Annotated in this window: 117 protein-coding genes, 1 pseudogene and 1 riboswitch (1 of these 119 running past the window's edge); of the genes and pseudogenes, 57 read left to right on the forward strand and 61 right to left on the reverse strand. The window is 63.9% G+C overall.

The annotated features are described in order from the left end of the window. Positions 1–295: 295 nt before the first annotated feature. The gene (locus FJ979_RS03535; protein WP_140500528.1) at positions 296–436 is read right to left on the reverse strand and encodes a DUF1127 domain-containing protein; all 141 of its coding nucleotides are present in this window, start codon (positions 434–436) and stop codon (positions 296–298) included. Between the two features lie 195 nt (positions 437–631). Then, the gene (locus FJ979_RS03540) at positions 632–1,642 is read right to left on the reverse strand and encodes an NAD(P)H-quinone oxidoreductase (RefSeq protein ID WP_140500527.1); all 1,011 of its coding nucleotides are present in this window, start codon (positions 1,640–1,642) and stop codon (positions 632–634) included. A gap of 121 nt (positions 1,643–1,763) precedes the next feature. Here FJ979_RS03540 and FJ979_RS03545 point away from each other — a divergent pair, with 121 nt between their 5' ends. The 3 genes from FJ979_RS03545 to FJ979_RS03555 all read left to right on the forward strand — a co-directional run bounded on the left by FJ979_RS03545 (position 1,764) and on the right by FJ979_RS03555 (position 3,585). Continuing rightward, positions 1,764–1,958, forward strand: coding sequence for a DUF1192 domain-containing protein (locus FJ979_RS03545; protein ID WP_140500525.1), 195 nt, complete (start codon positions 1,764–1,766; stop codon positions 1,956–1,958). Between the two features lie 84 nt (positions 1,959–2,042). Then, on the forward strand, positions 2,043–3,290 hold the full coding sequence (locus tag FJ979_RS03550; RefSeq protein ID WP_140500523.1) for an MFS transporter: 1,248 nt from the start codon (positions 2,043–2,045) through the stop codon (positions 3,288–3,290). Between the two features lie 31 nt (positions 3,291–3,321). Continuing rightward, positions 3,322–3,585, forward strand: coding sequence for a metalloregulator ArsR/SmtB family transcription factor (locus FJ979_RS03555; protein ID WP_140500522.1), 264 nt, complete (start codon positions 3,322–3,324; stop codon positions 3,583–3,585). A gap of 35 nt (positions 3,586–3,620) precedes the next feature. On the opposite strand, the gene FJ979_RS03560 is transcribed toward FJ979_RS03555, so the two are convergent. Together FJ979_RS03560 and FJ979_RS03565 are read right to left on the reverse strand one after the other, a co-directional pair. Beyond that, positions 3,621–4,277 carry a glutathione S-transferase family protein gene (locus tag FJ979_RS03560; protein ID WP_140517605.1) on the reverse strand — a complete coding sequence of 219 codons (657 nt, stop codon included), beginning with the start codon at positions 4,275–4,277 and terminating at the stop codon, positions 3,621–3,623. A 50-nt stretch (positions 4,278–4,327) separates the two neighbouring features. After that, positions 4,328–5,212 (reverse strand): alpha/beta hydrolase, encoded by an 885-nt coding sequence (locus FJ979_RS03565; protein WP_140517604.1) that lies wholly within the window; start codon positions 5,210–5,212, stop codon positions 4,328–4,330. Between the two features lie 89 nt (positions 5,213–5,301). Between FJ979_RS03565 and FJ979_RS03570 the strand changes: the two genes are divergently transcribed. The 3 genes from FJ979_RS03570 to FJ979_RS03580 all read left to right on the forward strand — a co-directional run bounded on the left by FJ979_RS03570 (position 5,302) and on the right by FJ979_RS03580 (position 6,754). Next, a complete protein-coding gene (locus tag FJ979_RS03570; protein ID WP_140580064.1) occupies positions 5,302–5,823 on the forward strand; it encodes a helix-turn-helix domain-containing protein in 522 nt (173 codons plus the stop codon). A gap of 76 nt (positions 5,824–5,899) precedes the next feature. Continuing rightward, on the forward strand, positions 5,900–6,133 hold the full coding sequence (locus tag FJ979_RS03575; protein ID WP_140500515.1) for a hypothetical protein: 234 nt from the start codon (positions 5,900–5,902) through the stop codon (positions 6,131–6,133). A 189-nt stretch (positions 6,134–6,322) separates the two neighbouring features. Further along, positions 6,323–6,754 (forward strand): heme-binding protein, encoded by a 432-nt coding sequence (locus FJ979_RS03580; RefSeq protein WP_140562417.1) that lies wholly within the window; start codon positions 6,323–6,325, stop codon positions 6,752–6,754. A gap of 2 nt (positions 6,755–6,756) precedes the next feature. Here FJ979_RS03580 and FJ979_RS03585 read toward each other — a convergent pair whose 3' ends face one another. The 8 genes from FJ979_RS03585 to FJ979_RS03620 form a co-directional block, all read right to left on the reverse strand. Further along, positions 6,757–7,158 carry a hypothetical protein gene (locus FJ979_RS03585; RefSeq protein ID WP_140500511.1) on the reverse strand — a complete coding sequence of 134 codons (402 nt, stop codon included), beginning with the start codon at positions 7,156–7,158 and terminating at the stop codon, positions 6,757–6,759. Between the two features lie 180 nt (positions 7,159–7,338). Continuing rightward, entirely contained in the window at positions 7,339–8,292 is a 954-nt protein-coding gene (locus tag FJ979_RS03590; protein WP_140580065.1) for an agmatinase, read from the reverse strand. A 31-nt stretch (positions 8,293–8,323) separates the two neighbouring features. Next, on the reverse strand, positions 8,324–8,998 hold the full coding sequence (locus tag FJ979_RS03595) for an amino acid ABC transporter permease (protein ID WP_140658565.1): 675 nt from the start codon (positions 8,996–8,998) through the stop codon (positions 8,324–8,326). Beyond that, positions 8,995–9,654 (reverse strand): amino acid ABC transporter permease, encoded by a 660-nt coding sequence (locus FJ979_RS03600; protein WP_140568180.1) that lies wholly within the window; start codon positions 9,652–9,654, stop codon positions 8,995–8,997. Before FJ979_RS03600 ends, FJ979_RS03595 begins: the two co-directional genes overlap by 4 nt. 101 nt (positions 9,655–9,755) lie before the next feature. Next, complete coding sequence (locus FJ979_RS03605) at positions 9,756–10,613, reverse strand: transporter substrate-binding domain-containing protein (protein WP_140500505.1); 858 nt, start codon at positions 10,611–10,613, stop codon at positions 9,756–9,758. Between the two features lie 2 nt (positions 10,614–10,615). Further along, positions 10,616–11,110, reverse strand: coding sequence for an Lrp/AsnC family transcriptional regulator (locus FJ979_RS03610; RefSeq protein ID WP_140500504.1), 495 nt, complete (start codon positions 11,108–11,110; stop codon positions 10,616–10,618). Positions 11,111–11,456: 346 nt separating this feature from the next. Beyond that, on the reverse strand, positions 11,457–11,639 hold the full coding sequence (rpmF, locus tag FJ979_RS03615; RefSeq protein WP_008834724.1) for a 50S ribosomal protein L32: 183 nt from the start codon (positions 11,637–11,639) through the stop codon (positions 11,457–11,459). Between the two features lie 142 nt (positions 11,640–11,781). Continuing rightward, positions 11,782–12,543 carry a transglycosylase domain-containing protein gene (locus FJ979_RS03620; protein ID WP_140580067.1) on the reverse strand — a complete coding sequence of 254 codons (762 nt, stop codon included), beginning with the start codon at positions 12,541–12,543 and terminating at the stop codon, positions 11,782–11,784. A gap of 78 nt (positions 12,544–12,621) precedes the next feature. Between FJ979_RS03620 and FJ979_RS03625 the strand changes: the two genes are divergently transcribed. The 5 genes from FJ979_RS03625 (at position 12,622) to FJ979_RS03645 (ending at position 17,563) form a co-directional block, all read left to right on the forward strand. Further along, positions 12,622–13,539 (forward strand): polyprenyl synthetase family protein, encoded by a 918-nt coding sequence (locus FJ979_RS03625; protein ID WP_140517599.1) that lies wholly within the window; start codon positions 12,622–12,624, stop codon positions 13,537–13,539. A 69-nt stretch (positions 13,540–13,608) separates the two neighbouring features. Then, positions 13,609–14,364, forward strand: a complete 756-nt coding sequence (locus FJ979_RS03630) for an SDR family oxidoreductase (RefSeq protein WP_140500499.1) — start codon at positions 13,609–13,611, stop codon at positions 14,362–14,364. Between the two features lie 207 nt (positions 14,365–14,571). Continuing rightward, positions 14,572–14,790, forward strand: coding sequence for a hypothetical protein (locus FJ979_RS03635; protein WP_140517598.1), 219 nt, complete (start codon positions 14,572–14,574; stop codon positions 14,788–14,790). Between the two features lie 13 nt (positions 14,791–14,803). Continuing rightward, positions 14,804–15,046 carry a hypothetical protein gene (locus tag FJ979_RS03640; protein ID WP_140580068.1) on the forward strand — a complete coding sequence of 81 codons (243 nt, stop codon included), beginning with the start codon at positions 14,804–14,806 and terminating at the stop codon, positions 15,044–15,046. 177 nt (positions 15,047–15,223) lie between these two features. Next, positions 15,224–17,563: a response regulator gene (locus tag FJ979_RS03645; protein WP_140500494.1), complete on the forward strand. Its 2,340-nt coding sequence runs from the start codon at positions 15,224–15,226 to the stop codon at positions 17,561–17,563. Here the strand turns inward: FJ979_RS03645 and FJ979_RS03650 are convergent, their stop codons facing one another. The 4 genes from FJ979_RS03650 to FJ979_RS03665 form a co-directional block, all read right to left on the reverse strand. After that, complete coding sequence (locus FJ979_RS03650) at positions 17,564–18,376, reverse strand: Stf0 family sulfotransferase (RefSeq protein WP_224619784.1); 813 nt, start codon at positions 18,374–18,376, stop codon at positions 17,564–17,566. Between the two features lie 64 nt (positions 18,377–18,440). Beyond that, entirely contained in the window at positions 18,441–19,289 is an 849-nt protein-coding gene (locus FJ979_RS03655) for a lytic transglycosylase domain-containing protein (protein ID WP_140525751.1), read from the reverse strand. A 5-nt stretch (positions 19,290–19,294) separates the two neighbouring features. Next, a complete protein-coding gene (gene ispG, locus FJ979_RS03660; protein ID WP_140517596.1) occupies positions 19,295–20,545 on the reverse strand; it encodes a flavodoxin-dependent (E)-4-hydroxy-3-methylbut-2-enyl-diphosphate synthase in 1,251 nt (416 codons plus the stop codon). 569 nt (positions 20,546–21,114) lie between these two features. Beyond that, entirely contained in the window at positions 21,115–21,294 is a 180-nt protein-coding gene (locus FJ979_RS03665; RefSeq protein WP_097571999.1) for a YdcH family protein, read from the reverse strand. Positions 21,295–21,534: 240 nt separating this feature from the next. Between FJ979_RS03665 and FJ979_RS03670 the strand changes: the two genes are divergently transcribed. Next, a complete protein-coding gene (locus FJ979_RS03670; RefSeq protein ID WP_140500489.1) occupies positions 21,535–21,738 on the forward strand; it encodes a YdcH family protein in 204 nt (67 codons plus the stop codon). A gap of 2 nt (positions 21,739–21,740) precedes the next feature. Here the strand turns inward: FJ979_RS03670 and FJ979_RS03675 are convergent, their stop codons facing one another. Continuing rightward, positions 21,741–22,535, reverse strand: a complete 795-nt coding sequence (locus tag FJ979_RS03675) for an IclR family transcriptional regulator (protein ID WP_140500488.1) — start codon at positions 22,533–22,535, stop codon at positions 21,741–21,743. A gap of 129 nt (positions 22,536–22,664) precedes the next feature. On the opposite strand from FJ979_RS03675, the gene FJ979_RS03680 reads away from it, so the two are divergent. The 14 genes and pseudogenes from FJ979_RS03680 (at position 22,665) to FJ979_RS03745 (ending at position 33,828) form a co-directional block, all read left to right on the forward strand. Beyond that, complete coding sequence (locus tag FJ979_RS03680; protein WP_140500486.1) at positions 22,665–23,546, forward strand: transporter substrate-binding domain-containing protein; 882 nt, start codon at positions 22,665–22,667, stop codon at positions 23,544–23,546. Positions 23,547–23,636: 90 nt separating this feature from the next. Further along, entirely contained in the window at positions 23,637–24,302 is a 666-nt protein-coding gene (locus FJ979_RS03685; RefSeq protein WP_140500485.1) for an amino acid ABC transporter permease, read from the forward strand. Position 24,303: 1 nt separating this feature from the next. Beyond that, a complete protein-coding gene (locus FJ979_RS03690) occupies positions 24,304–24,954 on the forward strand; it encodes an amino acid ABC transporter permease (RefSeq protein ID WP_140500483.1) in 651 nt (216 codons plus the stop codon). Between the two features lie 2 nt (positions 24,955–24,956). After that, complete coding sequence (locus tag FJ979_RS03695) at positions 24,957–25,751, forward strand: amino acid ABC transporter ATP-binding protein (protein ID WP_140517594.1); 795 nt, start codon at positions 24,957–24,959, stop codon at positions 25,749–25,751. Between the two features lie 38 nt (positions 25,752–25,789). Beyond that, positions 25,790–26,251 (forward strand): RidA family protein, encoded by a 462-nt coding sequence (locus tag FJ979_RS03700; protein WP_140517593.1) that lies wholly within the window; start codon positions 25,790–25,792, stop codon positions 26,249–26,251. 24 nt (positions 26,252–26,275) lie between these two features. Continuing rightward, entirely contained in the window at positions 26,276–27,481 is a 1,206-nt protein-coding gene (locus FJ979_RS03705; RefSeq protein ID WP_140517592.1) for an aminotransferase class V-fold PLP-dependent enzyme, read from the forward strand. Positions 27,482–27,883: 402 nt separating this feature from the next. Further along, positions 27,884–28,423 carry a sigma-70 family RNA polymerase sigma factor gene (locus FJ979_RS03710; protein WP_140580069.1) on the forward strand — a complete coding sequence of 180 codons (540 nt, stop codon included), beginning with the start codon at positions 27,884–27,886 and terminating at the stop codon, positions 28,421–28,423. Beyond that, positions 28,420–29,316 carry an anti-sigma factor gene (locus tag FJ979_RS03715; protein ID WP_140517591.1) on the forward strand — a complete coding sequence of 299 codons (897 nt, stop codon included), beginning with the start codon at positions 28,420–28,422 and terminating at the stop codon, positions 29,314–29,316. The genes FJ979_RS03710 and FJ979_RS03715 overlap by 4 nt, the downstream gene beginning before the upstream one ends. 94 nt (positions 29,317–29,410) lie before the next feature. Next, positions 29,411–29,908 (forward strand): 5-(carboxyamino)imidazole ribonucleotide mutase, encoded by a 498-nt coding sequence (gene purE, locus FJ979_RS03720; RefSeq protein WP_140517590.1) that lies wholly within the window; start codon positions 29,411–29,413, stop codon positions 29,906–29,908. Then, complete coding sequence (locus tag FJ979_RS03725) at positions 29,905–30,981, forward strand: 5-(carboxyamino)imidazole ribonucleotide synthase (RefSeq protein ID WP_140500470.1); 1,077 nt, start codon at positions 29,905–29,907, stop codon at positions 30,979–30,981. The genes purE and FJ979_RS03725 overlap by 4 nt, the downstream gene beginning before the upstream one ends. Before the next feature lie 274 nt (positions 30,982–31,255). Next, entirely contained in the window at positions 31,256–31,381 is a 126-nt protein-coding gene (ykgO, locus tag FJ979_RS03730) for a type B 50S ribosomal protein L36 (RefSeq protein ID WP_125004464.1), read from the forward strand. Between the two features lie 109 nt (positions 31,382–31,490). Continuing rightward, positions 31,491–32,129, forward strand: a complete 639-nt coding sequence (locus FJ979_RS03735; protein WP_140562401.1) for a hypothetical protein — start codon at positions 31,491–31,493, stop codon at positions 32,127–32,129. A 113-nt stretch (positions 32,130–32,242) separates the two neighbouring features. Then, entirely contained in the window at positions 32,243–33,310 is a 1,068-nt protein-coding gene (locus FJ979_RS03740) for an alpha/beta hydrolase (protein ID WP_140493394.1), read from the forward strand. Positions 33,311–33,362: 52 nt separating this feature from the next. After that, positions 33,363–33,828 (forward strand): annotated as a pseudogene (locus FJ979_RS03745) (hypothetical protein). Positions 33,829–33,843: 15 nt separating this feature from the next. Here the strand turns inward: FJ979_RS03745 and pyk are convergent. Both pyk and FJ979_RS03755 read right to left on the reverse strand, forming a co-directional pair. After that, the gene (pyk, locus tag FJ979_RS03750) at positions 33,844–35,277 is read right to left on the reverse strand and encodes a pyruvate kinase (RefSeq protein WP_140493391.1); all 1,434 of its coding nucleotides are present in this window, start codon (positions 35,275–35,277) and stop codon (positions 33,844–33,846) included. Beyond that, a complete protein-coding gene (locus tag FJ979_RS03755) occupies positions 35,274–35,762 on the reverse strand; it encodes a DUF1036 domain-containing protein (protein ID WP_140493388.1) in 489 nt (162 codons plus the stop codon). Before FJ979_RS03755 ends, pyk begins: the two co-directional genes overlap by 4 nt. A 246-nt stretch (positions 35,763–36,008) precedes the next feature. Here FJ979_RS03755 and FJ979_RS03760 point away from each other — a divergent pair, with 246 nt between their 5' ends. The 3 genes from FJ979_RS03760 to FJ979_RS03770 all read left to right on the forward strand — a co-directional run bounded on the left by FJ979_RS03760 (position 36,009) and on the right by FJ979_RS03770 (position 38,434). Beyond that, on the forward strand, positions 36,009–36,806 hold the full coding sequence (locus FJ979_RS03760; RefSeq protein WP_140580070.1) for an N-formylglutamate amidohydrolase: 798 nt from the start codon (positions 36,009–36,011) through the stop codon (positions 36,804–36,806). Between the two features lie 10 nt (positions 36,807–36,816). After that, on the forward strand, positions 36,817–37,125 hold the full coding sequence (locus tag FJ979_RS03765; RefSeq protein WP_140493382.1) for a DUF1244 domain-containing protein: 309 nt from the start codon (positions 36,817–36,819) through the stop codon (positions 37,123–37,125). Positions 37,126–37,252: 127 nt separating this feature from the next. Beyond that, positions 37,253–38,434: an MFS transporter gene (locus FJ979_RS03770; RefSeq protein WP_140580071.1), complete on the forward strand. Its 1,182-nt coding sequence runs from the start codon at positions 37,253–37,255 to the stop codon at positions 38,432–38,434. Here FJ979_RS03770 and FJ979_RS03775 read toward each other — a convergent pair. Further along, positions 38,392–39,306 (reverse strand): LysR family transcriptional regulator, encoded by a 915-nt coding sequence (locus FJ979_RS03775; protein WP_140580072.1) that lies wholly within the window; start codon positions 39,304–39,306, stop codon positions 38,392–38,394. The genes FJ979_RS03770 and FJ979_RS03775 overlap by 43 nt on opposite strands. Positions 39,307–39,422: 116 nt before the next feature. Here FJ979_RS03775 and FJ979_RS03780 point away from each other — a divergent pair, with 116 nt between their 5' ends. Both FJ979_RS03780 and FJ979_RS03785 read left to right on the forward strand, forming a co-directional pair. Beyond that, positions 39,423–39,632, forward strand: coding sequence for a DUF680 domain-containing protein (locus tag FJ979_RS03780; protein WP_140580073.1), 210 nt, complete (start codon positions 39,423–39,425; stop codon positions 39,630–39,632). Positions 39,633–39,700: 68 nt separating this feature from the next. Continuing rightward, positions 39,701–40,660 carry an SDR family oxidoreductase gene (locus tag FJ979_RS03785; RefSeq protein ID WP_140580074.1) on the forward strand — a complete coding sequence of 320 codons (960 nt, stop codon included), beginning with the start codon at positions 39,701–39,703 and terminating at the stop codon, positions 40,658–40,660. Between the two features lie 56 nt (positions 40,661–40,716). Here FJ979_RS03785 and FJ979_RS03790 read toward each other — a convergent pair whose 3' ends face one another. The 5 genes from FJ979_RS03790 to FJ979_RS03810 form a co-directional block, all read right to left on the reverse strand. Next, a complete protein-coding gene (locus FJ979_RS03790; protein ID WP_140493366.1) occupies positions 40,717–40,875 on the reverse strand; it encodes a DUF3309 family protein in 159 nt (52 codons plus the stop codon). Positions 40,876–40,971: 96 nt separating this feature from the next. Beyond that, positions 40,972–44,145, reverse strand: a complete 3,174-nt coding sequence (locus FJ979_RS03795; RefSeq protein ID WP_140580075.1) for an efflux RND transporter permease subunit — start codon at positions 44,143–44,145, stop codon at positions 40,972–40,974. A gap of 75 nt (positions 44,146–44,220) precedes the next feature. After that, entirely contained in the window at positions 44,221–45,396 is a 1,176-nt protein-coding gene (locus FJ979_RS03800) for an efflux RND transporter periplasmic adaptor subunit (RefSeq protein WP_140580076.1), read from the reverse strand. A 774-nt stretch (positions 45,397–46,170) separates the two neighbouring features. After that, a complete protein-coding gene (locus FJ979_RS03805) occupies positions 46,171–47,301 on the reverse strand; it encodes a patatin-like phospholipase family protein (protein ID WP_140517577.1) in 1,131 nt (376 codons plus the stop codon). Positions 47,302–47,513: 212 nt separating this feature from the next. Further along, complete coding sequence (locus tag FJ979_RS03810; RefSeq protein ID WP_140560808.1) at positions 47,514–48,602, reverse strand: citrate synthase/methylcitrate synthase; 1,089 nt, start codon at positions 48,600–48,602, stop codon at positions 47,514–47,516. Positions 48,603–48,693: 91 nt separating this feature from the next. Between FJ979_RS03810 and FJ979_RS03815 the strand changes: the two genes are divergently transcribed. Next, positions 48,694–49,836, forward strand: coding sequence for a citrate synthase (locus FJ979_RS03815; protein ID WP_140493351.1), 1,143 nt, complete (start codon positions 48,694–48,696; stop codon positions 49,834–49,836). Between the two features lie 24 nt (positions 49,837–49,860). On the opposite strand, the gene phaR is transcribed toward FJ979_RS03815, so the two are convergent. Next, positions 49,861–50,469: a polyhydroxyalkanoate synthesis repressor PhaR gene (phaR, locus tag FJ979_RS03820; RefSeq protein WP_140493348.1), complete on the reverse strand. Its 609-nt coding sequence runs from the start codon at positions 50,467–50,469 to the stop codon at positions 49,861–49,863. Between the two features lie 117 nt (positions 50,470–50,586). Beyond that, complete coding sequence (locus tag FJ979_RS03825) at positions 50,587–50,784, reverse strand: hypothetical protein (RefSeq protein ID WP_140493345.1); 198 nt, start codon at positions 50,782–50,784, stop codon at positions 50,587–50,589. On the opposite strand from FJ979_RS03825, the gene FJ979_RS03830 reads away from it, so the two are divergent. The 6 genes from FJ979_RS03830 (at position 50,765) to FJ979_RS03855 (ending at position 58,748) form a co-directional block, all read left to right on the forward strand. After that, positions 50,765–51,949 (forward strand): acetyl-CoA C-acetyltransferase, encoded by a 1,185-nt coding sequence (locus FJ979_RS03830; RefSeq protein ID WP_140493342.1) that lies wholly within the window; start codon positions 50,765–50,767, stop codon positions 51,947–51,949. The two genes, FJ979_RS03825 and FJ979_RS03830, sit on opposite strands and share 20 nt — an antisense overlap. A 119-nt stretch (positions 51,950–52,068) precedes the next feature. Next, the gene (gene phbB, locus FJ979_RS03835; RefSeq protein WP_140493339.1) at positions 52,069–52,794 is read left to right on the forward strand and encodes an acetoacetyl-CoA reductase; all 726 of its coding nucleotides are present in this window, start codon (positions 52,069–52,071) and stop codon (positions 52,792–52,794) included. Between the two features lie 737 nt (positions 52,795–53,531). Then, positions 53,532–56,846: a helicase-related protein gene (locus FJ979_RS03840; protein WP_140580077.1), complete on the forward strand. Its 3,315-nt coding sequence runs from the start codon at positions 53,532–53,534 to the stop codon at positions 56,844–56,846. A 26-nt stretch (positions 56,847–56,872) separates the two neighbouring features. Further along, positions 56,873–57,256 (forward strand): RNA-binding S4 domain-containing protein, encoded by a 384-nt coding sequence (locus FJ979_RS03845; protein ID WP_140517614.1) that lies wholly within the window; start codon positions 56,873–56,875, stop codon positions 57,254–57,256. A gap of 204 nt (positions 57,257–57,460) precedes the next feature. Continuing rightward, positions 57,461–57,799: a ferredoxin FdxA gene (gene fdxA / locus FJ979_RS03850; RefSeq protein ID WP_140493333.1), complete on the forward strand. Its 339-nt coding sequence runs from the start codon at positions 57,461–57,463 to the stop codon at positions 57,797–57,799. 367 nt (positions 57,800–58,166) lie between these two features. Then, on the forward strand, positions 58,167–58,748 hold the full coding sequence (locus tag FJ979_RS03855; RefSeq protein WP_006327799.1) for a CarD family transcriptional regulator: 582 nt from the start codon (positions 58,167–58,169) through the stop codon (positions 58,746–58,748). 101 nt (positions 58,749–58,849) lie between these two features. On the opposite strand, the gene FJ979_RS03860 is transcribed toward FJ979_RS03855, so the two are convergent. From FJ979_RS03860 to FJ979_RS03875, 4 genes are all read right to left on the reverse strand, one after another. Further along, complete coding sequence (locus tag FJ979_RS03860; protein WP_140580078.1) at positions 58,850–59,758, reverse strand: patatin-like phospholipase family protein; 909 nt, start codon at positions 59,756–59,758, stop codon at positions 58,850–58,852. Positions 59,759–59,869: 111 nt separating this feature from the next. Next, the gene (locus tag FJ979_RS03865; RefSeq protein WP_140554933.1) at positions 59,870–60,661 is read right to left on the reverse strand and encodes an amino acid ABC transporter ATP-binding protein; all 792 of its coding nucleotides are present in this window, start codon (positions 60,659–60,661) and stop codon (positions 59,870–59,872) included. Beyond that, positions 60,658–61,338 carry an ABC transporter permease subunit gene (locus FJ979_RS03870; RefSeq protein WP_140493321.1) on the reverse strand — a complete coding sequence of 227 codons (681 nt, stop codon included), beginning with the start codon at positions 61,336–61,338 and terminating at the stop codon, positions 60,658–60,660. The genes FJ979_RS03865 and FJ979_RS03870 overlap by 4 nt, the downstream gene beginning before the upstream one ends. Before the next feature lie 108 nt (positions 61,339–61,446). Then, a complete protein-coding gene (locus FJ979_RS03875; RefSeq protein ID WP_140493318.1) occupies positions 61,447–62,220 on the reverse strand; it encodes an amino acid ABC transporter substrate-binding protein in 774 nt (257 codons plus the stop codon). Positions 62,221–62,542: 322 nt separating this feature from the next. Here FJ979_RS03875 and FJ979_RS03880 point away from each other — a divergent pair, with 322 nt between their 5' ends. After that, positions 62,543–63,409, forward strand: coding sequence for an RNA polymerase factor sigma-32 (locus tag FJ979_RS03880; RefSeq protein WP_140580079.1), 867 nt, complete (start codon positions 62,543–62,545; stop codon positions 63,407–63,409). 70 nt (positions 63,410–63,479) lie between these two features. Here FJ979_RS03880 and FJ979_RS03885 read toward each other — a convergent pair whose 3' ends face one another. From FJ979_RS03885 to thiB, 4 genes are all read right to left on the reverse strand, one after another. Further along, on the reverse strand, positions 63,480–64,943 hold the full coding sequence (locus FJ979_RS03885; RefSeq protein ID WP_140493312.1) for a M48 family metalloprotease: 1,464 nt from the start codon (positions 64,941–64,943) through the stop codon (positions 63,480–63,482). Positions 64,944–65,200: 257 nt separating this feature from the next. Beyond that, a complete protein-coding gene (gene thiQ, locus FJ979_RS03890) occupies positions 65,201–65,983 on the reverse strand; it encodes a thiamine ABC transporter ATP-binding protein (RefSeq protein WP_140525063.1) in 783 nt (260 codons plus the stop codon). Continuing rightward, positions 65,983–67,596: a thiamine/thiamine pyrophosphate ABC transporter permease gene (gene thiP / locus FJ979_RS03895; protein ID WP_140580080.1), complete on the reverse strand. Its 1,614-nt coding sequence runs from the start codon at positions 67,594–67,596 to the stop codon at positions 65,983–65,985. Before thiP ends, thiQ begins: the two co-directional genes overlap by 1 nt. A 237-nt stretch (positions 67,597–67,833) precedes the next feature. After that, positions 67,834–68,832: a thiamine ABC transporter substrate binding subunit gene (thiB, locus tag FJ979_RS03905; RefSeq protein ID WP_140580082.1), complete on the reverse strand. Its 999-nt coding sequence runs from the start codon at positions 68,830–68,832 to the stop codon at positions 67,834–67,836. A 42-nt stretch (positions 68,833–68,874) separates the two neighbouring features. Continuing rightward, positions 68,875–68,990: riboswitch (TPP riboswitch) on the reverse strand. A gap of 88 nt (positions 68,991–69,078) precedes the next feature. Between thiB and FJ979_RS03910 the strand changes: the two genes are divergently transcribed. From FJ979_RS03910 to FJ979_RS03925, 4 genes are read left to right on the forward strand one after another with little or no spacing between them, the layout of a single operon-like run. Then, positions 69,079–69,723, forward strand: coding sequence for a thiamine diphosphokinase (locus FJ979_RS03910; protein WP_140580083.1), 645 nt, complete (start codon positions 69,079–69,081; stop codon positions 69,721–69,723). A gap of 1 nt (position 69,724) precedes the next feature. Continuing rightward, positions 69,725–71,542 carry an ABC-F family ATP-binding cassette domain-containing protein gene (locus FJ979_RS03915; protein ID WP_140580084.1) on the forward strand — a complete coding sequence of 606 codons (1,818 nt, stop codon included), beginning with the start codon at positions 69,725–69,727 and terminating at the stop codon, positions 71,540–71,542. A gap of 44 nt (positions 71,543–71,586) precedes the next feature. Continuing rightward, positions 71,587–71,829, forward strand: coding sequence for a type II toxin-antitoxin system CcdA family antitoxin (locus FJ979_RS03920; RefSeq protein ID WP_140580085.1), 243 nt, complete (start codon positions 71,587–71,589; stop codon positions 71,827–71,829). Next, positions 71,829–71,990, forward strand: a complete 162-nt coding sequence (locus FJ979_RS03925) for a CcdB family protein (protein ID WP_348640412.1) — start codon at positions 71,829–71,831, stop codon at positions 71,988–71,990. Before FJ979_RS03920 ends, FJ979_RS03925 begins: the two co-directional genes overlap by 1 nt. Positions 71,991–72,096: 106 nt before the next feature. On the opposite strand, the gene FJ979_RS03930 is transcribed toward FJ979_RS03925, so the two are convergent. Next, positions 72,097–73,782, reverse strand: coding sequence for a hypothetical protein (locus FJ979_RS03930; RefSeq protein WP_140580086.1), 1,686 nt, complete (start codon positions 73,780–73,782; stop codon positions 72,097–72,099). A 74-nt stretch (positions 73,783–73,856) separates the two neighbouring features. After that, positions 73,857–75,155, reverse strand: a complete 1,299-nt coding sequence (locus FJ979_RS03935) for an adenylosuccinate synthase (protein ID WP_140493285.1) — start codon at positions 75,153–75,155, stop codon at positions 73,857–73,859. Positions 75,156–75,368: 213 nt separating this feature from the next. Between FJ979_RS03935 and FJ979_RS03940 the strand changes: the two genes are divergently transcribed. Next, positions 75,369–76,271, forward strand: coding sequence for a DMT family transporter (locus tag FJ979_RS03940; RefSeq protein ID WP_140580087.1), 903 nt, complete (start codon positions 75,369–75,371; stop codon positions 76,269–76,271). 141 nt (positions 76,272–76,412) lie between these two features. Here FJ979_RS03940 and serA read toward each other — a convergent pair whose 3' ends face one another. From serA to glmM, 5 genes are all read right to left on the reverse strand, one after another. Next, entirely contained in the window at positions 76,413–78,011 is a 1,599-nt protein-coding gene (gene serA / locus FJ979_RS03945) for a phosphoglycerate dehydrogenase (protein ID WP_140517561.1), read from the reverse strand. A 156-nt stretch (positions 78,012–78,167) separates the two neighbouring features. Next, complete coding sequence (locus FJ979_RS03950; protein WP_140580088.1) at positions 78,168–79,343, reverse strand: phosphoserine transaminase; 1,176 nt, start codon at positions 79,341–79,343, stop codon at positions 78,168–78,170. A gap of 202 nt (positions 79,344–79,545) precedes the next feature. Then, positions 79,546–80,295 (reverse strand): outer membrane protein, encoded by a 750-nt coding sequence (locus FJ979_RS03955; RefSeq protein WP_140580089.1) that lies wholly within the window; start codon positions 80,293–80,295, stop codon positions 79,546–79,548. 184 nt (positions 80,296–80,479) lie between these two features. Beyond that, positions 80,480–81,313, reverse strand: a complete 834-nt coding sequence (locus tag FJ979_RS03960; RefSeq protein ID WP_140580090.1) for an outer membrane protein — start codon at positions 81,311–81,313, stop codon at positions 80,480–80,482. 247 nt (positions 81,314–81,560) lie between these two features. After that, complete coding sequence (glmM, locus tag FJ979_RS03965; protein WP_140493266.1) at positions 81,561–82,913, reverse strand: phosphoglucosamine mutase; 1,353 nt, start codon at positions 82,911–82,913, stop codon at positions 81,561–81,563. A 368-nt stretch (positions 82,914–83,281) separates the two neighbouring features. Between glmM and FJ979_RS03970 the strand changes: the two genes are divergently transcribed. Continuing rightward, positions 83,282–84,148 (forward strand): hypothetical protein, encoded by an 867-nt coding sequence (locus tag FJ979_RS03970; RefSeq protein WP_140493263.1) that lies wholly within the window; start codon positions 83,282–83,284, stop codon positions 84,146–84,148. Positions 84,149–84,633: 485 nt separating this feature from the next. On the opposite strand, the gene ftsH is transcribed toward FJ979_RS03970, so the two are convergent. The 9 genes from ftsH to ybgC all read right to left on the reverse strand — a co-directional run bounded on the left by ftsH (position 84,634) and on the right by ybgC (position 94,622). Then, positions 84,634–86,559, reverse strand: coding sequence for an ATP-dependent zinc metalloprotease FtsH (ftsH, locus tag FJ979_RS03975; RefSeq protein ID WP_140493260.1), 1,926 nt, complete (start codon positions 86,557–86,559; stop codon positions 84,634–84,636). 133 nt (positions 86,560–86,692) lie between these two features. After that, positions 86,693–88,051 carry a tRNA lysidine(34) synthetase TilS gene (gene tilS / locus FJ979_RS03980; protein WP_140580308.1) on the reverse strand — a complete coding sequence of 453 codons (1,359 nt, stop codon included), beginning with the start codon at positions 88,049–88,051 and terminating at the stop codon, positions 86,693–86,695. A 58-nt stretch (positions 88,052–88,109) separates the two neighbouring features. After that, positions 88,110–89,231, reverse strand: a complete 1,122-nt coding sequence (ybgF, locus tag FJ979_RS03985) for a tol-pal system protein YbgF (protein WP_140580091.1) — start codon at positions 89,229–89,231, stop codon at positions 88,110–88,112. Positions 89,232–89,443: 212 nt separating this feature from the next. Then, on the reverse strand, positions 89,444–89,950 hold the full coding sequence (pal, locus tag FJ979_RS03990; RefSeq protein ID WP_140493251.1) for a peptidoglycan-associated lipoprotein Pal: 507 nt from the start codon (positions 89,948–89,950) through the stop codon (positions 89,444–89,446). 247 nt (positions 89,951–90,197) lie between these two features. Next, positions 90,198–91,508 carry a Tol-Pal system beta propeller repeat protein TolB gene (gene tolB, locus FJ979_RS03995; RefSeq protein ID WP_140493245.1) on the reverse strand — a complete coding sequence of 437 codons (1,311 nt, stop codon included), beginning with the start codon at positions 91,506–91,508 and terminating at the stop codon, positions 90,198–90,200. A gap of 39 nt (positions 91,509–91,547) precedes the next feature. Next, positions 91,548–92,702: an energy transducer TonB gene (locus FJ979_RS04000; protein WP_140493242.1), complete on the reverse strand. Its 1,155-nt coding sequence runs from the start codon at positions 92,700–92,702 to the stop codon at positions 91,548–91,550. Positions 92,703–92,709: 7 nt separating this feature from the next. Beyond that, a complete protein-coding gene (gene tolR / locus FJ979_RS04005; RefSeq protein ID WP_140493239.1) occupies positions 92,710–93,162 on the reverse strand; it encodes a protein TolR in 453 nt (150 codons plus the stop codon). Positions 93,163–93,173: 11 nt separating this feature from the next. After that, positions 93,174–93,884 (reverse strand): protein TolQ, encoded by a 711-nt coding sequence (gene tolQ / locus FJ979_RS04010; RefSeq protein ID WP_140493236.1) that lies wholly within the window; start codon positions 93,882–93,884, stop codon positions 93,174–93,176. A 267-nt stretch (positions 93,885–94,151) separates the two neighbouring features. Beyond that, positions 94,152–94,622, reverse strand: coding sequence for a tol-pal system-associated acyl-CoA thioesterase (ybgC, locus tag FJ979_RS04015; RefSeq protein WP_140493226.1), 471 nt, complete (start codon positions 94,620–94,622; stop codon positions 94,152–94,154). A gap of 57 nt (positions 94,623–94,679) precedes the next feature. Here ybgC and FJ979_RS04020 point away from each other — a divergent pair, with 57 nt between their 5' ends. Then, entirely contained in the window at positions 94,680–95,948 is a 1,269-nt protein-coding gene (locus FJ979_RS04020; RefSeq protein ID WP_140580092.1) for a cellulase family glycosylhydrolase, read from the forward strand. Positions 95,949–96,055: 107 nt separating this feature from the next. Here FJ979_RS04020 and ruvB read toward each other — a convergent pair whose 3' ends face one another. From ruvB to FJ979_RS04055, 7 genes are all read right to left on the reverse strand, one after another. Continuing rightward, complete coding sequence (gene ruvB / locus FJ979_RS04025; RefSeq protein ID WP_140493220.1) at positions 96,056–97,093, reverse strand: Holliday junction branch migration DNA helicase RuvB; 1,038 nt, start codon at positions 97,091–97,093, stop codon at positions 96,056–96,058. Positions 97,094–97,136: 43 nt separating this feature from the next. Then, positions 97,137–97,757, reverse strand: a complete 621-nt coding sequence (gene ruvA / locus FJ979_RS04030) for a Holliday junction branch migration protein RuvA (RefSeq protein WP_140566844.1) — start codon at positions 97,755–97,757, stop codon at positions 97,137–97,139. Between the two features lie 27 nt (positions 97,758–97,784). Then, entirely contained in the window at positions 97,785–98,204 is a 420-nt protein-coding gene (locus FJ979_RS04035) for a type II toxin-antitoxin system VapC family toxin (protein ID WP_140493214.1), read from the reverse strand. Continuing rightward, on the reverse strand, positions 98,182–98,451 hold the full coding sequence (locus FJ979_RS04040) for an AbrB/MazE/SpoVT family DNA-binding domain-containing protein (protein WP_140493211.1): 270 nt from the start codon (positions 98,449–98,451) through the stop codon (positions 98,182–98,184). Before FJ979_RS04040 ends, FJ979_RS04035 begins: the two co-directional genes overlap by 23 nt. 55 nt (positions 98,452–98,506) lie before the next feature. Further along, on the reverse strand, positions 98,507–99,016 hold the full coding sequence (ruvC, locus tag FJ979_RS04045) for a crossover junction endodeoxyribonuclease RuvC (protein WP_140493208.1): 510 nt from the start codon (positions 99,014–99,016) through the stop codon (positions 98,507–98,509). A gap of 92 nt (positions 99,017–99,108) precedes the next feature. Continuing rightward, the gene (locus FJ979_RS04050; protein WP_140493205.1) at positions 99,109–99,642 is read right to left on the reverse strand and encodes a DUF1465 family protein; all 534 of its coding nucleotides are present in this window, start codon (positions 99,640–99,642) and stop codon (positions 99,109–99,111) included. Between the two features lie 383 nt (positions 99,643–100,025). Continuing rightward, entirely contained in the window at positions 100,026–100,406 is a 381-nt protein-coding gene (locus tag FJ979_RS04055) for a cbb3-type cytochrome c oxidase subunit I (protein WP_140550847.1), read from the reverse strand. Positions 100,407–100,733: 327 nt separating this feature from the next. Here FJ979_RS04055 and FJ979_RS04060 point away from each other — a divergent pair, with 327 nt between their 5' ends. Next, a complete protein-coding gene (locus tag FJ979_RS04060) occupies positions 100,734–101,285 on the forward strand; it encodes a DUF2269 family protein (RefSeq protein WP_140580093.1) in 552 nt (183 codons plus the stop codon). A 21-nt stretch (positions 101,286–101,306) separates the two neighbouring features. On the opposite strand, the gene FJ979_RS04065 is transcribed toward FJ979_RS04060, so the two are convergent. From FJ979_RS04065 to FJ979_RS04075, 3 genes are all read right to left on the reverse strand, one after another. Continuing rightward, positions 101,307–102,077, reverse strand: coding sequence for a sulfite exporter TauE/SafE family protein (locus FJ979_RS04065; RefSeq protein ID WP_140493196.1), 771 nt, complete (start codon positions 102,075–102,077; stop codon positions 101,307–101,309). A 116-nt stretch (positions 102,078–102,193) separates the two neighbouring features. Beyond that, entirely contained in the window at positions 102,194–102,922 is a 729-nt protein-coding gene (locus FJ979_RS04070) for a class I SAM-dependent methyltransferase (RefSeq protein ID WP_140580094.1), read from the reverse strand. 87 nt (positions 102,923–103,009) lie between these two features. Beyond that, entirely contained in the window at positions 103,010–103,450 is a 441-nt protein-coding gene (locus tag FJ979_RS04075) for an Lrp/AsnC family transcriptional regulator (RefSeq protein ID WP_140566836.1), read from the reverse strand. 131 nt (positions 103,451–103,581) lie between these two features. Between FJ979_RS04075 and FJ979_RS04080 the strand changes: the two genes are divergently transcribed. The 10 genes from FJ979_RS04080 to FJ979_RS04120 all read left to right on the forward strand — a co-directional run. After that, positions 103,582–104,487, forward strand: a complete 906-nt coding sequence (locus tag FJ979_RS04080; protein WP_140580095.1) for a DMT family transporter — start codon at positions 103,582–103,584, stop codon at positions 104,485–104,487. A 131-nt stretch (positions 104,488–104,618) separates the two neighbouring features. Next, on the forward strand, positions 104,619–105,266 hold the full coding sequence (locus FJ979_RS04085; protein WP_140566831.1) for a thiamine phosphate synthase: 648 nt from the start codon (positions 104,619–104,621) through the stop codon (positions 105,264–105,266). A 1-nt stretch (position 105,267) separates the two neighbouring features. After that, the gene (locus FJ979_RS04090) at positions 105,268–106,308 is read left to right on the forward strand and encodes a tetratricopeptide repeat protein (RefSeq protein ID WP_140517548.1); all 1,041 of its coding nucleotides are present in this window, start codon (positions 105,268–105,270) and stop codon (positions 106,306–106,308) included. 36 nt (positions 106,309–106,344) lie between these two features. Beyond that, the gene (locus FJ979_RS32435; RefSeq protein ID WP_181165380.1) at positions 106,345–106,518 is read left to right on the forward strand and encodes a hypothetical protein; all 174 of its coding nucleotides are present in this window, start codon (positions 106,345–106,347) and stop codon (positions 106,516–106,518) included. 1 nt (position 106,519) lies between these two features. After that, the gene (locus tag FJ979_RS04095; RefSeq protein WP_140493177.1) at positions 106,520–106,837 is read left to right on the forward strand and encodes a UBP-type zinc finger domain-containing protein; all 318 of its coding nucleotides are present in this window, start codon (positions 106,520–106,522) and stop codon (positions 106,835–106,837) included. Between the two features lie 112 nt (positions 106,838–106,949). After that, a complete protein-coding gene (gene efp, locus FJ979_RS04100; RefSeq protein WP_140493174.1) occupies positions 106,950–107,516 on the forward strand; it encodes an elongation factor P in 567 nt (188 codons plus the stop codon). An 87-nt stretch (positions 107,517–107,603) separates the two neighbouring features. Further along, a complete protein-coding gene (locus FJ979_RS04105) occupies positions 107,604–108,404 on the forward strand; it encodes an inositol monophosphatase family protein (protein WP_140493170.1) in 801 nt (266 codons plus the stop codon). Positions 108,405–108,528: 124 nt separating this feature from the next. Next, on the forward strand, positions 108,529–109,215 hold the full coding sequence (locus FJ979_RS04110; protein ID WP_140566828.1) for a hemolysin III family protein: 687 nt from the start codon (positions 108,529–108,531) through the stop codon (positions 109,213–109,215). A 105-nt stretch (positions 109,216–109,320) separates the two neighbouring features. Next, positions 109,321–110,346 (forward strand): MotA/TolQ/ExbB proton channel family protein, encoded by a 1,026-nt coding sequence (locus FJ979_RS04115; protein ID WP_140493167.1) that lies wholly within the window; start codon positions 109,321–109,323, stop codon positions 110,344–110,346. Position 110,347: 1 nt separating this feature from the next. Continuing rightward, positions 110,348–111,293, forward strand: partial view of a peptidoglycan -binding protein gene (locus tag FJ979_RS04120; protein ID WP_140493164.1) — the 5' portion only. It continues 86 nt past the right edge of the window; 946 of the gene's 1,032 nt are visible here — the first part of the coding sequence; its start codon is at positions 110,348–110,350; the stop codon falls past the right edge of the window.

A 111,293-nucleotide genomic window follows, 5' to 3' on the forward strand; every position in this document is an offset into this window, starting at 1 on the left:
GTGAACCGCTTCGACGCCAAAACAGAAGCGGACAGATCATGTGCTACCAAACCGGACAACTTGATTAGCTACCGACATGTTTTTGGGAAGGCGTTTTTGGGAACGCCCGTCGATCTGGCAACCACACCGGGGCAGATCAATCACGGGCGGCATGAAAATGGTGCCGCGAATATGTTTGGGGTCCAGAAAGACAAAACCCGCCGGACAGGTCCGGCGGGTTCGGAACCGGCGACGAGCAAGCGTCTGCGGCGGCTCTGCTTTGCGACCCCGCCTTGCGGCGGGGCGGTTCTTGAAGTCAGATCGCCTGGCGGGCGATCTTTTCGATGTCGGCGCGGTTGATGCCGAGATCGCTGAGCTGGCGCGCGTTGAGGCGGTTCAGTTCGCGCACGGTCTCGTTGTACATACGCCAGTTACGGAAAGCGCGGATCGGGTTCATGTCAGTCCTCCAAATGGGGTGTTCGTTTCGATGATGCTCAAATAGTCATCATCGAGCGGCACTTGAATGGCTGATTTTGCATAGCAATGATGCAAATGCTGCATTGCACCATTAAGCTTTTATTCAGCTTGCAGGCAGGGGCCGGGTCGCGGGTATGAGCCCGCCTCGGCCAGCCGGGCATCGGCAATGTTCCCGTCAGCCGACGTCGAGCACGATCTTGCCGATATGATCGCCTTCCTCCATACGCTCATGCGCCCGCCAGGCATCGGCAAGCGGGAAGATCATGTCCATGACGGGCGCGATCCGGCGCGTGCCGAGCAACGGCCACACCTGCGCTTCGAGCGCGGCTGCCAGCGCCGCCTTGAACTCGACGGTGCGCGGCCTCAGTGTCGAACCGGTATGAACAAGCCGCTTGACCATGATTTTCGAGAAATCGGCGCTCGCCACCGCGCCGCCTTGCAGGGCGATCTGGACGATCCGGCCCTCGACCGCCGCGGCCTCGTAGTTGCGCGCCACATAGTCGCCGCCGACCATGTCGAGGATGACGTCGGCACCCTTGCCGCCCGTCGCTTCCTTGACCGCTGCGACGAAATCCTCCTCGCGGTAGTTGATCGCCCGGTCGGCTCCGAGCTTCAGGCAGGCATCGCATTTCTCCTTGTTGCCGGCCGTAGTGATGACATGGGCACCGAAGGCCGATGCAAGCTGGATCGCCGTTGTGCCGATACCCGAAGAGCCGCCATGAACCAGCAGCGTTTCGCCTTTCTTCAAGCCGCCGCGCTCGAACACATTGTGCCAGACGGTGAAATAGTTTTCCGGCACGGCCGCCGCTTCCGTGTGGGTGAAACCGGCCGGCAGCGGCAGCACGCTGCCGGCATGAACCTTGACATATTCGGCATAGCCGCCGCCGGGGGTGAGCGCGCAGACGCGCTCGCCAAGGCGCCAGCGAGAGATTTCGTCGCCGAGCGCGGCCACTTCGCCCGACGCCTCCAGGCCCGGCAGGTCCGACGCACCGGGCGGCGGCGGATAGGCGCCCTTCCGCTGCTGCACGTCGGGCCTGTTGACGCCGGCGGCGCGCACCTTGATCAATATCTCGCCGGGACCGGGCACAGGCACATCGCGCGTCTCCGGTTTCAGCACCCTGGGCCCACCCGGCTCGGAGATCGCGATGGCCGTCATCCTTGCCGGAATTTTAGATCCGCTCGCCATGAAATCTCCCGTCTTTCCTCGCCGCATTCTTGCCGGCTGTTTGCATCGACGCCCCTGCCCTATGTATGCTCATTGGCAAATCAGGCAAATGGCCAATCGGTATGGCGGAGGAGGAGCACAAATGGCGATCTTCGACGACGAACCCAAGAAGAAGGCGCGTCCGCACGAGATCGGGCAGGACCTGTCGCTGCTCTCCGTCGGCGAGTTGTCGGAACGGATCGGCATCCTGCGTGACGAGATCGCCCGGTTGGAGGCTGAACTCAAGTCGAAGGACAGCACCAAATCCGCGGCCGAGGCGCTGTTCCGCCGCGGATAAGGCCGAAAAGACCCGCCTCCGAAAAGCCCGAATGCGACTGTCTTCAGACTCTGCGTCTCTCCTCGATTTCAGCCGGATCAAAAAATGCTCGCAGCCTACAGACCGATCCTTTCGCTGCTTCGGGGCACCGCCTTCCTTTTGGCAGCGTCGGGATTGCACGGCTTGCTGTTGCCGCTGCGCGGCCAGGTGGAAGGCTTCTCCACCGCATCGCTTGGCCTGATGGGCACAGCCTGGGCCGGCGGCTTCGTCACCGGCTGCTTCTTTGCACCACGTATTGTGCGCCGTGCCGGCCACGTGCGCGCCTTCGGCGCCTTCGCCGCGTCCGGCGCCATCGTTGCGCTGCTCACCGGATTGGTCATCGACGAATATGTCTGGATCCTGTTGCGCGCCTTCACCGGCTTCACCATGGCCGGCGCCTTCATGGTCATCGAAAGCTGGCTGAACGAAAAGGCCACCAACGAGAATCGCGGCACCGTCTTCGGCCTCTATATGATGGTTACCTATGCCTCGATCATGGGCGGGCAGATGATCGTCGCCGGCGGCGACGTGAAATCGGCCTCACTCTTCATGATCACCGGCATCCTGTTCTGCCTTTCGCTGATCCCGACCGCGGTTTCGACCGCCTCGCACCCCAAGCCGCTCCAGGACGTCAAGCTCGACGTCAAGGGGCTCTACGCCAACTCGCCGGTCTCGGCCATCGCTTGCGTCCTCATCGGCATCGCCAACGGCGCATGGGGCACGCTTGGCGCCGTCTATGGCGCCCGCATCGGCATCTCCACCGCTGAGATCGCCTTGATGATGAGCCTGGTGGTGGTGGCGGGTGCCGCCATGCAGCTTCCGGCCGGGCGTTTCTCCGACAAGACCGACCGGCGCTTCGTGCTGGCGGGTGCCGCTTTCGGCGCTGCGCTGTTCGCGCTCTTGATCTTCCTGTTCGAGCCGCGCTCCGGCGTCTTCGTCATCGTCTTCACCGCCGCCTACGGTGCTTTCGCCTATACGCTCTATTCGATCGCCGTGGCGCATGCCAACGACCACGCCAGTGCCGAGGACTTCGTCAAGGTTTCGGGCGGCCTGCTGCTGCTCTATGGCTTCGGCACCATGATCGGACCCTTGCTGGCGGCCGCCCTGATGGGCTGGATGCGTCCGGAGGGCCTGTTTCTGGCGACCGCCTTCGCGCATCTTTCCCTGGCAGGCTACACGCTGCTGCGCATCAGCCGCCGCGCGCCGGTGCCGATCGAGGACCGCGACGCCTTCAAGACGCAGCCCGCCGACCGTTCGGTGACGCCGGAAGCATTGCGGCTTGACCCACGAAGAAAAGCAGAAGCAAACGGTTGAGATTCGAAGAACTTTGCCCCACAAATGAGGCATGATGCTTTCCGACGCCTTCATGGCGATCGCCGATCCCAACCGGCGCCATCTCCTGGAAGAACTTCGACGCGGTCCCAAAACCGTCAATCAACTGGCAGCCGGGCTGCCGGTCTCACGTCCGGCCGTATCGCAGCATCTGAAGGTGTTGCTCGATGCCGGCCTTGTCCACGCCAAGGCCGAAGGCACGCGGCGCGTCTATACGGTGAGCAATGCCGGCTTCCTGAAACTCAACATCTGGCTCGACCAATTTTGGGAGACTTGATCGTTCCTGTTCAAACGACCGGTCACGCACCACGATCAGCCATCATTATAGGGGAAGAGCTTGAAATAGGGCTGCGCCTCCTCAATCACCTGGGCGAAGGCCGGCCGCTGCAACAGCCGGTCATGGTAGCGACTCACGGCAGGATATCTGTCGCCGAATGGCTCGACCTTGTTGGCGTAGAACAGGGCCGGCGAGGCCGCGCAATCGGCCATGGTGAAGGCGTCGCCCACAGCCCAGTTCCTCGACGCCATCTCCTGCTCGATGATCGCATAGGAATTGCGCAACTGGTCGCGCGCCTGTTCGACGCCGAACGGATCGGTCCTACGTTCCGGGCGCAGCCGGTCCCCGACGATCTTCTGCATCGGTTCCTGCACATAGAGATCGTAAAAGCGATCGGCCTGGCGAACCGCGATTGCGAGGTCGATATCGGCGGGGACGAGGTCGACCGGTCCGGGATAGTGCGCGGCCAGATACTCGATGACGAGGGTCGACTCCAGCACGGTGCGGTCGCGCGCATCGTCACGCAAAGCGGGCATCTTGCCCCAGGGCGCTATCTTCAGGAAGGCCGCTCGCGACTGCTCGTCGCCGAGATCGACGATGACGGACGCGAACGGCGTGCCGTTCTCGTAGAGCGCGATCAGCGGCTTCCAGCAAAACGAGGCCAGCGGATGATAGTGAAGCGTCAGGGACATTTTTGCTTACCTGTCTCGGGGTTCACGTCGTCTAGTACCGAAATGTTTACTTAACTATTGCCCAAACTTGTGGCGTCAGGACCGCGCTTTGAGTGCCAATCGGCCCGGATATGAGCAACGATGCCGGTGACGATCACATCCCAATCGTCCGGATGCAGTTCGTGGCCACCGCCTTCAACCCGGAGGAGTTTCGCGCCGGCGACCGCCCCGGCCAGCGCTTCGCCATGCTCGACCGGAAAGATGGGATCGGCCGTACCATGGATTACCAGCAGCGGCGCGTTCATCTCGTGCAGTCGGCCCCTCCATCGATCACTATCGCCCTTGAGCAGGAAATGATTGGTCGCGCTGAGCAGGCCGCCGGAGCGATCATAGTCCCGCTCGATGAAGGCTCTCATGCGGCCCTCGTCGAAGGGATGCGCTGTGCTGGCGATCGCCTTGGCATCTTTGATCATGAAGTCCATGACCTGGCGGCGATCCGACCAGTCAATGTGCGCGCCTTCAGCCGAATGTTTGATATAGGCATCGCTGGTCTGCGGCAGGTTCGAGGTGTCCACTCCCATCGGCGAGCTGCTGATCACGGTCAGCGACGCGACGCGGGACGGATGCTTGAGCACCACGAGCTGCGTGATCATGCCGCCCATCGACATGCCGGCGATATGCGCCTTGTCGAGGCCGTGGCTGTCGAGAACGCCGATCGCATCGTCGGCCATGTCGTCGAACGTGTAGGGCGGCTCTCCCGGCGGATATTTGGTCGAGCGGCCGGTATCTCGATTATCATAGCGGATTACGAACAGTCCCGCGGCGGCGAGTTTCCGGCAAAACGCCTCCGGCCACCACAGCATTGAGGCCATCGCTCCCATGATCAGCAGCAGAGCGGGGTCGGCGGGGTCGCCAAAGGCTTCGGATATGATAGTGGGGCGTCCAGTCTTCGTCATCGCGTCGCCTCCTCATCTGCTTGCATTTTGCAATCGGTTGCACCATAATAAAACCGATACAATAATGCAACCGGTTTTGGAGAAGTCGAATGAACATCGATCGCCGCTCGGGTTGCCCGATCAATCTTTCGCTGGAAGTGTTCGGCGACCGCTGGAGCCTGATCATCCTTCGCGACATGATTTTTGGCGGCAGGCGCCATTTTCGCGAGTTGCTCAACGGGTCGATGGAAGGCATTGCTTCCAACATACTGGCCGACCGGCTGAGGCGGCTGATGGATCTGGGCATGCTGACCAAGGCCGACGATCCTTCGCACAAGCAGAAGGCGATCTACAGCCTGACCGAAATGGCGATCACCCTGGTGCCGATCCTGGCCCATCTCGGCGCCTGGGGCCGCGTCTGGCTGCCGGTCAGCGAGGAATTGTCGATCCGGGCCGAGCTTCTGGAAAAGGGCGGGCCGCCGCTATGGGAGAAATTCATGGGTGAGTTGCGCCACGAGCATCTCGGCACGCCCCTCGATGCAGCGTCCGGCCCCTCTGTACGCGCGACCCTGCAGGCCGCCTATGAGGCCGTGCTCGCCAGCAAGGCTCTCGGCGGCAACCCGGCCGCGTGACCAACTATTTTCCCCGTTGAATGGCCGGCTCTGCTACAAGAGGCCGAAAATCACGTCACGAGATTGGAACAGACTCTTGGTTGAGAACTCTAGGGATACTGCCCGCGCGCGCGCCGATCTGCGCTTCAAGAAGCAGGAGGAAGCGGCCACGGTCCGACAGAAGGCGATGGCCGAGTATGTCGCCGAGAGCGATGCCCGCAAGGTCAAGACCGACAAGCTGCGGGCGCTGCGGCTGGCCAAGGAAGCCGAAGACCTTGCCAACGCGCCGGCAGTGCCCGCCAAGAAGCCCGCCCGCGCCAAGAAGAAGTAGCACGCCGCTCCCGGTTGCTTCGTTGCCGGCCCTGAGCCGGTGGCCGTTGATCGCATTTGGTGGATCGCGGCATAGGCGCGATCCGGATCGGCGCGTTCACCCCGCTTTCCACGAAGCAATTTCAACCGGAACCTGGATTGCCTCGTCCGGCTGGCTGCCGATGATTATCCGTTCAAACAGGAGATCGCCATGACCGCACTGCCGCTCGACAAAGCCCTCGAGATCATCGATGCCGCCTTCACCAAGGGCGCGGAGCTCAAGCTCAGGCCGCTCGGCGTCTCGGTGCTCGACGCCGGCGGCCATCTCGTCGCCTTCCAGCGCCAGGACGGCGCCTCGTTCCTGCGCCCGCAAATGTCGGCCGGCAAGGCCTATGGCGCGCTCGCCATCGGCATGGGCTCGCGCCGCGTCGAGGCCTTCGCCAAGGAGCGCCCGCATCTCATGACCGGCATCTCCGACGTCTCGGGCGGACGCGTGTTGCCGGTCGTGGGCGGCGTGCTGATCCGCGACAAGGCAGGCAGCATCATAGGCGCGGTCGGTATTTCGGGCGACAGCTCGGACAATGACGAAGCCGCCGCCATCGCCGGCATCGAGGCCGCCGGCTTCACCGCCGATCCGGGCTGAGGTTAATTCAGGTTGATATCCCTGCTCGCCGACCGCATCGACACCGAGAAGCCGGCGAGCACGTCGAACAGCGCGATGATCATCAGCGTGAAGAAGACCGAGTGCGCGGCGCCCTTGACCAGCAGGAACTCGACCAGGAAGGCCACGAAGACCAGCGTCGACAACAGATGGTCCATGATCGAGGCGTTCGTAGTGCGCGCCGATTTCACGATCTCGACGAAGAGGAAGATGAGCCCGATCAGCACCATAAGGTCGCCGAGCGTCATCGAGAACACCCCGCCGGACATCATGCCGACGGAAAAGACCTCGCTTGCCCAGGGATCGTCACCGCTGCCGAATATTCCGAGCAGCCCGAGATTGTAGAGGACAAAGGGCACGATCAGCAGCGGGACGGCACCGAACATCTGGCGTCTCCATTTGGGGGCACCCCTTTGTAGAGTGCGCCACCGGCACGCCGTCAAGAATTTTCGCAGCACGCCCCAAACACGCTAGAAGACCGAATGCAACAACGATGTCAGCCGGTTGTCCGGCCGACATCTTAGAAATCGAGCCGCGGGATGCGTGACCGCGCACCCCGCTCGCGATCAGCGCTTGAAGTAGCCGGCGCGCACGGCCGCGCCGATGACGTTGAGGATGATATGGCCGGCCGTCATCGAGGTGATCTCGTTGACATCGCGCGCCGGCGCGATCTCGACGATATCCATGCCGACCAGCTTTCCTTTGCCGACCAGCCCCTTGATGAGTTCAATCGTCTGCCGGTAGCTGACGCCGCCCGGCTGTGGCCCCTCGACCGCCGGCATCACCGCCGGATCGAGGCCGTCGGCATCGATGGTGAGATAGTAGCGGCCGCCGTCGGGAATTCGCTTCAGGAGCGCCGCGGTGCCGATGTCCTGCCATTCATTGGTGGTGATGATGTTGGCGCCATAGGCGCGGGCGGCCTCGACCTCCTCGGTGCGCGCGCTGCCCTGGCCGCGAACGCCGACTTGGAAAATGTCCTTGATATGCGTCATTTCTGAGGCCCGGCGGATGGTGCTGGAATAGCCCTCCTTGACCCCGTTGACGTTGTCACGCCAGTCGAGATGGGCATCGAGCTGAACCAGCGTGATCGGACCCTCGCCGTCAAGCGCCCGGAAGATCGGGATCGGAATGCCGTGGTCGCCGCCGATTGTGATCGGCAGTGCGCCCGCGGCGCGGATCTTGCGGATCGCCGCTTCGGCTCTGCCGTAGTGCCCGACATGATCGGCCGCCGCGCCGGGAACATCGCCGACGTCTACCACCTTGATGTCCTTGCCGTCGAAGACTGGCCCACCGATGTCGAAATCATAGCGGTCGAGCGCCTGGCTGATCCGCTGCGAGGCGCGCCGCACCGCGGTCGGCGCATTGGTCTGGTCGTTGATCAGCTCGTCGATCGTGTAGGGATCGCCATAGGGCATGCCGATGATGGCGACATCGGCCTTCAGCGTGTCGAGGTCATCGACCAGCGGAAAGTTCATGAACGTCTGGAAGACGTCGCGCGGCGCGGTGGTGAGTTTGGACATGGGGTCTCCTCTGCGTTGAAGCTTTTTTGGATCAGGCGCCACGGCGGGCTGCGAGATGGGGCTGCAGCCTATGCTCCAGGCTGCGCGAGATCGCTGCCACGAAGGCCGTCAGCCCCCAGTACAGCAATGCGATGGCGGTGAAGATCTCCACCGGCGAGAAGGTGCGGCCAATGATGTTCTGGGCCATGTAGGTGAGTTCCGGTACGGTGATCGCCGACAGGATCGCCGATTCCTTGATCAGCGTAATGGTGAGATTGGTGGCCGCGGGCAGGATGTAGCCGAGCACCTGCGGAACCAGGATCTTACGGAAGATAGTCAGGTAGCGCAGCCCCAGCGCGTAGCCGGCCTCGACCTGGCCGTACGAAATCGACTGGATCGCGCCCCTGATGATCTCGGCCGAATAGGCGCTGGCATAGGCTGACAGCGCGCCGATCGAAACGACCACGGGCGAGAGCCTGACACCGAACATCGGCAAGGCGTAGAACAAAAGGAATATCTGGATCAGGAACGGGATATTGCGGAATATTTCGACATAGGCTGAGACGATCGCCGTCGGCACCCGTCCGCCGCGCAGCCGGATAAGCGCCAGCACGGTGCCGAGCGCGAAGCCGAACGGCAATGCGACAGCGCACATCAGCACCGTGTTGCCGAAGCCCTTGGCGAGGATCTGCCAGTTGTCCGCTATGACGGAAAAATCGAAGCTCATGCGCGTACGCCTTGCGCCTTGCGTTCCAGGCGCTTGGTCAGCACGCTGCATGAGAGCAGCACGACGAAATACAGCACCGCCGCGATGCAGAAGGCCTCGACCGGCCGGTAGGTGACGTTCATGATGTTCTGCGCGGTGCGGGTCAGTTCCACCACCGCGATCACCGACAGGATCGAGGATGCCTTCACCAGCATGGTGAACTCGTTGACCATCGGTGGGATAATGGCGCGGAAGAGCTGCGGCAGGATGACCTTGAACCAGGTCACGGCAGGCTTCAGCCCGAGCGCCTTGGCCGCCTCGTACTGGCCGGCGGGAATGCGCGTCAGCCCGGCGCGCAGGATTTCGGCGACGAAGGCCGCGCTGTTGAAGCTGAGCGCCAGCACGCCGGCCAGGAGCGGCGGCAGGTCGATACCGACGAGGCCCGGCAGCACGTAGTAGACCATGAAGATCTGCACGATCAGCGGCGTGCCTCGGATGAAGCTGGTGTAGACCGCGCCGATCCAGCGGATCACGCGCCAGCGCGACCTGCCACATGCGAGCAGGCCGAAGCCGATCAATGTGCCCACCAGAAACCCCAGCGCCGAGACGCTCAGCGTGATGCCGGCGCCGGCCAGGAATTCCGGCAGGAAGGTCAGCGTCTTTGAAAAATGGAACATTTTTCAGCTCGAATGATCCCTGGACGTCCGGGCCATCCGAGACCGGCGCGTCCAATGACTGGAACCACCGGTCCGGCAGCGCCGGGCGCCTGGTTGGGGGCTTAGAGCGCGCCAGGCGGCAGATAACCCTCGTCGGGCGTCTTCATCTCGAACCCGAACCATTTGAGCTGAAGCTCCTTCAGCTTGCCGCTGTCCTTCAAGTCGCCGATTTTGGCGTTGATGAAGGCGCGCAGATCCTTGTCCTCCGGCCGCACCACCCAGGAGAGATAGGAGAATTCGCCGATCGAGCCGACGACCTTGTAGGTATCGGGAACGTTCTTCATCAGAACGGCCGCCGAAGGCGAGGCGATGACGATGGCGTCGACCTGGCCGGAGGCCAGAGCGACATGGGTCTCGGGGAAGGAGGTGAACAGCTTCATCTCGCCGACACCCTTGCCGCCTTTATCCTTGAGCTCCTTGTCATAGGCCTCGATGATGGGCTGCACGGAGGAGGCGAGTTGCGTGGCCACCACCATGCCGTTGATGTCCTCCGGCTTCTTGATGCGCTCCTCGTCGACGCGCACGACGACGACGTTCTCGAACGAACCGGTTGGCCGCGTGTAGGCGTATTTCGCCGCCCGCTCGGCGTTGATGCCGGTCGAGGTCGCCATCAGGTCGAACTTCTTGGCCAGCAGCCCTGGCAGCAAGCCTTGGAAAGGCAGGTTGAGCTGGTCGAGCTTCACGCCGAGCTGGCTGACCACATAGTCGAGAATGTCCTTGTTATAGCCGACGATCTGGCCGTCGCGGACGAATTCGAACGGCTCGAACGCGGCCTCGGTTCCGACAAGGATGGTGCCGCGCTGCTTGATTTGGTCGACCAGCCCATTGGCATGGGCGGTGGCAGTGAACGGCAGGAGGAGCGGCGCGGCGGCAAGAAGGGTCAGGACGCGGCGGCGCGAAGCGGAAAGAAACTCACCCATTGTTACCCTCTTTTTTCTTCGGTTTTGCTGTGCTGGTAAGCCCGGCCGCTATGCTTGAAGACGCGACCGATCATGTAGCTCTCGGAATCCTTGATCCCGGGAACGTTGGCCAGTTCACTGACGAGGAAATCGTGCAGGCTGGTCGTGGATGGCAAAGTGAGCTGGATGATGATGTCGAACGGCCCGGTCATGGCGTAAACGCTGTCGACGAACGAGTATTCCGACAGTTTTCGAGCAACGCTGATGATGTGCTCGCGGTCGACGTCGAGCCCGACAATGGCCGCAATGCCGACATCGCTGCGCAAAGGGCGCACGACCGCCTGGATGCAGATATCCGGGTCCTCGAGCACACGGGCCATTTTCCGCCGCACCGTCGCTTCGGTGACGCCGATGCGCTTGGCGATATCCACACTCGACATCCGCCCATCGACTTTGAGTTGGGAAAGGACGGCCTGCTCGGTATCGTCGAGATCACTTGTGCTGACGAAATCCCACATCGAATTCCCAATCTGTGTCGATTTCCGACTATAAATTCAAAAATCGCATAAGAAACCGTCTATGGCAATCCCACAGATTGCGAAAAACACCAGCGACGCTGCCTCCGGCGATTGCCGCGCATCGGGCTCACGGTTCGATCATTGGGAAAAGTCGTGTCGACCGAGTCGAAGGCGATGTGCGGTATGCAATCGGCCATGCCTCGAGGATGCACGATGAGGCGGCGTCCGGGCCGATCGGAGATCAAGGCCTGGAGACGCAGCTACGCTGTCGGTCGTCGGTCCCGCCAGACGCAAAAAGACCGGCCAGCGGCCGGTCTTTTTAGCTCAAACATCAGGAAAGCTGGTCTCAGCTTTCCTTGGGCGTCAGCACCTGGCGGCCGCGATACATGCCGGTCTTCAGGTCGATATGGTGCGGGCGGCGCATTTCGCCGGAGTTCTTGTCCTCGACATAGGTCGGGGCCTTGAGGGCGTCTGCCGAGCGGCGCATGCCGCGCTTGGACGGAGAGGTTTTTCGTTTCGGAACGGCCATGGATATGCTCCACTACATGGTCAAAAGCCCCGCCCGCCCTCGTGAAAGGGCCGTGTCAGGGGCCGGAATCTGAGAAAGTCGGGTGCCTATACACGCCCGGTGCCGTTTTGGCCAGCGCTGCCCGCGAATTTTTTTATGTCGGCTACTGGAGGCAGCCGACATAAGCGCCGGATCGGCCGGCGCGCCGCTCGATCAGGTTGGCCAGCCTCCTCAGCCCCGGCCCGGGCTTGGCCGGGTTGCGGGCGATCGGATTTGGCAAGCTGACGGCAAGCAGCGCGGCCTGACGGCGCGACAGCTGTTTTGCCGAAATACCGAAATGGTGCCGCGCGGCCGCCTCGATCCCGTATATGCCCGGCCCCCACTCGGCGATGTTGAGGTAGATTTCCATGATCCGCCGCTTCGACATCACCGCGTCGAAATAGACGGCCAGCGGCAACTCGACGACTTTGCGAACCGTGCCCAGCGGACGAGACCACAAAAACAGGTTCTTCACCGTCTGCATGGTGATGGTCGAGGCGCCGCGCGTCCCCTCGCCGGCCAGCGCGTCGTCGACGACACCCCGCAATTCGCCGAGGTCGACGCCGCGATGGAAACAGAACTGTCCGTCCTCCGACATGATCACCGAATTGGCCAGCACCGGTGCCACGTCGTCGATCGACACCCAGCGGCGGTCATAGCCGGAGAAGGTGGCAAGATCCTTCAGCATCAGCGTCGACACCGGATGCACGAAAGACGGCAGATAGAGAAAGGTCAGCACCGTAGGGATAAGCGCCAGCACGGCAGCCACGACGATACCGCGCCGGACCCAGCGTTTGAGAGCACGACGGTTCACGCCACGGGATCTCGTCGCCATGTCCAGCTTTTCGGTTTCATGATCGACGATCGGTTCCGCCAAGTCGCCCAACCCGTGTCTCTCCCTCCCCCGGCATAATGGCGCTTGTCTTCTTGCGCAACGTCTGAGTGTCGGCTACCGGTCCGGGCCATGACGAATGACGATGAAATGGCGTTCGAAACGGCGCTCGTCGCACGGGCCGCCGCCGTCGAGACGTTGCTGCGGCGATTGCTCGACGACCGCGCGCTCACGGGCGAGATCGCGCGGCCCGAGCGCCTTATGGCGGCGATGCGGCACGGCGTGCTCAACGGCGGTAAGCGCCTGCGCCCCTTTCTGGTGATGGAAAGCGCGGCCCTGTTTTCCGCCGACGGCGAAGCGGCACTGCGCGTGGCGGCCGCACTGGAATGCGTGCACTGCTATTCGCTGATCCATGACGACCTGCCGGCGATGGACGACGACGATCTGCGCCGCGGCCAGCCTACCGTGCACAGGGCCTTCGACGAGGCGACTGCCATCCTCGCCGGCGACGCCCTGCTGACGCTTGCCTTCGACATCCTCGCCGACGAGACTACGGCGCTGCCGGCGGAGCGGCGGGCCGCCCTTGTGCTGGCGCTCGCCCGCGCCGCCGGGACCGGCGGCATGGTCGGCGGCCAGACGCTGGACCTCGAGGCCGAGCGCATCGCCCCGGACGAGGCCGGGATCATCCGGCTGCAGGCGATGAAGACCGGTGCGCTGATCCGCTTTGCCTGCGAGGCGGGCGCGGTCGTCGCCGGCGTGCCTGCCGGGGATCGCGAAAGACTGGCCGAGTTCGGCTCGGCGATCGGGCTTGCCTTCCAGCTTGCCGACGATCTTCTCGATTTGACCGCGGATGCCGCACAGATGGGCAAGGCGACGGGCAAGGACGCCGCCGCTGGCAAGGCAACGCTGGTGGCGCTGCACGGGGAGGCATGGGCACGCGCCCAGTTGCATGGCCTTGTCCATCAGGCGCATGCGCTGCTCGAACCCTATGGCGAGCAGGCCGGCCTGCTGAAGGCAGCCGCGACCTTCGTGGCGACGCGCAACAATTGAGATCGGGCAGACCCCGGGGCTTGGCGTGAAGGTCTCTGTTTAACGGGCCAATCGGGAGGATCAGGTTCGATGTCGACCAAATTGTTCGATCTCAGCGGGCGCACCGCCCTCGTAACCGGCTCCTCGCAAGGCATAGGCTTCGCCTTGGCCAAGGGTTTGGCCGAAGCCGGCGCCAGGGTGATCCTCAACGGCCGTGACGAGGCAAGGCTCGCCACCGCGATCAGGCAGATTCCCGGAGCGGAAAAGCTGGCCTTCGATGCTACCGATCATGAAGCGGTTCGCTCGGCGGTCGACGGTTTCGAACTGGACGGCGGAGCGATCGACATTTTGGTGAACAATGCCGGCATGCAATTCCGCGCGCCGCTCGAGGAGTTTCCCGCCGATGCGTTCGAGCGCCTGCTGCAGACCAACGTCGCCAGCGTCTTCCATGTCGGCCAGGCCGTGGCGCGCCATATGATCAGGCGCGGCCGCGGCAAGATCATCAACATCGCCAGCGTGCAGACCGCGCTCGCCCGTCCGGGCATCGCGCCCTACACGGCGACGAAAGGCGCGGTCGGCAACCTGACCAAGGGCATGGCTACGGATTGGGCCAAACATGGCCTGCAATGCAATGCCGTTGCACCCGGCTATTTCGATACGCCGCTCAACGCTGCCCTTGTCGCCGACCCTGCGTTCAGCACCTGGCTGGAAAAGCGCACGCCAGCCGGCCGCTGGGGAAAGGTCGAGGAACTGGTCGGCGCCTGCGTCTTCCTGGCCAGCGAGGCCTCCTCTTTCGTAAACGGCCATATTCTCTATGTGGACGGCGGCATCACAGCGTCGATCTGATCCGCCGCGCCGAACAGGCAGGCGCGCCAAATGCTGCCCGATCGATAACCGGTTGACGCGGAGCTGACATCACTCGTGGCAGCATTCCGCTGTTCGAAGATACGCGGCTGCGGTGGTCTCACTCCCGGCCAGAGCGTTTGGGGACCTTGCGTTTCGGGAACAATTGCACCCGTCGCGACGTTCGGGACCAGAAGCAGGAGGCAACCCATGAACGACAACAAGCATCGCAAACAGCCGAGGCCAAGCGATCGCGACTTGCGCAACGATCCCGGCATCGGCGCATCCAAAGGCACCATCAAGGGTGGCGACATTCTTGACGACGACGAGGAACTCGATGGCGAAAATACTTTTCGGGGCGATGTCGAGAACGACACCACCCCGCAAGGCGGTGTGAACCCCGACCAGACCGGCCGGACGAACAAATAGAGGGAGATATCCCATGACCGGCAAGAAGACCCACGAACAGCAGGTGCGAATCATCGAGGAGCGGGTGAACACCAAGAATGCGGACAAGAATTTCAACGCCGAGGACGAACTGAAGCGGTCGAAGCAGGAAAGAACGGCTCGCCAGCAGGGCCAGTCGCTCAGGGGCGGCGACGTCGATCTGGTCGATGCCGATGACCGTGAAATGCTTCGCGGCTCGAACCAGGAATCCCGGCATCACAAACGGCCCGCGGATTGAAATAATATCCGAAGCTTGACCGTCCCTTGAAGTGGCGCGGCCCTTCATCTCGGCGCAGCCGGCAGGCTACATGGGAGGCTGCGGGAATCCGAAATTCTCGGTCGCCAGAACGAAATCTTAATGTAAATCAAGCGTAATCCCGACCGTTAAAATAATGCGTATGTGTTGGGGTTGCGCATGCCGGAATATTCTTCCTTCATACGGTCCATCCGGAGCCGTTATCTCTCAGGATTGCTGATCTTCGCGTTGGCTTCGCTGGCGATCATGCTCGCACTTGATCGCGTCAATTCCTTCCGCCACCAGATCGATGCCCTGAGCAGCAACCTTGTCATCTTTACCCGCGATCTGCGCAACGCGACCAGCTTCGCCGAGACGACGGGAACCGCCTGGCGAGCGGAGACGCGCGATGCGCTGACCGCGTCGGCGCGCGGCCATTCGGAACGCCTGACCAGCGAGATTGGGACGCTTGCGACCCAGATCGCCGCATTGCGTCCACGCCTGTCGACAAAGACGATCAACGAGCTCGAATCCGCTTCGGTCAATGGCGACCTTTTCTGGTCTCCGCGCGACATGATTCGAAACTTCAACCTGATGTCGGTGGCGCAGAAGGTCGATGAGTGGAGCTATCGCGAAATCCGCAACCAGAACGACCTGTTTGCCCAGCCGATGCTGGTCCGCGTCCGCACCGCCATGGACGACGAGCGCCATTTGGCCGATGCCTCCAGTGACCGGCTGCTGCTGTGGGCGAGCGGATTGCTGTTCGCGGTGCTCTCCATCGCCGCTTTCTGGATCTTCCGGCCGATGGAGCAAGCCATCCGCCGCGCCTTCGCCGAATCCGCCGAGTCGCTGTTCAAGGCCGAGGCGGCCGACCGCGCCAAATCGGAATTCCTCGCCAATATGAGCCACGAAATCCGCACGCCGATGAACGGCGTGCTCGGCATGGCCGAGCTGCTGGCCAAGACTGAGCTGACCGCGCGCCAGAAGACCTTCACCGACGTCATCGTCAAATCCGGCAATGCGCTGCTCACCATCATCAACGACATCCTCGATTTCTCCAAGATCAATGCCGGCCAGCTCACGCTCGACCCGGCGCCGTTCCGCCTTGCCGAGGCGGTCGAGGATGTGGCCACGCTCGTCTCCGCCCATGTCGCCGAAAAGAACCTCGAACTGATCGTGCGCGTCGACCCGCGCCTGCCGGCCTACGTCGTCGGCGACGCCGGGCGGTTCCGCCAGATTGTCACCAACCTGCTCGGCAACGCGGTGAAGTTCACCGAGAAGGGCCATGTGCTGATCGACGTCGGCGGCGAAACCGTCAATGACGTCGTCCAGCTCAAGTTGCGCGTCGAGGACACCGGCATCGGCATCCCGGCCGAAAAGTTGCAGAACGTGTTCGAAAAATTCGCCCAGGTCGACGGCTCCTCGACCCGCCGTCACGAGGGCACCGGCCTTGGTCTCGCCATCGCCGCCCGCCTCGTCGACCTGATGGCCGGCAAGATTGGCGTCGAGAGCGAGATCGGCCGCGGCTCCGTATTCTGGTTCGCGGTGCCCCTGCCCGTGCATCGTGCCGAGGCTCGCGACGAGATCGTGCCGGTCGACGTCACCGGCGCCCGCGTTCTGGTCATCGACGACAATCCGGTCAACCGCGAGATCCTGCTCGAACAGCTCAGGAGCTGGAGCTTCGACTGCGCCGCCGCCGAAAGCGGTGCGGTCGGCTTGGCTTTCCTCGACCGCGCCTGCCAGCTGGGGGCCGCCGTCGATTGCATCATCCTCGATTACCAGATGCCCGGTATGAACGGCGCCGATGTCGCGAAAGCCATCGCCGCCGACAGCCGGCTGTCGGCCATACCGGTCGTGCTCCTGACCTCGGTCGACCAGGTCGATTTCGGCAAGATGATCATTGATTTCGGCATTGCCGCGCACCTGACCAAGCCGGCGCGCTCCGCGGTCCTGCTCGGCACCGTCATCTCGGTCGTCCAGAAAGCCCGCTCGCAGGTCGGCAGGGCGCAGTTCGTTCGCGAACCTGTACCGGCGCTGCCGCAGGCGGCGCCGCCCGCCTTTACCGTCATCCGCGGCCCGGCAATGCCGGCCGTCCCCGTGCCGGAACCGACGGTCGCGCCGAACGGTCCGATCGACATCCTCATCGCCGAGGACAACGAGGTGAACCAGTTGGTGTTCGGCCAGATTCTCAACGGGTTGGGCTTGAGCTATCGCATAGCCGGCAACGGCCGCACGGCGGTCGAGATGTACCGCTCGTTGCGCCCGAGGCTGATCCTGATGGACGTCTCCATGCCGGAGATGAACGGTTACGAGGCGACCCGCGCCATCCGGGCGACGGAGGCCTCGGATGGCAGCCACATTCCGATCATCGGCGTCACCGCGCATGCGCTGAAGGGCGACCGCGACAAGTGCATCGAAGCCGGCATGGACGACTATCTGCCGAAGCCGGTTTCACCCGACCGCCTCGGCGCCAAGATAGGCACCTGGCTCAGCGAAACGGTGGTGGCGAAGACGGCATAGCTATACCGTCGACGCCTCGGACGCCGCATCCAGATGATAACGGCGCATCCAGTCGAGGCTTGTCTCGTCGGCAAGCCTTGCGACGCCGGGTCTTATATCCCCAGCATCCGGTGCCTGAACCCCCAAGGCGTCGCAAACGGACGCCAACGTTGCAACCGGATCGCTCGACAGGCGCTCATAGCCGATCCGCAGCGGGATTACCTCTTGCTCCGCGAACCACATGTTCCAGGCAGTGTCATAACCATCGAGCCCGGCAACCTCATCCTTGATCCGCCCGAAATCATATCGAGGTTCTCCGGGAGGTCCCACCCTTTCCAGTTCGGTGCCATCGGGAGCGACATGCCAAAGGCCGGTTTGCTGCGCCTTGACCAGCGATACGGCCTGCGCAAGCTTGTCCTCGCGTGACAGATGTATGTAGAGAACACGGCCAAAAGCCCTCTCGAAACGAGCTTTATCCGAGACAAGCCCCGGGAAAATCCGGTCGAGTATCGCTGAAAGCTCATCCAGATTCTCTCGCATCAGGCGCAGGCCGAAAATGCCGGTCCCACCCTTGCCGGCGGCGATGGCCGCATTGAGATAGGCGGCATTGAATTCGAGTTCGCCCATCGTGTCGCGGCCGGGCAGCCCCCACTCTTCGGCCCATTCGGGCACGTCCTGCCGCCGATAGAACGAATGAGGATCGCCCGCCGCCTTCGTGGAGGCCAGGAGCTTGCACAGCAAAGTGCTTCCGGTCCTGGGCGTGCCGCAGATAACATATGCGTCGACCATCCTGCGGCCCTCATTGCTCGTTGAAGGCAGGGCAATGCCGGCCAATCCAGGGTCGCCTATAGCCGCGGCCGTCATTTTTATCGCCCCTTCACCCGCAACGACACACCCGCTATCGGTTGCGCACCACCACGCATGCCCCGCCGACACTTTGCAGTTTCTGGCAGATAGCGCCGGCGGCGGCACGGTCGTCGACCCCGATCCTGACCGCGTAGATGCCGCGCCGGCCGATCGGCGTGCGCACCCGGCTGACCACCGGATCATGCCCGCCTAGCAGGGCCGGGAAGCGGCCTCTCACCCTGAGCCACTGGTTGATCGCGGCGCTGCGGCGGAAATTGCCGGCCACCTGGATTCCCCAGGGCTTTATGTTGATGGAAGCCATCGCCACCGTCCGCGACATGATCACCGGGAGCTTACGGCAGGCCGCGACGAAATCGGATTTCGCGTCGAGCGGTCGCACGCTTCCGGCATAGGCGCGGTCGGCGAACTTATCGACCGGCTCGCCCATGATGTCGAAGACATAGCTTTCGGTTTCCATCGGCAGGAAGCCGCCCGAGCCCAGCCAGCGCGAGACCCGGTTTTCGCCGGCATTGTAGGCGGCGGCCGCCAGGCCGAGATTGCCATAGCTGGTCTTCATCTCGGCGAGGTATTTCGCCGAGGCCGGGATCGCCTGGTTGATGTCGAAGGAATTGGCGAGCCCGCGCATCTTGGCGGTCCCCGGCATGAACTGGGCGATTCCTTCGGCGCCAACCGGACTGACGGCGTTGGGATCGAATCGACTTTCCTTCCAGATCAGCCGGGCGAAGAAATCCCTGGGCAGACCGTTCTGGTCGGCATGGGCCTGGATCAGGTTGCAGACCTTGTCGATCAGCCGCTGCTTGGCCGATTGCGGCGGATCGGCCTGGGCCAAGGTGGGCCACCCGCACAGCAGGATCAGCGCCACCGGGAGGAAGCGCAGCATTCGACCTACTCTGCCGCGGCCTTGCCGCGACCAAATCGTTGTTCGATATAGTCGGCGACCATCTTTTCGAAATCCTGCGCGATCGACGGTCCGCGCAGCGTCGCCGCCTTCTTGCCGTCGACGAAAACGGGCGCCGTCGGCGTCTCGCCGGTGCCTGGCAGCGAAATGCCGATATCGGCATGTTTGGACTCGCCCGGGCCGTTGACGATGCAGCCCATCACGGCGACCTTGAGGTTCTCGACCCCTGGGTATTTCTCACGCCACGCCGGCATGTTCTTCCTGAGATCGGCCTGGATGTTCTGGGCCAGTTCCTGGAACACGGTCGAGGTTGTGCGGCCGCAGCCGGGGCAAGCGGCGACGATCGGCACGAATTGCCTGAAGCCCATGGTCTGCAGCAATTCCTGCGACACCTGCACCTCGCGCGTGCGATCGCCGTTCGGCTCCGGCGTCAGCGATATGCGGATGGTGTCGCCGATGCCTTGCTGCAACAGGATGCCCATGGCGGCGGATGAGGCGACGATGCCTTTCGAGCCCATGCCGGCTTCGGTGAGGCCGAGATGCAGCGCATGGTCGGAACGGCTGGCGAGCTCGGTGTAAACGGCTATCAGGTCCTGCACGCCGCTGACCTTGGCCGAGAGGATGATCTTGTCGCGGCCAAGGCCGATCTCCTCGGCCATCTCGGCCGAGAGGATCGCCGACTGCACGATCGCCTCGCGCGTCACTTGCTGTGCAGTTAACGGAAAGCCGCGAGCCTGGTTGTCGTCCATCAGCCGGGTCAGGAGTTCCTGGTCGAGCGAGCCCCAGTTGACGCCGATGCGCACCGGCTTGTCATGTTTGATCGCCATCTCGACGATTGCCGCGAACTGCCGGTCCTTCTTGTCCTTGAAGCCGACATTGCCGGGATTGATGCGGTATTTGGCCAGCGCCTCGGCGCAGGCCGGATGATCGGCCAGGAGCTTGTGACCAATATAGTGGAAGTCGCCGACGATGGGCACGTTGATACCGAGCCGCGCCAGCCGCTCCCGGATGCGCGGCACGGCGGCGGCGCTTTCATCGCGGTCTACGGTGATGCGCACGATCTCGGAGCCGGCGCGATGCAGCGCCGCGACCTGGGCGACCGTCTGGTCGACATCGGCGGTATCCGTATTGGTCATCGACTGCACGACGACGGGAGCACCGCCGCCAACCACCACGCCGCCCACATCGACGCCAACCGAGGTGCGGCGCGGGAAGGGAAAGGAATAATATCCGGTCATGCCGGCAGCCTTTAATCTCTGGAGCGCCGCGCGTCCACTTGGACGCACAAAAGCGCGCTCCGGGCCGATGCGCTGAAGTCCGGGCATGAGGTGGAGGAGCAAAGATGGCTTGTCAATGGCGACAGGTCGCCACTGGCCGCAATCGATGCCGCCGCCGGTTGCTCGGCGCCCGACTTTTATCGCTCGCTTGCGTCGGCCAATCGGCTACCTGGCGATTGGCAGGCCCCATCGCTTTGTCTTTCCCGGAACGAGTCCGTCATTTCGGGGAGGAGCAAGGAGAAGAGCGACGCAGCGCAGTCCCAGAATCCAAGCCCTGACCTCAGAGCGCCGCGGCAAGGCGGAATTCTGCTCCGCTGCACTCTTCGGTCAAGGGTTATGGCATAGATTAAAGGAGGGGCCCGCGCCGAGCTTCGTCCCTGCTCGTCCTGGGACTAGGAAGTCGGAAGGCCTCTGCCTGGTACGAATATCTGTGATGGTCGACCTGAAACCGAAGATCAAAACCACCAGTCCGGCGGCAATTGCCGCCGGCAGGAAAGACCCGAATGGTGAGCGGTTATGTCAGTGGGGCATCAATGCGTCGTGGGTTTGGCCCTCAGTTTTTCAATCTCGTCCTTGATTGCCAGCTTGCGTCGCTTGAGATTCACGATTTCCAGGTCGTCCACCGACGGGTGATTCATCGCGTCATCGAGCTCGCGTTCGATGTCGCCGTGTTTCCGCTGCAACTCATCAAGATGGGATGCAAGAGACATGATTGGTTCTCCCTTTCATGATTTCCTCGATTGCAGCCGCCAAAGGCGCGTCCACCGCAGGCTCGCTCTGTGACGGCACAATGACAGTGTGCCACCTTCGCGCAGCGATGTCGAATGATCCGTGGTAGCATTCCACGACAACGTGAAATGTGATATGGGCTGCGCGCCGGTGGCAGAGAGTGCCACCCCCCGCCCAATCAGGCCCAGCTTTGGGCGCCGCAGACGTGCAGACGGTAGAGAATGTCCGATCAGGAACAGGCCGATATTCGCCTCGAATTTTCCCGGCTGAAGCAGGAACACGCCGATTTCGACGCCGCGATCAATGCGATGATCGCCATGAACTGCGACCCGCTGCAGATCCAGCGCATGAAGAAGAAGAAGCTTGCGCTGAAGGATCGGCTGATGAAGCTGGAAGACAGGATCATCCCGGACATCATCGCCTGACTTCAGGTCCAGGCCGCGATCGAAAGCCGCGCCGCGCGTTCGCGCAACAGGGCCAGGAGTTCGCCTGTCTTCTCCTGCGACGTGTCGATGGGCACCACCAGGCACATCGTCGCCTCGACGGTGCCGGGTGCTGAAAACACCGGCGCGGCGAGGCATTTCGTATAGGCGTCGACGAGCCCCGAAGTGATGCAATAGCCGGTGGCTCGCGCCGTCGCTATGTCGGCGATGAAATCGTCCAGACGCAATCTGCGGCCATCGGGCAGCATAAGGTCGTCTTCCGATATCATGGCTTCGATCCGGGCCTGTTCGAGGCCGGCGAGCAGCAGCCTGCCTGACGCGGTCCAGGGCAGCGGGATCTGCAATCCGGTGGCGGAGCTGATGCGGAACGGCCGGGTGCCCGGGCTCGAGTGGACGATCGTGTAGCGGCCGCTCTGCAGCATGCACAGTTCGGAGGTCTCACCGGTCTCGCGCGACAGGTTGTCGACCTCCTGGCGTCCTCGCCTCAAGAGGTCGTTGCCGCGCACATAATCCATTCCATAGAGATAGAGCTTCTTACCGAAATAGACGCGGTTGCCGTCGCCGGCCATCTCCAGGAGGCCCGCATCGACCAGCGATCGCACCAGTGTGTAGGTGGTCGAACGCGGCGCGTTGACCCCCTTGGCGAGGTCGCCGATACCGATGGCGCGCTGCGTCGAATGAAGGAACTCCAGAATCTCGAGCACCCGGTTGAGGCCCTTCTCCCGAGAGACCGAAATCTTTGCGTCCGCTGAGACCGCCAAGGCGCTGCCATCTTGCATTGTTGATTCCTGATGTTAGTATCTGTCTTGTACAGGATACACTCGTCCCTTGTAAGAGACAAGTTCTGTAACGATCCGGGTGCGCGTATTGCCTGTGCGTAGGGGAACACAACACGAAAGGAGGTCGCTGTGGACGACACATCCAAAAGGCGTGATTTTCTGAAACTGGGTATGGCCGGACTGGCAACGGCCGGCGTCATGAGCGCGGCGGCAACGGTCGACGTCCAGAAGGCGGCGGCGCAGGCTGCGCCCGATAGCCTGCTACGCACCGTGCTGGAGCGCGGCAAATTGATTGTCGGCACCGGAAGCACCAATGCGCCATGGCATTTCGAGAACGATGCCGGCGAACTCGTCGGCATGGACATCACCATGGGGCGCATCCTGGCAAAGGGCTTGTTCGATGACCCGGCCAAGGTCGAGTTTGTCATGCAGGACCCGGCGCAGCGCATTCCGAACGTGACGACGAACAAGGTCGACATCACCATCCAGTTCATGACCATGACCGCGCAGCGCTCGCAGCTGATCAACTTCTCCAGGCCTTACTACGTCGAGGGCGTCGCCTTGCTGACTTTGCCCGGCGCCGAGAACAAGACCTTCGACAAGCTGCTTGCCGCAGGCTCCGCGACGCGCGTTTCCATCCTGCAGAATGTCGACGCCGAATCTTCGGTGCATTTTGCCTTGCCGGAGGCGCAGGTGATGCAGATCGATACACAGGCCAACGTGCTGCAGGCATTGGAATCCAAGCGTGCCGATGCCGCTGCCGTCGACCTCTCCACCGTGCGCTGGCTCGCCTCGCGCAATCCGGACAAATACTTCGATGCCGGCAAGAGCTGGTACTCGATGCTTTATGGCGCGGCGCTCCGGCAAGGCGATCTCGATTGGCTGACCTTCGTCAACCAGACCTTCACCATCGCCATGTTCGGCCATGAAACGGCGCTCTATGACGCCGCGTTCAAGGACTATTTCGGGCAGGAGCCGCCGGCGCGCCACCCCGGCTTCCCGGTTATCTGACGTCATCGGCGGAAGGGCGCCGACCCTTCCGCCTTTTTTCCTGGCGACGCGGCCAGCTTTGCGTCACATCGGGAGCACTGAGGCCGACGCATGGGTTATGCGCTCAATTTCAACCTGATCTGGCGGCATTTCGACAAGCTGTGGGGCGGTCTGCTGCTCAGCCTGGAGCTCGCCGTCATCTCGATCGCCATCGGCATCGTCATCGGCCTGGTCCTGGCGGTCTGGTACGTGTCGGCCGGACGCATGGTGCGCGGCATCATTGCCGCCTATGTCGAATTCATCCGAAACGTGCCGCTGATCCTGCTCGTCTATCTCGTCTTCTACGGTCTGCCGACCGTGGTCGACATCGCCTACAGCGCGCAAACCTCGTTCGTCGCCACGCTGGCGCTCTACAGCGGCGCCTATCTGGTCGAGGTGTTCCGCTCCGGTCTCGAAGCGGTGCCGCGCGGCCAGCTAGACGCCGGCAAGGCGATCGGCCTGACGCCCTGGCAAAGGCTGCTCCATGTGCGCCTGCCGACCATGCTGCGCATCACGCTGCCGGCGCTTTCCAACACTTTCATATCGCTGTTCAAGGACACCTCCGTCGCTTCGGTCATCTCGGTGCCCGAACTGACCTTCGGCGCGCAATGGATCAACTTCAACACCTTCCGCATCGTCGAGGTCTATCTCGTCGTGACGGCGATGTATCTGCTGACCGGCTACGCCCTGCTTTACGCGCTCCGGCTCGTCGAACGATGGTTCAAGGTGGTGCACTAGCATGCTTGGCCAGATCGCCTACGCCTTGCCTTTCCTGGCTCAGGGTTTTGCGCTGACGCTTTGGGTGTCGCTGCTGGTCGTGACGTTCTCGCTCGTCGCCGGTGTCGTCCTTGGCGTCGGCCTGGTCTATGGCCCGGCGCCGGCGCGCTGGGCGGTGCGCATCTTCAGCGACACTATTCGCGGCATACCGATCCTGGTGCTCATCTTCTTCGTCTACTACGGGATGCCGGCCGTCGGGCTTCACCTGCCGTCCTTCTGGGCTGCCGTGCTGGCGCTGACCTTGTTCAAGACAGCCCAGGTCGTCGAATATCTCCGGGGCGCCGTCGGCTCCATCCCGAAGGGACAATCGGAGGCGGCAATGGCGATCGGCCTGACCTTCCGCCAGCGGCTGGCCCATGTCATCTTTCCGCAAGCGTTCAGGCGTTTCCTGCCGCCCTGGATCAATGGCGTCACCGACGCGGTCAAGGGCAGCGCGCTGGTCTCGCTGCTCGGCATCACCGATCTCATGCAGGCCATCAACCAGGTCATCGGCCGCACCTATGAGGCCATGCCGCTCTACATCCTTGGCGCCCTCATCTACTTCGCCGTCAACTATGCGCTTTCGCTTGCCAGCAGGCGGCTGGAGCGGCGTTTCTCCTTCATCCGGGAATAGCAATGTCCACAAGCTCGAACGATGCCCCGGCCCTTCTCGACATCCGCGATGTGTCCAAATCCTTTGGCGCCGTCCAGGTCCTGCGCTCGGTCAGCCTGCGCGTGGCGCGCGGCGAGGTGGTGACGGTCATCGGGCCCTCGGGCAGCGGCAAGACCACGCTGCTGCGCTGCGTCAACTTCCTGGAGAGCTATGACAGCGGGTCCATCCGCATCGACGGCAAGGAGGTCGGCTTCCGAGAAACCGGAGCCCGCCAGCGCCGCAGCGAACGCGACCTTGCCGCGATGCGCGCCGAGACCGGCATGGTGTTCCAGAGCTTCAACCTGTTTCCGCATCTCACCGCCGCCGGCAACATCATGCTCGGCCTCACCAAGGTGCGCGGCAAAAGCACCGTGGAGGCGCGCACGATTGCCGAACACTGGCTCGGCCGCGTCGGTCTTGCCCATAAGGCCGACAGCCTGCCGGCGGAGCTCTCCGGCGGCCAGCAGCAGCGCGTCGGAATTGCGCGCGCCGTGGCCATGGGGCCGAAAATCCTGCTGCTCGACGAGATAACCTCCGCCCTCGATCCGGAACTCGTCGGCGAGGTGCTTGAAGTGGTGCGCAGCCTCGCCGAGGACGGCATGACGATGGTGATGGTCACGCATGAGATGGCCTTTGCCCGCGACGCCTCGAGCCGCATCGTCTTCATGGCCGATGGCGGCGTCGGCGCGGTCGGCCCGCCGAAGGAGATTCTCGCAGCAGACGCCGAGAATGAGCGTCTGCGCAATTTCCTGGCGCGCTTCCGCGCCTCGCATTTCTGACATTGGATGGTTGACACCATCCCAAGGAGCCTTCTTCCATGACGCCTTACACCAGGCTCACCGAACTCGGCCTCACATTGCCCGAGCCGCCGACGCCCATCGCCAACTTCGTTACCCATGCCGAGAGCGGCCGGCTGATCTTCCTGTCCGGCCAGGGACCGCTTCGGGCCGACGGCTCGCTCTGCACCGGGAAGGTGGGCGAGGATGTGACGGTGGAGGAGGCTTATCAGCATGCCCGCCTCACCGGCCTCAACCTGCTTGCCGTCATGCATGCTGCCGCCGGCGATCTCGGCCGCATCGTGCGCGTCGTCAAGCTGCTCGGCTTCGTCAACGCCACGCCGACCTTCAGCGACCACCCCAAAGTGGTGAATGGCTGCTCCGATCTTTTCGCCGACGTTTTCGCCACGATCGGCGGGCATGCCCGCTCGGCGATCGGCGTCGGCTCCTTGCCGGGAAACATCACCGTCGAAATCGAAGCGGTCGTCGAGATCGCTGCCTGATCTGTCATCCACGGGATTGCTCACATGAAAACATATTCAGACACCGGCTCCAACACCACGATCCGCGAACGGCTCGGCCTTCGCCCGATCATCAACGTCTCCGGCACGATGACGGCGCTCGGCGCGTCGATCATCGTGCCTGAAGCGATCAGCGCCATGTCTGAAATGGCATCGCAATGGGTGGAAATGGACGATCTGCAGCGCGCCGCAAGCGCCGTCGTCGCGCGCCTCACCGGTGGCGAGGCCGGCTTCATCACCGCCTGCTGTGCCAGCGGCATCACCATGGCGATCGCCGGCGCGATGACGGAAACCAACCTGCTCGCCATCGAACGCCTGCCGGACGACACCGGCGACCTCAAGTCGGAGGTGATCATCCAGCTTGGCCACATCGTCAACTACGGTGCCCCGATCGACCAGTCGGTCCGCGTTGCCGGCGCCAAGGTGGTGCCCGCCGGCACGGTCAGCGTCACGCAGGACTATCATGTGCGCGACGCGATCAACGACCGCACGGCGGCAGGGCTCTATGTCGTCGCGCATCACACCGTACAATACGGCATGCTGTCGCTGGAGGAGTTCTGTGAAATCTGCCACGCCAGGGGCGTGCCGGTGATCGTCGACGCGGCTTCCGAATATGACCTGCGCGGCTTCCTGGCGCGCGGTGCCGACATCGTCATCTACAGCGGCCACAAATTCCTGAGCGGCCCGACCAGCGGCATCGTCACCGGACGCAAGGATCTGGTGCGCGCCGCCTATCTGCAGAACCGCGGCGTCGCCCGCGCCATGAAGGTCGGGAAGGAAAGTATCGCCGGCACCATGGCAGCGCTCGAAGCCTGGGAGAAGCGCGACCACGCCGGCATCCGCCGGCGCGAAGAGGCCGCCCTCAACCTTTGGAAGGATGCTCTGCAGGGTATCCCGGGCATTGGCGCGGAGATCATTCCCGACCCGACCTCCAACCCGCTCGACCGCCTGCAGGTCTTCGTGCTGCCGGAAAGCCGCTTCACCGCTGCCGGCCTAGCCTCGGCGCTTGCCGGTGGATCGCCGCCCATCATCGTGCGCAATCACGAGGTCGAACGCGGCCATTTCTTCCTCGACCCCTGCAATCTTCATCCCGGAGAGGCGGAGAGCGTCGCCGAACGGCTGCGCGCCCTGTTAACCGCGAAGGACCGGCCCGCCGACGCCATGAAGATTGCTCGCAAGGACTCTTCCGGCGCCTTGCGCTGGCCGGATTGAGCGCCAAGCGGACCAACGAACCCAAAGCACCGGCTGATCACGTAACCGTGAACAGCCGGATGCGTACGCGGCGGGAATAAATCTCGGCCGCAACGGGTCTCCTCGACATAGGCCGCTACAGGCGTTGAGGAGATCCGCATGTCCGTCATCATGAACACGACAGCGAACATGGCCGCGGCGTCGGCCGCCATGTGCTGGAGCGCATGACCTCAACCGGCCTCTCTCCCATGATGCACGGCTTTCCCATTGCGCTTGACACTGGTGACGCAGATGAATTCACTTTCGCCACGGCAGGCGGCTTTGCCTGTTGCCGAGGGTTTCGCCCGCACGGGCGGGGCGAGACCGCCGGTATTGCTTGAAAGCGCACGGCCTGTTCCTCGTGGAGTATCGGATGGTGCTGCTTTGAGCGAGAAGGCCGGAGCCGAGCGCTTCAGCGAGGTGGTGCTGCCTCATCTCGGTGACGCGCTGGCGCTTGCCCGCTGGTTGACCGGCAATGACGCCGATGCCGAGGACGTCGTGCAGGACGCCTGCATAAAGGCGCATGCGGGCATATCAGGCTATGCCGGCGGCAATGCCCGCGCCTGGCTGCTGACCATCGTGCGCAACACCGCCTATACCTGGATGTCGCGCAACCGGCCGCGCGGCATGTTGGCCGTCGGTGATCTCGGCGATCTCGACGAGATGGCGGCGGCACACGGCATCAGCGTGCCGGACGAATATGGTCCGGAGGCAAGCCTGATCGCCAAGGCCGACACGGTGGCGCTTGAAACGGCGATAGCAGCCCTGCCGCAGCCGTTTCGCGAGACGCTTGTGCTGCGCGACATCAGCGGCCTCAGCTATCGCGAGATAGCGGCCATGCTCGGCGTGCCGATGGGCACGGTGATGTCCAGGCTGGCTCGCGCGCGGAGCCTGCTTATGTCTGACCTGGGGAGAGCGCCATGACCATGCATGACGATGGACTGCCCAATGATCCGGAAGGCATCAGGCTGATGATCCACGCCCTCGTCGATGGCGAACTTGATGCAGCGGCCGCGCTTGCGGTGGAGCGGCGCATTGCGGCCGATCCGCGGCTTGCCTCGGAGCATGCCCGCATCGTGGCCTTGCGGGGCGCGGTCAGCCGCCTGCCGCGCCCAGATGTCGGCGACGCCTTTCGCGCGCGCATCGCGGCCATTGGCACTGCGGCCACCGCGCAGCCGGAGTCAGGCGAAACGGCCAAGCCGCAGCAGGGCCGGCCGGCGCTCCCGGGGGTGCTTGCCCCGGGCGGGAGAGGCCAGAGGCGAAACGCCGATACGCGGCTGTCGCCAAGTCGAGCGCGCCGCTTCGGTTCGTTCGACTGGCGCGCTCTTGCCGCCTCGATCATGATCAGCGCGGTGCTGGCCAGCGGGGCAACGCAATGGGTGATGGTCAACGGCGCGTCCGACAGCTTCGCCGCGGCGGTCGCCAGCGGCCATCGCCGCAGCCTGCTTGCCGCCAGCCCGATCGATATCGTCTCGTCGGACCGCCACACGGTAAAGCCCTGGCTCGACGCCCGGATCGGCGTGTCGCCGCCGGCACCGGATCTTGCCAAGGACGGTTTTGCGCTGATCGGCGGCCGGGTCGAGGTGATTTCCGGCCGCCCGGTGCCGGCACTTGTCTACCGCCACCGCGAGCATCTGATCACGCTGGTCGCCGAACCGCAGCAGGGCGGCAAGGTCAGCGAGCCTGACGATCTTTCCTCGGGCGGCTTTTCGCTGGTGCAGTGGAGCGACGGCGCCTTCTCCTACTGGGCGATCTCCGACATGGAGCGGCCCGAACTCGACGATTTCGTTGCCCGCTTCCGCAAGGCTGCAGCATAGGCCGATTTCCCGGCCGGACCCCGGCAATGCCCCGCATCCTTGCCGCCGCCGCCGAATTCCGCTAAGGCGCGCCTTTGTCGCCGGGAGCAGAAGCTTGGACGATCAACGCGCCGACGTCGCCATTATCATGGGCAGCCAGTCCGACTGGGCGACCATGCGCCATGCCGCCGAGACACTGGAGGCGCTTGGCATCCCGCACAAACGGCTGATCGTCTCGGCGCACCGCACTCCCGACCGGCTCTACGCCTTCGCCAAGGGCGCCAAGGCCGCCGGCTACAAGGTCATCATCGCCGGTGCCGGCGGTGCGGCGCACCTGCCCGGCATGACGGCGGCGATGACACCGCTGCCGGTGTTCGGCGTGCCGGTGGAATCCAAGGCCCTGTCGGGACAGGATTCGCTGCTGTCCATCGTCCAGATGCCGGCCGGCATTCCGGTGGGAACGCTGGCCATCGGCAAGGCTGGTGCGGCCAATGCGGCTCTGTTGGCCGCCGCCGTGCTGGCGCTCAACGACGACAAGCTTGCCGGGCGGCTCGATGCCTGGCGCGCCTCGCAGACCGCCAAGGTCGCGGCCGAACCCACGGACACGCAATGAGCCTGCCCGCCGGATCGACCATCGGCATCATCGGCGGCGGCCAGCTCGGCCGCATGCTGGCAATGGCGGCCGCTCGCCTCGGCTACCGCACCGTGGTGCTGGAGCCGCAGCCGGATTGCCCCGCGGCACAGGTCGCCAACCGTCAGGTCACGGCCGCCTACGATGACCCCGCCGCGCTTGCCGAATTGGCCGAGGCAAGTGCCGTCGTCACCTATGAATTCGAGAACGTTCCGGTTGCCGCCGCCGAGGCGCTCGCCGCAAAGGTGCCGGTCTATCCGCCTGCGCGCGCGCTTGATGTGGCGCAGGACCGGGTGACCGAAAAGACATTTCTCAACGGCATCGGCATTGCCACGGCGGATTTCCGCGCGGTCGACAATGACGGCGAGCTGACCGCAGCGCTGAAATCCTTTGGCGGCAGCGGCATATTGAAGACGCGGCGCATGGGCTATGACGGCAAGGGCCAGCGCGTCTTCCGTGACATGCAAGCCGGCGGCTTCGCCGGCACCTGCGAGGCCATGGGCAGCGTGCCGCTGGTCCTCGAGGCCTTCGTTTCCTTTGAGCGCGAAGTCTCCGTCATCGCCGCGCGCGGCATCGATGGCGTCGTCGCCGCCTACGATCCGGCCGAGAACGTCCACCGCAACGGCATTCTCCACACATCGACCGTGCCGGCCGCGATCGCGCCCCGGACAGCCGAGGCGGCCCGGACAGCGGCGGTGAAGATCCTGTCGGCGCTCGACTATGTCGGCGTCATCGGCGTCGAGTTCTTCGTGCTGGCCGATGGCTCGCTGCTGGCCAACGAGATCGCGCCGCGCGTCCACAATTCAGGCCACTGGACGGAAGCCGCCTGCACCGTTTCGCAGTTCGAGCAGCATATCCGCGCCGTGGCCGGCCTGCCGCTCGGCGACCCGCGACACCATTCCGACTGCGTGATGGAGAACCTGATCGGCGACAATATCTCGCGCGTTCCGGAATTGCTGGCGGAGCCCGACCTGATGCTGCATCTCTACGGCAAGGCCGCAGCGCGGCCCGGCCGCAAGATGGGCCATTTCACCCGGATCAGCCGCCGCGCCTGACAGCAATCTCGACGCCGCGAGCTACCGGGCAGGAAAACTCGGCGCATGGCGTTCTCAAGTCACGTGGCGACCACCACATCATACCAGCCGGTGCCGAGCCATTGGCCGATTGCGGATATTTGACGACACCGGGCATTCATCTCCGCTACCGGGCATGCTTGCGGTTGACACGGACAAGGCTCCTCGTTTATGAGCCACCCACAGTTCAAAGGCGCGTCTTCTGGCGCGCCTTAAAATTTCGACCCGGACCGGGTCCACACCGACAGGCAAGACCATGAAGATCAAGAATTCGCTCAAGGCGCTGAAGGCGCGTCATCGCGACAACCGTCTGGTTCGCCGCAAGGGCCGCGTCTACATCATCAACAAGACCGCCCCCCGCTATAAGGCGCGCCAGGGCTGAGCTTCGTCGCGAGGCTTTTTGCCTCCGCAGTTGGTGTTTGTCGTCGGTCCGCCGGCCGTTCACGCTAAAATCAGTTTGACGTTCCGCCGCCCGGGACTAGATTCGGGCGATGCGGATTCTTTTTGCATTTTTGACGGTCCTTCTCTTTTGCAGCGCCATCTCGTTGCCGGCGCGGGCCGATGATCGGGCGGTCATGCAAGCGGCCCCGGAGCCGGCGCCTCCGGATGCCCAGCCAGTGCCGCAAGCCGCGCCTCCCGCAATGAACAGGGAAGCCCGCCTCGACAAGCTGTTTGCCGATCTCAAGCGCGAGCGCAACGAAAAGGCGGCAGAGCGTATCGCCGGCATCATCTGGAGCGAATGGTCCCAGTCGGGCAGCGCCTCGATCGACCTGATGATGCAATGGTCGCAGAAGGCGCTCGAGAACCAGAAATTCGACGTAGCGCTCGATTTCCTCGACCAGGTGGTCACCTTGCAGCCGGCCTATGCCGAGGGCTGGAACCGGCGCGCCACGGTGCATTTCATGATGAAGAACTACGGCAAGTCGATGTCCGACATCGACCATACGTTGCAACTCGAACCACGCCATTTCGGCGCGCTGTCGGGCCTGGCACAGATCATGACCGTGACCGGACGCAAGCAATCGGCGCTCGAGGCTTGGCAGAAGGTCCTTGCCATCTATCCGATGCTGCGCAGCGCCCAGGATCAAGTCGGTACGCTTTCGGAAGAACTCGCCGGCGAAGGCATTTGATATTTAAGGCAGTAGGGGAATAAGGCAGTAAGGCAGTAGGAAAGAGATCGCCCGGAAATACTTGCCCTACTCCCCTACTCCCCTACTCCCCTACTCCCTCTCGTATATCCCACATGAACCTGCTCTATGCCGTCTTCGCCTTCCTTCTGGCGCTCGTCTTTGGCCTTGTCGGCATCACCCGCGTCGGCTCCTGGCTGATCGAGCGCCGCAACCCGGCCGTCGGCGAATTCATCGACATCGATGGCGCGCGCATCCATTATGTCCACGTTCCTGGCCACGCCAAGGCCGACCTGCCGCCTGTTGTCTTCATCCACGGCGCCAGCGCCAATCTCAGGGATCAGATGCTGCCGCTCAGGCCGTTGCTCGAAGGGCGCGCCGAATTGCTGTTCTTCGACCGGCCGGGATTCGGTTGGTCGGGACGCGGGCCCGGCAACAACAAGGATCCGTGGTCGCAGGCCGACACCGTCGCCGCGCTGATGGACCATCTCGGCATGAAGCAGGCTATCATCGTCGGCCATTCCTTCGGTGGCGCGGTGACGACCGCCTTCGGCCGCGAGCATGCCGACAAGACGCTCGGACTGGTATTCCTGGCACCGGCAACCCATCCGTGGCCCGGCGGCGCAACCGCCTGGTACTACGACCTGACCACCATTCCGGTGATCGGCCGGCTGTTCTCCGAAACGCTGAGCTATCCGGCAGGAATGCTGCGGATCGCCGACGCTACGACCTGCGTCTTCTCGCCCAACAAAGTGCCGGACAATTATGTCGCCGAGGCCTCGATCCCGCTGGTGCTGAGACCGTCGGCCTTCCGCGCAAATGCCAGCGATGTCGCCGGCCTCTACCGCTATGCGCTTGGGGCCGCGCCGCGCTACGCCGAGATCAAGGCGCCGACCGTGGTCATCTCGGGCGATCGAGACAAGGTCGTCTACGCCCATATCCATTCGGTCGGCCTCGAGCGCAACATTGCCAGCGCCGAACTGGTCTGGGTGCGCAATCTCGGCCACAAGCCGGACTGGATCGCGTCTGATCTGGTCGTTGGCGCCATCGAGAAGGCCGCCGGCAGGAGTGTGGATCTGGAGGCGATGGCAAGGGCGGTGGAAGCGCGGATCGCCGGCGATGCCTATGGCGTCGGCAAATGCGCCGACCTCAAGGAACCCGAAGCGGAGTTGGCGCCGACCTGATGTGCGTCTTCCGAAAATGGTCGTCGAAAAAGGGTATCGGGGCCAGAGCGGCATGTACGTCCTCAAACACGGCATAAAGAAAAATCCCGAAAAATTCTGGGCGCTGCCGGACCGCATCTTCTTCGGTTACGGCGCCTGCCCCATCCTTGCGGGCGTCTTTCTCAGCTATCCTCCCCTGGACGGATTTTACGGCGAGCGGATCATTCCAAGCGGGAACGATTCCCGGAAACCATATCTATGTGACCAACGGCGTGATCGCCTTCGACTACCATGGCTATTCCAGCCGCGAACGGCTTCTGGAACACCACAAACGAGGATGGGCTTCGCATAGCGCCGACTGGCACTGCACGCTGGAAAAGGTCGATTTCGATCTGCTCGACACTGCCGAACTTAATCGGCGAAAGATGCGGGGACCGGATCAATACCTGCAAGATCCCATACCCCGCGCGCGTCGCTTCCTTCAGCGCATTGACCACGCCGCAGCGGCAACAAGAGCTCTCAAGATCGCAACGCGGTGAAGCCCTGGGGCGGGCTTATCGGGTGCCCAAGTCCGAACCGACATAGGCGATGCGCAGCATATTGGTCGAACCGGGCGTCCTTAGCGGCACGCCGGCGGTGATGATGACGCGGTCGCCGGGCTTGCCGAATTCCTCTTCAAGCGCGATGCGGCAGGCGCGATCGACCATGTCGTCGAGATCGGTGGCATCGGGGGAGACGACGCAGTGCGTGCCCCACAGCAGCGACAGCCGCCGCGCCGTGTTGACGATCGGCGACAGGGCCACGATCGGCACCTGCGGGCGCTCGCGCGCGGCGCGCAGGCCCGTGGTGCCGGAAGCCGTGTAGGTGATGATCGCCGACAGTTTCAGCGTCTCGGCGATTTCGCGGGCCGCCAGCGAGATCGCATCGGCGCCGGTTGCTTCAGGCTCGGAACGCTGGGCGTTGATGATGCCTGCATAGGTCGGATCGGTTTCCACCTTGGTGGCGATGCGGTTCATCATCGCCACCGCTTCCACCGGATAGGCGCCCGCGGCCGATTCGGCCGAAAGCATGATGGCGTCGGCGCCTTCGAAGACGGCGATCGAAACGTCGGAGACTTCCGCGCGGGTCGGCACGGGCGCGGTGATCATCGATTCCAGCATCTGCGTGGCGACCACCACCGGCTTGCCGGCGCGGCGCGCTGCGCGCGTGATCTGCTTCTGGATCCCGGGCACGGCTTCCAGCGGCATCTCGACGCCGAGATCGCCGCGCGCGACCATCAGCGCGTCTGAGAGTTCAATGATTTCGGCCAGACGGGCAACCGCCTGCGGCTTCTCGATCTTGGCCATGATCAGCGCCCGGCCGCGTGCGATCTTGCGCGCTTCGGCCAGGTCCTCCGGCCGCTGCACGAAGGACAGCGCTATCCAGTCGACGCCGGTGGCGAGCACCGCGTCGAGATCCCTGCGGTCCTTCTCGGTCAGCGCGCCGACCGGCAGGTCGGTATCGGGCAGGCTGACGCCCTTTCTGTCGGAAATCGTGGTGCCGGCAACGACGGTGCAGACGATCGCCTTGCCATTGGCCTTCACCGCTTTCAGCTCCAGCTTTCCGTCGTCGATCAGCAGCCGGTGACCGGCCTCGACCGAACTCAGGATTTCGGGATGCGGCAGATAGACCCTGGCCGCGGTGCCGGGCTCGGGATTGTCGTCGAGCGTGAAGGTCTGGCCGACGGTCAGCACCTCCTTGCCGTTGGCGAACTTGCCGACGCGCAGCTTGGGTCCTTGCAGGTCGGCAAGGATGCCGATCGGCCTTCCGACCGTCTCCTCGACGGCGCGGATGCGTCCGACGAGCGTGCGCATCAACTCGTGATCGGTATGGCTCATGTTGATACGGAACACATCGGCGCCCGCTTCGAACAGCTTCTTCAGCATTTCCTCGGAAGAGGAGGCCGGACCGATGGTGGCTAGGATCTTGACCTTGCGGCTGCGTCTCATTGACTGTTTGTTCCCGGGGCGGCTGGCGCGCCTCCCGTTGCGGGGTCGTCGGTTAGCTGGACCATCCAGCTTGCCTGCTCGCCCGTGTCGTATTCCTGGAATCCGGCGCGCTGGAAGCCCCGGGCGACGCAATCGGTGACGCCGGCGATCTTGAACTCTTTTTCAGCCACGCACATGTTGATCGGGCCGTCCCAGCGTCCGCCGCGTTCGGCGTCTTCTGCATAAAGATAGTAAAACCTTGATGACAGCGGCCCTTCGATCAGCGTCTTGCAGCTCGATCCTTCGATGTGCCACCAGCCCTCGGTGATCCAGCCGGCCTTGGCACGATAGCCGATGCCGACGCCGACCAGGTTTTGCGTCGCGTTGCAGACGCGGAAATCAGCGCGGGCGGGCGAGGCCGCAACCATCGCGGACAAACCCACGGCGAGCGTCAGGAGCGGCATGGCGAAGGCGAAGCGCACGCGCCGCCCGCCGGCGGAACTCATCCTGAAACCCCTCAAGAACCACATCAGCATCTCTCTGCGCCCCTTTTCGGAAAAGTCCGGGCGCATGTCAACGCGCCGTTTTGTCCAATTCCAATCGATTTAAGAAGGCTCCCGGCGCGCGATCCGTCGCCCCTTGCCAGATTTCAGCGGAAACCTTGGCCAAACAACGGCATTGCGCCCGCGTCGTCTTCGTGGAAAGACGATAGCATCCTCCCCGGAAGCCAGCGAACAGACCATTTCCCGCCAATGACCCGATCCACAGTTTTCGCGCCTTTCGATGTCGTCGAGGGCGACCGCAAGCGGGGCATGGTGCTGTTGGCCGACCATGCCCGCCGCGACCTGCCTGAAGACTATGGCAGCCTTGGCCTGCCGGCGGCGGCGTTCGACCGCCACATCGCCTATGACATCGGCGTCGAGGCGGTGACGCGCGAACTCGCTGCGTTGCTCGACGTGCCAGCGGTGCTCGCCAATTTTTCGCGGCTGCTGATCGATCCCAATCGCGGCGAGGATGATCCGACGCTGATCCGTCAGCTCTATGACGGCACGGTCGTGACGGGAAACTATCCCCTCGCCCCGGAGGAGCGCGAAAGGCGGCTTGACCGCTTCTACCGGCCCTATCACGACGCCGTCGGCGCCATGATCGCCTCGGTCGCGCAGGCTTCCGGCAAGGCACCCTTCATCTTCTCCGTGCATTCCTTCACGCCGGTCATGCAGGGCAGGCAGCGGCCGTGGCATGTCGGCGTGCTGTGGGACCGCGACGACCGCGTGGCGCGGCCGCTGATCGACATGTTGGCCGCTGACAAAAACCTCGTTGTCGGCGACAACGAGCCCTATGACGGCGCGCTGCGGGGCGACACCATGTTCAGGCACGCCATCGTCAACGGCTATGCCCACGCGCTGATCGAAATCCGCCAGGACCTGATCGCGACCGGCGGGGATGCGCTTTCGTGGGCTGAGCGTCTGGCGCCGATCGTTGACGCGATCGAGCGCCGTCCCGATATACACCAAGTGAAGATGTTCGGCTCGCGCACCGGGCCGTTGTGAGGAGGTTTCGATGACCGAACTCAGCGACGAACAGAAACGCGACTTCGAGGCCGCCGCCTTTCGCCGGCTGGTGGCGCATCTGCGTGAGCGTGGCGACGTGCAGAACATCGATTTGATGAACCTCGCCGGCTTCTGCCGCAACTGCCTGTCGAACTGGTATCGCGAGGCCGCGGAAGCCGAAGGCGTCGATCTCAGCAAGGACCAGTCGCGCGAGATCGTCTACGGCATGCCTTACGCGCAATGGCAGGCGCTGCACCAGACCGAAACCTCCGACGCCAAGAAGGCCGAATTCGAGGCCAGGCGACCCAGAGACCACTAGGTGGTCTCTCACGTCCTCGATTACCCTAGGCGTTCGTTTGGCCCAAATGCTTCCCGAGCGCAGCGCTTGACTGAAAATTGAATCGATCTAATTTGCCGCGCAAAGCACTTTCTGACCGGATTCGCCTATGAACGCGTCGAATGCAATGCAGACCGCCATTCGCGGCCGCTGGGCCGTGGCGGCCATCTTCCTCGCCAACGGCTTCCTGACCGGCAGCTGGGCGCCGCAGATCCCGGTGTTCCTGACCCGCCTGGACATTTCCAAGTTCACTCTGGGGCTTTTGATCCTGCTGTTCGGCGCCGGCGCCGTCACCGCCATGACCTGGTGCGGTCACCTGATTTCGAAACACGGCTCGCGCACCGTGCTGCGCTGGTTTGGCCTCTGCGGCAGCCTCGGCCTGCTGGTCGTGGCGCTGGCGCCCAACGTGCCGCTGGCTGCCGTCGCCATGTTCATCTTTGGCGGCTCCATCGGCGGCATGGATGTCGCCATGAACGCCAATGCGGTGGTGGTCGAGCGGCGGCTGTCGCGCGCGATCATGTCCTCCTCGCATGGCTTCTGGAGCCTCGGCGGTTTCGCCGGCGGTGCCCTTGGCGGCTTTGCCATCCAGAATTACGGCCACCTCGCCCACGCCGCGGTGGTGACGGCGCTTGCCTTAGCGGCGATCGCGGCGGCGGTGCCCTATATCGTCGCCGAGGGCAGGCCGCAGGCTGCGGAGCATCATAAATTCACCTTGCCGGGAAACCCGCTGGTCTACCTCGTGGGCCTGATGGCACTGCTGACGATGGTCTCCGAAGGCGCCGTACTCGACTGGGCAGCGCTTTATCTCAGGCAGGAACTCGGCGCCGATCTCGCCATTGCCGGTCTCGCCTACGCCGCCTTTTCCGGTGTCATGGCGATCATGCGTTTCTTCGGCGACGGCGTGCGCAATCGTTTCGGGGCCGTGACGACGTTGCGCGGTTCGGCGATCATCGCTGCCGCCGGCATGCTGATCGCAGGCCTGTCGCCCTCACCCTGGCTTGCCATCTCCGCCTTCGCTCTGTGCGGCTTCGGCATCGCCAATATGGTGCCGATCATCTTTTCGGCCGGCGGCAACCAGGAAGGCATGTCATCGGGCACCGGCATGAGCGTCGTCACCACCATGGGCTATTCCGGCATCCTCGTGGCGCCCTCCGCGATCGGCTTTGTCGCCGAGCATTCCAGCTTCGGCCCGATCTTCGTCGCCATGTCGGGCCTGCTGATCGTCGTCCTGCTGATGGCCGGATTGGCTCACCGCGCCGAATTCGCTCCCGACGCGGCGCCGGCAGAATAGCGTTTCAGTTCCTCGTTAAGGAAATCCACCACGCGTCGGATGCGCACGCTGGTGCGCACGTCGCGATGCATGGCCAGCCACACCGGCAAGCTGGGCAGCGGCAGACCCATTAGCACCTTCTCCACCAGGGGGTCCCGCTCGGCCAGCGGCTCCTGGCCGAGGCCGATGCCGTTTCCCGCCCGCACCGCCTCCCAAAGCACGATTTGGTTGTCGGCCCGGAAGCGAAAACTGTTCCGGGTGACCGGTATGCCGAAATGCGTAAAGCCTCGGATCATCTCGTCGCTCCGGTCGAAGCCGATCAGCGCGTGGTCGAGCAGGTCGGCCGGCTCGCGCGGGCGGCCGCACCGGTCGAGATAGGCTAGGGAAGCACAGGCGCAGAGCGCGATATCGCAGACCTTGCGCGCCACCAACTCGTTCTGTGTCGGCTTGACCATGCGGATGGCGATGTCGGCATCCCGGCGCAGCAGGTTCTCGACCTGGTTTGAAGCGACGATCTCGACCTCGATGCCAGGCTCCTCGATGCCGAGCCGCGCCGTCATGTCCGGCAGCACATAGGCCGCCACCACCTCGCTGGCGGCGATGCGCACAGTGCCTTCGATAGCCTCGACCGAACCCAGCGCCAGCCGTGAAAAAGCGCTCGCCTGCTCGCTCACCGCCTTGCCGCGCTCGAACAGAGTGGCCCCGGCTTCGGTCAGCGCGTAGCCGCTTCGCCCGCGCCGGAACAGGATGACGCCGAGCGCTTGTTCTAGTTCCGAGATGTGGCGGCCAAGCGTCGGCTGGCTAGCCGATAGCTTTCTCGCCGCGGCCGACAGGCTGCCGGTCTCAGCGACCGTGACGAAGCTCTTGATCAGGTTCCAGTCGATATCGGCCATTCACAACTGAATATCAGAACCGCACACATGGTCAATTTCAATTCATTGGTGAGGCAATCATATTCGGCCTGCAAACATCGATACGCCCTGCAACAAGCCAATCAGGAGTAACCCAAATGACCAGGATTGCACTCACCGCCGCTGCCCTCCTCATCGCCGCCAACGCCGCTTTCGCAAGCAGCGACAAGTTCGGCTCGAACAATGCCAGCCAGACGCCTGTCACCAGTAAAGACAAGACGATCACCACATCGATCGAGAAGTCGAATGCGATCATCCGGAAGCCGGTCGTCCCAGGCAGCAACCGCGACCTCTTCGGCAACCGCTGAACAGACGCCGAGATATCCCCAAGGCGGTGGGCTTGTCCCGTCGCTTCACAGCAGACAGGAGACGAAGAATGACCAAGATTGCAATCCTCGGCGCCAATGGCCGGCTCGGCCGCGTGGTCGCCAAGGCCTTCATCGATGCGGGCTATGATGTCCGCGCCATCACCCGCACCGGCAAGGTGCCGGCTGAGCTTGCAGGCGCGACGGCCGTCGCCGGCGATGCGCTGGACCGCGAGTCTCTGATCCGCGCGACGCAGCGCGTCGACATCATTTTCAACGGCCTGAACCCGATCTACACCGACTGGGGCAAGTGCCTGCCGATGGCCGAGAATGTCATGACCGCCTGCCGAGCCAACGGCACGCTGCATCTCTTCCCCGGCACCGTCTACAATTATGGCTCGCCGATGCCGGCGGTGATCACGGAAGACACGCCGTTCCATCCGACGACCGAGAAAGGGCGGATCCGCTGCGCCATGGAGGAGCTGTTCCGCCGTGAAGCTGAGGCGGGTCGGGTGCGCACGATCATTCTGCGCGCCGGCGATTTCTTCGGCGGCACCGGCAACGGCTCCTGGTTCGACCTCGTCGTCGCCGCCAAGATGAGCAAGGGCATCTACACCGCGCCCGGCCCGGCCGATCTGGTGCATGAATGGGCCTATCTGCCGGATTTCGCTGTCGGTTTCGTCGCACTGGCGCGCAATCTCGACAAGCTCGGCTCTTACGAGGCGCTGAATTTTCCGGGCCATGCCGTCACCGACATCGAGATCAAGACGGCCGCCGAAAAGGCGCTCGGACGCAAGCTTAAACTAAGCTTCATGCCCTGGTGGGTGCTGCGCGCCGGCAGCCCGTTCGTGGCGATGTGGCGCGAGATCGTCTCGATGTCTTATCTGCGTTTCGAGGCGCACCGGCTGGCCTCGGCGCGACTGAACGAGATCATCGGTGAAATCCCGCACACCCCTCTGGACCAGGCGGTGCACGAAGCCTTGCAGGATATCGGTATCGCCGTCGCGCCGGCCTGGCACCAAGCAGCGTGATTGCCGAGCGTGCCGAAAAGACGGGAACGGCGGGCCCGGCCGCAAATCGTTGCCGGTCAGATCCGGCCCATCAGAAGCAGGATAAGCACCACGACGAGGACGACGCCGACGATGCCCGACGGCCCGTAACCCCAGGAGCGCGAATGCGGCCATGCCGGCACCGCGCCGATCAGGATTAGGATCAGGATGATGATGAGAATCGTGCTGATCGTCATTTTAGAGCCCTCGCCGTCTGGTTGAATCCGAGGGAACAATGCAAAAGGCGCCCGGTAGTTCCCGGGCGGCCTTTTGGTCGGGCTTGCGAAACCGCTCTATTCGGCGGCCTTCGGGAAGGCGATTGCCGGCTCGGCGTCGCCATCGGCTGCTGGCTCCTGCGAGATCTCTCCCTTGCCGCGTCGCAACAGCCGGCTGAACCACCCTCGCCGCGCGCCGGGCTTGACCTTGGCGCGGGTGAACACCATCAGCATCGACGGCGTCACAACCAGCGTCAGCACCGTGGCGAAGGACAGGCCGAACACGATCGCCGAGGACAGCGAAATCCACCATTGCGTCGACGGCGCGTTGATCGTCGTCTCATGATGGAAGATTTCAAGGCCGAGACCGAAGGCGATCGGCAGCACGCCCAAGATAGCCGAAACCGCCGTCAGCACCACCGGGCGGGCACGCTCACGGCAGGTCTGCAGCACCGCTTCCATCTTGTCCCAGCCCTCCTCGCGCAGCCGGTCATAGGTGTCGATCAGCACGATATTGTTGTTGACCACCACGCCGGCCAGCGCGATGACGCCGATGCCCGACATGACGATGCCGAACGCTTCGCCTGTCAGAAGCAGGCCCAGGAACACGCCGATCGTCGCCATGACCACGCAGGACAGCACCAGCCAGACGCTGGTGAACTTGTTGAACTGCGCCAGCAGCACCAGGAAGATCAGGAAGATCGCCGCGCCGAAGGCCTTGCTGAGGAAGGCGCTCGCTTCCGCACTGTCCTCGTTGGAACCGGCGAGCTTCCAGCGGATGCCGCTGCCGAGATCCATGTCCGAGACCGCCTTGGTCACCTGCTCCTGTACAGCTGCGACCTGCGCTCCGGCGGCGACATTGGCCTGCACGACGACGGTGCGCGCGCCGTCGATGCGGTTGAGAATGCCGACCGTCGGCTCGGGCTTGCGCACGACGAAGTTCGAGATCGGCACCGACCCTTGCGACGTCTGCACCCTGAGTTCGTCGAGCGTCGACAGCGTGCGCCGGTCTTCCGGCAGGCGCAGGCGGATGTCGACGGCATCGTCGGCGCCCGCCGGCCGGTATTCCGACAGCTTCAAGCCGTTGGTCACCAGCTGCACCACGGTGCCGACCGAGGTCGGGCTGATGCCGTATTGGGCGGCCTTGGCGCGGTCGACCTCGAGCGCCCAGTCGACGCCGGGCGGCGGCAGGCCGTCCGAAATGTCGATGACGTTGGGCACCTTGGCGATCCGCGCCGCCACCGCGCGCGCCTTGTCGTCGAGCCCCTTGGGATCGGCGGCCGAAAGCCTGATCTGGATCGGCTTGCCGGTCGGCGGACCTGCCTCCGGCACGCGCACCTCGACATCGACGCCGGGAATGCCGGCCATGACGCCGCGCAGGTCGCTGAGGATCTGGTTGGCGGACTTGCGCTCGCGCCAGTCGACGAATTCGTACTGGATCACGCCGACGACGTCCTCGGGAATGTCCTGGCCGCCGCCCTGAGTCTTGCCGGCGCGTGTATAGACCGATTTCACGCCCGGCCAGCCGAGCAGCCTGTTCTCCGCCGTCCTGGTGGCGGCATCCATCTCGGCCAGCGAAAGATTGCCGCGCGCATGCACGTAGAGCAGGCCGTAGTCCGGCTCGACGCTGGGGAAGAACTCGACGCCGGCGCCGTATTTCGAATAGGCGTAGCCGACGCCGAACAGCAGCGCCACGGTGAGCACCAGGACGGTGATCGGGAAGCGCACCGCCTGCTTGACGATGGCCATGTACCAGCCGTCGCGGTTGTCGTCCTCGTGATGCTTCGGCGCCTTGGCGAAGATCGCGCCCAGCGTCGGCGCGAACACCAGCGCATAGAGCATCGAGGCCGACAGCGTGACGATCAGCGTGATCGGCATGTATTTCATGAAGTCGCCGATGATGCCGGGCCAGAACAGCAGCGGCGAGAACGCGGCGATGCGCGTCATCGTCGCCGCGATGACCGGGCCGGCCATGCGCTTGGCGGCGAGCGCGAAGGCATCCGCCTTCGGCATGCCTTCGCTCATGCGCCGCTCGGCGAACTCGGTGACGATGATGGCGTCGTCGACCAGCATGCCGACAGCCAGGATGAGGCTGAACAGCACGATCATGTTGATCGTGTAGCCCATCATGGCAAGCAGCAATATGCCGATCAGGAAGGACGATGGTATGGCCAGCCCGATGAGCAGCGAGGCGCGGCCCGACAGCGCGTAGAGAATGACGATGAACACCAGGATCACGGCGATCATGACGTGGTTCTGGAGGTCACCCAAGAGCTGGTTGACGAAGACCGACTTGTCCTGCGTGTAGGTGACATGCATGCCTTCGGGCATCGTCTTGATGAAGGTGTCGGACACCTCCCTGACATGGTTCAGCGTGTCGATCAGGTTGGCGCCGATGCGCTTCTTCACCTCGATGGCGATGGCCGGCTTGCCGTCGAGGCGAGTGACCGTCTCGGCGTCCTTGAAGGTCGAGCGTATGGTGGCGATGTCCTTGGCCTGCACCACGGCGTTGGGTGTGGCGACGACCGGCAGGTTGGCCACGTCCTCGGGCGTCTCGATCAGCGACGGCACCTTGACCGCGTATTTGCCTTCCGAGCCTTCGAGATTGCCGGCGGCGACCAGGCTGTTGGAGGCGCCGACGCCTTGCATCAGCTGGTCGAGCTGCAGCCCGTAGGAGGACAGCTTCACCGGATCGATGACCACTTCGACCAGATCGTCGCGCGCGCCCTGCAGCGAGCCTTCCAGCACGCCCGGTACCTCTTCGATACGGTCGCGCAGTTCGCGCGCAGCCGCCGTCAGCACGCGCTCCGGCACGTCGCCCGACAGAGTGACGACGAGGACCGGAAACTCGGAAACGTTGACCTCGTTGACCGTCGGCTCCTCGGCCGCCTGCGGCAGGTCGGCCTTGGCGTCCTGCACCTTGCTGCGCGTGTCCTGGAGCGCCGTGGCCAGATTGGTTTGCGGCTGGAACTCGACAAGCACGTAGCCGCCGCCCTGGAAGGCGGCCGAGCGCATCTCCTTGAGGCCCTTCAGGCTCTTCAGCTTGCTTTCCATCGGCCGCAGGAGAAGGCGTTCCGAATCCTCCGGCGAAATGCCCTGGTAGATCAGGCTGATATACATCATCGGGATCGGAACGTCGGGTTCCGCTTCCTTGGGCGTCGACTGATAGGCGACCCAGCCCGCCGCCAGCAGGAACAGCAGGGCGGATATTGTGAGGCGGGCGTTGTGGATTGCGAGTCTGACGATATCCATGACTTGATGCCTGCTGTTTCTTCGGAAGCGGCGAACTGGCGGGAGGCGCCGGAGATCCCGACGCCGGGCTTTGCGCTACTGCGTACCGGCGGTGGCTTCGCCGATCAGCTTGTTGATGGTCACCTGGTCGGCCTCGACGGGCTTGACGATATCGCCTTCCTTCACCAGTTCCTGGCCGGCGACAATGATGCGCGCATCTTTCGGAATTCCGCCGAGCACGAGACCGTTCGGCGTGTCGTCCACCAGGTCGATCGGGTAGAAGGCCACCTTGTCGTCGCTGCCGACGGCGCGGATGCCGAGATCACCCTTGTCACCCAGCGTCACCACCGAACGCGGCAGCAGAACCGCGTCGGTCGGCTCGGCGCTGAGCGTGATCTCGGCCGTCATGCCGGCGGGGATGCTGCCATCCGCATTTGGGATCGCCACTTCGACACGGAAGGTGCGGGTCTGGGAGGAGGCGTCGCGGCTGATATACCGCACGGTGCCGGTGACCTTCTGGTCGTTGACCAGGCGCACATTGGCCTCTTCGCCGATCTTGATATAGCGCAGGTCGCGTTCGCTGATTTCGCCGCGGGCGATCACCGGATCGAGCTTGAGGATGGTCGCCACCTCGCCGCCTTGCATGACCGAGCTGCCGAGTTCCACCGGCACCCTGTCGATGACGCCGTCGAACGGCGCCTTGACCTCGTTGCGGTCGAGCTCAGCCTGCGCGGTCTCCAGCATCGATTGCGCCGAGGTCAAATTCGAGCGCGCCGTGTCGAGCTGCAGCTTCGGCAGATTGCCGGTCTTGGCCAGCCGTTCGGCGGCGTCGAGCTCGGCCTTGCGTTGCGCCAGCAACTGCTTGGCGTTGTCGACATTCGAGATTTTCTCTTCGGCCGCCAGCATCAGAACCAGATCGCCCGTCTTGACGTGCTGGCCTTGGCTGACCGGCAGTTTGTCGATGACACCGGCGACGCGCGTTGCTAGCACCGCCCGCTTGTCGGCCTCGGTCAACCCCGAAATGCGGATAGCGCGCGCATAGGTCTTGCGCGGCGGCGTCACCACCGCGACGGTGCGCGGCGCGGCTTTCGGCTCGGCTTGCGCCGTGTTCGGCTTGCCGGCCTCCGGCGTCTTGGCCTTTTCGGCCTCTGCCGCCCTCTGGGCGTCGGCGGCGGCACTGCCAACGGATGAAAACTCGCCCGTCGCCATCCAGGCGGCGAAACCGATGAGCACAACAATGGCAGCAAGCTTGTGAAACCTGATTTTCGGCATCGTCGTTTTTTCCACTGCGGGGTTTGGCCGGGACTACGTCCTCCTCGAGGAGCGCGTCGCCGATATGGGTGCGCGCCAGGCCGTGTTCAAATTGCCGTGATCGGCGAAGCGCGCTTCTACATCAAGTTTGCAACGCAATATAGTCGGAAAGTTGCAGCAGCATTGCGAAGCTGGACAGAGTATAGCCGTCGCGAAGCATTTTTTTGCCCAACTAGGGTGCGGCTTTAGCGGGGCTCGTTGGCGACCGATGATCGGCCGTTGAAGGCCCGGTGCCGCCGGGCCTGCGTCTGCTCTCGGAGGCACGACGCCGGCGCGAGGCGATTTTCAACCCCACGCGGGTTTCGAGCACGATGATAACCTCGGCCTGACGGACCATCCCGGCGTGCGACATTTCACGCAACACACTGGAATTGCTTGAAGAACGGACCGTTCAACTCTGATCCAGAGCGTCGTTCCCTGGTCAAGCCGGATGCTCCAGGAGCGAGGACGGGTCGCCTCGATGCGTCTGCTCCATCGCGTTCCGCCGTCTGGGCTTGAGACATGATATAGCCTCGAACAAAACGCCTGCTGGTGCTGTTCGTGGCAGTATTCCTCGCCCGCCAGTCACCGTTCCGGATACGGTCGAGGGATGGCGCCCAACAGCGGCGCCCGCACGACACTGGCAGCAGGCGTCAGCATGATGATGCGCGCCTCACACGCGATGGTTGTTGCTGGCGCCCGGAAGGAACTTGCTGGCACCGCGCGGCAGATCACGCCCGTGTGACGGATGCGGGTTCAGGCCCGGCGACGCTCCGCTTCGGGGTTCTTGCGCGCGGCCAGGAATTCCTTCACCCGTCGGCCAGGTGCCGGACCCCGCACCGGCTTGAAGCCGTCGTCGAGCTCGCCGGAGAGGTCGAGCGTCGGCCGCTTGCCGACGGCATCGTAGTTCTCCTCCAGCCAGTCGCTGGCGGCGGTGCGGCCAAGATCGCGCAGATAGGCCAGGAATGCCCATTCGGCATTGACCTTCGATGATGCCGACAGGTCCTTGAAGGCCTCATCGGCGTCGATGCGGTGCATGCGGATGTCCCGGTACTCGCCCCGCGGCAGGCGGCCGGCGGCGATCAGTTCCTTGACGAAGGCGATCGAACGGAATTCGCGCAGCAGCCCGGCGTTGAAGGTGATCTCGTCGATGCGGTTCTGGATCTCATTGGCGCTTTTGGGCGTTCCCTCGCGCACGACCGGATTGATCTGCACCAAAAGCACGTCCTCGGTGGCAGCCGTCTTGAAGAACGGATAGAGCGCCGGATTGCCGCCATAACCGCCATCCCAATAGGGCACGCCCTTGATCTCGACGGCGCGGAACAGTTGCGGCAGGCAGGCCGAGGCCATCACTGTGTCGAGGTCGATCTCGCCATCGGAAAACACCCGCAACTGCCCTGTCTCGACATTGGTGGCCGAGATGAACAGTTCCATCGACTTGCAGGCGCGTACATTGTCGAAATCGATCCCCTGCGCGACCACGTCGCGCAGCGGATTGAGGCCGAGCGGGTTGGCGACATAGGGCGAGAACACGCGCGACATGGTGTCGAAGAAGACATAACCCGGCGTGTTCTCGATCGACCAATTGCCCCAGGCGACGTCCCACGGCATGCGCTGCACCGGGCTGAACCGGCCCTTCGCCGCCACCGCATGCCAGAAGTCGTCGAGCTTCTTGCGCGCGCCTTCGACGCCGCCGCGAACGAAGCCGTCGGCCAGCGCCACCGCGTTCATCGCGCCCGCGCTTGTGCCGGACACCGCTGCGATCTCCAGCCGGCCATCCTCCAGAAGCCGGTCGAGCACGCCCCAGGAAAAAGCCCCGTGGGAACCGCCGCCCTGAAGCGCGATGTTGATCTTCTTTACTTCCTCCGCCTTGCCGTTCTTCGTCATGCGTTCCTGTCGATCCCGGTGCCTGACTTATTGCGTGCCCGGGAATCGGGACGTCAGCGTCACGGCAGACCTATGTTGCAGTGCAGCATATAAGGACGCACCAAGGCAAGAACACGAGCACGGTCGCGTGATGGCATGAAATTTCGATCATGCGGAAACGCCCTCCGCCTTGTGGCGGAGGGCGCGGTGTATCTTCCAAACAGGTTTGATGCTCAGGCGACGAGGTCCGGCATCGGTCCGACATAGCGCGACAGCGGCCGGATCAGCCGTCCCGTCGTCTGCTGCTCGCGCGCATGCGCGACCCAACCGGCGACGCGCCCGGCCGCGAAGACATTGCTGAAGGCTTGGCTGGGAAAACCCGCCGCTTCCAGCACCAACGCGGTGTAGAACTCGACATTGGTCTGCAGCGAGCGCTGCGGCTTGGCAATCCGAAGCACATCGAGCGCAGCCTGTTCGACTGTCTCGGCGAAGGCCAGCCGGCGACCGGTCTCGCCCTCCCCGCCGAGTTGCCGCACCACCGCCTTCAGCACATCGGCGCGCGGATCGCGCACGCGGTAGATGCGGTGGCCGAAGCCCATGATGCGTTCACCACGCGCGATCTCGCCGCGCAGCCAGCCGGCGGTGTCGCCATGCGCCTGGATGGCGTCGAGCATCTCGATGACAGGGCCGGGCGCGCCGCCATGCAGTGGGCCCTTGAGCGCCCCGAGGCCAGCCAGCACCGACGATGTCAGCCCGGCCTGCGTCGAGGCGACGATGCGCGTGGCGAAGGTCGAGGCATTGAGGCCGTGGTCGCAGACGGTCACGAGGTAAGTGTCGAGTGCCCTTGCCAGAGCCGGCGTCGGCACGGAACCGTCGAGCATCCTCAGCATATCGGCGGCATGATCGGCCCTCCCATCCGGCGCGACCGGCTGCTCGCCGCGCCGCAGGCGCAACAGCGCCGGCGTCAGCACGGCGGGCGCCGCGATCAGCCCAAGCGCGTCCGTCAGCGTCTCGCCGTCAGGCAGCAACGCCATGCCGGCACGCATGGCGCTATAGACGTCGAGCGGCGCCAGCAGGGGCAGGCAAGACAAGAGCCGGTCGAACACCTCGACGCGCGCCTGGCCCAGTCTCGCGGCCAGTTCCGCGTCTCCGGGAAGGTCGTAGAAGAAGCCGTCGAGAAGCAGGCGAACGACCTGCGGATAGTTCCATCGCCCGGCCAGTTCCGGCAGGGAGTACCCCCGGATCGTCAAGCGGCCGCCCAGCCCATCCACGTCGGACAGCACCGTTTCCGCCGCCACCACATCATCGAGCCCGTTCGCCATGGCTTTGTCTCCTTGAGCTTTTCCGACACTAAGGATAAGGATGGGCAACACGCGCATCAATCTTGATCAACATAATCAATATGGGACCGACATGTCCGAATGGCTGCCGCGGGACGAGGCGCTGGAACGGCTCAAGGTGCGGCCGCAGACGCTCTACGCCTATGTCAGTCGCGGGCGCATCGGCATGCGCCCGGACAGTGCCGATCCACGCCGCAGCCAATATCGCGCCGACGATATCGCGGCCCTGATGATGCGAAGAGAGCGCGGACGCAGCCCATCGGCCATCGCCGAAAGCGCCATCGCCTGGGGCGAACCCTCGCTCGTCACCTCGATCTCGACCGTTTCGCACGGCCACCTTGTCTATCGGGGCCGCGACGCCGTTGCGCTGTCCGAACATGCCACGCTCGAAGAGACCGCCGCCGTGCTGTGGGCCCTGCCTGAGCCGGTGGGTTTCGAGGCTCCGGCCTCGGATCAATCCCAACAACTCGGCCGAGCCCCGGCCTTCATGCAACTTGCCATGCTCGCCGGCCAGGGGCGGCCTTCACTAGGGCGCGGCGCCGCCTCGCTGTGCGCCGACGCCGCGCGCGCGATCGGCGTGCTGGCCGGCGCTCTTGGCGCCTCGGCGGGATCAGATCCGGTGCACATGCGGTTGGCGCGAGGCTGGTCGGTGGATGAAGGCGGGGCGCAGGCTATCCGGCGCGCCCTTGTGCTGCTTGCCGATCACGAACTCAACGCATCGACCTTCGCGGCGCGCGTCGCGGCCTCGACCGGAGCCTCGCCCGCCGCCTGCCTGCTCGCGGGTCTGGCGACACTTTCCGGTCCGCGGCACGGTGGCGCCGGCGAGGCGGTGATGCAACTCGCGGACGATGCGGCGCGGCACGGCGCCGATGCGGCGATCCGGCGCTGGCTCGGCCATGACAGGCCTTTGCCAGCGTTCGGCCATCCGCTCTATCCCGAAGGCGATCCCCGCGCCACGGCGCTTTTGGCGGCCATCGACAACACCGACAGAACATTGCGATCGCTGGAAATCGCCGCCATTGCCGCGACCGGCGCCCGCCCGAACGTCGACTTTGCCCTGGCCGTTCTGACGCGCAGCCTCGACCTGCCGCGCGATGCGCCGTTCCAGCTGTTCGCGCTTGGGCGCAGCGTTGGCTGGGCCGCCCACATGGTCGAACAGGCAATGAGCGGCGGCAGCATCAGGCCGCGCGGTCGCTATGAGGGATTATTGCCGTAGGATCGGAAGAAAAGCGCTGCGCGCTCACGACATGGTGTCGAGCTTGCGCTGCATGGCCGCGATCTGGTCCTTCAACTGCTGCAGATCGTCGGGTTTTTCCGGCGTTTCCTTCCTGGCCGGTTCGGCGGGGGCCGCCGCAGGTGCCGAGCCTGCCGGCGGGAAAGGCGTGAACAGCCGCATGGCATTCTGGAACATTTCCATGTTGCGGCGCGTCTGCTCCTCCAGCGCCTTGATCGGCGTGGCCATCTTCATCATGTCGAGTGGTGACTTGCCGATAGCGCCCTTCATCTGCTCGCGGAAGCGCTCCTGTTCCTTGGAGAAGGCGATCATCGACTGTTCGAGGAAGCTCGGCACGATCATCTGCATCTGGTCGCCGTAGAAGGCGATCAACTGGCGCAGGAACGGGATCGGCAGCATGTTCTGCCCGTCCTTGTTCTCCAATTCGAAGATGATCTGGGTCAGAACCGGATGCGTGATGTCGTCGCCGGTCTTGGCGTCCTGCACCGTGAACTCTTCGCCCTTCTTGACCATTTCGGCCAGGTCCTCGAGCGTCACATAGGTGCTGGTGCCGGTGTTGTAGAGCCGGCGATTGGCATATTTCTTGATGACGATCGGATCGTCTTTCGCAGCCATCTGCATCCTCCCCGGACACCGGCGCGCCTGAGTAAGCCGCCGGTAACGATTGCGCCCGTTCAAAGGATATGCGCAAAAGCGTCACAATTCCAAGCAGTTTGTGCAGTGCGGGATTAATTATCGCTGCATGGCCGGTGAAATATGCTGCGCAGCAGCGGACAGCTTGATGTCGCGGCCATGCGCAGCTTGCTTGCGACGCATGGGTGCCCTGCCGATTTCCGGTTTGACTCGGGGTTGGGAAAGGGCAAGAAAAGTCTTCAATGACAGAACATCAGCTTGAAGTTTGGAGAACAGAATGCCCGCTTCCAATGCCATCGTCGTCGCCAGCGCGGCGCGCACACCGGTCGGTTCCTTCAATGGCGCTTTCGCCGCCACCCCGGCTCACGAGCTTGGCGCCGTCGTCGTAAGGGAATTGTTGTCGCGCGCCGGCGTCGAGGCGGCCGAAGTCGACGAGGTCATTCTTGGCCAGGTGCTGACCGCGGCCCAAGGGCAGAACCCCGCCCGCCAGGCTTCGATCCTCGCCGGGCTGCCCAGGGAGACCACCGCCTGGGGCCTCAACCAGGTGTGCGGCTCGGGCCTGCGCGCCATCGCGCTCGGCATGCAGCAGATCGCCACCGGCGATGCCAAGGTGGTTGTCGCCGGCGGCCAGGAATCGATGTCGATGTCGCCGCACGCCCAGCATCTGCGCGCTGGCGTCAAGATGGGCGACTACAAGATGATCGACACCATGATCAAGGATGGACTGTGGGATGCCTTTAATGGCTATCACATGGGCAACACGGCCGAGAACGTCGCCCGCCAGTTCCAGATCACCCGCGAGGACCAGGACCAGTTCGCGCTGGCCTCGCAGAACAAGGCCGAGGCCGCGCAGAAGGCCGGCCGGTTCAAGGACGAGATCGTCGCCTTCACCATCAAGGGCAAGAAGGGCGATACAATTGTCGACCAGGACGAATACATCCGCCATGGCGCGACGCTGGATGCCATGACCAAACTGAAGCCGGCCTTCGACAAGGACGGCACTGTGACCGCCGCCAATGCCTCCGGCATCAACGACGGCGCCGCCGGCGCGCTTTTGATGAGCGAAGCGGAAGCTGCCAGGCGGGGCATCACCCCGCTGGCGCGCATCGTCTCCTGGGCGACCGCGGGCGTTGACCCGGCGATCATGGGCACCGGTCCGATTCCCGCCTCGCGAAAAGCGCTGGAAAAGGCCGGCTGGTCGGTCGGCGATCTCGACCTGATCGAGGCCAACGAGGCTTTCGCCGCGCAGGCCTGCGCGGTCAACAAGGACATGGGCTGGGATCCCTCGATCGTCAACGTCAATGGTGGCGCCATCGCCATCGGTCATCCGATCGGCGCCTCTGGCGCGCGCATTTTCAACACGCTGGTCCACGAGATGCGCCGAAGAGGTGCCAAGAAGGGTCTCTCCACCCTGTGCATCGGCGGCGGCATGGGCGTCGCCATGTGCGTCGAAGCGCTCTAAAAGAGAAGTGAATGGGGAGTAGCGAATAGGGAAGAACGGCGTCGGCGCAATGGGATATCTGATCCCTGCTCGTCATTCGCTACTCCCTGTTCACTCTCCCAACCAAAGGGAGGGAGCGCATGACCAAGGTTGCAATCGTCACGGGCGGATCGCGCGGCATCGGCGCGGCAATATCGATGGCGCTGAAGGAAGCCGGCTATTCGGTTGCCGCCAACTACGCCGGCAATGATGAGGCGGCGAGCAAGTTCACGGCCACAACCGGCATCAAGACCTACAAATGGTCGGTCGCCGACTACGACGCCTGCGCCGCCGGCATCAAGCAGGTCGAGGCCGATCTGGGCCCGGTCGCGGTGCTGGTCAACAATGCCGGCATCACGCGCGACGCCATGTTCCACAAGCTGACGCGTGAGCAGTGGAAGGAGGTCATCGACACCAATCTCTCCGGCGTTTTCAACATGACGCATCCGCTGTGGAGCGGCATGCGCGACCGCAAGTTCGGCCGCGTCATCACCATCTCCTCCATCAATGGCCAGAAGGGCCAGGCCGGCCAGGTCAACTACTCCGCGGCCAAGGCCGGCGACATCGGTTTCTCGAAGGCTCTGGCCCAGGAAGGAGCCCGCGCGGGCATCACCGTCAACATCATCTGCCCAGGCTATATCGCCACCGAAATGGTCCGGGCGATCGATGAGAAGGTGCTCAACGAACGCATCATCCCGCTAATCCCGGTCGGGCGCCTCGGCGAGCCGGAGGAGATCGCGCGCTGCGTCGTCTTCCTCGCCTCCGAGGACGCCGGCTTCATCACGGGATCGACCATCACCGCCAATGGCGGCCAGTACTTCGCCTGAGGTCTCGCCGGGCTGCCGGCTTCCCGGTGCCGATTGAAGGAGGGCTCGTTCGCCATCCGCTTCGGATGTCCGTGACGCCGTCCGATGACGGCTGTCGGCCTGCTGTTCCAATCCGGCACGCAAAGGTTAATCGCGGCAGCGGGTATTGTGCAAAACTGCCTGGATAAGCTGTGCATTGTCGGTGGAAAACCTGTGCGCAACACTACATCTTGTCGTGAACAAACAGGGAAAATCCCGACATCGCCGATTCGTCGCCCTTTCGTTCCATGTTTGGCCGCAATGTTAACGAGAGCAGTTGCAATCGCCTATCAAACTGTTAATTTCTATTAAGAAAGTTCAACAATTTCATAAGCTTGGATGAAGCAAGGCGGGCTGCCACACGGCTTTGCCAGCGAAAGTTAACGGCGGCTCTCGCCTAGCATGAAACGGGCCAATTCCGTGATCCAGCATGTGGTAAGGATCATCAGCCAAAACTCCACATCTAGCCGTGAACAAAACCTGAATCCGGGCGAGTCAGCGATTCGTCGCCGATTCGTTCCAGACTCGTTCCAACCCTTAATCACTCGTTCCAACCCTTAATCAGCAGCCGAACCGAAGCTCGACGGAGGTGACTTCGAACCGCCAGCGGAACATTCCGCTTTCGCTTCGCGCCTGAAATCCCTATGTGTCGCCTGTCATACGCGCCACCCGAGGCGTGCTCCCGACAATGAGAGGCCAGAAAGCCTTATTTCCGAGCGATGAACATCCATCCGAAACCCACCGAGCCGCTGATCCTGTCGGGTCGCGACGTGACTGCCGTGCTTGGGCCGACCAACACAGGCAAGACCCATCTCGCCATCGAGCGCATGGTGGCGCATGAAAGCGGCATCATCGGCCTGCCGCTCAGGCTCTTGGCGCGAGAGGTCTACACCCGCGTCTGCGAAAAGGTCGGTCCCCACAAGGTGGCGCTCATCACCGGCGAGGAGAAGATCCAGCCGCCAGGCGCGAGATATTCGGTCTGTACCGTCGAAGCCATGCCGCGCGAGACCGATGCCGCCTTCGTCGCCATCGACGAGGTGCAGCTTGCCGGTGATCTCGAGCGCGGCCATATCTTCACCGACCGCATCCTGCATCTGCGCGGCCGCCAGGAGACGCTGCTGCTCGGCGCCGCCACCATGCACGGCATCTTGCAGCGCCTGTTGAAAGGCGTCTCGGTGGTGACACGACCGCGGCTGTCACATCTGGCCTATGCCGGTTCGAAGAAGCTGACCCGCTTGCCCCGGCGCACAGCGATCGTCGCCTTCTCCGCCGACGAGGTTTATGCCATCGCCGAACTGATCCGCCGCCAGCAGGGCGGTGCGGCCGTCGTGCTTGGCGCGCTCTCGCCCCGCACCCGCAACGCCCAGGTGGCGCTGTTTCAGTCGGGCGACGTCGACTATCTCGTCGCCACCGATGCCATCGGCATGGGCCTTAACCTCGATCTCGACCATGTCGCCTTCGCCCAGAACCGCAAGTTCGACGGCTATCAGTATCGCAACCTGACGGCGGCCGAACTTGGCCAGATCGCCGGGCGCGCCGGCCGGCACCTGCGCGACGGCACCTTTGGCGTCACCGGCCAGGTCGACCCGCTGGACGAGGAATTGGTCAAGAAGATCGAAAGCCACGACTTCGACCCCGTGAAGGTTCTGCAGTGGCGCACAGCGCGTTTCAATTTCGCCAGCCTCGACGCGCTGAAGCGCTCGATCGAGACCAATGCCCCGGTGGAGGGCCTGACCCGTGCGCTGCCGGCAGTCGATGCGCAGGCGCTTGAGCACCTGTCGCGTGACGAGGACATCAGGGCGCTCGCCACCGACGCAAGGCGCGTCGCGCTGCTGTGGGAGGCCTGCGCGCTCCCCGACTACCGCAAGATAGCGCCGGCCCAGCACGCCGACCTCATTGCGTCGATCTACATGGACCTCGCCAGGCATGGCCATGTCGACGAGAATTACATGGCCGAGCAGGTGCGCCGCGCCGACACCACCGAGGGCGACATCGATACGCTGTCGCATCGCATCGCCCAGATCCGCACCTGGACATTCGTGTCGAACCGGCCCGGCTGGCTGGCCGATCAGGCACACTGGCAGGAAAAGACGCGCGAAATCGAAGACAGATTGTCGGATGCGCTGCATGAGCGGTTGACGAAACGCTTCGTAGACCGCAGGACTTCCGTCCTCATGCGGCGCCTTAGAGAAAATACCATGCCTGAAGCCGAAATAAGCCCAACCGGAACCGTCCTCGTCGAAGGCCACCATGTCGGCGAGTTGCAGGGGTTCCGTTTCACCGCCGATCAGAGCGCTGGCGGCGAAGACGCCAAGGCCGTGCGCGCGGCCGCCCAGAAGGCGCTGGCGGCGGAGTTCGAGGCACGCGCCGAACGCTTCGGCGCCTGCGCCAATGGCGACATCGCGCTCGGTTCCGACGGCACGCTGCGCTGGATCGGCGCGCCGATCGGCACTCTGGTTGCCGGTGAAGACGCGCTGAAGCCGCGTCTGGTGCTTTTGGCCGACGAACAGCTGACCGGCCCGGCGCGTGACAAGGTCGCCGCGCGCGCCGAGCGCTTCGTCAATTTCCAGATCGAATCCCTGCTGAAGCCGCTGGTCGATTTGAAGAATGCCGAGCAGATATCGGGTATCGGCCGCGGCATTGCCTTCCAGCTGGTCGAGAATTTCGGCCTTATCAATCGTCGCGACATCGCCGAGGAGATGAAGTCGCTCGACCAGGAAGGCCGCGCGGCATTGCGCCGGCTGGGCGTGCGCTTCGGCGCCTATCATGTCTTCGTGCCGGCGCTGATCAAGCCGGCGCCCGCGGGATTGGTGACGTTGCTGTGGGCGCTGAAAAACGACGGCAAGGACAAGCTCGGCTTCGGCGACGTCGTCCATGCGCTGGCATCGGGCCGCACCTCGGTGGTCATCGATCCGGCTTTCGACAAGGCCTTCTACAAGCTTGCCGGCTACCGCAATCTCGGCCGCCGCGCCGTGCGCATCGACATTCTGGAACGGCTGGCCGACCTGATCCGCCCGGCGACCAACTGGAAGCCCGGCCTCGGCCAGCGTCCGGATGGCGCCTATGACGGCCAGTCTTTCATGGTGACGCCGCCGATGATGTCGATTCTCGGCGCCACGGCCGATGACATGGAAGAAATCCTGAAAGGTCTTGGCTACCGTGCCGAGCCGAAGCCGGCGGCCGAAGTCAAGGCACGGCTGGAAGCGCAGGACAATGCCGCCCGGGAAGCCGTGGCGGCCAAGCTGGCAGCGGAAGAGGCCGCGCGCGCCGAGCAGGCCAAGGCGGCGGAGGCGGCTGCGACGGACACGCCTGAGGAGACATCGGCGGAAGATCCGCAAACTGCGACTGCCCAGACCGCCGTCGAAATTCCTGCTGAACCCATTGCGGAAGCGGCCGAAACTGTTGCGGAAGAACAACCCGAAGTTCCAGCCGAAGCGACGCAAGAGGTTGCGCCTGTAGCAGAAGCCGTGCCTGAGACTTCTGCCGCCGAAAGCGCCGACGCTCTCACCTCCCCCTCGACGGGGGAGGTCGCGGAGCGAAGCGAGGGGGGTGACAGCGCCGACGCTCCCCAACAGGGACCCGCTGCGGAAGCCGAAGAGCCTAAGCCGATCCTGTTGTGGCGGCAGGGCCGCTTCGACCAGCGGCCTCGTCACCGTCACCACGAGAACCGCGCCCGGCCGCGCAACGGCCAGGCGGCGCGCTCCGATGCCCCGGCGGATGCCGCTGTCGGCCAGCCCGGCACCCGGCCCGCCCATGAAGGGCGCCGCGATGGCGCCGGCAAGCCGCGTTTCGATCGCTCGAAGTTCAAGCCCAGGCCGCAAGGCGAAGGCGGGGAACGGCGGGAGGGAAAGCCGCAGGGCGAGCGTTCTGACCGCCGTGAGGGCCGGCCGGGCGGCAGGCCGGAAGGCAAGGGCGGCCCGCAAGGCGCCAAACCCTCGTTTCAGGCAAAACCGCGCGAGGAGCGCCCGGTGCGCTTCGATCCCGACTCTCCCTTCGCCAAGCTCGCCGCTTTGCGCGACCAGCTGAAGAAATAGCCGCACAGGATCCGATGGTCGCCCCGATGGCCACCGACCGCCAGCGTATCGACAAATGGCTGTTCTTCTCGCGCGCGGTGAAATCGCGCTCGCTGGCCGCCAAACTGGTCGTGGCCGGCCGGGTGCGCATCAATCGCGACAAAGCAGCGCAGGCCTCCGACCTGGTCAAGCCTGGCGACGTCCTGACCATCACGCTGGAGCGGCGCATCTTCATCTGGAAGGTGCTCGATGCGGGAAGCCGGCGCGGCCCCGCCGTGGAGGCACGCACGCTCTACGAAGACATGTCGCCGCCTGCCGCACCGACGGGCGAGGCGCCTCCCGACGCGATCCCAGGGCTGCGCGAGGCCGGAAGCGGCCGCCCCACGAAGAAGGAGCGCCGCGAGACCGACCGCTTGCTTGGCGACGACTGACCGCCGGTGCACGGAGGCATGTATGTTCTTCCACGCCGCCGACACAACGGTCCGAGCACATGACCGATGCCCGCCATTGCCGAGCCGTTGGAATTCCATTCCGGCAATGCCGGCATGGCCGGAATGGCCGCCCTTGCAAGCGGGCGCCAAAGGCGTTACCTCACGGAAAAAGCCAACAAAAACGGGACGTCCCGGAGCAGATCGATGACCTATGTCGTGACCGACAATTGCATCAAATGCAAATATATGGACTGCATCGAGGTCTGTCCGGTCGACTGTTTCTACGAGGGCGAGAACATGCTCGTCATCCATCCCGACGAGTGCATTGACTGCGGTGTATGCGAACCGGAATGCCCCGCCGACGCGATCAAGCCCGATACTGAGTCGGGCCTCGACAAATGGCTGCAGATAAACACCGAATACGCTGAGAAATGGCCTAATATCACCGCCAAGAAGGAGCCGCCGGCCGACGCCAAGGCCTTCGATGGCGAGGCCGGCAAGTTCGAGAAATATTTCTCGGCTGAACCCGGAGAAGGCGACTGACAGCGCTGCCGTTTCAACCGGCATGACGCGGCGTAAGAGGTACGGCCTATTAACCGCCTTGACAGGCGGCGTGAACCTGTGGCCTTCGCTTATGCAGCAAAACCTTGATTCTTCCGACTTTTTGTGTTACATGAGCGAAACATGCCGGTGACACAACGTCGATTTATGGCGCTAACGCCCCAAATCACTGAAAGGTGAAAATCCCATATCGGACCAGAGCGATCTGGGCCAGGCGATCGCAATCGTGCGGTTTGCCGGTCCCGGCTTTTCCGGTGGGTTCATCTGTTGTGCGGCTAATGATCGGTAACCCGATCGCGCGAGTTCAGCCGGCACCGCCGCCGGCCCACAACAAGGAGTTCAGGGCGTAATGGCAACGATCACCCCGCAGAAGAAGTCCACCGCTGCACGTCACGGTTTCAAGACCGGCGAGTACATCGTCTATCCGGCGCATGGTGTCGGCCAGATCGTCTCGATCGACGAGCAGGAAGTGGCCGGGCACAAGCTGGAACTGTTCGTCATCGATTTCCAGAAGGACAAGATGCGCCTCAAGGTGCCGGTCGCCAAGGCAACCTCGATCGGCATGCGCAAGCTGTCGGAAGAGGATTATGTCGAACGCGCCCTGAAGGTCGTGCAAGGCCGCGCCCGCGTCAAGCGCACCATGTGGTCGCGTCGCGCGCAGGAATATGATGCCAAGATCAATTCCGGCGACCTGATCTCGATCTCGGAAGTTGTTCGCGACCTCTACCGCGCCGACAACCAGCCGGAGCAGTCCTATTCCGAACGCCAGCTCTACGAAGCCGCGCTCGACCGCATGGCCCGCGAGATCGCCGCTGTCAACCGCATGTCGGAAACCGAAGCCGTGCGTTTGATCGAGGTCAATCTCAACAAGGGCCCTAAGCGCGGCGCCAAGGCCGACAATGAGGAAGCCGAGCAGGAAGAAGCTGCCTGAGGCCTTGCGCCTTTTGAGTTTTTGAAAAACCCGGTCTTGCGCCGGGTTTTTTGTTGCAGGCAATATTTGGAAAGTTGGTGCACGCCCTCGGCGTGCAATCGTCACAGGAACGTTAGGCGGGTCGCTTCCTTCTTGCCTTGGGCGAAACCGGCACGGGCCGCGGGGATGCGGGTCGCCAGATCCATCTGGTTGGTGCCCATTGCGGCGCGGGAATCGACGTCAGGCGTGATCACCACCACCCGGCTGCCCTGCTGGAGCAGGGCTTCGACCTCGCTTGCAAGGTCCGCGCCCGGCGGTCTGCGCAGGCCCTCGAACTGGCCTTCCGGTAGCGGCCCGCTCCGTCCGCTGAACGGCGAGAGCACGATCACGTTCGCATAGCCCGAGGCAAGGTCGGCATTATCGGCGGAGCGCACGCCACCGGAGATGTAGCGGACGCCATTGATGCTGTGCGTAGGCCCCGCACCGGGCAGCGCGGTGCTCGCGGTGGCCGCGTCAACCAGATCGACGCCGGAATCGCGGTCGAACGCAGCCAGTTCACCGGTAAGCGCGTCGACGGCCACCACGATCATCGGCCTTTCCGGCCATTCATGGCGAGGCAATCTGGCGGCGACCAGCGCGCGCCGCTGTTTGGCCACTTCAGGTCCGAATTTGACATCGCTCTCCAATCCGAATGCGCCCATCGCCCGTTGCAGATCGGCTGCCGAGGTAGCGGCGGCGGAAATGGAACGCATCCGCTCGAATACACTATCCATCGGCGGCAACGGCGGTTGACGGCTCGGTCCGGCCGGTTGAACCGGCAGCGGGGACAGCACCGCGGCCAGCAGCTCGCCCGGCGGTATGCCGCTGCGCACCTGCACTGCCGCATTGGCGCCTGCCGAGGTTCCGATCACCAGATCGGCGGCCTCGGTCAGATCGACACCAGTGTCGGCGAGGCCCGCGATGATGCCGATCAGCCAGGCATTTCCGGCGGCCCCGCCACCACCGAGAACAAGAGCAACGTTGCGAACCATCGGCCCCACTATTGCAGCGCATGGACACGCCCGTCCATCGAAATAGAAACACCGTGCCTGACGGCGGCTCACGAGGATAAATGCCCGGCAGGGAGCAAGCGCAGCGCAGGCCTAGGACGAGAAATTGCCGCCTTCTCCCCCACCCTCCTTCTCCGCCATTTCCTGCTTTAGCGTCGCGATGAACCGTCTTGTCCGTTCGCGCTCCGGATTGCCGAACAGCACCGCCGCGGGGCCCTTTTCGACGACAATGCCGGCCTCGAGGAACACCACCTCGCGAGCGATCTTTGAAGCAAGCCGCAGATCGTGCGTGGCCATCACCATCGTCGTCCCCTCGCTGGCGAGCCGGCCGAGCACGTCGACGACTTCCTGCGCCAGTTCCGGGTCGAGCGCGGAGGTCGGCTCGTCGCACAAAAGCACCTTTGGCGACGGCGCCAGCGCCCGGGCGATCGCTACCCGCTGCTGCTGGCCGCCCGACAGCGTTGCCGGCCAGGCATCGACCTTGTGCGCCATGCCGACCTTTTCCAGCAGCGCGAGCGCCCGTTCGCGCGCCCGTGCCTGCGGCCACTTCAGCACCGTCACCAGCCCTTCCATGACGTTCTCGATCGCGGTGCGATGCGGGAACAGTTGGAAGTTCTGGAACACCATGCCGGTCTGCAGCCGCAGCCGCTGAATGTCCCGGGCCGCCACCTTCGCTCCCGGATGGAACTCCAGCGCCTGATCGCCGATACGCACTGTGCCCGAAGTTGGGATCTCAAGCAGGTTGATGCAGCGCAGCAGCGTACTTTTGCCACCACCCGAAGGACCGACCAGCGCGGTGACGCTGCCTTCGGCGATGGTAACCGTCACGCCCTTCAGCACGAGATTGTCCCCGAAGCGCTTTTCGATGTTGGCAAGGTCGATCACGAGCGCGCCTCCAGGAACCCGCCATAGCGATTGAGCCGCGCCTCCAGCCGCGTCTGCAAGGCCGACAGCACCGAACTCATCGCCAGATAGAGGATAGCCGCCTCGACATAGAGGATCAGCGGCTCATAGGTGGTGGCGACGATGCGCTGCGCGGCCTGGAACATTTCCGGCACGGTGATGGCGGCGGCCAGCGACGTGTCCTTGACCAGCGAGATGAAGGTGTTGGAGAGCGGCGGCACCGCCACGCGCCCGGCCTGCGGCAAGATGGTGCGGCGCATCGCCTGGCTCCAGGTCATGCCGATCGAATAGGCCGCCTCCCATTGCCCCTTTGGCACCGCGCCTATCGCCGCGCGAACGATTTCCGACGAATAGGCGCCGATATTGAGCGTGAAGCCGATCAACGCCGCGGGAAACGCGTCAAGCAGGATGCCGGCCGAGGGCAGGCCGTAGAAGATCAGGAACAGCTGCACCAGGAGCGGCGTGCCGCGGAATATCCACACGTAGAAGCGCGCCACCGCGACCAGGGGCATTGGCCCGAAGAGCCGGATCAGCGCGGTTCCGAGACCGACGCTCAAGCCAAGCACAAAGGACAGGAGCGTCAGCGGTACGGTGAAGATCAACGCGGCCCACAGCAGCGAAGGCAGCGATTCCAGCATGAGTTGCAGCCAGTGCGGCACGAAAGGCTCCTTCTTGCGACTGCCGTATATCACGCGAAAGGCGGCGGGCCGTCAAAACGGTCCGCCGCCGGGCGATGTCGCGCGGGCCGCCAACGGCCCGGCCGTAAATTACTTCGAGACGTCCTGGCCGAAATACTTGTCTGCGATCTTCTGATAGGTACCGTCGGCCTTGATGTCGGCCAGGGCCTTGTTGATCGCGGCAACCAGTTCCGGATCGCCCTTGCGAACGATGACGCCGGAATAGTCGGCGTTCTCTTCCTGGGCCGCGATCTTCACATTGGCATCCGGCTTGTGCTTCTTGAAGTCGAGGAAGGACAGGCTGTCATTGATGGTTGCGTCGGCGCGGCCGGTCAGAAGCAGCTGGATCGACTGGTCGAACCCGTCGGTGCCGACCAGTTCGGCGCCGTTGGCCTCGGCCAGTTTGCCGAAATTCGAAGTCAGCGACTGCGCCGACTTCTTGCCCTTGAGATCGGCGAAACTCTTGATGTCGGTGTTGTCGCCGCGCACGATCAGCACTGCCTTGGAGGCGATGTAGGGGTCGGAGAAATCGTATTTCGCCTTGCGGGCGTCGGTGATGCCGACTTCGTTGATGACCGCGTCATAGCGGTTGGCATCGAGGCCCGCGATCAGCCCGTCCCATTTGCCCTCGAGGAACTCTACCTTCACGCCGAGCTTGTCGCCGATCGCCTTGGCGATTTCGACATCGAAGCCGACCAGCGCTCCGCCGGCATCATGATAGGTAAAGGGTGCGTAGGTGCCCTCCGTGCCGACCTTGATGACGCCGGCCTGCTTGATCTGGTCGAGATTGGCGCCGGCATAGCCTGCGGTAACAGCCAGAACCTGCAAAGTTCCGGCGACGATGAGCGACTTGAGCCATTTCATTTTTCTGTGATCCCGTCCTGGCCTGATATCCGGCATGGTGTGTGAGCGCTGGAAATTGACAGATGTGAGTTGAAAAAATAAGGAATGAGATTTCAAAAACATCCATTATTCGGAATCGGATTCTACCACTGACGTTTCTGGCGGTGCCTCGAACCCGCCCGGAGTTTTTTCGCGCAGCCTCCACGCCGCGCCGCCGGCGGCGGAACCTTTCCCGCGCATGGCACGTTTTGCGTTCGTTGTAGGGCAGGACGCCGTCATTTCAAGTCGAGCGGCTGCCGGGTTTCGAAATGACATCCGTATCGCCAGAGCCAGGGAGTGCCTCATGATGGAAGACACGGCAGGACGGATCATGGTCCGCGCGGCAATGAGGGCTCCCTATCTCGAACGCGACGAGGAGTTGCGGCTGGCGCTGCGCTGGAAAAAGGACAACGACCAGAACGCGCTGCACAGCATCACCGTGGCGCATATGCGCCTGGTCATTTCCATGGCCTCCAAATTCCGTCATTACGGCCTGCCGCTTGGCGATCTGGTCCAGGAGGGCCATGTCGGCCTGCTCGAGGCCGCGGCCCGTTTCGAGCCGGAGCGCGAAGTGCGGTTTTCGACCTATGCGACCTGGTGGATCCGGGCCTCGATGCAGGACTACATCCTGCGCAACTGGTCGATCGTGCGCGGCGGCACCAGCTCGGCGCAAAAGGCTCTGTTCTTCAACCTGCGGCGCCTGCGCGCCCGGCTGGCGAACGGCGCCGCGGAGCCGCTGTCGAACAGGACGTTGTACCGCGAGGTTTCAGCGGCCCTCGGCGTCTCCGAAGCCGATGTCGCGCTGATGGATTCGCGGCTCTCGGCGCCCGACTCCTCCCTCAATGTCCCGCTTGCCGACGATGGGGGCGCGACCGAGCGGATGGACTTCCTCGTGTCGGACGATCCCTTGCCCGACGAGGTCGTCAGCGACACCATCGATATCGAACGCCGCTCGATATGGCTGAAGGCGGCGCTTGCCGCACTCAACGCGCGTGAGCTGCGCATCATCGAGGAGCGTCGGCTGAGCGACGAGGGCGCGACGCTCGAAGCGCTCGGCGAGACGCTTGGCATTTCCAAGGAACGCGTGCGCCAGATCGAGGCCCGCGCCATGGAAAAGCTGAAAGTGGCGCTGGTGAAGCAGAACCCGGAATTCCTCGCCGCCGCCGCCTAAGTGGGAAAGTGTGTAACGGTTCCCGTCCGGGAATTGCGAAAACGGGAGAGCGAGTTAGCGCCGACAATAGCTATTTGTCGGTGACGATCTTGACCTTGTCGCCGGCCGAAACCGCAGCCCCCGGCGACAGCGCGTTGAGCACCCGGAACAGGTCGAGTTTGCGGTCGACGCCGACCATCTGCGCCGAAAGCGAACCCATCGTCTGCCCCGGCTGGACGGTGACCACGCGGATATGCAGCGGCTTCAGCGCCGCCTTTTCGGCGGCACTCAGAATGCGGAACGAGCCGCTGACGGAACGCGCCACGGTGTCGAGCGACGTGCTGGCGGATGGTGCCGCCGTCAGCAGCCGGTAGACCTGGCCGCCGGCGCGGATTACCGCGATATCGAACTGCCAGCCTTCGGCGCCTGCATGCGCCGTCGCCGCCTCGTTGCCGTTGATCGTTTCCTGCCTGACGCTCGCGTCGTCGAGACCGGCCACCCAGCCGCTCCTGATATAATCGGTCAGCGCACGGTTCTTGTCGATCGACACGCCGTCGAAGCGGATCGCAATGTCGCCCGGCCCGGTCGCCGTCACGGCGGCGGCCGAATTGTCGATGATGAAGCCCTCCGGCACCGAGAAGGACACGCCCAGGCCCGGATGCAGAAAGGTCTCGCCGCGCACATACCCTTCTTCCGGCGTGTCGCCGTAGAGCAGGCCGTCTATCCCGGCGAGGAAGGCGTCGCGATCGCGGGTGCCGACGCCCGGCGGGCCGAACTGGCGGGCATGGCGTTGCGCAAGGTCGATACGCTGCGGCGTATTGGGATGCGTTGCCAGGAAATCGAGGCTGGCGTCGGTGGCGCCGCTGATCGAGCGGAAATCGGTGTAGGCCGACATGGACTGCAAGAAGCGGCCGGCGGCGTAAGGATCGTAGCCGGCTTCGCCGATCGACTTGATGCCGATCGCGTCGGCTTCCAGTTCCTGGTTGCGCGAAAACTGCGCCAGTCTCAGCTTGCCGCGGATCAGCGCCGCCTTGGCGGTCGGGCTGTCGCCGAGCACGTCGGAAACAACCTTGGTGGCGAGCCCCTCCTCGGCCTCGAGCTGCTGGCGCTGCAGGCCGTGGTTGGCGGTGACGTGGCCCATCTCATGCGCGATGACGGCGGCGAGCTCGGCCGAATCATTGGCCAGGGCCAGCAGGCCGCGCGTGACGTAGAGGTAGCCGCCCGGCAGTGCGAAGGCATTGACGTTGGGCGAATTGAGGATGGTGATACGATAGGTCTGGGTCGGGTTGGCCGACACCACCGTCAGGCTGCCTACGACCTTGGCGACCATGCGCTCGAGCTTGGGATCGGAGTATTCGCCGCCATAGGTCGCCAGGATGCGTGGATGCTGCGCCTTGGCCAGTTCGGCCAATTTGTTATTGGCCGCGACATTGTCGACCGTGATCGGTTTGTCGGAAGGCTGGAAGCCGGATTCCTGGACTTCCGGAGGTGTGAACATCTGGCAGCTTGCCAGGGCCACGACAAAGCCGGCCAGCGCCAGAAAGCGCGCCAGCATTTTCCCTCTTGGTCTTTCCGTGCCGGTCGGCAGAACGGCTTCCTTTCGGGTCTGGCGCATGCCCGCGAAAATCGGGGCGATCCTCGCAAGGGCTCATGCGCAAATCAAAGCATTACAGCATCCACGCCATACCAACGCGCGGCGGATGCCGCAGGCAAATCACGGCCTGCACCGGACCGGTACAGGGCGGACCTAGCCACACTACCTCTGTCAAGGCAAGCAATCGCCCCGTCGCCAGGAGCCGGTTTGAGCGTAAATTATGTCCGCTTCCGGGCAATATCTCGTGATCCAGCCTCCCAGGCGCTTGTGCCAACATAGCGCCGGAAAACTTCAGGACCAGCCCCGGCAAAGAAATCATCCGCCTTGCCCTTGGCGGCAACCATGCCGTTGTCGAGGAACACCACCTCCTCACAAATACGGCGTGCGTCCTGTGGCTGGTGCGTAACGAACAGCAGCGTCATGCCCCGCTCGGCATGCACGTCGGCGACAAGATCGAGCATGTCGTCGCGCAAGGCCGGTCCGAGTGAAGCGAAAGGCTCGTCCAGAAGAAGCACCGGGCGGTTGCGAACCAGCACGCGCGCCAATGCGACACGCTGGCGTTCGCCTCCCGAAAGTTCGCGCGGCAGGCGTCTTTCCTTGCCCGCGAGGCCGGTGCGCGCGATCGCCTCCGCGATGTCAGCGCCGTCGGCCTCGGTCAGCCGCAGCGAGGGCGAGCGGCCGAGCCCGACATTCTCTTCGACCGAAAGATGGGCAAAAAGATTGTTTTCCTGGAACACCATCGACACGGGCCGCGCCGAAGGCGGCGCCGCGCCGACATCGGCGCCGCCGATCAGCACGCGGCCAGCCTGCGGCGTCTCGAAGCCCGCCACCAGATTGAGCAGCGTCGACTTGCCCGAGCCGCTCGGCCCCATGATGGCGGTAATTTTCGACGCGGCGAAATCGACATCGAAAACGAGCGGCGCGTCGCCGTAGCTGAACGAGACCGTGTCCAGCCGCACCTCGGCTCCCCTTGTCGCACCATTGGTGGCGCCCGCAGCCATCAGTCTCGTTCTCCCCTTCCCAGCCCGCTCGCCGCCACCACAAGCGCAAGGCAGACCAGACCGAGCAGCAGCGCCAGGCCGGCGGCGTCCTCGGTACGGTAGCTGCCCATGCGCGCCAGGAGAAGGTAGGGCAAGGTCTGCACGGAATCACTGCCGAACAATGCGATGACGCCGAGATCGCCAAGCGACAGCGCCATGGCAAACGCGAAGGCGGTGGCCAGCGGCCGTCGCAGCGAGGGCCAGTCGACCAGCCGCAACCGGGCCCAGCCCGCTATTCCCAGAAGCGCGCAGAGCCGCTCATGGCGCTCGCTCGCCGCATCATAGGCGGGGCGGATGGCACGGATGGCGAAAGGCATCGCCATGACTGCATTGACGGTGACGACCATGACCGGGGCTATGGCAAAGACATCGCCGACATGGCGCAGCAGAAGGAACCAGCCGGCGCCGATGACGATGGGCGGCACGACCAGGACGAAGCCGGCACCGGTGTCGGTGGCGTGTTCGAGCACGGTCCGCGGACCGGAGCGGCGCTTCAGGGCCAGCACGCGGCGCGCCATGGCGAGCGAAAGCGACAGCGCAACCGACAGCAGCGCCGACAGGAAAGCCAGCACGGCGCTGGTCAGCGTCGCCTGCCGCACCGCCGCTTCGCCGGCGAGACGACCGAGGTCGGCGCCGAGGCCTGACATCACCGTCGCCGTCATCGGCCCGGCGACGAACAAAAGGGCCAGCACGACGAGCGCGGCATTCAGCGCGGCCTCGGTCCTGCCGGCCGAGACGTAGCGGCGCGGCGCCACCGGCAGATTGGCGTCACCGGTGGTGTTGGCGCCGAGCCGCGTCAACGCCAGCACCACGACAAAGGTCAGCGCGATCTGCAGCAGCGTCAGCGCCACCGCCCGCGCGGGATCGAAATCGAAACGCAGAGCCTGGTAGATGCCGACCTCCAGCGTCGTCGCGCCGGGGCCACCGCCCAGCGTCAGCACGATCGTGAAGGATGTGATGCAGAGCATGAACACCAGGCCGGCGACGCCCGGCAGAGCGGCGCGCAGTGTCGGCCACTCGATCAGCCGGAAAGCCGGTGCGGCACCCATGCCGAGCTGGCTCGCCAGCCGCCATTGGTCGGCTTGGATGGTTTGCAGCGCTTCGAGGAACAGCCGCGTGGCCAGCGGCAGGTTGAAGAAGACATGAGCAACGAGGATGCCGGAGAGGCCATAGATGCCCGGCCAATTGTAACCGCCGACGGCACCAAGAAAGCCGGCGAAATAGCCGGCGCGGCCATAGAGCGCCAGGATGCCGAGCGCCGCCACGATCGCCGGCAGCGCCAACGGCAGGGCGAAGAGCTGGAGGATGAAGCCGCGGCCGGGAAAGCGCGGATGCCGCGACAGCGCGCGAGCCACGAACAGGGCCGGCGCCACCGACAACAGCGTCGAAAGCGCCGCCTGCCACAACGTAAAGCGCACGACGCGCAGGAGATAAGGATCGAAGGCTGCCCAGGCTCCGGAGAAATCGTTCGCGCCTTCGAAAAGAAGACCCGCAAACGCGCCGCCGATCAGGAGCCCGATCGCCGCAAGCGCGAGGATACCGGCGGAGATGCGGGGGTCAGACGCGCGCTGCACGCTGCGCCGCCCAAAGGACCTTTAGCGAGCGTCGCGTTCCTTCGCGCCCCCCTCTGTCCTGCCGGACATCTCCCCCACTTGGGGGGAGATTGGCTGCTTCAGCGCTCCACCCTCTCCTGTGACGTCGCCAATTGGCGAAAGCCGTCGTGACGGCCAATCTCCCCCCTCGTGGGGGAGATGTCCGGCAGGACAGAGGGGGGCGCCGTAGAGCACTCATCATTCGATCATACGACCAAACTACTTGCTCATCACCGCCAGCCATTCATCCACCCATGCCTTGCGGTTGGCCGCGACCTCCTCGGGACTGAACAGCAAGGTTTTGGTCGGCCTGACCAGTCTGTCGAAGGCCGGATTGAGCGGCTTGTCGGTCTTGCCGGCCGGGAACATCCAGTTGGTCTCGGGGATGACATCCTGGAATTTCGGCCCGGTCATGAAGGCGATGAACTTTTCCGCCAGCGGATTTTTGGCTCCCGTCGTGGTGATGCCGGCGACCTCGATCTGCAGATACTCGCCCTCCTCGAAGGAAGCGGCCTGGTAGCGCTCGGTGTTCTCGGCAACCATGTGGTAGGCGGGCGAGGTCGTGTAGGACAACACCATCGGCGCCTCGCCCTTGGTGAACAGGCCGTAGGCCTCGCTCCAGCCCGGCGTCACGGTCAAGACCTTCGCCTTGAGCTTGGCCCAGGCCTCCGGCGCCTTGTCGCCATAGACCGACTTCACCCACAACAGCAGGCCGAGGCCCGGCGTCGAGGTGCGCGGATCCTGGATAACGATCTTGTCGTCGGCACTGCCCTCGACCAATTCCTTCAGGCTCTTGGGCGGCGTCTTCAGCTTCTGCGTGTCATAGACGACGGCGAAATAGCCATAGTCGTACGGGACAAAGATGTCGTCGTTCCAGCCGCCCGGCACATTGAGCCCGGTCACGGCGCCATGCGGCGCAAACAGGCCAGTGGCCTTGGCATCGGCGGTGAGATTGGTGTCGAGGCCAAGCACGATGTCGGCCTTGGTCGCGGCCCCTTCCAGCTTGACGCGGTTGAGCAGCGCGACGCCGTCGGCAACCGAGACGAAGTCGACATCGCAGCCGCATTCGGCCTCGAATTCCTTCTTCACCACCGGGCCGGGGCCCCAGTCGGCGGTAAAGCTCTCATAAGTGTAGACGGTGAGCTTGTCCTTGGCTAAGGCCGGCCCGGACAGAACCACGACCATTGCAGAGACAAGGGCGTATAAAAGCGTGCGCATCGGCGCCTCCTTCGTTCGGGTTAAAGGAATTGAGGCGTCGGACTGTCCGAAACGTCTAATCCCTCCGCCGGTACAAACCGGATCAGGTTCAGCGGGTTGGCGAGACTGCCTCTCAGCCGGTCCGCGAAATATCGCGTCCGGCACCCCGTTAGAGCGCCTCGACACATAGGCCCGGCCGGTGAACCGCGCAAGTGGCTGTTTGCCGGCCTTCCGTTTCCGCTGCCGGGCTGGTAAGGGCCACACGATATGAGCACATTCACCATCCTGCTTGGCGGCGATCTCATCCGCACGCCACGGCTCGACCGTCAGGTCGAGGGAACCCGCGTCGTCGCCGCCGATGCCGGCATCGGCCATGCAAGCACGCTCGGCCTTGTGCCGGAACTGTGGGTCGGCGATTTCGATTCCGTGCCCGCCGGCCTGCCGGATGAGTTGGCCGCCGTGCCGCGCCGGACCTTCCCGGCAGAGAAGGACGCCACCGATGGCGAACTCGCGATATCGGCCGCCCTGGAGTGCGGCGCGACCAGCCTCGTGCTTGCCGGCGCCTTCGGCGGCAAGCGCGCCGACCATGCCTTCCTGCACATGGCGCTCGCCCTGCGGCTGGCCGGGGCCGGGACAAAGGTGCTGTTGACCAGCGGCGCGCAGGAAGCCGTGCCCCTGGCGCACGGCACGGCCCGCTTCGACTATACAGACGGCACCCTGTTCTCGATCCTGGGTTTTTCCGAGCTTGCCGGGCTGACCGTCGCCGGCGCGAAATGGCCGCTTGACCGCGTCAAGGTCGCGTTCGGCTCATCGCTGACCATCTCTAATGAGGTCAAGGGCAGGCTCGAGATCGCGCTGGGAGCGGGGCGCGCGCTGCTGCTCGCCCATCCCTATCCCTTGCCAGAAAGCTGACATGGCGCCGCCTCTTCTCAATCTCGACGGAATAAAACTGACGTTCGGCGGCACGCCCCTGCTCGACGGCGCCGACTTGGCTGCGTCGGCAGGCGACAAGATCGCGCTGGTCGGCCGCAACGGGTCCGGCAAGTCGACGCTGCTCAAGATCGCCGCCGGCCTGATCGAGCCGCAGGACGGCGAGGTGTTCCGCCAGCCATCGGCGACCGTCCGCTATCTGCCGCAAATGCCCGACATGGACGGCTTCGCAACCGTGCGCGCCTATGTCGAGGCCGGCCTCGGTCCCGCCGACGATCCTTATCGCGCCAGCTACCTGATGGAGCACCTCGGCCTCTCGGGCGAGGAGCAGCCGGGCGACCTCTCCGGCGGCGAGGCCAGGCGCGCCGCCCTTGCCCGCGTCATGGCGCCCGAGCCTGATATCCTGCTGCTCGATGAGCCGACCAACCACCTCGATCTCTCGGTGATCGAATGGCTGGAAGAGGAACTCGTCCGCACCTCCTCGGCCCTCATCGTCATCTCGCACGACCGCCGTTTCCTTGAGCGCGTCTCGCGCGCCACCGTGTGGCTCGACCGGGGCCAGACGCGCCGGCTGGATAAGGGCTTCGGCCATTTCGAGGAATGGCGCGACCAGGTGCTTGAGGAAGAAGAGCGCGAACAGCACAAGCTCGGCCGCCAGATCGTGCGCGAGGAACACTGGCTGCGTTATGGCGTGACGGCGCGGCGCAAGCGCAACATGCGCCGCCTGGGCGAATTGCAGACCATGCGCCAGCGTTTTCGCGGCCATCGCGGCGCCGAAGGCACCGCGACCATGGTGGCCAGCGACGCCGCCGAATCCGGCAAGCTGGTGATCGAGGCCAGGAACATCGAGAAGAGCTTTGGCGACCTCACCGTGGTCAAGGGGTTCTCGACCCGCATCCAACGCGGCGACCGCGTCGGCCTCGTCGGGCCGAACGGCGCCGGCAAGACGACGCTTCTGAAGATGCTGACCGGAGAATTGCAGCCGGATGCCGGTTCGGTGCGGCTCGGCACCAATCTGGAGATCGCCACGCTCGACCAGAAGCGCGAGGCGGTCGATCCGCAGGAGACGCTGGCTCAGTATCTCACCGACGGGCGCGGCGAGAACCTTGTCATCAATGGCGAGCAGCGCCACGTCGTCTCCTACATGAAGGACTTCCTGTTCAAGCCGGAGCAGACACGCACGCCGGTGCGCGAGCTGTCGGGCGGCGAGCGGGCACGGCTGATCCTTGCGCGCGTGCTGGCCCGGCCGGCGAACTTGCTGGTGCTCGATGAGCCGACCAACGATCTCGACATGGAAACGCTGGAGTTGCTGCAGGAACTGGTCGCCGGCTTTGCCGGTACGGTCATCCTGGTCAGCCACGACCGCGATTTCCTCGACCGCACCGTGACCAGCGTGATCGCGCCGGACGGCGGCGGCCGCTGGGTCGAATATGCCGGCGGCTATTCCGACATGCTGGCGCAGCGCGGCGGCACCAGGCTCGACGACCGCAAGGCGCGGGCGAAGGCGGATGCAAGCGAGGCGCCGACGGCGAAGGCGGACAGCCCCACCGCCAAAGCCCCGGCAAAAAAACTCTCGTTCAAGCAGAAATTCGCGCTGGAATCGCTGCCCAAGAAGATCGAGGCGGTGACAGCCTCGATCTCGCGGCTGGAGAACAACATCGCCGATCCGGCCTATTACGAGCGCGATCCGGCCTCGTTCCAGAAGACCATCGCCGCCCTCGACAAGGAGCGCGCGACGCTGGCGGCACTGGAGGAAGAGTGGCTCGAACTGGAGATGTTGCGCGAGGAAATGGAGGGGTGAAGATGGTATGCGCTACGTTATGCGCTTAAAAGAGGGCTGTCTCCGTGCTTCAATCGACGACAAAACCTCAGCGAAAGTCTGTCAATACATCCATTGACGCTCAGCTGATCAAAGACGCCAAAGCGTCGGGTATCAATCTCTCGCGCGCCGCCGAGGCGGGTATTGCGAAGGCCATCGCGTCGGAAAAAACGCGTCGGTGGCAAGAGGAGAACTTTGAGGCGATTGTGAGCTCCAACGCCTATGTCGAGCGGAACGGGTTGCCATTGGCCACACGCCCGCTGTTTTGATGGCCCGTTACGATCTCTATCGGAATGCCGGAGGCAGTGGTTACCTTGTCGATGTTCAGTCCGACCTTCTTGAGAGGCTGAACACGAGAGTCGTCATTCCGTTGATGCCGCCCGACACAGCCTCCGTTCCTGGCCGCCGGCTCTGCCTTGATGGCCACTGAATTGCCGGATGCCGAGGGAAATCTCTCCAAGCACCACGACGACATCGTCGCCGCGCTCGACATGCTGTTCCAAGGCTTCTGACCGGAGCCGACCGTTGCCGTCGGCTCAGCCCGCCGTCTTCGCCTGCCAAGCCTTGATCGCCTCGTCGAACACCTTCTCGCCGGGAATGCCTTTTTCCATCGTCAGCAACGCTCGTCGTCCGGTCTTGTAGACGACCGGCACGTCGATCCAGTCCTGTCCCCGAAGCAAGGTCAGGTTGGCGTCCTCGTCGGCCTTGGTGTCGTTGAGCGCGACGAGGAAGAAGCCGTCGGCGATCTTGGCCGGAATGCCGATCAGCGGGCTGCCGGCATCCTGCTCGGAACTCTTCATGGCCACGCGCAGGATGTTGTCGACGCCGCCGCCCTCGAACCCGTCGGGCGTCAGGAAGATCATCTCGATGATGTGGCTGGCCGGCAGAGTCTGGTCAGTGTTGCGGCGAATGGTCATGCGCAACTGGATGTCCTTGCCGGGAATGGTCGCCTCGGCGCGGATCGCCGGCTCAGGCGGCAGGTCGCCGCCGGGCGATTCCTGCACCAGCGACCAGACGATGTTGCCCGGCTCGGCCGAACCCTGCGCGGTGCTGGTGCGCTCCTCATAGAAGATCGCCTTCTGGCCGACCGGCAGAGAGGTTTGCGTCGGCGCACCGGCAGGCGAGGGCGGCGTGGCGGCGTTGTCAGCCGGCGCCGCGGGTGCGGTCCCATTGGCGGGTGGCGCCGCCGGCGCAGCGCCCGGTGCAGGGGGCGTGGTCCCGGCGGGCGCGCCTGCGGCCGGCGTGCCTCCTGCCGGAGCCGACAAGGCCGGGGTGGTCGTGGCTGAAGGCGGCGTCGTCAGCGCCGCGACGGACTCGCCCTCGCCCACGCCGCTCTGTCCGCCGGCCGGGCCAGGATCGACCTCGCTTCCTTGCGGTGTCAGTCTTTGAGTGAACTTCGGTGTCCCTTCGGGCTCGGCACCGCTGGCCGCAGGTGCCGGGGGCGTTGCCGCCGCATCGCTCGCCGGCTTGGCGGGTGTCGATTTGACCGGCTCGGTCGTCGCGACCTTGCTGCCGCCGCCCAGACCCAGCATCTTGCCGAAGGCATCCTTGTTCAGCCAGATGCCATAGCCGCCGCCGGCAATGACCAGCAACGCAACGGCAGCGGCAATCAGCCCGCCATAGCTGCGCTTGCGTTCAGCCGGACGCAAGCGCTGGAAAGTGTCGGCGGCCGCAGCCTCTTCGTCGCTCGCAAAGACATCGGCATGCCCGTCGTCCTGACCCGCATCCATGCCAGGCTGAGCCCTGTCGTCGAACTCCGGGGCCGGCTGCACCGGTACGGGCTTTTGCCAGTTCGGCTCGACCTCGGCGGCGGGCGATGCAGGCCTGGAGATGTCGGGTTCCGGAGCGGGGGGCGGCGGCTTGTAGGGTTCAGCCTTCGAGGCAGGCGCTGCCGGCCAGGCCGGCTCCGCCTTTACCGGCTGTTTGGTATGGTTCGACTGGTTCTTGTTGCGATCGATGGAGGAAAATATGTGCTCCAGTTCGGCAAGCGGATCGGTCTCCGGCACGCTTTTGGCATATTCGCGCTCGAGCCTCGATATGGCGTCTTCCAGGCCGCGCTTCTGCCTTTCGGCTTCCGACGGCGAAAGCGGCGGCTCGCGCTCGGCAATCTTCTTTGCAATCGTCGAGCGCGCTTTGTCGTAGACTTTGGCCCGCAGCTCCGGCGTAGGATCGCCAAAATTGTTTATCGTATCCCTCAGAGCAGAAACGAAATCTTTCGCCATGCGTCAGTCGACCTGTATTGTGCTCCGGGCCGGCCTCCGCAAATCAGCCGTAACGCCCGGAAAGGCTTGAGAAACTAGTCTTGAAACGGATCGGTCACAAGTATCGTGTCGTCCCGTTCCGGGCTGGTGGAGAGGAGCGCGACCGGCGCGCCGATCAACTCCTCGATATGGCGGACATATTTGACGGCCTGGGCCGGAAGGTCGTTCCAGCTGCGCGCGCCGGCGGTGGTGCCTTTCCACCCCTCCAGCGTCTCGTAGATTGGCTCGACGCGGGCCTGCGCGCCCTGGCTGGCGGGTAGATAGTCGATCGTCTCGCCGTCGAGGCGGTAGCCGGTACAGACCTTGATCTCGTCCAGCCCGTCGAGCACGTCGAGCTTGGTCAGGGCGATGCCCTTGATGCCGTTGACGGCGACGGCCTGGCGCACCAGCACCGCGTCGAACCAGCCGCAGCGGCGCTTGCGGCCGGTGACGACGCCGAATTCATGGCCGCGCGTGCCGAGGAATTCACCGATCTCATTCTGCTGCTCGGTCGGGAACGGACCTTCGCCGACGCGCGTCGTATAGGCCTTGGTGATGCCAAGCACATAGCCGATGGCGCCCGGGCCCACGCCGGCACCGGCTGCCGCCTGGCCGGCGACGGTGTTGGACGAGGTGACGAACGGATAGGTGCCATGATCGATGTCGAGCAGCGTGCCTTGCGCGCCCTCGAACAGGATGCGCTCGCCGGCCCGGCGCTTGTCGTCGAGCACCTTCCAGACCCGGTCCATGTAGGGCAGGATTTCGCCGGCGACCGAGGTCAGCTCTTGCATGACCGCGTCATGCGTGGCTTCGGCATGGCCAAGGCCGCGACGCAGTGCATTGTGATGCGTCAACAGCCTGTCGACCTTCAAGGGTAGTGTTTCCAAATCCGCCAGATCCATCACCCGCACCGCGCGCCGGCCCACCTTGTCCTCATAGGCGGGGCCGATACCGCGGCGGGTCGTGCCAATCTTGGTCCCGGAATTTGAGGCGGCGTCCTCGCGGAAGCCGTCCAGTTCCCGGTGCAGGGACAGGATAAGCGCTGTGTTTTCGGCTATTTTCAGGCGCTCCGGCGTTACCTCGACGCCTTGCCCCTTGAGCTTCGCCACTTCGGCAACGAATGCGTGCGGATCGAAGACGACGCCATTGCCGATGATGGACAGCTTGCCCTGCCGCACGACGCCCGACGGCAACAGCGACAGCTTGTAGACCTTGCCGTCGACGACCAGCGTGTGGCCGGCATTGTGGCCGCCCTGGAAACGCACCACGACATCGGCGCGCTCCGACAGCCAGTCGACGATCTTGCCCTTGCCTTCGTCACCCCATTGCGAGCCGACGACCACCACATTGGCCATGTTTCTTTTCCTTCGAGGCGCCGCCGCGCGGCTTGGATACGGTTCGAAACGACAGGCCTCTATAACGTCAAGAGCAGGCCGATGCGACCTTTCTTTGCCGCCGAAAATGGGCTGAGGCACAACAATTTTCAGCTTTGACATCATTTACTTGTCCAGGCGCGGGCAATAGGCCGGCGGGCACGCCCCATTCACCTCTTCCCGCTGCGACCCGCCATGCACCGAAGCGCCTACATGTTCCTGCTGCTCACCACCTTGCTGTGGGGCGGCAACTCGGTGGCCGGCAAGCTGGCGGTCGATCACGTCTCACCGATGACGCTGGTCTTCCTGCGCTGGGTGTTGGCGGTGGCGATCCTGCTGCCGATCGGCTGGAATGCGCTGAAAAGAGATTGGCCCGTGGTGCGCAGGCACTGGTTCGTGCTCGCCGCGCTTGGCGCCAGCGGCTTCACCTTGTTCAACACGATCTTCTATACGGCGCTCAATTACACGACCGCGATCAACGTTTCGATCGAGCAGGCGGCGATGCCTATCCTGATCATCGTAGCCAATTTCATCTTCTTCCGCCTGCGCGTGAACTGGGCGCAGATCGCCGGCGTGGTACTGACGATCTTCGGCGTCATCCTGACCGCCTGCCACGGCGATCCGCGCCGGCTGTTGACATTGGAGCTCAATTTCGGCGACGCCATCATGCTGGTCGCGGTCATCCTCTACAGCGGCTATTCGGTCGGGTTGCGGCTGAAGCCGGCCATGCAATGGCAGAGCCTGATGCTGGCCATGTCGCTCGCCGCGCTCATCACCTCGCTGCCGTTCTTCCTATGGGAAATCGCGGCCGGCAAGGTCATCGTTCCCGACGCGCGCGGCTGGTCGGTGATCGTCTATACCGCGATCGGCGCCTCGGTCGTCTCGCAGATATTCTACATCAGGGGCAATGAGCTGATCGGCGCCAACCGGGCCGGCCTGTTCATCAACCTGGTGCCGATCTTCGGCACCCTGCTTTCGGTGCTGATCGTCGGCGAGACATTCCAGCTCTACCAGGCGTTGGCGCTCGTCCTCGTGCTGGGCGGCATCGCGCTTGCCGAATATAGCGGCCGCAAGGCAGCCATGCCGAGGCGCCAGTAAACTCACTTCGCGCCCCGATCGTCAGCCTTGAGGAGAGCGTCGGCTCGCCCGGCAATTCGCAGGACTACTGCAATTCCTTGCGCACCGCCGCCACGTCGTCGGACGAGACTGCCGGGGCGGCATTGCCCCAGCAGACAAGCCCTACACGCTGCCGACGTCGAACTGCAGCCGCTTGGCCGAATCGATCGATTTGTGCGCCCGCACCTGCTCCAGCACTTTTTCCGGGAACGGTGCGTCGAGATAGAGCAGCGCGATGGCATCGCCCCCTGGCCGGTTGCGGCCGAGCTGGAAGTTAGCGATGTTGACGCCGTTCTCGCCGCACACCGTGCCGAGCAGGCCGATAATGCCCGGCGCGTCGGCATTGGTCGTGTAGAGCATGTGCTGGCCGACCTCGGCATCGAGATTGATGCCCTTGATCTGTATGAAGCGCGGCTTGCCGTCGGAAAAACAGGTGCCGGCGATCGAGCGCGTCATATGCTCGGTCTTGACCGTCAGCTTGATATAGCCGTCGAACACGCCCGATTTGTCGCGCTTGACCTCGGCGACGATGATGCCGCGCTCCTTCACCATGATCGGCGCCGACACCATGTTGACGTCGGCTACCTGCGGCCTGATCAGCCCGGCAAGGGCCGCGCTGATCAGCGCGCGCGTATTCATCGTCGCGGTCGAGCCGTCGAACAGGATTTCCACCTCCTTGATCGGGTCCTCGGTGACCTGGCCGACAAAGGCGCCAAGCACTTCGGCGAGCTTGACGAAGGGTTTGAGCCGCGGCGCTTCCTCCGCGGTGATCGACGGCATGTTGATGGCGTTGGAGACGGCGCCCTTGATCAGATAGTCGGCCATCTGTTCGGCGACCTGCAGCGCGACGTTCTCTTGCGCCTCCGCCGTCGAGGCGCCGAGATGGGGGGTGGCCACCACATTCTCCATGCCGAACAATGCGTTCTGTTCGGCCGGCTCGGCCTCGAACACGTCGATGCCGGCGCCGGCCACCTTGCCGCTCTTCAGCGCCGCCACCAGGTCGGCTTCGACGACCAGCCCGCCACGGGCGCAGTTGATGATGCGCACGCCGTCCTTCATTTTGGCGATCGCGGCGGCATCGATGATGTTGCGCGTCTTGTCGGTCAACGGCGTGTGCAGCGTGATGAAGTCCGCGCGGGCGAAGAGCTCGTCCAGTTCAACCTTGTCGACGCCGAGTTCCTCGGCGCGTTTGTCCGACAGGAACGGATCGAAGGCGACGACATGCATCTTCAGGCCGACGCCGCGCGTGGCGACGATCGAGCCGATATTGCCGCAGCCGATGACGCCGAGCGTCTTGCCGGTGATCTCGACGCCCATGAAGCGGTTCTTTTCCCATTTGCCTGCATGCGTCGAAGCGTTGGCTTCCGGGATCTGGCGGGCGAGCGCGAAGATCATCGCTACCGCATGCTCGGCTGTCGTGATCGAATTGCCGAACGGCGTGTTCATCACGATAATGCCCTTGCGGCTGGCCGCCGGTATGTCGACATTGTCGACGCCGATACCGGCCCGGCCGACGACCTTGAGCCTGGTGGCGGCATTGATCAGCTTCTCGGTAACCTTGGTCGCCGAGCGGATGGCGAGGCCGTCATACTGGTCAATCACTTCAAGCAGCTTCTCCTTGTCCTTGCCGAGATCTGGAAGATAGTCGACCTCGATGCCGCGATCCCTAAAGATCTGAACAGCGGTGGTGGAAAGTTTATCCGAGACGAGAACGCGAGGCATGGGATTGGTCCTTGTTGTTTACCCCACCCGCCTTCGCTTCGCTCAGGCATCTTCTCCACGGGGGAGAAGGTCAGGCGCCGATCTTTCTCCCCTTGTGGGAGAAGGTGGCCGCGAAGCGGCCGGATGAGGGCTGTTCCAGAAAATAACTGTTGAGTTTCAGGCCGCCGCTTTCAGCGACGCCTTCTGGCCGGCGAAGGCCCAGTCGAGCCAGGGCAGCAGAGCTTCGAGATCGGAGGTCTCGACCGTTGCGCCGCACCAGATGCGCAGGCCAGGCGGCGCGTCGCGATAGGAACCGATGTCATAGGCGACACCTTCCTTGTCGAGCGCTGAAACCAGACCCTTGGCGAAGGCCGCCTGTGCGTCGGCGTCGAGTGCAGCGACTTGTCCGTCGGTGAAGGACAGGCAGACGGACGTGTTCGACCGCGTCGCCGGCTCTACGGCGAGATGGCCAAGCCAGGAGGATTTCGCGACGAAACGGTCGAGCACGGCCGCGTTGGCGTCGGCCCTGGCGACCAGCGCATCGAGGCCGCCGATCGATTTCGCCCAGCTGAGCGCGTCGAGATAGTCCTCGACGCACAGCATCGACGGCGTGTTGATGGTTTCGCCCTTGAAGATGCCTTCGATCAATTTGCCGCCCGAGGTCAGGCGGAAGATCTTCGGCAGCGGCCATGCAGGCTTATAGCTCTCCAGCCGCTCGACGGCGCGGGGCGACAGGATCAGCATGCCATGCGCGCCTTCGCCGCCCAGCACCTTCTGCCAGGAGAAGGTCACGACATCGAGTTTCTCGAAGTCGAGCTTCTGCGCGAAGGCGGCCGATGTCGCGTCGCAGATGGTCAGACCCTTGCGATCGGCCGGGATGAAATCGCCGTTCGGCACGCGCACGCCCGAGGTCGTGCCGTTCCAGGTGAAGACCACGTCGCGGTCGAAATCGATCTTGCCGAGATCCGGCAATTCGCCGTAACCGGCCTCGAGCTTGCGCACATCGGCAAGCTTCAACTGCTTGACCACGTCGGTGATCCAGCCGGAGCCGAAACTCTCCCAGGCGACCATGTCGACGCCGCGCTCACCCAGCAGCGACCAGAGTGCCATCTCGACGGCGCCTGTATCAGACGCCGGCACGATGCCGATGCGGTAGTCGGCAGGAACCTGGAGAATTTCGCGCGTCAGCGCGATCGCCTGTTCGAGCTTGGTCTTGCCGATCTTGGCGCGATGGGAACGGCCGAGCGCGGCAGCTTTCAGCGCCTCGACCGACCAGCCGGGACGTTTCGCGCAGGGACCTGAGGAAAAATTGGGGTTTGCCGGACGGAGTCCGGGCTTCGTATGCGTCGTCATCGTGGTCTATCCTTCCAGATAGTGGCCCCTCGTTGGGGAGGGGTGGCCCACGGACGGCGATATGCGCTCGGGCTTCGGGCGTCAAGGGGAAAGTTTTTGTCGCGGGCAGGATACTGGCGATCCGCGATCAGGATCTCGTGAGCTTCAAACGCAAACGGCGGACCGAAGAGATCCGCCGCCAGGGTTCATGTATGCCAGCCTACTACCAGAGATCGTAGCGTAGCCCGAGCTTAACCTGATGATTGCTGATTCCCTTGTGGACCGGAAACGAGGTCAGGCTCTCGGCCGTCACATATTCGGCGTCGGGCGCCGAGAAATACTGATAGCCGAGATCGACGGAAACATTCTTCGACACCTGATAGGCAAGGCCGGCATTCAGCGTGTAAGCGAAGGAATACTTGGTCTTGTCGTCACTCAGTCCGAAGTCGTCGGCTGGATCGCCATTGTCGGTGAAATAGCTCGCCGAGAGCTTGTGCGTGCTCCTGACGATGCCGATGCCGGCGCCGACATAGGGTGTTATGCCGACATAGGTTCCAAGGTCGACATAGCCGTTGAGCATGCCTGAAAAGGCATAGTTCTTCAGGGTCGCCTCTGCCGCGGTCGCTGAATCGTCATAGCCAATGCCGATCTTGTTGCCGGGCAGGTAACCCAGATTGAGATCGGCACGCAGATAATCGGTGAAGTGGTAGCCGAAGCCGATGCTGGCGAAGACCGGGTCTTCCTCGTTGTCGAAGCTCGCCGGCGTGAAGGCGAAATCCTCATTCTTGAAGCTCTTCTCTACCAGGTAGGAGACATCGCCGCGCAGATACCAGCCCGAGCCGACCTCGACCGGCACGTAGTCGGGCGCCTGGTCGATATAGACCGGGGGATCATAGTCGGCGGCCAGCGCAGGCGTCAGCGGCATGATGGCGAATGTGGCAAGCACCGGCGCCATACGCGATGTGAGTTTCATGATCCCCTGCTCCCGATTTCGGCGCCACCAGACGGCAGCCATCGTTTCAGGAAGCATTGTTAACCATAGTGGTTAAGTCGGGGTTAAGGCTAACAGAGCGTTAGCGAATGATTTTCGGGCAGCCAGACAAGCGAAAACCGCCCGGCTGATGCCGGGCGGTTTCGGACCGTTGGATGGGCGGATGTTACTTGGTGTAGATCGGCTCGGGTTCGGGCTGATAGGCCACCGTCGGCGCGGCGCAACCGTTGGTGCCGCCGAACTGGTACCGCAGGCCGCCGCGCACCTCATGCGTGTCGATGCCGCGGTCGAATCCCGGCCCGGCGCTGCTGATATCCCACTCGAACATGCGGCCGCCCTGGATGTGGCTGTAGCGATAGCCCGCGTCCAGGATCAGCTTGTCGGTCAGGCAGTAGGAAGCGCCGGCCATGAGCGCGTAGGCAAAGCGCCAGCTTTTCGCACCGGGGTTGAACTCGGTGGTGTTCGGGTCCCTGACATCGTCCCATCTGACATGCGCGCCGCCGATGCCGGCGCCGACATAGGGCGTGATGCCGTGATAGGTGCCGAGATCGACATAGGCGTTGGCCAGCAGCAGCAAGGCGCTCATTTTCGACACTTCGGTCGACGTCGAGAAAGCGTCCGAGGTTCCGCCGTCGAAGTTCGACTTGAACCAGTAATCGGCGGTCAAATCCGTGCGAAAATGATCGTTGATCTTGTAGCCGACGCCGGCGCCGAGCGAGAAGCCGCCTTTGAGCTTGCCGAAATCGAAGCTCCTGTCGCCGGGAATGACGTTACAATTACAGGGATCGATGGTGTAGGTCGTGTAATCGATGCCGCGCACTTTCGACTTGTGGTAGTCGAGATCGCCGCGAATGTACCAGCCGCCGACATCGACTGGCTGCTCGTATACCGGCGGCGGCGCCTCTTCGACCACCGGCTCCGGAAGGTCGGCCGCGAACACCGGCCATGCCAGGCCCGCGAACAGCGCGGCGAACAGGGCCTTTCTTGCTGGATTGAACATGCTTGTCACCCCTAGAAACCCTCGGAACAGCGGTCGCGTCCGAATGAGATTGGCTTTCAGGCGTGGATAATGAATTGCAAAGGTTAAAAGGCATTTAACCCTGTCTATTAACCACGAATCTCGAGCATTTGAGGAATTCGGATGGTTCCACGTGTCTCGAGCCAGTTTCGCAGGCAAACAAAAGCCCGCCGGACGGGCGGGCTTCTAAGCAATCAGAGCGGCGTCGGCCCTCCGAATGCACCTGAGATCAGGCGGCGCTGCGTGTTTCCGAGATGACCTCAACGATGTCGTTGACGACGGCCTCGACCAGCTGCGGGTCGTCGCCCTCGGCCATGACACGGATCAGCGGCTCGGTGCCGGACGGCCGGATGACGAGCCGCCCCGCCTTGCCGAGGCGTTGACGGGCGTCCTCGATCGCAGCCTTGACCGGAGCTTCCTCGAGCGGCTTGCCGCCGGCGATGCGGACGTTCTTGAGGAGTTGCGGCACCGGCTCGAACTTCTTCGACAATTCGCTGACCGGCCGGCCCTGCCGCTTGATGCAGGCCAGCACCTGCAGCGCCGAAACCAGGCCGTCGCCCGTGGTCGAGAAGTCCGACAGCACGATGTGGCCCGACTGCTCGCCGCCGACATTGAGCCCGTGCGCGCGCATATGCTCGACGACATAGCGGTCGCCGACCTTGGTGCGGTGCAATTGCAGCTTCATGTCGCCGAGGAAGCGTTCGAGGCCGAGATTGGACATGACCGTCGAAACGACGCCACCGCCGGCAAGCCGCCCGCTCTGGTGCCAGGACTCGGCGATCATTGCCATGATCTGGTCGCCGTCGACGATCGCGCCGTTCTCGTCAACGATGACGACACGGTCGGCATCGCCGTCGAGCGCGATGCCGATGTCGGCGCGCACCTCGTGCACTTTCTTCTGCAGGCCTGCCGGATGGGTCGAGCCGCATTCCTTGTTGATGTTGAAGCCGTTGGGCTCGACATTGATGGCCACCACTTCGGCGCCCAGCTCCCAAAGCGCCTCGGGGGCAACCTTGTAGGCGGCGCCATTGGCGCAATCGACGACGATCCTCAAACCTGAAAGCGACATCGAACGCGGCAAGGTGCGCTTTGCAAACTCGATGTAGCGGTCATGCACGCCATCGACGCGCTTGGCGCGACCAAGTCCGTCGGAATCGGCGAGTGCCAGTTCGATATCCTTGTCCAGCATGCTCTCGATGCGCTCTTCGATCTCGTCGGAGAGCTTGTAGCCGTCGGGACCGAATAGCTTGATGCCATTGTCGTAATAAGGATTGTGCGAGGCCGAGATCATGACGCCGATATCGGCGCGCAGCGAACGCACCAACATGGCGACCGCCGGCGTCGGGATGGGGCCGAGCAGGAACACGTCCATGCCGGCGGCGCAGAGGCCCGCCACCATGGCGTTCTCGATCATGTAGCCGGAAAGTCTGGTGTCCTTGCCGAGCACCACACGGTGACGATGGCTGCCGCGCTGGAAGGACAGGCCGGCCGCCATACCGACCCTCATCGCGATTTCCGCCGTCATTGGAAACTTGTTGGCGCGCCCGCGAATACCGTCCGTGCCGAAATAATTTCCTGCCATGCTAGTCAGTGTCCCCGGTGGTTCTTGCCCGGTACGTCATGCCATAATTGGCCGGCGCACTACGATCACATTTCGTGATTATCTGTTACCAATCCTTTAGAAAACCCTTGTTGTGCATTGCACACAGACTGGCGCAACCTAGCGTGATGGCGCTGCCTCGCCACAATATACCATGCCTGTGGGCCATTCGACATGGATTTACCCACAAATTCTTGTCTTCCAGCCGGCAACAGGCAACGATTTCATCACCTTGCCGGCAGAAGCCGGGTTTCGGCGATGTATACGCCACTTAGCATCTGGCGCAACCGACCGTTGAGCGTTATTGATTTGCTGGGACGTATAATGGGCTGCTGCAACGGAGAAACGCTATGCTCATCCACCGACTTGCCACTTTGACCGGCCTTGCGGTCGCGACGTTATTCCTGGCCGCGCCAGCCAACGCGCTGACGATGGCCGAGTGCAGCACGAAGTATAACGCGGCCAAGGACGCGGGGACACTTGCCGGCCAGACCTGGAACCAGTTCCGCAAGGCGCAGTGCGGCACTGATGCCGCCGCGACAGCCAAGCCCGACGCCAAGGCAGCGGACACCAAGGCGGCCGATACGAAGCCGGCCAAGGCGACCAAGGCTGCGGCCGCCGCCGACGACGGAGCCAAAGGCCTGACCGCAAAGGAATGCAGCACCAAGTACCAGGCGGCCAAGGCCGCCGGCACGCTCAACGGCATGAAGTGGAACGACTTCCGCAAGAGCGAATGCGCCACCGGCGCGTCCGCTGCCGCCGGCGCATCCGCTGCCGCCGCCACCAAACCGGCGACCACCAAGGCGGCGACCACGGCTGCGGCGACCGACAGCTCGGGCAAGGGCCTGAGCATGGCCGACTGCAGCAGCAAGTACCAGGCTGCCAAGACCGCCAATACGCTCAACGGCATGAAGTGGAACGACTTCCGGAAGGCCGAATGCGGCGCCAGCGCCTCGGACGATGACACCGTCCCGGCTCCAACAGAGGCGACCTACACCAAGGAGCCGGCAAAGCCGACTGTCGCTGCGCCGAAGGGCGTGAGTTTCCCGACCGCAATCTCGCCGAAATTCGCCACCGAAACCCCGGCCAAGGCCCGCATGCATACCTGCCTCCAGCAGTACTATGCCAACAAGGACGCCAACACGCTTGGCGGCTTGAAGTGGATCCAGAAGGGCGGCGGCTTCTACAGCCTGTGCAATGCCAAGCTGAAGAGCTGAGCGACAGCACTATTTGAGGAAAGTAAGGCCCGCGAGCCGCAGGGTTCGCGGGCTTTTTTGCCCGCAGCTTCAGCAGGAATCCCCGCTGACGAGAGGCGCGTTGCCGGCGACGCTGCAAACTCCCCTCGTGGGGGAGATGGCCGGCAGGCCAGAAGGGGGGGGCACGAAGGATCGTTGCCTGCTCCCGGCCAGGTTGCCTCGCATTCACGAAAAGCTGGGCGAGGGTGGCTCGAGGAATCGTCGAACGGCAAGAGAGATCCTCCCCCGCAGCCCGGAAGGCCTAACTCGATTTGTCGGCGGACGCTGCCCCCGCTGAGCTGCCCGGCATCTTCCACAAAGTGGGAAGATTGGCTGCTGCCACGCCGGCTTCCGCCAATCGCCTAACCAACCTTGCAGGCGCAGGCCACGGAGAAACTCAGCAGCCTGCCCCAAACAAAAACGCCGCGGTCGAACCGCGGCGTTTCTCAATTTGTTCTTGGCCGAGTTCAGCTCGACGGCTGCGGTTCCATGCCGCCCTCGGGCTCGGGACCCTTTTTGCGGCGGCCCGACTTCGGCACGGCCGAACCACGGCTCGGCGGCGTGTCGTCGCCGAGATCGCGCGCGGGCTTCTCGCCGGCGATCAGCTGCTTGATCTCGTCGCCCGACAGCGTCTCGTATTCGAGCAGGCCCTGCGCCAGCGCGATCCATTCCTTCTTCTTCTTGGTCAGCACCGACCTCGCGGTCGAATAGGCCTCGTCGATCAGGCGCCGCACCTCGGCGTCGATGATCTGCGCGGTTTCTTCCGAGATGTTCTGCGTGCGCGCCACCGAATGGCCGAGGAACACTTCCTCCTGGTTGTCGCCATAAGCGACATGGCCGAGCTTGTCGGAAAAGCCCCAGCGCGTGACCATGGCGCGCGCCAGCTTGGTCGCCTGCTCGATATCGGAGGAAGCGCCCGACGTGATGTTCTCCTTGCCGAACTTGAACTCCTCGGCGACGCGGCCGCCCATCATGATGGCAAGCCGTGAGATCATGTACTTGTAGCTCATCGAATAGCGGTCGCCTTCCGGCAACTGCATGACCATGCCGAGCGCGCGGCCGCGCGGAATGATTGTCGCCTTGTGCAGCGGATCGGCCGACGGCACGTTGAGCGCCAGTATGGCGTGACCGGCCTCGTGATAGGCGGTCAACTCCTTCTCGGCCTGGGTCATGGCCGAGGAGCGGCGCTCGGCGCCCATCATGATCTTGTCCTTGGCGTCCTCGAACTCGGCCATGGTCACGAGGCGCTTGTTACGCCGCGCCGCCATCAGGGCGGCCTCGTTGACGAGGTTCATCAGATCGGCGCCGGAGAAGCCCGGCGTGCCGCGGGAGACGACCTTGAGGTCGACATTGGGCGCCAGCGGCACGTTGCGCACATGCACTTTCAGGATCTTCTCGCGTCCGACGATGTCGGGGTTCGGCACCACCACCTGGCGGTCGAAACGGCCGGGCCTCAGCAGCGCCGGGTCGAGCACGTCGGGCCGGTTGGTGGCGGCGATCAGGATGATGCTTTCGTTGGACTCGAAGCCGTCCATCTCGACCAGCAGCTGATTCAGCGTCTGCTCGCGCTCATCATTACCGCCGCCGAGACCCGCGCCGCGGTGACGGCCGACCGCGTCGATTTCGTCGATGAAGATGATGCAGGGCGCGTTCTTCTTGGCCTGGTCGAACATGTCGCGCACGCGGCTGGCGCCGACGCCGACGAACATCTCGACGAAGTCCGAACCCGAAATGGTGAAGAACGGCACGTTGGCCTCGCCGGCGACCGAGCGGGCGAGCAGCGTCTTGCCGGTTCCCGGAGGGCCGACCAAGAGCACGCCGCGCGGGATCTTGCCGCCGAGCCGCTGGAATTTCTGCGGATCGCGCAGGAACTCGACGATCTCCTCCAGGTCTTCCTTGGCCTCGTCGACGCCGGCGACGTCCTGGAAGGTGACGCGGCCATGCGCCTCGGTCAGAAGCTTGGCCTTCGACTTGCCAAAGCCCATGGCACGACCGGAGCCGGACTGCATCTGGCGCATGAAGAATATCCATACGCCGAGGATCAGGATCATCGGCAGCCACGAGATCAGGTAACCGAACAGCGAGTTTGAACCGTCGGTCTCCGGCCGCGCATTGATGGTAACGTTCTTGTCCTGCAGCCGCGAGACCAGCGACGGATCGCCGGGCGAATAGGTCTGGAAGCCGCTCGAATTGTCGGTGTAGGTGCCGGAGATGCGGGCGCCGGCGATGGTCACCGTCTTGACCCGGCCCGCCGCGACATCCTGCAGGAACTGCGAATAAGGTACATCGCTCGAAGCCCCACGCGTCTGCGGCGTCTGGAACAGATTGAAGAGGGCGATGAGCAGGACCGCTATGATCGCCCAGAGCGCGAGGTTGCGATAGTTCGGATTCATCAATTGTCCCGTTGGCGTCCGCGGGCGGACACGCGTCGTGAGAGGAAACTTGAGCCTAACATAGGGAGAGCGCCCCCCCTTGCCAAGCAGAACAGCACGTGTGGGTTAAGCTTTCGCCCATGACCGACCGGCGCTATGGCCGCTTGAAAGGCGGCGCGGGAAGCAACGGTGCGCCGATCAATTCGGCGACGACCCGCGCCGGCGCCAGGTCGAAGGACGGCAGGAAACGGACAAAGGGGGCGACGACGGCCTGTGCCGTGAACCCCGGCGACGCCTGCCCACCCTGAGGCAGGCCAGGGTTTTCAACGGCTTGCCGCGATGCCGGCTCGCAGGCCAGGGCGGCGCGCACGAGGCTGCGCGGCGTCTCGCCTTCCGCGATTGCCAGACGCTTCGCCGCCGCTGCCCCGAACGGCGCGATCAACAATGCACTGCCGCCGTCGTCCAACGTGATGTTCCGGCGGCCGTCCCAGAGCAGCCCGCCGGTGGCCGCGACTACAGGCGGCAAGCCTCGCGTCTCGCGGCGCAGAAAGATGCCGGCGCGCCTGGAATCGACCACCGTCCGCGACAATGTGGCGCAAAGAAATCCAGCCTTCAGCCTACCGAACAGCGCCTCGCATCGCGCCTGGTCCGGCAGAAACGCAACGCCCCCGCTTATGGCGAGGAGGATGCGCAGCGCATAGACGGCCGCCGGATCGTCGCCGGCCGAAAGCAGGGTCGGATCGAGGCGGACAAGACCCGGCGCCGGCTGGCTGGCGAAGCGCGCGATTAAATCCGCGGCGCGGATGCCAAGCCGGCTGCGCGCCTCGCTCTCGCGCGCCGCCAGCGTCAATGCGCCATCGATGCGCTGCGCACCGTCAGCGCCGGCCAGTGCCGCGCGCATGCGCGGTCGCTCGAAGGCCGCGTCGGCATTGGTCGGGTCCTCGGCCCAGCCGACATGCTCGCGCCGCAGGAAGTTGCGCAAAGCCGAGCGTCGAATGCCAAGGAGCGGCCGCACGATCCATTCGTGCCAGTCGTGCAAGGTGACCGGTGCCATGCCGGCGAGGCCGCGCCCGTCCTCGCGGGCGCCCTTGCCTCGGACTAGCCGCATCAGCACCGTCTCGGCCTGGTCGTCCGCCGTATGACCGGTCACGATCAGACCGAGGCCTTCCTCCCGCGCCGCCTCGGCCAGCAGCCGGTAGCGAGCCTCCCGCGCGGCGGCCGGCAGCCCGGTCGACGGCTTGCGTCCGGACCAGGCGACGATGCGGTGCGCGATGGCGTGCGCGGCGCAAAGCCTGGCCACCGCTTCCGCTTCGGCCGCCGCGCCCTGCCGCAAACCGTGGTCGATCGTCACCGCCAGCAGCTTCGCGGACGGCGCGGTTCGGTCGAGATGTCGTTTGAGAAGGAGAAGTAGGGCGGTCGAGTCGCTGCCGCCGGATACGGCCGCAACGGCGCCGCTGGTAAAGTCGATGTGCGAAAAAAGGTCTTTCGAAAGATCAGGCTCGGTGTCGAGCATCAATGCATGTCGCCCGAACACGGCTCCGACGGCAAGGCAACGGCAGGCAGGAGAAGGGCTAGCACGCCGCCAGGGCCTTTTCCTGCTTCACGCGCTCCTTGAGCGTGTTGGAAATGTCGGGGTAGCGCTTGCCGACCTCGCTGAAGGTGGCGCAGGCCACGTCGTGCTGCTTCAGGCCGACCAGCGACACGCCGAGCTTCAGCAGCATGTCGGGGGCCTTCTTGGCCTTGGGATAGTCCTTGCTGGCGGCGAGGAAGACCTCCGCGGCATCGCGGTATTTCTGCTGGCCAAGCAGCGATTCGCCCAGCCAATAGTGCGCATCCGCCGTTTTCGCGTCACGGGGAAAACGCGCGATGTGGTCGCGAAAGCCCTGTTCGGCGGTGCCGTAGTCGCCCGAAAGGATGAACTGGTAGGAGTTGCGGTAGAGCTCCTCGGGATCGTTCGTGGAAGGCAGCGCCGCAACCACCGTGCCGTCGGACTTGCCGCTCTTGGCCGGAGCGCCGGTGGCTGGAGCGACATCCTGCGCCGGTGCGGTCGCCTGCGTGCTGCCGCCGGCATCGACCACATTGCCGTTCTTGTCGACGGTGATGCTGCCGAAGGTCTTTTCGGGCGCTCCCGTTCCGGGGATCACCTTGCCCGGATCACCGTCAGAGGATTCGACGATGACGTCCTCGACGCTCTGGCCGCCGCCAGCCGACTGGCCGGCCGCTGCCCGATTGTCGGCCTTCGCAGGCGGTTGCGTGGCCGGCGCCTCGGCCACGCTGTCATCGCTGTCGACGGGCGCGGCCTGTGACTTCTTCTGCCCGGCCGGCTGCTGCGCACCCTGCGTACCGCCTTCGAGCTGCTGGAAGCGGAACTCGTTGTCTTCCTGCTGTTTGCGGATCTGCTCCTGCATTTGCAGGATCTGGAAGTTCAGTTCCTCGATCTTGCCGTTCATCTGGCGCAGTTGGTCCTCGAGCCCGGTGGCGCCTGTGCCAGTCGACTGCTGCGCGAACTGAACCTGGTCCGACTTCTTCTTTTCGCCGAAAACGCCAGGCAGCTCGATGCTGGGCAGATGGAACGAGAAGCCGCTGTCGGCTGGCTGTCCCGTGCCATCAGTCCCTAAGCCACCCGCCATCGCGGTGACGCCTGAAAGGAGCAGCAGCGCAAGCGTGCCGCTCAGAACTGATCTCAAATGCATATGCCTCTCGCCGTGTCGTTAGCTTGTTCGCGCCTTCCAATCGGTATGGGACCAGCCAAGCGCCCTCGGCTCATAGCAGGACGCGAGACTTCGGCCAAATTTTGTTTGAAGGGACCAAACATGAAAAAGGCGGCCTTTCAGCCGCCTTTCGCAAACCTGTGTTGCATTTTTGCCGTCGTGTTTTTCGCGCGTCGCTCGACGCGCGAAAAATGTCAGGAACCGGCGCCGCTGAGCGTGGTGACCGCGCGGCGGTTCTGCGACCAGCAGGAGATGTCGTCGCAAACCGCGACCGGCCGTTCCTTGCCGTAGGAAATGGTCTTCAGGCGGTTGGCGGAGACGCCCTTGGAGACCAGGAAGTCGCGCGTGGCGGCGGCGCGGCGGGCACCGAGCGCCAAATTGTATTCGCGCGTGCCGCGTTCGTCGGCATGGCCTTCAACGACGATCGCATACTGCTTGTACTGGTTCAGCCACTGCGCCTGGCGCGACAGCGTCGTCTGGGCGTCGGCGCGGATCGAGGAGGAGTCCGTGTCGAAGAAGATGCGGTCGCCGATATTGACGGTGAAGTCCTGCGCCGATCCGGGCGTTGCGGCACCGGCGCCGTTGAGGCCGAGATCGGCGGCGCTGTTGGGCGTCTTCTTCGAAGCGCAACCGGCAATGGCGAGCATCGCCACCAGCGCGATCATGACGGGATTTCTGGTAAGTGCTGCGATACGGCTCATGCCGCCTCTCCTTCGCATTCGAGTGATTTCGTTGATCACCCAGTAACCACGTTTGGGTTAACCGGCATTCAAGAAACACGGTTAAAATTTGGTTTAGGCTGCCGTCCGCAGCCATTGCGCCCAACGCTTGACCAAGGGCGACATTGAGCGCGGACCGTAGGCGGAAATGCGGCTAAAACGCGACCAATGCATGGAAAAGGGGCCGAAACCGGCCCCTTTTCAGCATGTGTGGCAATTTCAGCCGAGCCTATTCCAGCAGCGGCGACCAGGCCGGATCGGAGGCAAAGTTCGCGGTCGGGATCGACTGCTCGTTGCGGCCGGTGAGATCGACAGAAACCAGTTTCGGGCCGCCGGCGGAATCGCGGAAGAACATCAGCACGCGGCCGTTCGGCGCCCAGGTCGGTCCTTCCTGCTGGAAGCCGGATGACAGGATGCGCTCGCCCGAACCGTCGGTCTTCATAACGCCGATCTGGAATTCGCCGCCGGTCTGCTTGGTGAAGGCGATGAGATCGCCGCGCGGCGACCACACCGGCGTCGAATAGACCCCGTCGCCGAAGGAGATGCGGGTCTGGCCCGAACCGTCGGCGCCCATCACATAGATCTGCGCGCGTCCGCCGCGGTCGGAGGTGAACACCACCTTGCTGCCGTCGGGCGAATAGGAAGGCGAAGTGTCGATGGCGGTCGAGTTGGTGAGCCGGGTCGTCGAGCGGCTCCTGAGGTCCATGGCGAAGATGTTGGAATTGCCGTCGTCGCGCAGCAGGCTCATGATCACCTTCTGGCCATCCGGCGAAAAGCGCGGCGCAAACGTCATGCCCGGAAAATTGCCGACCAGTTCGCGCTGGCCGGTCTCGATCTGCAGGAGATACACCCGCGGCTGGCCGCTCTCATAGGACATGTAGGTGATTTCCTGCCGGTTCGGCGAGAAGCGCGGCGTCAAGACGATCGCCCTGCCGTCCGAGAGATAGCGCACATTGGCGCCGTCCTGGTCCATGATGGCGAGGCGCTTCTTGCGCGCATTCTTGGCGCCGGACTCGTCGATGAAAACGACGCGCGTGTCGAAATAGCCCTTCTCGCCGGTCAGCCGCTCGTAGATGGCGTCGGCGATGATGTGAGCGACGCGTCGTTGATTGGCGTCGTTGGCGAAGAATTGTTCGCCCGACATCTGCTGTCCAGCGAACGTGTCCCACAGCCGATACTGCGCGCGGATGCGCCCGTCGGCCTCCTTGCTGACGCTGCCGGTGACCAGAGCCTGGGCATTGATCACCTTCCAGTCGTCGAAGCGAGGCGCTGCGTCAGGATTGGCGATCTTCTCGATGAAGGCGCTTTTGTCGATCGGTGCGAACAGGCCCGAGCGCTTCAGGTCGGCGGTGACGATGCCGGAAATCTGCGCGCCAAGCCCATCGCCCGACTGGAAATCGGTGATGGCGATCGGCAGCGGCTCGACATTGCCCTTGTTGACGTTGATCTCGACGAGCGCCCACGCAGGCATGACGGCGCCGGCCATCGAGCCCAGCGCCATTGTCGCGACCATCAGGAGCGGCTTGAGGATGAATTTCATGTCTTCTCGCTTCTCTTCACTGATTCTGCAGGGCAGGCCTCAAAGGCCAAGCATTTCCCTCGGATCGAAAGTGACACGGACCTGGGCCCAGATGTCCTGTTTGCCCGCCGGAACCTGAAGGCCGGCCATGTTGCATTTCTGAACCGCACGCACGGCGCTTTCATCGAATTGGCGATTCCCGCTCGATTTCTCGACGGTGGGCCGGCCATCCAGCTTGCCCGAGGGGTCGAGGTTGAACATGACCACGGCGACGAAATTCTCCGAGCCCTCCAGCCCCGCCGGCAATGTCCAGCAACCGCCAAGCTGATCCGACAGGGCGCCCAGTTCTGATCTCGACAGCTTCTGGCCCTGGTCCTTCTCGCCGCCGAGCGAAGCCTGCTGTGTCGAACGCTTGGCGCCGCCGCCGGAGGGCTTCTGCTTGTCCAGCAGGGCCGAGATCTCGTCGGAATTGAACTGCTTGTCCTCCGATTTCGGCTTGGATGAAGCCTCCTTGACCGGTTTGTCGGCGTCCTTGCGCTCCGGCGCCTTGGCGCTTTCGGCCTGTGCCGGCTGCGGCTTCGGCCGCGCCTGAGGCGCGGGCGCGGAGTCCGGCAGTTGGGCATCGTCAGGCTGGTCCTTGGCGATCGCCTGGGCGACCGCGTCCGGCTTCACCTCGGGCGTCGGCTCGATGGCCGCGGTCTTGTCCTGTGGCGGTGCGGGCGTCGGCTCCTTGGCCGGCGCCGGCTTCGGCTCGGTCTGCTTGACCGGCTCGGGCTTGACCTCTTCTTTGGGCTGCGGCGCGGGAGCCACTTCCGTGGCCGGCGTCGGCTTGGGCTTTTCCTGCGGCTTCGGCACGTCCTCGGTCTTCGGCTTTTCGATCGGCGTTGGCGCCGGCGGCGGAGCCGACGTCATGTCGACCGGCTTCGGCTTGGCCTCGGGCGTTATCGGCTTGTCGGTATCGACGCTGTTCTCGCCGACCTTCTGCGCGTCCGGCACCACATCGGGACGCTGCGTGGGCAAGGGCGCCGGCTTTTCATGCACCACCGATTTCTTGTCGCCCTGCAGCACCTGGGCAGTGGCTTCGATCGGCACGATGTCGACAGCGACCGACTCGACGTCGGCCGACGGAAGCGCGGCCGGTGCCGACAGCGTGAACAGGCCGAAGCCAATCAGCGCCGCATGCATGATCACCGATGTGGTGAGGCCGGTCCTCATAGTGGGTCTATTGATCCTGTTCCTGCAGTGAAACCAGGCCGATATTCTTGTAGCCGGCGGCCGAAATGCGGGCCATCACCTTCATCGCCGTGCCATAGTCGGTGGACTTGTCGCCGCGGATGAAGATGCGCTCGTCATAGCCGGTCTTCGAGATCGCCTGCAGCTTCGCCACCAGTTCCTCGATCGGGATTTCGGTCTCCTGGAGATAGATCTGGCCGGCGGCATTGATCGAAACGGTGATCGGCTGCGTGTCGGCATTCATCGCCTTGGCCTGCGTATCCGGCAGATCGATCGGCACGCCGACCGTCAAAAGCGGCGCCGCGACCATGAAGATGATCAACAGCACCAGCATCACGTCGACCATCGGCGTGACGTTGATTTCGGCGATGAGGCCATGATGGCGGCCGCGCCGCCTATGGCCGCGTCCGCCGCGTCCAGCCATGCCTACGGACATTCCCATCGGCTTACTCCTCAGGCCTTCGGCGCTACTTTTTCATCGATTTGGCGCGAGAGTATGGCGGAGAACTCGTCGGAGAACCCTTCCATGCGCACCGCGATCTTGCTCGCATCCGATGACAGCTTGTTGTAGGCGATGACGGCCGGAATGGCGGCGAGCAGGCCGATGGCGGTCGCCAGCAGCGCCTCGGCGATGCCGGGCGCGACCACCGACAGGCTGGTGTTCTTGGAGCCGGCGATCGCCTGGAACGACGTCATGATGCCAATGACGGTGCCGAACAGGCCGATGAACGGGGCCGCCGAGCCCGTGGTTGCGAGGAAGCCGAGGCGGCCTTCGAGCTTCTCCATCTCGCGGGTCAGCGCCAGGTCCATCGCCTTATCGATGCGGGTTTGCAAGCCGAGCGGCGTCTTGGCGCCTTTTTCGAAACTCTTCTTCCACTCGCGCATGGCAGCAACGAAGATGGCGCCCATGCCCGATGTCTTGCGGTCGGCCAACGTGCGGTAAAGCTCCTCCAGCGACTGCCCCGACCAGAACACCTGCTCGAACCGGTTCAGCGCCAGCCGCATGCGGGCATAGGATACGAGCTTGTCGACGATAATCGCCCAGGTCCAGACCGAGGCGCAGAGCAGCCCGATCATGACCAGCTTGACCACCCAGCTGGCCTGCATGAACAGCGCCCAAATCGACAATTGCGCGCCCGGTTCGGCGAGTGCGATATTTTCCATCGTAACGTCCTTAAGATTTCCGAGCGAAGCTGGCGGCTGGCCCCTGGCATCCCTTGTGGTCGGTTCGCGCGAAGCTACCGGAACAACCCCAAAACGTGCCTTTCGCGGCCTTTTCGGGGCAAATGTTGGTGAAAGGAAGGCGCTGGATAGCGCCAATCTTCACCAATCTCTTCATGAACCGTTATGGTTAAGGATGGGTTAGTCCACCAGACGCGGCGCATTGCCGCGCTTCAAGCCGGCGCCGGCGATACCAACGACGTCGGCCTTTTAGCCCGCCTTGGGTATGAACGCTGCTATCCACTCCCTGGGGAAGCGGCGTGGCCGGCCATTCTCGCCTATGATCGCCGCCTCCACCCTGGCCTCGACCAGCACCTCGTCGCCGCGCTTGAGCTGCTGGGCCATGAAGATGCGCGCGCCGGAGATTTCCTCGGTCCGGGTGTCGATCGTCAGGATGTCGTCCATGCGGGCCGGGATGCGGAAGTCGATCTCCATGCGACGCACCACCCAGACTATTCTTTCGCCATGCTTGCCATCGGCAAGTTCGGTGTGGTGGACGCCGCTCAGCCTCAGATAGTCGGAGCGGCCGCGCTCGAGGAATTCGAGATAGCGGGCGTGGTAGACGACGCCGGAGAAATCGGTGTCGGCATAGTAGACCCGCGCCATCAGCCGATGGCCGAACGCCGTCAGCGCACCGGAAATCCCCGCCAGCAAGGTCGCGGATTCACCATGATCGTCCATTGCGCTTCCTTTTTCAGTCGCGGCAAGGCACCTGTGCCGCGCGTGACATGGCATCGGATGGCACTGTTGACGGCGATGATCAAGACCTTGGTGACGGCGCTGTTCGTGGTGATGGCTCTGTTCGTCGTGATGGCTCTGGCCGGGCCGAGCCAGGCCGCGACCTTCTCCATGAAGCGCGGGCTCAATCTCGACCAGTGGGTGACCTGGCCGGGCGAAGACCAATGGGGCAACGCCAAGGCCATCCTGCCCTACCCGGAATGGCGCAAATTTCTCAAGGACGACGATCTCGAGGCTTTGAAGCATGCAGGCTTCGATTTCCTGCGCATGCCGGTCGATCCTTCGCCCTTCCTTTCCGAAAATACGATGGCCTTGCGCGAGGATCTCTATGCCAGCGTGCTGGACTCTGTCCGCATGATCAACCGCGCCGGCCTGAAGGTTGTCGTCGACATGCATCTGATCCCCGCCGGCAGTGGGCGCAAGATCGGCATGGCCGAGGTGATGAACAACCCGGTGACATTCGATGCCTATGTCGAGGTGGTGCGCAAGATGGCGCACACGCTCGCCGGGGAAGATCCGGGGCAAGTGGCCTTCGAACCGATGAACGAACCGATCGTCGACTGCGACGCCGACGGCACCAGCCTGTGGCCGCAACGCCAGCAGAGGTTGTTCGCCGCGGCGCGTTCTTCGGCGACGAGATTGACGCTTGTGCTGACCGGGGCCTGCTATTCCGCGGCGTCGTCGCTGGAAAAGATCGATCCGATGGCGATCCCGGACGACAACGTCATCTGGACCTTCCATTCCTACGATCCGTTCCTGCTTACCCATCAGGGCGCGACCTGGGCCGGCGATTTCATTCCCTATGTGACCGGCCTGCCCTACCCGCCGACCGCGGTGCCGCGGGCTGAGCTCGACGTCACGCTCGACACCATCCGCGCCAGGATCAAGGCCGAGGCGCCTTGGGCGCGGCAGGACGGGCTGCTTGCCTATCTCGACGAGCAGGTAGCCAGCATGGACACCGACGCCAAGCTGCTTGGTCTCATGGACGCCCCATTCAAGGCCGTCGATGCCTGGGCGAAGGCCAACCGCATCAGGCCGGAAAACGTCACGCTGGGCGAGTTCGGCATGATCCGCCAGGAATACGGCAATCCCTATGTGATGCCGGCCGGCTATCGTGCCGCCTATGTCCGGGACATGATCGCGCGCGCCGAGGCGCATGGCTTCTCCTGGTCGGTCTGGAGTTACGGCGGCGCTTTCGGCATCGTCGATGCTTTCAACGGCGAAAAGGCCGAGCACGATGTGCTGGACGTGATCCGGTCGCTTCACTGAGCGCCGTTGCTCCACACCGCCGGGATCGATCAGCAAGATCTCCGGTCGCACGCCGCAAAGCGGTTGCGACGCTTGATCGCCGGCCCGAACGCCGCCGCCGGGGGCCGCTATTCTTCCTGGAACAAATTGATCTGCTGTTGCGCCAGGTCCTTCGGCGCGTCGAGGCCGAGATGGCGCCAGGCATTGGCCGTCAGCACACGGCCGCGCGGCGTGCGCTGGATGAAACCCTGCTGGATGAGATAGGGCTCGATGATGTCCTCGATGGCATCGCGCGGCTCGGACAGGCCGGCGGCGATCGTCTCGATGCCGACCGGCCCGCCGCCGAAATTGCGCGCGATCATCGAAAGATACCGGCGGTCGAGCGCATCGAGGCCGAGCGCGTCGACCTCCAGCCGGGTCAAGGCCTCGTCGGCGATCAAGCGGTTCACATGACCATCGCCGGCGACCGAAGCGAAATCGCGCACGCGCCGCAACAGCCGGCCGGCGATGCGCGGCGTGCCTCGCGCGCGCCGCGCGATCTCCAGCGCGCCGTCATCGCCGAGCGGCATTTGCAGGATGCGTGCGCCGCGCCGCACGATCTGCTCCAGTTCCTCGACCGTGTAGAAGTTGAGCCGCACCGGGATGCCGAAGCGGTCGCGCAGCGGATTGGTGAGCAGGCCGAGCCGCGTGGTGGCGGCGACCAGGGTGAAACGGGCAAGGTCGATCTTGACCGAGCGCGCCGCCGGCCCCTCGCCGATGATCAGGTCGAGCTGGAAATCCTCCATCGCCGGATAGAGGATCTCTTCCACCGCAGGATTCAGCCTGTGGATCTCGTCGATGAACAGGACGTCGCCTTCTTCGAGATTGGTCAAGAGTGCGGCGAGATCGCCGGCTTTGGCGATGACCGGTCCGGAGGTTGAGCGGAAGTTGACGCCGAGCTCGCGCGCCATGATCTGCGCCAGCGTCGTCTTGCCTAGACCTGGCGGCCCGACGAACAGCACATGGTCGAGCGCTTCCTTGCGGCCCTTAGCGGCCTCGATGAACACTTTGAGGTTGGCCCGCACCGCCGCCTGGCCGACGAAATCGTCAAGCGTCTGCGGCCGCAAACTCTGATCGGCATCCTCGCCGCGTTTTTCCGGAGCGATGAGACGGGGGGAAAGGCTCATGCCGCCTTCCTTGCATATGGCCGGGAACCGGACAAGCGTGCGCTCACCGCGCCAGTTCCTTGAGCCCGAAGCGAATCAGCTTCGACGCATCCGCCTCCTCGCCCGCCGTCTTCAGTGCCGCCGCCACCGCATTGGCGGCGGTGTCGCGGGAATAGCCGAGATTGACTAGGGCCGAGACCGCGTCTGTGATCGGCGCGGCTGCCACGCCTTCGCCGAGCTCCTGCTTCAAGCCGATCGTGCCCGACGCGGCACCGGCATAGGCCGGCGCCTTGTTTTTCAATTCGGTAACGATGCGCTCGGCCACCTTCTTGCCGACGCCCGGCGCCCGGGAAACCATGGCGATGTCGCGCAACGCGATCGCGTTGGCAAGGTCGGCCGGCGCCAGTGTCGACAGGATGGCCAGCGCCACCTTGGCGCCGACGCCCTGCACATTGCTCATCAACAGCCGGAACCATTCGCGCTCCAGCACCGACTGGAAGCCGTAGAGCCGGATCATGTCCTCGCGCACATAGGTCTCGATGAACAGCACCACCGCTTCGCCGGGCGAAGGCAGCGCGGCAAGCGTGCGCGCCGAGCAGTAGGCGACGTAGCCGACGCCATGCACGTCGACCAGGCAATGATCCTCGTCGATCTCGTCGAGCATACCCTTGAGCTTGCCGATCATGCCAAATCTTTCATGGAAGATAGGCCCTCATGGGTGCGTTTCAGGAGAAATGATGTCAAGGTCCGGGAAATAACTGCGATAACGCGCGGCGTCGCGCGTCAAAAGACGATGTCCGGCAACGGTCGCATGAGCGCCAATAAAGAAGTCCGGCAAGGTTCGTTCGCGGATTCCACCAGCACGGCGATAACGGGAATGCGTCACACCTGCAAGGAAGGCCGCATCCCAGGGCAGAAACTCGCGATCGATCTCGAGCATGTCGACCGCTTTTCGAAGCGCTGCCTCCGAGGCGATCAGCGGCGCCAGTTCAGACCAGATGATCGTATTGACCACCAAGTCGCCGTCGCGGCGGCATGAGGCGATTGCAGACGCCGACCATTTTGTCAGCGGTCCGGCCGGCCCCCAAACGTCGATCAGGACATTTGTGTCAATCAACGTCGAGATCTTCACGCGGCCCCCTCAGCCACTCCATATACTCGTCGGTCGTCATGCCACCCAGATCCAACGTCCCCTCCATCCGGTCAAGGACATTACTGAACCTGCGCAATTTCTCCTCCTCGGGGAGATTCTCGTTGACGGCCACAAGCCGAGCACCCTCATCGGTGGCCACGAATTCCACCTCGGAGCCCGGGCGGATACCCAGGTGATCCCTTATCTGTTTGGGGATCGTGACTTGGCCTTTGGTGGTGACGCGCATGGTAATACCCCAAAGTATTACCTACGACAGACAAGGGAACAAGTCAAGAACATCGTCAACCGGCAAGTGCCATCCGATAGGCGACGCTTTGCCGGTGATGCGCGTGGCAAATGGCTATGGCGAGCGCGTCGGCGGCATGTTCGGTGTCGAAGGTCGCTTTCGGCAGCAGCACCTTTACCATCATGTGGATCTGCTTCTTGTCGCCATGGCCGACGCCGATCACCGCCTTCTTGACGGCATTGGGTGCATATTCGGCAACGACCAGGCCGGCGCGTGCCGGCACCAGCATGGCGATGCCGCGCGCTTGGCCAAGCTTCAGCGTCGCCACCGCATCCTTGTTGACGAAGGTCTGTTCGACGGCCGCCTCATGCGGCATGGCCGTATGCAGGATTTCAGTCAACCCGTCATGCAGCTGGCACAGCCGCGTCGCCAGCGCCGCCTTGTCTTCGGAACGCACCGTGCCGGACGCGACGAAGCGCAGCGAATTGCCGAGGCTTTCGACAATACCCCAGCCGGTGCGCCTGAGCCCCGGATCGATACCGATGATGCGAATCGCGTCCCTCATTCGGTTACTCTATCTCCCGGAGACAGCGATGCCAGCGAAATGTGAACAAACCGGAAACAGTAACGCGCTGACCGGGAACGTTCCAGAATAGTTCAGTTTCGGGCGAAAGCCGTGTTGAGCAGGCTGATCTGGTCCGAGACCGGATTGGGCCGGCGGCTCATGGGCTGCATGTCGACCACCGCGCCGGCGCCGTAGATCTCCTCGTCCATGCGGCGCACCAGTGCCTGCAGGCGCAGCGACCGGTTGACGAGGTCGAGGAAATCCTTGGGCAGTTCGGCCCAGCCGGCCGCCTCGTCATGGGCGGAGGCGGTGTCGAGGCGCACCTTGGACTTTTCCGATGCGACCTGGTCGCGGGTCATCTCGCCGGAATTCGCGGCGCGCTGCAGAAGCAGCCACGAGGCGACCTGCATCAGCCTGGTGGTCAGCCGCATCGATTCGGCCGCATAGAGCGTGGCCGCCAGCCGCGACAGCTTCTTGGCCTCGGCCCGGCCCTTGCCGTCGAGATACTCCGCCGCCTGTTCGACTAGCCCCATGCCTTCCTGGTAGAGCGGTTTGAAGGAGTGCGAAAAGACCCGACGTTCCGCCAGCTTGACGGTTTTCGCGCTGCCCTTCGAAGGCTCGTTCATCGATACGCCCCTGCACTTGCAACCGGCCGATTCGGCTTACTGCCGATACACCCGGAACCCTACATAACTGAAGCTTGAAAATGCGCCTCGTCCGGGGTGAAGGCAAGCACATGTTTAACAGAAGGTTAACGTGATCCGGTGCGGACCGTGTCGCTGGAAAGCGGACAAAAAAAGAGCCGCGGATAAGGCGGCTCTCAGGAGTTTAACAGGGAGGCGTCAAACAAAGTGGCTCCAACCACTCGGTAAGAATCCAGATCACTGGATGCGCATAGTAAACGCCTGTAAAGCTTAATGAACCCTTAACGGCGCCGATGTTTTTTGAGCGAACCCCGCGCCACTGTGCCGTAACAGCACAGTTCCTGAAGGATGTGCCGAGCCTCGGCTCAGGCCGTTTTCCAAACCGCCGGCAAGGCAATGAAGGCAAACAGCAGCAAGGCCGCGTAGAAACCCATCGAAGACGCCGCCACCAGCGGTTCGATCGCGGCATTGCCGCCAAGCAGGAAGTAGAGCCCGATCAAAAGGCCGATGCCGCTGATTGCGGTCAGCCAGAAGTGAACGACGGCAACCGTCTTCTGTCCGACCGCCGGAAACAGGTGATAGAAGAAGGCGAAGACCGCCGACATCAGCCAGCCAGCGACCATCGTATGGGCGTGGGTCGGCATCTGGCCATGGTCCTGGCTGATCGCCATGTACAGGCCGAGCGCCATGCCGCACAGCGCATAGATAACGGCCAGCGTAAAGAAATTCCGTGCTACCCCTTGCATATCTTTCCCCCAAGTTGCCTTTCCCGTTTTCGGGAAAGGGTTGATCGTCAGGCGATTGCTCTCGCCACCGGGCTCCCGGCGCGGGCGCACTAGCATCGGCACTGTTTCTGGACGATGTCGCGCCCCCGGACGCCACTCATAATAGCAGAAAACCGGATGGCGCGCTCGCAATATCAGCGGCTCCTTACGTTAGCCGGCACTTGAAACAGAACTGGTTTTTTCACGACATCGTTCCGAAACAGGCGCGGCGATACACGCTTGGCCATCGAAGCGGCGGGCGGGCGACGGCTCGCTTCCTTCGCTACATCAGGCACCGGGGAGAAAGCCATGGATTGGTATTCCATCGTCAAATTGCTGCACATACTTTCGGTGACCCTGTGGGTCGGCGGCGGCTTCGCGCTGATGGTGCTGGCGACGCTTGCCGACCGCTCGGGAAACATCCAGGGAACGCTGCAGGCAATGCGGGCCACGGGCGAATTGGGAAACCGCTTCTTCGCGCCGATGTCGATACTGACACTGGCCTTCGGACTGATCATGTGCTGGTTCTGGGTCGGCTTCTCGCAACTGTGGATCCTGATCGGTCTTGCCGGCTACGCCACCACCTTTTCAATCGGCATGTTCGTCTTCAAGCCGAGCGCCGATCGCATGGGCGCGATGATCGCCAGGGATGGCGTGACGCCGGCCGCCCTAGCCTATGGCCAGCGCATCCTGCGGGCGGCGCGCTTCGACTATGCGGTGATGCTGGTCATCATCGCCGACATGGTGTTGAAGCCGACCATCCACGACTTCACGGTCCTTGCCGCCATGGTGCTTGTGTTGACGGCTGGCGCCACCCTGGCGCTCGGCCGACCAAGGCGCATGGTGCCGAGCGTTGCCTGAGGCACGCGAAAACGGTCGCGGCTACATCAGGCCGGCGATCCCGTCCCACAGAAGCTTCACCGCGACGACGGCCACCGTCGCATAGGTGAAGGGATAGAAGATCTCCGGACGCATGCGGCGCACCAGCCAGGCGCCGGCGATGGTCGATAGCGGCGCCAGCGGCATCAGCACCGCCGACGCGGTCAGATTGGTGCTGTCGAACTGGCCGAGCGCGAAATAGGGAACGAGCTTCAGCGCGTTGGTGGCGGCAAAGAAGATCGCCGCCGTGCCGGACAACACCTTCGGGTCGAGCCGGATCGGCAGCGCGTAAACCTGAAAGGGCGGGCCGCCGACATGGGCGACGAAGCTGGTGAAGCCGGCGACCGTGCCCCAGAGGGCCGCGGCGACGCGGTTGGGCTGCGCCGCATGGTCGGCGCCGTGGCGGTACTTCAGATAGAGCCAGCGCAGCACGAAAATGATGGCGACGGCGCCGACGATCAGCCGCACGGCCTCCTCGGTGACCAGTGCGGCCGTCAGCCAACCGAGACCGATACCGATCACCGCGCCGGGCATCATGTCGACCAGCATCTTCCTGTTATAGACGCCCCACCATGTCCATACCGAAACGATGTCCATCAGGCATAGGATGGGCAGCAGGATGGCCGCCGCTTGCACCGGCGGCATGGTCAGCGCCATCAGCGGCACGCCGACGAAACCGACCGCGCCGCCAAATCCGCCCTTGGACAGGCCGACCAGAATGACCGCCGGGACGGCGGCCGCATAGAACCACGGATCGGAAAGCAGGCCTGACATGGAGGAGGGACTGGTCTGGAGGGAAAGCGAGTCAACGCCTGAATAGCCCAGATTCCCGAGCGGAGCGACAGCAAATGTGGGCGTCGCCACAGCAAGGCCGGCCCATTCTGCTCTGCCTATCGCCGGGCCGAGACCAGCAGGAACATCGGCCGCTCGAGCTCTTCCGCCAGTTCGGGCTTGGCCGCGATCTGCGCGTCGGTCGGACGGAATTCCTCGACATGCTCGATGGTGAAGCCGCACCGGATCAGCGTGTTGAGCGTGGTGCCGATGGTGCGGTGATGTTTCACAACTCCCTTGGCCAGCCAGTCCGTCTTGCGCGGTCCTTCCACCAGATACCGGTCGACGGGCCATGTCTTGCGGCTTTCAGCATCGACAGACCAGCCGGGATGGGTCGGAGCCATATAGATCGGATGCTCCGTCGAGAAGACGAAATGCCCGCCGGGGACCAGGCACCGGTGCACGGTCTGGAACAGCCGCGCGGCATCGCTGACATAGTGCAGGGCAAGCGAGCTGTAGGCGAGATCGAAAGCCGTCGGCGGCAGGCTGAGTTCATCGAGATCGGCGCGTTCGTAGACGATGCCGGCGTCCGGGCCGGCGGCACGCGCCCGGGCGAGCATCTTTTCCGACAGGTCGAGACCCAGAACCTCCTTGGCCCCGTGTTCAAGAGCCCAGCGGCAGAACCAGCCGAAGCCGCAACCGAGATCGACGATTCGCAAGCCGCTGACGTCGGGAAGCATCGCGCGCAGCGCCGGCCATTCGGCGGCGCCCTCCAGCCCTTCGACGGACCGGCCGAGTTGGCTGTAGCCTGCGAAGAAGTCCGGCTGATCATAGACATTCTGCGCCATGTTCTTTCCTCGTTGTTCATGTGCCTGACTGGCGGAGCCGCCACGCATTTCCACCACCGCCAAGCAGAGTCAAGAAACGCGGACCGGTCATGCGCCGAGCGGTGGCGGCCGCCGCCGGATCGGCTGCGCCTTGATGATGGCGGTGCTGGTCTCGGCCTTGTCGGCGATCCGATCGAGGATGCCGTCGAGGTCGCCGATCGAACGCACGAACAGCCTGGCGACGAAGCAGTCGTCCCCCGTCACCTTGTCGCATTCGCCGAATTCGGCGATCTCCTCGATCAGCTTCTGGACGATGTGCAGCTTGCCCGGCAGCGGCTTGATGCGCACGATCGCCTGCAAGGTATAGCCGAGCGCCAGCGGGTCTATCTCGACGGTGAAAGCCCTGATCACGCCGCGCTCCTCGAGCCGCCGCAGCCGCTCCGAAACGCTCGGCGACGACAGGCCGACCTGGCCGGCCAGCTCCTTCAGCGAAGTCCGCGCATCCCTCACCAGGATTTCGAGGAGACGTCGGTCGAGATCGTCAAGCATTTCACATTCTCAGGATTTCTGGATTTTTGCCTACTTTTAAATAGGTGAAACAACCATGTCACCTTTCTCATTGGGTGGAAAGCCCAGGATCAGCATGAGATTATGCACAAGCAACGATCTGGAGATTTGTCGTGAGCGATACAGCACGTGGGACGATCGAAATGTCCGCCGCAATGGCGATTCTGGGAACGATCGGATGGTTCGTCGTCCTGTCCGGCCAGCCTATCATGGATGTGGTGTTCTGGCGCTGCGCTTTCGGCGCGGTGACGCTGCTCTTCATCTGCGCCGGCCTCGGCCTGTTGCGCAACAGGCTGTCGCTTCGCGTTTTCGCCATCGCGGCCCTCGGTGGCGCCGCTATCGTCGTCAACTGGCTGCTGCTGTTTAGTGCATTCTCGCGCGCGTCGATCTCGATCGCCACCGCTGTCTACAATACCCAGCCTTTCATGCTGGTCGGCTTCGGCGCGCTCTTCTTCGGCGAGCGGCTGACCCTGACGAAATCGACTTGGCTGGCAATCGCCTTCGCCGGCATGGTGCTGATCGTCGAGGCCGCCCCTGACGCCGGCGATATCGGCACCAACTATTTCGCCGGCATCGTCATGGCGCTGGCCGCTGCCTTCTTCTGGGCCGTCGCCGCCATCGTCACCAAGAAGCTCAAGGGCACGCCGCCGCATCTCATCGCGCTCGTCCAGGTCTGCGTCGGCGTGTTGATGCTGGCGCCCTTCGCCAATCTCTCGCATCTTCCGACCGACGCAAGGAGCTGGGCCATGCTGGCGACGCTCGGCATCGTCCACACCGGTCTGATGTACATCCTGATGTACGGCGCCATCCAGAAGCTGCCGACGCACCTGCAGGGGTCGCTGTCCTTCATCTACCCGATCGTTGCGATCCTGGTCGACGTCACGGCATTCGGCCATCGCCTGCATCTCAGCCAACTCGTCGGCGCCGCCGCCATCCTGATCGCGGCCGCCGGCATGAATCTCGGCTGGACATTGTGGAAGCCAAGGCCTGCCGCGGCAGGTGCGCAACCGATCGAGTAACGCCAATCGCCGGCGCTTCGGCGGTCAAAAATAGCGATCCCGCCTGCCCGCCTGTTCAAAGCGGGCACTTTGCTCTATGCCGCAATCCAACCATCTTCGCCCGGCATAGGCGAAACCCGGGATCGAAGACCATGAACGACGCAACGCCCCCCAATCGCTGCCGCATCGTGCTGATCGCGCCATCTGGCGTGCCGGCCGCCCGTATCGTCTCGGCCTTCGAGGGCGGCGACGTCGCCTCGCTCATCCTGCCGCAGAACGACATGGACGAAGCTTCCTTCCAGGCCTTCGCCGCCGAAATCGTACCGGCGGCACAGGCGGCCGGCATCGCGGTCGTCATTGCCGGCGATACGCGCATCGCCGGGCGTGTCCAGGCCGACGGCATTCATGTCGAGGTCTCCAAGGCCGAGCTCGCCGAGACGGTCGAGCATTTCCAGGCAAAAATGATGGTCGGCGCCGGCGGCGCCAAGACACGTGATGACGCGCTCGAACTCGGCGAAGTCAGGCCCGACTATATTTTCTTCGGCCGCTTCGGCTACGACAACAAGCCCGATCCGCATCCGCGCAACCTGGCGCTGGGACAATGGTGGGCGCAGATGATTCAGATCCCCTGCATTGTCATGGCCGGATCGGAGCTCGCTTCGATCGAAACCGTCGCAGATACGGGCGCCGAGTTCGTCGCCCTGTCGAGTGCGGTGTTCGCCGACGGCGTCGATCCCAAGGCGGCGATCGCGCGGGCCAATGCGCTGCTCGACGAAACCGCACCGCGTTTCGAGGACTGACGTGTCTTCGGCAAGGCTTCCCCTTCAGGCCCTGCTTGCTGCGGTCATGATCCAGGCCGCTGCCGCCGAAACGATTCCTTCGCCGCACCCTAAGCCGGATGCCGGCGTGCATACCGACAAGCCGATCGAAAAGCAGTTGCCGCAGCCCGCCACCACCGCCGAGCCAGCGCCATTGCCTTCGGCCGACGCGATCAATCCCGACCGCTTCGGCGCCAAGCCGGCGGATGCGGCCTACGGGGCTTTCCAGCGCGGACTCTACAAGACCGCCTACAACCTCGCGCTGGTGCGGGCGCAAAACGGCGACCCGGCGGCGCAGACGCTGGTGGCCGAGATCCTGTCGCGCGGACTGGGCGTGCCCCTCAATGCGGCCGAAGCGGCGAAATGGTACGCAGCCGCCGCCGAGCAAGGGGTGCCGGAATCGCAGTTCCAATATGCGCTGATGCTGCTCGACGGCCGCTACGTCAAAAAGGACGAAAAGGAAGCCTATGCGCTGATGCAGGCCGCCGCCGAAGCGGGCAACCGGCTGGCACAATTCAATTTCGCGCAGATGCTGGTCCAGCAGGACCCCGGCGACGCCGGCATCGCCAAGGCCGTGACCTATTACGAGCGCGCCGCGGCGACCGGCCTCGCCGACGCCCAGTATGCGATGTCACAGATCTATGCCAACGGCGTCGGCGGCAAATCGCGCGACGACGCCCAGGCCCGGCGCCTGCTGGCTCAGGCCGCGCGGCAAAACTATGACACCGCGCAACTCGACCTCGCCACCTGGATGATCGAGGGCCGCGGCGGCGGGCGTGATTTGAAATCCGCCTTCGGCTGGATGAAGCAGGCCGCCGAAGGCGGCAATGTCGCCGCCCAGAACCGCCTGGCGAAACTCTATATGCAAGGCATCGGCACCGAGCCGGACCTCGTGCTTGCCGGCGCCTGGTACATCGTCGCCCGCCGCGCCGGCCTCATCGACCCCGAGATGGACGATTTCCTGCAAGGATTGAGCGACGACCAGACCAAGCAAGCACTGCAGAAGGCAAACCGCCTGCCCTGACGCGATCAGCGGAAATCCAGCGGAAGTCATCGCGCGATGCTCGTCGAGGCAAGTGACCTCGATCTTTCCATGCAGATGGCTATCATGCGGTCGTCACAGATCCGTCGGCTGGCAAAAGTCTTCGATATCATTACCGAAGCGGTCGCCGCGGTTTCGATGAGAGCGGTTGAGGGTTTATATCGCGGCATCGCTTCTCCAAGGAGGCAATGAAATGGCTTCGCCCGACAAACGATGCACGCATGGCAGCTTCATCCTCGAGGTAACGCCAAGCGCCGAAGGTTGCGAGGAGTGCCTGAAAACGGGTTCCTGGTGGGTGCATCTGCGGCTGTGCCGCACCTGTGGCCATGTCGGCTGCTGCGACAGTTCTCCGAACCGTCACGCCACCGGCCACTACCGGGCGACCGGCCATCCGGTCATCGAGGCCTACGACCCGCCCGAGACCTGGGGCTGGTGCTATGTCGACGAGGTCATGCTCGATTTCTCGCAGGACAAGACACCGCAACGCGGCACCATTATGCGCTTCGATTGAGCCGCGACCACGGGACGCCCGATCAGCGCCAGCTTGCCTCTTCCGGCGATTTGTGGTCTTGGAGGCCCGAAATCGCTGTCTTGCGAACATCTCATTCCCGGATCACATCATCATGGCCAAGATCAACGGCAACGAAATCCGTCCCGGCTACGTCATCGAGCACGATGGCGGCCTGTGGGTGGCCGTCAAGACCAACACGGTCAAGCCGGGCAAGGGCGGCGCCTATAACCAGGTCGAATTGAAGAACCTCATCAACGGCACAAAGCTGAACGAGCGCTTCCGTTCGGCAGAGACGGTCGAGCAGATCCGGCTCGATCTCAAGGATTTTTCCTTCCTCTACGAGCAGGGCGATGCCCTGGTGTTCATGGACACCGAGAGCTACGAGCAGCTCGAGCTGGCGAAGGATTTCGTCGGCGACCGCGCCGCTTTCCTGCAGGACGGCATGATGGTGACGGTCCAGCTCTACGAGGAAAGGCCTATCGGCATTTCGCTCCCCGACCAGGTAACGCTGACCATCACCGAAGCGGACCCAGTGGTAAGGGGCCAGACGGCGGCCTCTTCCTACAAGCCGGCGGTGCTGGAAAACGGCATTCGCGTGCTGGTGCCGCCCTTCATCGGCGCGGGGGAACGCATCGTCGTCGACACCAATGAAATCACTTATATGCGCCGCGCCGACTGATGCATGTCGCCCAGAGGTGGCCCAGGTTTCGGGTCACCGACATGCATCAGGACAAAGGTTAAAGCGCGGGCAGCAGGAAGAGTTACGATGGCACGCTCAGCCCTTCTCAACGTCATGGTCCAGGCCGCAATGAAGGCCGGCCGCTCGCTGTCGCGCGATTTCGGCGAGGTCCAGAACCTGCAGGTCTCGATGAAGGGACCGGGCGACTATGTCAGCCAGGCCGACCGCAAGGCCGAGGATATTGTCTTTGCCGAACTGTCGAAGGCGCGGCCCGGTTACGGCTTCCTGATGGAAGAGCGCGGCACGATCGCCGGCGATGACAGCCAGCACCGCTGGATCGTCGATCCGCTCGACGGCACCACCAATTTCCTGCACGGCATTCCGCTTTTCGCTGTCTCGATCGCGCTCGAGCGCCAGGGCCAGATCGTGGCCGGCGTGATCTACAATCCGGCCATGGACGAGCTCTATACGACCGAGCGCGGCGGCGGCGCCTTCATGAACGACCGCCGCCTGCGTGTCGCCGGCCGCACCAAGCTCATCGACACCGTCATCGGCTGCGGGGTGCCGCATCTGGGGCGTGGCCAGCATGGCAATTTCCTGATCGAATTACGCAATGTCATGGCCGAGGTTTCCGGCGTCCGGCGCCTGGGTTCGGCCTCGCTCGATCTCGCTTACGTCGCCGCCGGCCGCATGGACGGATTCTGGGAAGTCGGCCTGTCGCCCTGGGACATCGCAGCCGGCCTGTTGCTGATCCGTGAAGCAGGAGGGTTCGCCTCCGACATGGACGGCGGCCAGGACATGCTCGACAACGGTTCGGTCGTCGCCGGCAACGAGATCATCCAGCGCGCCCTCCTGAAGGCCGTGAAAAAGCCGCTCGCTGCCCGCTGAAGCAGGAATAAGCGCGGAGTAATATCAAATCCCCGCCGCGCTGAAGCGCCGCAGTCGCAAAACGGCAAACAAAGCTTGAAATACTGTCCGGCGCTTGCCCAGATAGGGTTGACGCAGGACGATGATGATCAAGACGCCGCCGCAGATCGAGATCCCCTTTGTCGGACGATGGCACTATTCGCGTGCCGAGATGATCGCCGACGGCATCGTCCATGCCGTCGGCATCGTGCTGGCGATCGCGGCCGGTTCGGCGCTGCTGGCGCTGGCCGCCTTTCGGGTCGGACCGGGCGAATACATCGCCGCCGCCTTCTATGTCGTGTCGCTGCTCACCGTGCTCTCGGTGTCGCTGACCTACAATCTATGGCCGGTGACTTCGCCGGTGAAATGGATTTTGCGGCGTTTCGACCACGCTGCGATCTATCTGCTCATCGCCGCCACCTACACGCCCTTTCTCGCGCAGCTCGACGGCTCGGCGCTGGCCGGCTGGATGATCGTCCTGGTCTGGACCGCGGCCATTATCGGCATCGCCATAAAGGTGTTTTTCCCCGGCCGCTTCGACCGGCTGGCGATCGTCTTCTATCTCGCCATCGGCTGGAGCGGCATCGTCCTGGTCGAACCGCTCGTCGCTACCTTGCCGACGACGGCGATCGTGCTCATCGTCGCCGGCGGCGTCGTCTATTCCTGCGGCGTGATCTTCTTCGCCTGGAAGGCGCTGCGCTTCCACAACGCGCTGTGGCATGGTTTCGTGGTCACCGGCGCAGGCCTGCATCTGGCGGCGATGGTCGATTGCCTGGTCATCAACCGTCTCTGAAACTGCTGGCGGCAATATTGCCAAGCACCATTCAATTTGGTCACAATTCCGTTTAGAGTCGCCGACGACGTGATCGGCGGCAGCGGCATCGGAAACGGGGCACGGATGGCTTTTCTCAGATCCTTCGGCATGGGCAGGCGCTCCGACGTGCTGATCTACGACCCACACAAATTGTCGAGCCCGCAGGTCTTTCTCCTGACCATGGTCATCTTCCTGGCCATCGTCGCCTTCATCGCAGCGATCCTGACACGGCAGATCTCGACCGCCTTCGTCACCAATCCGGGGCTCAACGGCCTGATCATCGGCGTGCTTGCCGTCGGCATCCTTTTGGCCTTCGTCCAGGTCGGGCGGCTGTTTCGCGAAGTGCGCTGGGTCAACTCCTTCCGCGCCGGTTCCGAGATCACCGAACCGGTGCTGCTGGCGCCGATGAAGGCGATGATCGGCCGCTCGTCGAGCATGGCGTTTTCGACCAGCTCGATGCGCACCATGCTCGACTCCATCGCCACGCGGCTCGATGAAAGCCGCGACACCTCGCGCTACCTCGTCGGCCTCCTGGTGTTCCTTGGCCTGCTCGGCACCTTCTGGGGCCTGCTGAACACGATCGGCTCCATCCGCGAGACCATCGAGTCGCTCGATCCCGGCACGGGCGATGCCGCCGCTGTGCTGGATTCGCTGAAGCAAGGGCTGTCGGCGCCGCTCGCCGGCATGGGCACGGCCTTCTCGTCCTCGCTGTTCGGCCTTTCCGGCTCGCTCGTTCTCGGTTTCCTCGACCTGCAGGCCGGCCGCGCGCAGACGCGCTTCTACACCGAACTGGAGAACTGGCTGTCCTCGGTCACCGACCTGTCGTCCGACATCGTCGTCTCCGACGCGGTCCGGACCGAGCCTTCCGATGAAATCCGCCTGCTGTCGGAGCGGCTGCGCAGCATGCAGGAGAATGGCGGCGGCTCCAATCCGCGCGTCGCCACCGCCATGGCCAATCTCGCCGACGGCATTTCCGGCCTGGTCAAGAACATGCGCTCCGAGCAGCAGATCATGCGCGACTGGGTCGAAGCACAGTCGGATGAACAAAAGGCGATGCGCAACACGCTGGAAAAGATCGCCGACGCCCTGAAGAAGACCGGGGTGCACTAGCATGGCGCTCGCCAGGAGCCGGCGCGCCGACCGCCGCATCGACTATTGGCCGGGCTTCGTCGACGCGTTGTCGACGCTGCTTCTGGCCATCATGTTCCTGCTCACCGTCTTCGTGCTGGCGCAGTTCCTGCTCGGCCGCGAAATCTCCGGCAAGGACGCCGTGCTGTCGCGTCTCAATTCGCAGATCAACGAACTGACGCAGCTTCTGGCGCTGGAGCGTTCCACGACACAGGACAAGGAGGATTCGCTCGCCAATCTGCAGGCATCGCTGTCGGCGGCCGAAGCGGAGAAGAGCCGGCTCCAGCAGCTGCTGGCGCAAGGTGCGGGCGCCGGTGATGCGGCCAACCAGCGCGCGGCGGCGCTGACGGGCGAGCTCGACAGCCAGCGCCAGATCAGCCAGCAGGCGCTGAGCCAGGTCGAGATCCTCAATCAGCAGATCGCGGCCTTGCGCAAGCAGATCGGCGCGCTCGAGGACGCGCTCAACGTCTCCGAGGCCCGCGACCGGGATTCCAACACCAAGATCGCCGACCTTGGCCGCCGCCTCAACGTGGCGCTGGCGCAGCGCGTGCAGGAACTCAACCGCTACCGCTCCGACTTCTTCGGCCGCCTGCGCGAAATCCTCGCCGACCGCGAGAACATCCGCATAGTCGGCGACCGCTTCGTCTTCCAGTCGGAAGTGTTGTTTCCGACCGGCTCGGAGGTGATCAACGATGCCGGCAAGGTCGAGATGAAGAAACTTGCCGACGCCATCATCGAGTTGCAGAAGGAGATTCCCCCGGAGATCAACTGGGTGCTGCGCGTCGACGGCCATACCGACAACAAGCCGCTGTCCGGCACCGGTCGGTATCGCGACAATTGGGAGCTGTCGACGGCGCGCTCCACTTCCGTGGTGAAGTTCCTGATCGAGAACGGCGTGCCGGCCAACCGACTGGTCGCCGCCGGCTTCG

The sequence above is a fragment of the Mesorhizobium sp. B1-1-6 genome, assembly GCF_006443035.1.
Lineage (GTDB): Bacteria > Pseudomonadota > Alphaproteobacteria > Rhizobiales > Rhizobiaceae > Mesorhizobium.

Bases quoted from the DNA above. Each gene is read 5' to 3' on its own strand.
- FJ979_RS04095 (WP_140493177.1), top strand. From the start codon at position 106,520: ATGGCTTCGCCCGACAAACGATGCACGCATGGCAGCTTCATCCTCGAG.
- ruvA (WP_140566844.1), bottom strand. From the start codon at position 97,757: ATGATCGGCAAGCTCAAGGGTATGCTCGACGAGATCGACGAGGATCAT.
- FJ979_RS03580 (WP_140562417.1), top strand. From the start codon at position 6,323: ATGACCGCACTGCCGCTCGACAAAGCCCTCGAGATCATCGATGCCGCC.
- FJ979_RS03640 (WP_140580068.1), top strand. From the start codon at position 14,804: ATGACCGGCAAGAAGACCCACGAACAGCAGGTGCGAATCATCGAGGAG.
- FJ979_RS03625 (WP_140517599.1), top strand. From the start codon at position 12,622: ATGACGAATGACGATGAAATGGCGTTCGAAACGGCGCTCGTCGCACGG.
- FJ979_RS03590 (WP_140580065.1), bottom strand. From the start codon at position 8,292: ATGTCCAAACTCACCACCGCGCCGCGCGACGTCTTCCAGACGTTCATG.
- FJ979_RS04105 (WP_140493170.1), top strand. From the start codon at position 107,604: ATGGCACGCTCAGCCCTTCTCAACGTCATGGTCCAGGCCGCAATGAAG.
- FJ979_RS03930 (WP_140580086.1), bottom strand. From the start codon at position 73,782: ATGGCGAAAGATTTCGTTTCTGCTCTGAGGGATACGATAAACAATTTT.
- FJ979_RS03735 (WP_140562401.1), top strand. From the start codon at position 31,491: ATGCGGATTCTTTTTGCATTTTTGACGGTCCTTCTCTTTTGCAGCGCC.
- FJ979_RS03840 (WP_140580077.1), top strand. From the start codon at position 53,532: ATGAACATCCATCCGAAACCCACCGAGCCGCTGATCCTGTCGGGTCGC.
- FJ979_RS03880 (WP_140580079.1), top strand. From the start codon at position 62,543: ATGATGGAAGACACGGCAGGACGGATCATGGTCCGCGCGGCAATGAGG.
- FJ979_RS03665 (WP_097571999.1), bottom strand. From the start codon at position 21,294: ATGTCTCTTGCATCCCATCTTGATGAGTTGCAGCGGAAACACGGCGAC.
- FJ979_RS03695 (WP_140517594.1), top strand. From the start codon at position 24,957: ATGTCCACAAGCTCGAACGATGCCCCGGCCCTTCTCGACATCCGCGAT.
- FJ979_RS03540 (WP_140500527.1), bottom strand. From the start codon at position 1,642: ATGGCGAGCGGATCTAAAATTCCGGCAAGGATGACGGCCATCGCGATC.
- FJ979_RS03875 (WP_140493318.1), bottom strand. From the start codon at position 62,220: ATGAAATGGCTCAAGTCGCTCATCGTCGCCGGAACTTTGCAGGTTCTG.
- FJ979_RS03585 (WP_140500511.1), bottom strand. From the start codon at position 7,158: ATGTTCGGTGCCGTCCCGCTGCTGATCGTGCCCTTTGTCCTCTACAAT.
- FJ979_RS03800 (WP_140580076.1), bottom strand. From the start codon at position 45,396: ATGCCGAAAATCAGGTTTCACAAGCTTGCTGCCATTGTTGTGCTCATC.
- FJ979_RS03955 (WP_140580089.1), bottom strand. From the start codon at position 80,295: ATGAAACTCACATCGCGTATGGCGCCGGTGCTTGCCACATTCGCCATC.
- FJ979_RS03780 (WP_140580073.1), top strand. From the start codon at position 39,423: ATGACCAGGATTGCACTCACCGCCGCTGCCCTCCTCATCGCCGCCAAC.
- FJ979_RS03550 (WP_140500523.1), top strand. From the start codon at position 2,043: ATGCTCGCAGCCTACAGACCGATCCTTTCGCTGCTTCGGGGCACCGCC.
- FJ979_RS03805 (WP_140517577.1), bottom strand. From the start codon at position 47,301: ATGACGAAGAACGGCAAGGCGGAGGAAGTAAAGAAGATCAACATCGCG.
- FJ979_RS03725 (WP_140500470.1), top strand. From the start codon at position 29,905: ATGAGCCTGCCCGCCGGATCGACCATCGGCATCATCGGCGGCGGCCAG.
- FJ979_RS03685 (WP_140500485.1), top strand. From the start codon at position 23,637: ATGGGTTATGCGCTCAATTTCAACCTGATCTGGCGGCATTTCGACAAG.
- FJ979_RS03595 (WP_140658565.1), bottom strand. From the start codon at position 8,998: ATGAGCTTCGATTTTTCCGTCATAGCGGACAACTGGCAGATCCTCGCC.
- FJ979_RS03885 (WP_140493312.1), bottom strand. From the start codon at position 64,943: ATGCTGGCGCGCTTTCTGGCGCTGGCCGGCTTTGTCGTGGCCCTGGCA.
- FJ979_RS03760 (WP_140580070.1), top strand. From the start codon at position 36,009: ATGACCCGATCCACAGTTTTCGCGCCTTTCGATGTCGTCGAGGGCGAC.
- ftsH (WP_140493260.1), bottom strand. From the start codon at position 86,559: ATGAATCCGAACTATCGCAACCTCGCGCTCTGGGCGATCATAGCGGTC.
- serA (WP_140517561.1), bottom strand. From the start codon at position 78,011: ATGCCTCGCGTTCTCGTCTCGGATAAACTTTCCACCACCGCTGTTCAG.
- FJ979_RS03830 (WP_140493342.1), top strand. From the start codon at position 50,765: ATGCCCGCTTCCAATGCCATCGTCGTCGCCAGCGCGGCGCGCACACCG.
- FJ979_RS03755 (WP_140493388.1), bottom strand. From the start codon at position 35,762: ATGAGTTCCGCCGGCGGGCGGCGCGTGCGCTTCGCCTTCGCCATGCCG.
- FJ979_RS03700 (WP_140517593.1), top strand. From the start codon at position 25,790: ATGACGCCTTACACCAGGCTCACCGAACTCGGCCTCACATTGCCCGAG.
- FJ979_RS03960 (WP_140580090.1), bottom strand. From the start codon at position 81,313: ATGTTCAATCCAGCAAGAAAGGCCCTGTTCGCCGCGCTGTTCGCGGGC.
- fdxA (WP_140493333.1), top strand. From the start codon at position 57,461: ATGACCTATGTCGTGACCGACAATTGCATCAAATGCAAATATATGGAC.
- FJ979_RS03560 (WP_140517605.1), bottom strand. From the start codon at position 4,277: ATGTCCCTGACGCTTCACTATCATCCGCTGGCCTCGTTTTGCTGGAAG.
- FJ979_RS03715 (WP_140517591.1), top strand. From the start codon at position 28,420: ATGACCATGCATGACGATGGACTGCCCAATGATCCGGAAGGCATCAGG.
- FJ979_RS04020 (WP_140580092.1), top strand. From the start codon at position 94,680: ATGGCACTGTTGACGGCGATGATCAAGACCTTGGTGACGGCGCTGTTC.
- FJ979_RS03675 (WP_140500488.1), bottom strand. From the start codon at position 22,535: ATGCAAGATGGCAGCGCCTTGGCGGTCTCAGCGGACGCAAAGATTTCG.
- FJ979_RS03915 (WP_140580084.1), top strand. From the start codon at position 69,725: ATGGCGCCGCCTCTTCTCAATCTCGACGGAATAAAACTGACGTTCGGC.
- phaR (WP_140493348.1), bottom strand. From the start codon at position 50,469: ATGGCTGCGAAAGACGATCCGATCGTCATCAAGAAATATGCCAATCGC.
- FJ979_RS03765 (WP_140493382.1), top strand. From the start codon at position 36,817: ATGACCGAACTCAGCGACGAACAGAAACGCGACTTCGAGGCCGCCGCC.
- FJ979_RS03645 (WP_140500494.1), top strand. From the start codon at position 15,224: ATGCCGGAATATTCTTCCTTCATACGGTCCATCCGGAGCCGTTATCTC.
- FJ979_RS03790 (WP_140493366.1), bottom strand. From the start codon at position 40,875: ATGACGATCAGCACGATTCTCATCATCATCCTGATCCTAATCCTGATC.
- FJ979_RS03600 (WP_140568180.1), bottom strand. From the start codon at position 9,654: ATGTTCCATTTTTCAAAGACGCTGACCTTCCTGCCGGAATTCCTGGCC.
- FJ979_RS03825 (WP_140493345.1), bottom strand. From the start codon at position 50,784: ATGGCATTGGAAGCGGGCATTCTGTTCTCCAAACTTCAAGCTGATGTT.
- FJ979_RS04055 (WP_140550847.1), bottom strand. From the start codon at position 100,406: ATGCAAGGGGTAGCACGGAATTTCTTTACGCTGGCCGTTATCTATGCG.
- FJ979_RS04060 (WP_140580093.1), top strand. From the start codon at position 100,734: ATGGATTGGTATTCCATCGTCAAATTGCTGCACATACTTTCGGTGACC.
- FJ979_RS03535 (WP_140500528.1), bottom strand. From the start codon at position 436: ATGAACCCGATCCGCGCTTTCCGTAACTGGCGTATGTACAACGAGACC.
- FJ979_RS03795 (WP_140580075.1), bottom strand. From the start codon at position 44,145: ATGGATATCGTCAGACTCGCAATCCACAACGCCCGCCTCACAATATCC.
- FJ979_RS03940 (WP_140580087.1), top strand. From the start codon at position 75,369: ATGCACCGAAGCGCCTACATGTTCCTGCTGCTCACCACCTTGCTGTGG.
- FJ979_RS03855 (WP_006327799.1), top strand. From the start codon at position 58,167: ATGGCAACGATCACCCCGCAGAAGAAGTCCACCGCTGCACGTCACGGT.
- FJ979_RS03705 (WP_140517592.1), top strand. From the start codon at position 26,276: ATGAAAACATATTCAGACACCGGCTCCAACACCACGATCCGCGAACGG.
- FJ979_RS03910 (WP_140580083.1), top strand. From the start codon at position 69,079: ATGAGCACATTCACCATCCTGCTTGGCGGCGATCTCATCCGCACGCCA.
- efp (WP_140493174.1), top strand. From the start codon at position 106,950: ATGGCCAAGATCAACGGCAACGAAATCCGTCCCGGCTACGTCATCGAG.
- FJ979_RS03690 (WP_140500483.1), top strand. From the start codon at position 24,304: ATGCTTGGCCAGATCGCCTACGCCTTGCCTTTCCTGGCTCAGGGTTTT.
- phbB (WP_140493339.1), top strand. From the start codon at position 52,069: ATGACCAAGGTTGCAATCGTCACGGGCGGATCGCGCGGCATCGGCGCG.
- FJ979_RS04110 (WP_140566828.1), top strand. From the start codon at position 108,529: ATGATCAAGACGCCGCCGCAGATCGAGATCCCCTTTGTCGGACGATGG.
- FJ979_RS03860 (WP_140580078.1), bottom strand. From the start codon at position 59,758: ATGGTTCGCAACGTTGCTCTTGTTCTCGGTGGTGGCGGGGCCGCCGGA.
- FJ979_RS03770 (WP_140580071.1), top strand. From the start codon at position 37,253: ATGAACGCGTCGAATGCAATGCAGACCGCCATTCGCGGCCGCTGGGCC.
- FJ979_RS03815 (WP_140493351.1), top strand. From the start codon at position 48,694: ATGTCCGAATGGCTGCCGCGGGACGAGGCGCTGGAACGGCTCAAGGTG.
- FJ979_RS32435 (WP_181165380.1), top strand. From the start codon at position 106,345: ATGCTCGTCGAGGCAAGTGACCTCGATCTTTCCATGCAGATGGCTATC.
- thiB (WP_140580082.1), bottom strand. From the start codon at position 68,832: ATGCGCACGCTTTTATACGCCCTTGTCTCTGCAATGGTCGTGGTTCTG.
- FJ979_RS03670 (WP_140500489.1), top strand. From the start codon at position 21,535: ATGTCCGATCAGGAACAGGCCGATATTCGCCTCGAATTTTCCCGGCTG.
- pal (WP_140493251.1), bottom strand. From the start codon at position 89,950: ATGAGCCGTATCGCAGCACTTACCAGAAATCCCGTCATGATCGCGCTG.
- FJ979_RS03610 (WP_140500504.1), bottom strand. From the start codon at position 11,110: ATGTGGGATTTCGTCAGCACAAGTGATCTCGACGATACCGAGCAGGCC.
- glmM (WP_140493266.1), bottom strand. From the start codon at position 82,913: ATGGCAGGAAATTATTTCGGCACGGACGGTATTCGCGGGCGCGCCAAC.
- FJ979_RS04050 (WP_140493205.1), bottom strand. From the start codon at position 99,642: ATGAACGAGCCTTCGAAGGGCAGCGCGAAAACCGTCAAGCTGGCGGAA.
- FJ979_RS03555 (WP_140500522.1), top strand. From the start codon at position 3,322: ATGATGCTTTCCGACGCCTTCATGGCGATCGCCGATCCCAACCGGCGC.
- FJ979_RS03635 (WP_140517598.1), top strand. From the start codon at position 14,572: ATGAACGACAACAAGCATCGCAAACAGCCGAGGCCAAGCGATCGCGAC.
- FJ979_RS03605 (WP_140500505.1), bottom strand. From the start codon at position 10,613: ATGGGTGAGTTTCTTTCCGCTTCGCGCCGCCGCGTCCTGACCCTTCTT.
- FJ979_RS04070 (WP_140580094.1), bottom strand. From the start codon at position 102,922: ATGGCGCAGAATGTCTATGATCAGCCGGACTTCTTCGCAGGCTACAGC.
- thiQ (WP_140525063.1), bottom strand. From the start codon at position 65,983: ATGGCTGCGGGCGCCACCAATGGTGCGACAAGGGGAGCCGAGGTGCGG.
- FJ979_RS03970 (WP_140493263.1), top strand. From the start codon at position 83,282: ATGCTCATCCACCGACTTGCCACTTTGACCGGCCTTGCGGTCGCGACG.
- rpmF (WP_008834724.1), bottom strand. From the start codon at position 11,639: ATGGCCGTTCCGAAACGAAAAACCTCTCCGTCCAAGCGCGGCATGCGC.
- FJ979_RS04115 (WP_140493167.1), top strand. From the start codon at position 109,321: ATGGCTTTTCTCAGATCCTTCGGCATGGGCAGGCGCTCCGACGTGCTG.
- tolB (WP_140493245.1), bottom strand. From the start codon at position 91,508: ATGAAATTCATCCTCAAGCCGCTCCTGATGGTCGCGACAATGGCGCTG.
- ykgO (WP_125004464.1), top strand. From the start codon at position 31,256: ATGAAGATCAAGAATTCGCTCAAGGCGCTGAAGGCGCGTCATCGCGAC.
- FJ979_RS03570 (WP_140580064.1), top strand. From the start codon at position 5,302: ATGAACATCGATCGCCGCTCGGGTTGCCCGATCAATCTTTCGCTGGAA.
- FJ979_RS04000 (WP_140493242.1), bottom strand. From the start codon at position 92,702: ATGAGGACCGGCCTCACCACATCGGTGATCATGCATGCGGCGCTGATT.
- FJ979_RS03810 (WP_140560808.1), bottom strand. From the start codon at position 48,602: ATGGCGAACGGGCTCGATGATGTGGTGGCGGCGGAAACGGTGCTGTCC.
- FJ979_RS03785 (WP_140580074.1), top strand. From the start codon at position 39,701: ATGACCAAGATTGCAATCCTCGGCGCCAATGGCCGGCTCGGCCGCGTG.
- FJ979_RS03925 (WP_348640412.1), top strand. From the start codon at position 71,829: ATGGCCCGTTACGATCTCTATCGGAATGCCGGAGGCAGTGGTTACCTT.
- FJ979_RS04085 (WP_140566831.1), top strand. From the start codon at position 104,619: ATGAACGACGCAACGCCCCCCAATCGCTGCCGCATCGTGCTGATCGCG.
- FJ979_RS03740 (WP_140493394.1), top strand. From the start codon at position 32,243: ATGAACCTGCTCTATGCCGTCTTCGCCTTCCTTCTGGCGCTCGTCTTT.
- ruvB (WP_140493220.1), bottom strand. From the start codon at position 97,093: ATGAGCCTTTCCCCCCGTCTCATCGCTCCGGAAAAACGCGGCGAGGAT.
- FJ979_RS03565 (WP_140517604.1), bottom strand. From the start codon at position 5,212: ATGACGAAGACTGGACGCCCCACTATCATATCCGAAGCCTTTGGCGAC.
- ispG (WP_140517596.1), bottom strand. From the start codon at position 20,545: ATGACCGGATATTATTCCTTTCCCTTCCCGCGCCGCACCTCGGTTGGC.
- tolQ (WP_140493236.1), bottom strand. From the start codon at position 93,884: ATGGAAAATATCGCACTCGCCGAACCGGGCGCGCAATTGTCGATTTGG.
- FJ979_RS03545 (WP_140500525.1), top strand. From the start codon at position 1,764: ATGGCGATCTTCGACGACGAACCCAAGAAGAAGGCGCGTCCGCACGAG.
- FJ979_RS03935 (WP_140493285.1), bottom strand. From the start codon at position 75,155: ATGGCCAATGTGGTGGTCGTCGGCTCGCAATGGGGTGACGAAGGCAAG.
- ybgC (WP_140493226.1), bottom strand. From the start codon at position 94,622: ATGGACGATCATGGTGAATCCGCGACCTTGCTGGCGGGGATTTCCGGT.
- tolR (WP_140493239.1), bottom strand. From the start codon at position 93,162: ATGGGAATGTCCGTAGGCATGGCTGGACGCGGCGGACGCGGCCATAGG.
- FJ979_RS03655 (WP_140525751.1), bottom strand. From the start codon at position 19,289: ATGCTGCGCTTCCTCCCGGTGGCGCTGATCCTGCTGTGCGGGTGGCCC.
- pyk (WP_140493391.1), bottom strand. From the start codon at position 35,277: ATGAGACGCAGCCGCAAGGTCAAGATCCTAGCCACCATCGGTCCGGCC.
- FJ979_RS04075 (WP_140566836.1), bottom strand. From the start codon at position 103,450: ATGCTTGACGATCTCGACCGACGTCTCCTCGAAATCCTGGTGAGGGAT.
- FJ979_RS03630 (WP_140500499.1), top strand. From the start codon at position 13,609: ATGTCGACCAAATTGTTCGATCTCAGCGGGCGCACCGCCCTCGTAACC.
- FJ979_RS03775 (WP_140580072.1), bottom strand. From the start codon at position 39,306: ATGGCCGATATCGACTGGAACCTGATCAAGAGCTTCGTCACGGTCGCT.
- ybgF (WP_140580091.1), bottom strand. From the start codon at position 89,231: ATGCATTTGAGATCAGTTCTGAGCGGCACGCTTGCGCTGCTGCTCCTT.
- tilS (WP_140580308.1), bottom strand. From the start codon at position 88,051: ATGCTCGACACCGAGCCTGATCTTTCGAAAGACCTTTTTTCGCACATC.
- FJ979_RS03950 (WP_140580088.1), bottom strand. From the start codon at position 79,343: ATGACGACGCATACGAAGCCCGGACTCCGTCCGGCAAACCCCAATTTT.
- FJ979_RS04040 (WP_140493211.1), bottom strand. From the start codon at position 98,451: ATGCGCGTCACCACCAAAGGCCAAGTCACGATCCCCAAACAGATAAGG.
- FJ979_RS03845 (WP_140517614.1), top strand. From the start codon at position 56,873: ATGGCCACCGACCGCCAGCGTATCGACAAATGGCTGTTCTTCTCGCGC.
- ruvC (WP_140493208.1), bottom strand. From the start codon at position 99,016: ATGAGGGACGCGATTCGCATCATCGGTATCGATCCGGGGCTCAGGCGC.
- FJ979_RS04065 (WP_140493196.1), bottom strand. From the start codon at position 102,077: ATGTCAGGCCTGCTTTCCGATCCGTGGTTCTATGCGGCCGCCGTCCCG.